Annotated in this window: 109 protein-coding genes, 1 tRNA gene, 2 pseudogenes and 2 riboswitches (2 of these 114 running past the window's edge); of the genes and pseudogenes, 75 read left to right on the top strand and 37 right to left on the bottom strand. The window is 37.9% G+C overall.

What is annotated here, in order from left to right:
* The 5 genes from mgtE to LJC66_RS03430 all read left to right on the top strand — a co-directional run.
* A protein-coding gene (mgtE, locus tag LJC66_RS03415; RefSeq protein WP_014461563.1) for a magnesium transporter crosses the window boundary here: on the top strand, positions 1-126 show its 3' portion. Its footprint begins 1,251 nt before the window's first position; the window shows 126 of its 1,377 coding nt (coding positions 1,252-1,377); the start codon falls outside the window, past its left edge; the stop codon is at positions 124-126.
* A 158-nt stretch (positions 127-284) separates the two neighbouring features.
* A complete protein-coding gene (locus LJC66_RS03420; RefSeq protein WP_230931789.1) occupies positions 285-2,144 on the top strand; it encodes a monovalent cation:proton antiporter family protein in 1,860 nt (619 codons plus the stop codon).
* 169 nt (positions 2,145-2,313) lie between these two features.
* Positions 2,314-2,448: a hypothetical protein gene (locus tag LJC66_RS27655; protein WP_255323478.1), complete on the top strand. Its 135-nt coding sequence runs from the start codon at positions 2,314-2,316 to the stop codon at positions 2,446-2,448.
* A gap of 217 nt (positions 2,449-2,665) precedes the next feature.
* A complete protein-coding gene (locus tag LJC66_RS03425; RefSeq protein ID WP_060746416.1) occupies positions 2,666-3,178 on the top strand; it encodes a CotO family spore coat protein in 513 nt (170 codons plus the stop codon).
* Positions 3,179-3,255: 77 nt separating this feature from the next.
* On the top strand, positions 3,256-3,591 hold the full coding sequence (locus LJC66_RS03430; RefSeq protein ID WP_195695342.1) for a DUF1360 domain-containing protein: 336 nt from the start codon (positions 3,256-3,258) through the stop codon (positions 3,589-3,591).
* A gap of 47 nt (positions 3,592-3,638) precedes the next feature.
* Here LJC66_RS03430 and LJC66_RS03435 read toward each other — a convergent pair whose 3' ends face one another.
* Complete coding sequence (locus LJC66_RS03435) at positions 3,639-4,472, bottom strand: OmpH family outer membrane protein (protein ID WP_195695341.1); 834 nt, start codon at positions 4,470-4,472, stop codon at positions 3,639-3,641.
* Between the two features lie 140 nt (positions 4,473-4,612).
* Positions 4,613-5,350 (bottom strand): BMQ_0737 family morphogenetic spore coat protein, encoded by a 738-nt coding sequence (locus LJC66_RS03440; protein ID WP_043980442.1) that lies wholly within the window; start codon positions 5,348-5,350, stop codon positions 4,613-4,615.
* Positions 5,351-5,611: 261 nt separating this feature from the next.
* On the opposite strand from LJC66_RS03440, the gene LJC66_RS03445 reads away from it, so the two are divergent.
* The 5 genes from LJC66_RS03445 to spoVIF all read left to right on the top strand — a co-directional run bounded on the left by LJC66_RS03445 (position 5,612) and on the right by spoVIF (position 7,084).
* On the top strand, positions 5,612-5,998 hold the full coding sequence (locus tag LJC66_RS03445; protein ID WP_195695340.1) for a hypothetical protein: 387 nt from the start codon (positions 5,612-5,614) through the stop codon (positions 5,996-5,998).
* A 67-nt stretch (positions 5,999-6,065) separates the two neighbouring features.
* A complete protein-coding gene (locus LJC66_RS03450; protein WP_164797097.1) occupies positions 6,066-6,242 on the top strand; it encodes a hypothetical protein in 177 nt (58 codons plus the stop codon).
* Positions 6,243-6,303: 61 nt separating this feature from the next.
* On the top strand, positions 6,304-6,480 hold the full coding sequence (locus LJC66_RS03455) for a hypothetical protein (RefSeq protein ID WP_195695339.1): 177 nt from the start codon (positions 6,304-6,306) through the stop codon (positions 6,478-6,480).
* Between the two features lie 90 nt (positions 6,481-6,570).
* Positions 6,571-6,693 (top strand): YjcZ family sporulation protein, encoded by a 123-nt coding sequence (locus LJC66_RS03460; RefSeq protein ID WP_013055448.1) that lies wholly within the window; start codon positions 6,571-6,573, stop codon positions 6,691-6,693.
* Positions 6,694-6,826: 133 nt separating this feature from the next.
* Positions 6,827-7,084, top strand: a complete 258-nt coding sequence (spoVIF, locus tag LJC66_RS03465) for a sporulation-specific transcription regulator SpoVIF (protein WP_013055449.1) — start codon at positions 6,827-6,829, stop codon at positions 7,082-7,084.
* Positions 7,085-7,131: 47 nt separating this feature from the next.
* On the opposite strand, the pseudogene LJC66_RS03470 reads toward spoVIF, so the two are convergent.
* The 3 genes and pseudogenes from LJC66_RS03470 to LJC66_RS03485 all read right to left on the bottom strand — a co-directional run.
* A pseudogene (locus tag LJC66_RS03470) lies at positions 7,132-7,683 on the bottom strand (M48 family metallopeptidase); the annotation flags it as partial.
* A 21-nt stretch (positions 7,684-7,704) separates the two neighbouring features.
* Positions 7,705-7,920: a hypothetical protein gene (locus LJC66_RS03475; protein ID WP_230931791.1), complete on the bottom strand. Its 216-nt coding sequence runs from the start codon at positions 7,918-7,920 to the stop codon at positions 7,705-7,707.
* Positions 7,921-8,391: 471 nt separating this feature from the next.
* On the bottom strand, positions 8,392-10,710 hold the full coding sequence (locus LJC66_RS03485; protein ID WP_230931792.1) for an ATP-dependent helicase: 2,319 nt from the start codon (positions 10,708-10,710) through the stop codon (positions 8,392-8,394).
* A 373-nt stretch (positions 10,711-11,083) separates the two neighbouring features.
* Here LJC66_RS03485 and LJC66_RS03490 point away from each other — a divergent pair, with 373 nt between their 5' ends.
* Entirely contained in the window at positions 11,084-11,335 is a 252-nt protein-coding gene (locus tag LJC66_RS03490) for a hypothetical protein (protein ID WP_195695337.1), read from the top strand.
* 76 nt (positions 11,336-11,411) lie between these two features.
* Here the strand turns inward: LJC66_RS03490 and LJC66_RS03495 are convergent, their stop codons facing one another.
* The 5 genes from LJC66_RS03495 to LJC66_RS03515 all read right to left on the bottom strand — a co-directional run bounded on the left by LJC66_RS03495 (position 11,412) and on the right by LJC66_RS03515 (position 14,488).
* Entirely contained in the window at positions 11,412-12,089 is a 678-nt protein-coding gene (locus LJC66_RS03495; protein ID WP_195695336.1) for a DUF421 domain-containing protein, read from the bottom strand.
* 89 nt (positions 12,090-12,178) lie between these two features.
* Positions 12,179-12,613 (bottom strand): GNAT family N-acetyltransferase, encoded by a 435-nt coding sequence (locus LJC66_RS03500; protein WP_195695335.1) that lies wholly within the window; start codon positions 12,611-12,613, stop codon positions 12,179-12,181.
* 5 nt (positions 12,614-12,618) lie between these two features.
* Entirely contained in the window at positions 12,619-13,131 is a 513-nt protein-coding gene (locus LJC66_RS03505) for a YjcG family protein (RefSeq protein ID WP_013055455.1), read from the bottom strand.
* A gap of 82 nt (positions 13,132-13,213) precedes the next feature.
* Complete coding sequence (locus LJC66_RS03510) at positions 13,214-13,939, bottom strand: alpha/beta hydrolase (protein WP_013055456.1); 726 nt, start codon at positions 13,937-13,939, stop codon at positions 13,214-13,216.
* 162 nt (positions 13,940-14,101) lie between these two features.
* The gene (locus tag LJC66_RS03515; protein ID WP_029324785.1) at positions 14,102-14,488 is read right to left on the bottom strand and encodes a hypothetical protein; all 387 of its coding nucleotides are present in this window, start codon (positions 14,486-14,488) and stop codon (positions 14,102-14,104) included.
* A gap of 173 nt (positions 14,489-14,661) precedes the next feature.
* On the opposite strand from LJC66_RS03515, the gene LJC66_RS03520 reads away from it, so the two are divergent.
* A complete protein-coding gene (locus LJC66_RS03520; protein WP_013055458.1) occupies positions 14,662-15,198 on the top strand; it encodes a phosphatidylglycerophosphatase A family protein in 537 nt (178 codons plus the stop codon).
* A 125-nt stretch (positions 15,199-15,323) separates the two neighbouring features.
* Here LJC66_RS03520 and LJC66_RS03525 read toward each other — a convergent pair whose 3' ends face one another.
* A complete protein-coding gene (locus LJC66_RS03525; protein WP_025749861.1) occupies positions 15,324-15,803 on the bottom strand; it encodes a GNAT family N-acetyltransferase in 480 nt (159 codons plus the stop codon).
* 169 nt (positions 15,804-15,972) lie between these two features.
* A complete protein-coding gene (locus LJC66_RS03530; RefSeq protein ID WP_013055460.1) occupies positions 15,973-16,818 on the bottom strand; it encodes a MurR/RpiR family transcriptional regulator in 846 nt (281 codons plus the stop codon).
* Between the two features lie 150 nt (positions 16,819-16,968).
* On the opposite strand from LJC66_RS03530, the gene gnd reads away from it, so the two are divergent.
* The 5 genes from gnd to LJC66_RS03555 all read left to right on the top strand — a co-directional run bounded on the left by gnd (position 16,969) and on the right by LJC66_RS03555 (position 23,613).
* Entirely contained in the window at positions 16,969-17,868 is a 900-nt protein-coding gene (gene gnd / locus LJC66_RS03535; RefSeq protein WP_230931793.1) for a phosphogluconate dehydrogenase (NAD(+)-dependent, decarboxylating), read from the top strand.
* 33 nt (positions 17,869-17,901) lie between these two features.
* Positions 17,902-19,443 (top strand): gluconokinase, encoded by a 1,542-nt coding sequence (gene gntK, locus LJC66_RS03540; RefSeq protein ID WP_050689353.1) that lies wholly within the window; start codon positions 17,902-17,904, stop codon positions 19,441-19,443.
* 278 nt (positions 19,444-19,721) lie between these two features.
* Entirely contained in the window at positions 19,722-21,248 is a 1,527-nt protein-coding gene (locus tag LJC66_RS03545; RefSeq protein WP_230931794.1) for an NCS1 family nucleobase:cation symporter-1, read from the top strand.
* A 270-nt stretch (positions 21,249-21,518) separates the two neighbouring features.
* Complete coding sequence (locus tag LJC66_RS03550) at positions 21,519-22,847, top strand: GntT/GntP/DsdX family permease (RefSeq protein ID WP_028407501.1); 1,329 nt, start codon at positions 21,519-21,521, stop codon at positions 22,845-22,847.
* 154 nt (positions 22,848-23,001) lie between these two features.
* Positions 23,002-23,613 (top strand): DUF1349 domain-containing protein, encoded by a 612-nt coding sequence (locus LJC66_RS03555; RefSeq protein WP_028407502.1) that lies wholly within the window; start codon positions 23,002-23,004, stop codon positions 23,611-23,613.
* Positions 23,614-23,651: 38 nt separating this feature from the next.
* Here the strand turns inward: LJC66_RS03555 and LJC66_RS03560 are convergent, their stop codons facing one another.
* Entirely contained in the window at positions 23,652-24,272 is a 621-nt protein-coding gene (locus LJC66_RS03560; protein ID WP_230931795.1) for a YitT family protein, read from the bottom strand.
* 172 nt (positions 24,273-24,444) lie between these two features.
* On the opposite strand from LJC66_RS03560, the gene LJC66_RS03565 reads away from it, so the two are divergent.
* Positions 24,445-24,894: an Lrp/AsnC family transcriptional regulator gene (locus tag LJC66_RS03565; RefSeq protein ID WP_230931796.1), complete on the top strand. Its 450-nt coding sequence runs from the start codon at positions 24,445-24,447 to the stop codon at positions 24,892-24,894.
* A 28-nt stretch (positions 24,895-24,922) separates the two neighbouring features.
* Here LJC66_RS03565 and LJC66_RS03570 read toward each other — a convergent pair whose 3' ends face one another.
* On the bottom strand, positions 24,923-25,678 hold the full coding sequence (locus tag LJC66_RS03570) for an arylamine N-acetyltransferase family protein (protein WP_195695329.1): 756 nt from the start codon (positions 25,676-25,678) through the stop codon (positions 24,923-24,925).
* A 264-nt stretch (positions 25,679-25,942) separates the two neighbouring features.
* Between LJC66_RS03570 and LJC66_RS03575 the strand changes: the two genes are divergently transcribed.
* From LJC66_RS03575 to LJC66_RS03585, 3 genes are all read left to right on the top strand, one after another.
* Positions 25,943-26,014 (top strand) — tRNA-Val (locus LJC66_RS03575).
* Positions 26,015-26,182: 168 nt separating this feature from the next.
* Positions 26,183-27,628 carry a DEAD/DEAH box helicase gene (locus LJC66_RS03580; RefSeq protein ID WP_195695328.1) on the top strand — a complete coding sequence of 482 codons (1,446 nt, stop codon included), beginning with the start codon at positions 26,183-26,185 and terminating at the stop codon, positions 27,626-27,628.
* A 64-nt stretch (positions 27,629-27,692) separates the two neighbouring features.
* The gene (locus LJC66_RS03585; RefSeq protein WP_195695327.1) at positions 27,693-28,322 is read left to right on the top strand and encodes a copper homeostasis protein CutC; all 630 of its coding nucleotides are present in this window, start codon (positions 27,693-27,695) and stop codon (positions 28,320-28,322) included.
* A 287-nt stretch (positions 28,323-28,609) separates the two neighbouring features.
* Here LJC66_RS03585 and LJC66_RS03590 read toward each other — a convergent pair whose 3' ends face one another.
* Positions 28,610-30,001: an amino acid permease gene (locus tag LJC66_RS03590; protein ID WP_230931797.1), complete on the bottom strand. Its 1,392-nt coding sequence runs from the start codon at positions 29,999-30,001 to the stop codon at positions 28,610-28,612.
* A 445-nt stretch (positions 30,002-30,446) separates the two neighbouring features.
* Here LJC66_RS03590 and LJC66_RS03595 point away from each other — a divergent pair, with 445 nt between their 5' ends.
* The 12 genes from LJC66_RS03595 (at position 30,447) to lrgB (ending at position 41,991) form a co-directional block, all read left to right on the top strand.
* Complete coding sequence (locus LJC66_RS03595; protein ID WP_230931798.1) at positions 30,447-30,785, top strand: YflT domain-containing protein; 339 nt, start codon at positions 30,447-30,449, stop codon at positions 30,783-30,785.
* A gap of 258 nt (positions 30,786-31,043) precedes the next feature.
* Positions 31,044-31,766 (top strand): MBL fold metallo-hydrolase, encoded by a 723-nt coding sequence (locus LJC66_RS03600; protein WP_230931799.1) that lies wholly within the window; start codon positions 31,044-31,046, stop codon positions 31,764-31,766.
* 4 nt (positions 31,767-31,770) lie between these two features.
* Positions 31,771-32,349: a TetR/AcrR family transcriptional regulator gene (locus tag LJC66_RS03605; protein ID WP_230931800.1), complete on the top strand. Its 579-nt coding sequence runs from the start codon at positions 31,771-31,773 to the stop codon at positions 32,347-32,349.
* A 260-nt stretch (positions 32,350-32,609) separates the two neighbouring features.
* Entirely contained in the window at positions 32,610-34,559 is a 1,950-nt protein-coding gene (locus tag LJC66_RS03610) for a BglG family transcription antiterminator (protein WP_195695324.1), read from the top strand.
* Between the two features lie 161 nt (positions 34,560-34,720).
* Positions 34,721-35,026 (top strand): PTS sugar transporter subunit IIB, encoded by a 306-nt coding sequence (locus LJC66_RS03615; protein ID WP_195695323.1) that lies wholly within the window; start codon positions 34,721-34,723, stop codon positions 35,024-35,026.
* Between the two features lie 13 nt (positions 35,027-35,039).
* Positions 35,040-36,398 (top strand): PTS cellobiose transporter subunit IIC, encoded by a 1,359-nt coding sequence (gene celB / locus LJC66_RS03620; RefSeq protein ID WP_050689335.1) that lies wholly within the window; start codon positions 35,040-35,042, stop codon positions 36,396-36,398.
* A 13-nt stretch (positions 36,399-36,411) separates the two neighbouring features.
* On the top strand, positions 36,412-36,741 hold the full coding sequence (locus LJC66_RS03625) for a PTS lactose/cellobiose transporter subunit IIA (protein ID WP_050689334.1): 330 nt from the start codon (positions 36,412-36,414) through the stop codon (positions 36,739-36,741).
* Positions 36,738-38,066, top strand: a complete 1,329-nt coding sequence (locus tag LJC66_RS03630; RefSeq protein ID WP_028407513.1) for a 6-phospho-beta-glucosidase — start codon at positions 36,738-36,740, stop codon at positions 38,064-38,066. The genes LJC66_RS03625 and LJC66_RS03630 overlap by 4 nt, the downstream gene beginning before the upstream one ends.
* Before the next feature lie 120 nt (positions 38,067-38,186).
* Positions 38,187-39,938, top strand: coding sequence for a sensor histidine kinase (locus tag LJC66_RS03635; protein ID WP_230931801.1), 1,752 nt, complete (start codon positions 38,187-38,189; stop codon positions 39,936-39,938).
* A 1-nt stretch (position 39,939) separates the two neighbouring features.
* On the top strand, positions 39,940-40,680 hold the full coding sequence (locus tag LJC66_RS03640) for a LytR/AlgR family response regulator transcription factor (RefSeq protein WP_028407515.1): 741 nt from the start codon (positions 39,940-39,942) through the stop codon (positions 40,678-40,680).
* A 162-nt stretch (positions 40,681-40,842) separates the two neighbouring features.
* Positions 40,843-41,277 carry an antiholin-like murein hydrolase modulator LrgA gene (gene lrgA, locus LJC66_RS03645; protein WP_230931802.1) on the top strand — a complete coding sequence of 145 codons (435 nt, stop codon included), beginning with the start codon at positions 40,843-40,845 and terminating at the stop codon, positions 41,275-41,277.
* Positions 41,278-41,310: 33 nt separating this feature from the next.
* The gene (gene lrgB / locus LJC66_RS03650; protein WP_050689329.1) at positions 41,311-41,991 is read left to right on the top strand and encodes an antiholin-like protein LrgB; all 681 of its coding nucleotides are present in this window, start codon (positions 41,311-41,313) and stop codon (positions 41,989-41,991) included.
* Between the two features lie 55 nt (positions 41,992-42,046).
* On the opposite strand, the gene LJC66_RS03655 is transcribed toward lrgB, so the two are convergent.
* The gene (locus LJC66_RS03655; RefSeq protein ID WP_060744843.1) at positions 42,047-42,481 is read right to left on the bottom strand and encodes a hypothetical protein; all 435 of its coding nucleotides are present in this window, start codon (positions 42,479-42,481) and stop codon (positions 42,047-42,049) included.
* A 337-nt stretch (positions 42,482-42,818) separates the two neighbouring features.
* Here LJC66_RS03655 and nirB point away from each other — a divergent pair, with 337 nt between their 5' ends.
* Both nirB and nasC read left to right on the top strand, forming a co-directional pair.
* A complete protein-coding gene (gene nirB, locus LJC66_RS03660; protein ID WP_230931803.1) occupies positions 42,819-45,164 on the top strand; it encodes a nitrite reductase large subunit NirB in 2,346 nt (781 codons plus the stop codon).
* Between the two features lie 19 nt (positions 45,165-45,183).
* Positions 45,184-47,334, top strand: coding sequence for an assimilatory nitrate reductase catalytic subunit NasC (gene nasC, locus LJC66_RS03665; RefSeq protein ID WP_230931804.1), 2,151 nt, complete (start codon positions 45,184-45,186; stop codon positions 47,332-47,334).
* Between the two features lie 49 nt (positions 47,335-47,383).
* Here the strand turns inward: nasC and LJC66_RS03670 are convergent, their stop codons facing one another.
* The gene (locus LJC66_RS03670; protein ID WP_230931805.1) at positions 47,384-48,565 is read right to left on the bottom strand and encodes an MFS transporter; all 1,182 of its coding nucleotides are present in this window, start codon (positions 48,563-48,565) and stop codon (positions 47,384-47,386) included.
* 363 nt (positions 48,566-48,928) lie between these two features.
* Between LJC66_RS03670 and speE the strand changes: the two genes are divergently transcribed.
* Positions 48,929-49,816 (top strand): polyamine aminopropyltransferase, encoded by an 888-nt coding sequence (speE, locus tag LJC66_RS03675; RefSeq protein WP_050689324.1) that lies wholly within the window; start codon positions 48,929-48,931, stop codon positions 49,814-49,816.
* A gap of 3 nt (positions 49,817-49,819) precedes the next feature.
* On the opposite strand, the gene LJC66_RS03680 is transcribed toward speE, so the two are convergent.
* Complete coding sequence (locus LJC66_RS03680) at positions 49,820-50,494, bottom strand: hypothetical protein (RefSeq protein ID WP_230931806.1); 675 nt, start codon at positions 50,492-50,494, stop codon at positions 49,820-49,822.
* Between the two features lie 245 nt (positions 50,495-50,739).
* Between LJC66_RS03680 and LJC66_RS03685 the strand changes: the two genes are divergently transcribed.
* From LJC66_RS03685 to LJC66_RS03710, 6 genes are read left to right on the top strand one after another with little or no spacing between them, the layout of a single operon-like run.
* On the top strand, positions 50,740-53,361 hold the full coding sequence (locus tag LJC66_RS03685) for a putative amidoligase domain-containing protein (protein WP_230931807.1): 2,622 nt from the start codon (positions 50,740-50,742) through the stop codon (positions 53,359-53,361).
* Complete coding sequence (locus LJC66_RS03690; RefSeq protein WP_195695312.1) at positions 53,358-54,767, top strand: Mur ligase family protein; 1,410 nt, start codon at positions 53,358-53,360, stop codon at positions 54,765-54,767. The genes LJC66_RS03685 and LJC66_RS03690 overlap by 4 nt, the downstream gene beginning before the upstream one ends.
* A 13-nt stretch (positions 54,768-54,780) precedes the next feature.
* On the top strand, positions 54,781-56,298 hold the full coding sequence (gene aepX, locus LJC66_RS03695) for a phosphoenolpyruvate mutase (RefSeq protein ID WP_230931808.1): 1,518 nt from the start codon (positions 54,781-54,783) through the stop codon (positions 56,296-56,298).
* Positions 56,291-57,421 (top strand): phosphonopyruvate decarboxylase, encoded by a 1,131-nt coding sequence (aepY, locus tag LJC66_RS03700; RefSeq protein WP_195695310.1) that lies wholly within the window; start codon positions 56,291-56,293, stop codon positions 57,419-57,421. Before aepX ends, aepY begins: the two co-directional genes overlap by 8 nt.
* Positions 57,414-59,255 carry a 2-aminoethylphosphonate aminotransferase gene (locus LJC66_RS03705; protein WP_230931809.1) on the top strand — a complete coding sequence of 614 codons (1,842 nt, stop codon included), beginning with the start codon at positions 57,414-57,416 and terminating at the stop codon, positions 59,253-59,255. Before aepY ends, LJC66_RS03705 begins: the two co-directional genes overlap by 8 nt.
* Positions 59,256-59,262: 7 nt before the next feature.
* Positions 59,263-59,685, top strand: a complete 423-nt coding sequence (locus LJC66_RS03710) for an NUDIX hydrolase (protein WP_195695308.1) — start codon at positions 59,263-59,265, stop codon at positions 59,683-59,685.
* 110 nt (positions 59,686-59,795) lie between these two features.
* Here LJC66_RS03710 and budA read toward each other — a convergent pair whose 3' ends face one another.
* The 6 genes from budA to LJC66_RS03740 all read right to left on the bottom strand — a co-directional run bounded on the left by budA (position 59,796) and on the right by LJC66_RS03740 (position 64,293).
* Positions 59,796-60,509 (bottom strand): acetolactate decarboxylase, encoded by a 714-nt coding sequence (gene budA, locus LJC66_RS03715; RefSeq protein ID WP_230931810.1) that lies wholly within the window; start codon positions 60,507-60,509, stop codon positions 59,796-59,798.
* A 16-nt stretch (positions 60,510-60,525) separates the two neighbouring features.
* Entirely contained in the window at positions 60,526-62,205 is a 1,680-nt protein-coding gene (alsS, locus tag LJC66_RS03720; protein WP_374199168.1) for an acetolactate synthase AlsS, read from the bottom strand.
* A gap of 226 nt (positions 62,206-62,431) precedes the next feature.
* A complete protein-coding gene (locus LJC66_RS03725; RefSeq protein WP_081731992.1) occupies positions 62,432-62,596 on the bottom strand; it encodes an aspartyl-phosphate phosphatase Spo0E family protein in 165 nt (54 codons plus the stop codon).
* An 869-nt stretch (positions 62,597-63,465) separates the two neighbouring features.
* Positions 63,466-63,663, bottom strand: coding sequence for a YwbE family protein (locus LJC66_RS03730; protein ID WP_028407531.1), 198 nt, complete (start codon positions 63,661-63,663; stop codon positions 63,466-63,468).
* Complete coding sequence (locus LJC66_RS03735; protein WP_060744848.1) at positions 63,663-63,842, bottom strand: hypothetical protein; 180 nt, start codon at positions 63,840-63,842, stop codon at positions 63,663-63,665. Before LJC66_RS03735 ends, LJC66_RS03730 begins: the two co-directional genes overlap by 1 nt.
* An 82-nt stretch (positions 63,843-63,924) precedes the next feature.
* Positions 63,925-64,293: a winged helix-turn-helix transcriptional regulator gene (locus tag LJC66_RS03740; protein ID WP_013055500.1), complete on the bottom strand. Its 369-nt coding sequence runs from the start codon at positions 64,291-64,293 to the stop codon at positions 63,925-63,927.
* A gap of 329 nt (positions 64,294-64,622) precedes the next feature.
* Here LJC66_RS03740 and LJC66_RS03745 point away from each other — a divergent pair, with 329 nt between their 5' ends.
* The 8 genes and pseudogenes from LJC66_RS03745 to LJC66_RS03785 all read left to right on the top strand — a co-directional run bounded on the left by LJC66_RS03745 (position 64,623) and on the right by LJC66_RS03785 (position 72,615).
* Positions 64,623-65,822, top strand: a complete 1,200-nt coding sequence (locus LJC66_RS03745; RefSeq protein ID WP_074679136.1) for an MFS transporter — start codon at positions 64,623-64,625, stop codon at positions 65,820-65,822.
* Between the two features lie 90 nt (positions 65,823-65,912).
* Positions 65,913-66,062 (top strand): annotated as a pseudogene (locus LJC66_RS03750) (LLM class flavin-dependent oxidoreductase); the annotation flags it as partial.
* A gap of 455 nt (positions 66,063-66,517) precedes the next feature.
* Positions 66,518-67,444 (top strand): malonate decarboxylase subunit epsilon, encoded by a 927-nt coding sequence (gene mdcH / locus LJC66_RS03760; protein WP_230931811.1) that lies wholly within the window; start codon positions 66,518-66,520, stop codon positions 67,442-67,444.
* A gap of 37 nt (positions 67,445-67,481) precedes the next feature.
* Positions 67,482-69,134 (top strand): malonate decarboxylase subunit alpha, encoded by a 1,653-nt coding sequence (gene mdcA / locus LJC66_RS03765; protein WP_230931812.1) that lies wholly within the window; start codon positions 67,482-67,484, stop codon positions 69,132-69,134.
* A 5-nt stretch (positions 69,135-69,139) separates the two neighbouring features.
* Entirely contained in the window at positions 69,140-70,006 is an 867-nt protein-coding gene (locus LJC66_RS03770) for a triphosphoribosyl-dephospho-CoA synthase (protein ID WP_230931813.1), read from the top strand.
* A 23-nt stretch (positions 70,007-70,029) separates the two neighbouring features.
* A complete protein-coding gene (locus LJC66_RS03775) occupies positions 70,030-70,332 on the top strand; it encodes a malonate decarboxylase subunit delta (RefSeq protein WP_028407538.1) in 303 nt (100 codons plus the stop codon).
* Positions 70,319-72,019, top strand: coding sequence for a biotin-independent malonate decarboxylase subunit beta (gene mdcD, locus LJC66_RS03780; protein WP_230931814.1), 1,701 nt, complete (start codon positions 70,319-70,321; stop codon positions 72,017-72,019). The genes LJC66_RS03775 and mdcD overlap by 14 nt, the downstream gene beginning before the upstream one ends.
* The gene (locus LJC66_RS03785; protein WP_230931815.1) at positions 72,007-72,615 is read left to right on the top strand and encodes a malonate decarboxylase holo-ACP synthase; all 609 of its coding nucleotides are present in this window, start codon (positions 72,007-72,009) and stop codon (positions 72,613-72,615) included. The genes mdcD and LJC66_RS03785 overlap by 13 nt, the downstream gene beginning before the upstream one ends.
* Before the next feature lie 39 nt (positions 72,616-72,654).
* Here the strand turns inward: LJC66_RS03785 and LJC66_RS03790 are convergent, their stop codons facing one another.
* On the bottom strand, positions 72,655-73,593 hold the full coding sequence (locus LJC66_RS03790) for a response regulator (protein WP_050689308.1): 939 nt from the start codon (positions 73,591-73,593) through the stop codon (positions 72,655-72,657).
* A gap of 4 nt (positions 73,594-73,597) precedes the next feature.
* Positions 73,598-74,848: an ATP-binding protein gene (locus LJC66_RS03795; protein ID WP_217599001.1), complete on the bottom strand. Its 1,251-nt coding sequence runs from the start codon at positions 74,846-74,848 to the stop codon at positions 73,598-73,600.
* 266 nt (positions 74,849-75,114) lie between these two features.
* Here LJC66_RS03795 and LJC66_RS03800 point away from each other — a divergent pair, with 266 nt between their 5' ends.
* Both LJC66_RS03800 and LJC66_RS03805 read left to right on the top strand, forming a co-directional pair.
* Positions 75,115-76,104, top strand: coding sequence for a glutaminase (locus LJC66_RS03800; protein ID WP_028407543.1), 990 nt, complete (start codon positions 75,115-75,117; stop codon positions 76,102-76,104).
* A 102-nt stretch (positions 76,105-76,206) separates the two neighbouring features.
* Positions 76,207-77,637 (top strand): alanine/glycine:cation symporter family protein, encoded by a 1,431-nt coding sequence (locus LJC66_RS03805; protein ID WP_050689307.1) that lies wholly within the window; start codon positions 76,207-76,209, stop codon positions 77,635-77,637.
* A 29-nt stretch (positions 77,638-77,666) separates the two neighbouring features.
* On the opposite strand, the gene LJC66_RS03810 is transcribed toward LJC66_RS03805, so the two are convergent.
* The 3 genes from LJC66_RS03810 to LJC66_RS03820 form a co-directional block, all read right to left on the bottom strand.
* On the bottom strand, positions 77,667-79,166 hold the full coding sequence (locus tag LJC66_RS03810; protein WP_050689306.1) for a sodium:solute symporter family protein: 1,500 nt from the start codon (positions 79,164-79,166) through the stop codon (positions 77,667-77,669).
* Positions 79,166-79,369, bottom strand: coding sequence for a DUF3311 domain-containing protein (locus tag LJC66_RS03815; RefSeq protein WP_028407546.1), 204 nt, complete (start codon positions 79,367-79,369; stop codon positions 79,166-79,168). Before LJC66_RS03815 ends, LJC66_RS03810 begins: the two co-directional genes overlap by 1 nt.
* A 377-nt stretch (positions 79,370-79,746) precedes the next feature.
* Positions 79,747-80,346, bottom strand: a complete 600-nt coding sequence (locus tag LJC66_RS03820) for a cupin domain-containing protein (RefSeq protein WP_081085187.1) — start codon at positions 80,344-80,346, stop codon at positions 79,747-79,749.
* A gap of 385 nt (positions 80,347-80,731) precedes the next feature.
* Positions 80,732-80,810: riboswitch (ZMP/ZTP riboswitch) on the top strand.
* A gap of 55 nt (positions 80,811-80,865) precedes the next feature.
* Between LJC66_RS03820 and LJC66_RS03825 the strand changes: the two genes are divergently transcribed.
* The 6 genes from LJC66_RS03825 to LJC66_RS03850 all read left to right on the top strand — a co-directional run bounded on the left by LJC66_RS03825 (position 80,866) and on the right by LJC66_RS03850 (position 89,637).
* Entirely contained in the window at positions 80,866-82,461 is a 1,596-nt protein-coding gene (locus LJC66_RS03825; protein WP_230931816.1) for a glutamate/serine transporter AimA, read from the top strand.
* A 182-nt stretch (positions 82,462-82,643) separates the two neighbouring features.
* Positions 82,644-83,690, top strand: coding sequence for a DUF5105 domain-containing protein (locus LJC66_RS03830; RefSeq protein WP_230932160.1), 1,047 nt, complete (start codon positions 82,644-82,646; stop codon positions 83,688-83,690).
* 152 nt (positions 83,691-83,842) lie between these two features.
* A complete protein-coding gene (locus LJC66_RS03835; protein WP_013055518.1) occupies positions 83,843-84,352 on the top strand; it encodes an acyl-CoA thioesterase in 510 nt (169 codons plus the stop codon).
* Positions 84,353-84,812: 460 nt separating this feature from the next.
* Positions 84,813-87,581, top strand: coding sequence for a phosphoenolpyruvate carboxylase (gene ppc, locus LJC66_RS03840; RefSeq protein WP_098332467.1), 2,769 nt, complete (start codon positions 84,813-84,815; stop codon positions 87,579-87,581).
* Positions 87,582-87,798: 217 nt separating this feature from the next.
* A complete protein-coding gene (locus LJC66_RS03845; RefSeq protein ID WP_050689301.1) occupies positions 87,799-88,242 on the top strand; it encodes a hypothetical protein in 444 nt (147 codons plus the stop codon).
* Between the two features lie 387 nt (positions 88,243-88,629).
* The gene (locus LJC66_RS03850) at positions 88,630-89,637 is read left to right on the top strand and encodes an aromatic ring-hydroxylating dioxygenase subunit alpha (RefSeq protein ID WP_050689300.1); all 1,008 of its coding nucleotides are present in this window, start codon (positions 88,630-88,632) and stop codon (positions 89,635-89,637) included.
* A 31-nt stretch (positions 89,638-89,668) separates the two neighbouring features.
* On the opposite strand, the gene LJC66_RS03855 is transcribed toward LJC66_RS03850, so the two are convergent.
* The 3 genes from LJC66_RS03855 to LJC66_RS03865 all read right to left on the bottom strand — a co-directional run bounded on the left by LJC66_RS03855 (position 89,669) and on the right by LJC66_RS03865 (position 92,563).
* A complete protein-coding gene (locus LJC66_RS03855) occupies positions 89,669-90,424 on the bottom strand; it encodes an ABC transporter permease (RefSeq protein ID WP_230931817.1) in 756 nt (251 codons plus the stop codon).
* On the bottom strand, positions 90,421-91,158 hold the full coding sequence (locus LJC66_RS03860; protein WP_230931818.1) for an ABC transporter ATP-binding protein: 738 nt from the start codon (positions 91,156-91,158) through the stop codon (positions 90,421-90,423). Before LJC66_RS03860 ends, LJC66_RS03855 begins: the two co-directional genes overlap by 4 nt.
* Positions 91,159-91,255: 97 nt before the next feature.
* The gene (locus LJC66_RS03865) at positions 91,256-92,563 is read right to left on the bottom strand and encodes a homocysteine synthase (protein ID WP_230931819.1); all 1,308 of its coding nucleotides are present in this window, start codon (positions 92,561-92,563) and stop codon (positions 91,256-91,258) included.
* Between the two features lie 337 nt (positions 92,564-92,900).
* On the opposite strand from LJC66_RS03865, the gene yknW reads away from it, so the two are divergent.
* Genes yknW through LJC66_RS03885 form a run of 4 tightly spaced genes read left to right on the top strand, consistent with a single transcriptional unit; the run spans position 92,901 to position 96,597 of the window.
* Positions 92,901-93,587: a YknW family membrane protein gene (yknW, locus tag LJC66_RS03870; protein WP_230931820.1), complete on the top strand. Its 687-nt coding sequence runs from the start codon at positions 92,901-92,903 to the stop codon at positions 93,585-93,587.
* Positions 93,588-94,718, top strand: coding sequence for an efflux RND transporter periplasmic adaptor subunit (locus tag LJC66_RS03875; RefSeq protein ID WP_230931821.1), 1,131 nt, complete (start codon positions 93,588-93,590; stop codon positions 94,716-94,718). It abuts the gene before it with no gap.
* A complete protein-coding gene (locus LJC66_RS03880; protein ID WP_013081850.1) occupies positions 94,715-95,404 on the top strand; it encodes an ABC transporter ATP-binding protein in 690 nt (229 codons plus the stop codon). Before LJC66_RS03875 ends, LJC66_RS03880 begins: the two co-directional genes overlap by 4 nt.
* On the top strand, positions 95,401-96,597 hold the full coding sequence (locus LJC66_RS03885) for an ABC transporter permease (RefSeq protein ID WP_230931822.1): 1,197 nt from the start codon (positions 95,401-95,403) through the stop codon (positions 96,595-96,597). Before LJC66_RS03880 ends, LJC66_RS03885 begins: the two co-directional genes overlap by 4 nt.
* Before the next feature lie 103 nt (positions 96,598-96,700).
* Here LJC66_RS03885 and LJC66_RS03890 read toward each other — a convergent pair whose 3' ends face one another.
* Entirely contained in the window at positions 96,701-97,687 is a 987-nt protein-coding gene (locus tag LJC66_RS03890; protein ID WP_372586371.1) for a S8 family peptidase, read from the bottom strand.
* A gap of 353 nt (positions 97,688-98,040) precedes the next feature.
* Between LJC66_RS03890 and folP the strand changes: the two genes are divergently transcribed.
* From folP to LJC66_RS03905, 3 genes are all read left to right on the top strand, one after another.
* Positions 98,041-98,889, top strand: a complete 849-nt coding sequence (gene folP / locus LJC66_RS03895; RefSeq protein WP_230931824.1) for a dihydropteroate synthase — start codon at positions 98,041-98,043, stop codon at positions 98,887-98,889.
* Between the two features lie 118 nt (positions 98,890-99,007).
* A complete protein-coding gene (locus LJC66_RS03900) occupies positions 99,008-100,141 on the top strand; it encodes a zinc-dependent alcohol dehydrogenase (protein ID WP_230931825.1) in 1,134 nt (377 codons plus the stop codon).
* Between the two features lie 241 nt (positions 100,142-100,382).
* On the top strand, positions 100,383-100,577 hold the full coding sequence (locus LJC66_RS03905) for a hypothetical protein (protein WP_013055532.1): 195 nt from the start codon (positions 100,383-100,385) through the stop codon (positions 100,575-100,577).
* Between the two features lie 26 nt (positions 100,578-100,603).
* Here the strand turns inward: LJC66_RS03905 and liaG are convergent, their stop codons facing one another.
* On the bottom strand, positions 100,604-101,473 hold the full coding sequence (liaG, locus tag LJC66_RS03910) for a LiaG family protein (protein WP_195695291.1): 870 nt from the start codon (positions 101,471-101,473) through the stop codon (positions 100,604-100,606).
* Positions 101,474-101,860: 387 nt separating this feature from the next.
* Positions 101,861-101,962, top strand: a riboswitch (purine riboswitch).
* Positions 101,963-102,100: 138 nt separating this feature from the next.
* Between liaG and LJC66_RS03915 the strand changes: the two genes are divergently transcribed.
* From LJC66_RS03915 to bioA, 5 genes are all read left to right on the top strand, one after another.
* The gene (locus LJC66_RS03915) at positions 102,101-103,294 is read left to right on the top strand and encodes a NupC/NupG family nucleoside CNT transporter (RefSeq protein WP_013055534.1); all 1,194 of its coding nucleotides are present in this window, start codon (positions 102,101-102,103) and stop codon (positions 103,292-103,294) included.
* Between the two features lie 317 nt (positions 103,295-103,611).
* Positions 103,612-105,048, top strand: a complete 1,437-nt coding sequence (locus LJC66_RS03920; RefSeq protein ID WP_013055535.1) for an amino acid permease — start codon at positions 103,612-103,614, stop codon at positions 105,046-105,048.
* Positions 105,049-105,180: 132 nt separating this feature from the next.
* Positions 105,181-105,744, top strand: coding sequence for a biotin transporter BioY (locus tag LJC66_RS03925; protein ID WP_230931826.1), 564 nt, complete (start codon positions 105,181-105,183; stop codon positions 105,742-105,744).
* A gap of 32 nt (positions 105,745-105,776) precedes the next feature.
* Entirely contained in the window at positions 105,777-106,499 is a 723-nt protein-coding gene (gene bioD / locus LJC66_RS03930; RefSeq protein WP_230931827.1) for a dethiobiotin synthase, read from the top strand.
* A complete protein-coding gene (gene bioA, locus LJC66_RS03935) occupies positions 106,480-107,853 on the top strand; it encodes an adenosylmethionine--8-amino-7-oxononanoate transaminase (protein WP_195695290.1) in 1,374 nt (457 codons plus the stop codon). The genes bioD and bioA overlap by 20 nt, the downstream gene beginning before the upstream one ends.
* Positions 107,854-107,962: 109 nt before the next feature.
* On the opposite strand, the gene LJC66_RS03940 is transcribed toward bioA, so the two are convergent.
* On the bottom strand, positions 107,963-108,145 hold the full coding sequence (locus tag LJC66_RS03940) for a YolD-like family protein (protein ID WP_013081858.1): 183 nt from the start codon (positions 108,143-108,145) through the stop codon (positions 107,963-107,965).
* A 376-nt stretch (positions 108,146-108,521) separates the two neighbouring features.
* Between LJC66_RS03940 and LJC66_RS03945 the strand changes: the two genes are divergently transcribed.
* Positions 108,522-109,187 (top strand): TerC family protein, encoded by a 666-nt coding sequence (locus LJC66_RS03945; RefSeq protein ID WP_050689286.1) that lies wholly within the window; start codon positions 108,522-108,524, stop codon positions 109,185-109,187.
* Positions 109,188-109,316: 129 nt separating this feature from the next.
* The gene (locus LJC66_RS03950) at positions 109,317-109,454 is read left to right on the top strand and encodes a hypothetical protein (protein ID WP_195695289.1); all 138 of its coding nucleotides are present in this window, start codon (positions 109,317-109,319) and stop codon (positions 109,452-109,454) included.
* Positions 109,455-109,529: 75 nt separating this feature from the next.
* Here the strand turns inward: LJC66_RS03950 and LJC66_RS03955 are convergent, their stop codons facing one another.
* Positions 109,530-110,798, bottom strand: coding sequence for a dicarboxylate/amino acid:cation symporter (locus LJC66_RS03955; RefSeq protein WP_230931828.1), 1,269 nt, complete (start codon positions 110,796-110,798; stop codon positions 109,530-109,532).
* 147 nt (positions 110,799-110,945) lie between these two features.
* Positions 110,946-112,004: a DctP family TRAP transporter solute-binding subunit gene (locus tag LJC66_RS03960; RefSeq protein WP_042451772.1), complete on the bottom strand. Its 1,059-nt coding sequence runs from the start codon at positions 112,002-112,004 to the stop codon at positions 110,946-110,948.
* A 108-nt stretch (positions 112,005-112,112) separates the two neighbouring features.
* Between LJC66_RS03960 and LJC66_RS03965 the strand changes: the two genes are divergently transcribed.
* The 3 genes from LJC66_RS03965 to LJC66_RS03975 all read left to right on the top strand — a co-directional run.
* Positions 112,113-113,681 (top strand): ATP-binding protein, encoded by a 1,569-nt coding sequence (locus LJC66_RS03965; protein ID WP_195695288.1) that lies wholly within the window; start codon positions 112,113-112,115, stop codon positions 113,679-113,681.
* 12 nt (positions 113,682-113,693) lie between these two features.
* Positions 113,694-114,380 (top strand): response regulator, encoded by a 687-nt coding sequence (locus LJC66_RS03970; RefSeq protein WP_195695287.1) that lies wholly within the window; start codon positions 113,694-113,696, stop codon positions 114,378-114,380.
* Between the two features lie 219 nt (positions 114,381-114,599).
* A protein-coding gene (locus LJC66_RS03975; protein ID WP_028407570.1) for a RhaT/GlcU family sugar-proton symporter crosses the window boundary here: on the top strand, positions 114,600-115,343 show its 5' portion. 117 nt of this gene lie beyond the right edge of the window; the window shows 744 of its 861 coding nt (coding positions 1-744); it begins with the start codon at positions 114,600-114,602; its stop codon lies off the right edge, out of view.

Here is a 115,343-nt window from a genome sequence, read left to right on the forward strand (position 1 = left end):
CTCATGCACAGGTTCAAAATTGACCCTGCAGTCGCATCAGGACCATTTATTACAACGATCAATGATCTTATCAGTATTTTAATTTACTTCGGTCTAGCGACAACATTTATGAGTTATTTAAAATAATGAAGGGACTTTAGAATTCGACATGAGTAATCATGTCGGATTTTCATTATCAGTTCATATAGTTGACAGAGAACCTTCAAGCTTTTATGATTAACCTTTAATTTTGAATACTAACGTCTTCGTTTTATAAATAACGAAGGTAAAAGGAGGGGAATCTAATGGAACAGCACGCGTCCTTTACATCACTTGTTATCGTCATTAGTTTGGCCTTTTTAACGCCTATACTGTTGCATCGGTTTAAACTCAACATTATACCTGTAGTCGTAGCTGAAATTATTATGGGATTAATTATAGGGAAAAGTGGTTTTGACCTTGTGGAGCAGGATATGTGGCTTGAAACACTTTCCACTCTAGGCTTTATCTTTTTGATGTTTTTAAGTGGTTTAGAAATTGATTTTTCTGCTTTTGCTGGAGGAAATTCAAAAGACAAAAAGGCATCAGGAGCTAAGGTGCCAAATGCTTTTTCCATTTCTATACTAGTGTTTGCAGCTATCTTTGCGGTTTCACTATTTTTGTCCTATGTTTTTGTATGGACCGGTTTTATTGATAATGCCTTTTTGATGACGCTTATTATTTCTACCATTTCACTAGGAGTAGTAGTGCCGACCTTAAAAGATGCACAGATTATGAAAAAGCCGATTGGACAGACCATTTTATTGATTGCGGTTATTGCGGACTTAGTCACGATGATTTTACTAGCCGTATTTGCTTCCGTCTATGATAAATCAGGAAATAGCAATACATGGTTGATTTTAATTTTATTTGGAGTAGGAGTGATTTTATACTTCATAGGGAAGCAGTTTAAAAACCGATCGTTTCTTGAGACAATGTCTAAAGGTACAATTCAAATTGACACGCGCGCGGTATTTGCACTCATTATCATTCTAGTGGGCCTTTCGGAGTCAATTGGTGTTGAAAACATTTTAGGCGCTTTTTTAGCGGGATCACTCGTTTCTCTTCTTGCGCCTAACAAAAATTTAGTTCATAAATTAGATTCGTTTGGCTACGGATTTTTAATTCCTATCTTTTTTGTGATGGTAGGAGTGAAGCTTGATGTTTGGTCATTGTTCAGTGATAAAAAAGTGCTGATTTTAATGCCTTTATTATTCATTGCATTGTTGATATCCAAGCTAGTCCCCGCGTTAATCTTAAGAAAATGGTATGATATGAAAACCGTTTTGGCATCGGGTTTTCTTTTAACATCGACTTTATCACTCGTTATTGCAGCAGCAACGGTTGGTGAAAATATTGGTGTTATTGATTCACAAATGTCCGGTGCGCTGATTTTGGTGGCGATTATTACATGTATTATTACACCTATTATCTTTAGAAAGCTGTTTCCAAAGCCTGAAATCAGTGACAGAAAGCTGAAGATTAATATGCTCGGTGCAAATCAATTTACACTCCCGGTTATTCGAGAAATGGATCTTGATTTATATGATGTTACGATTTATCATCCTACGCAGGACAAAATTGAAAACCGTACGTCGGATTCCATTTTTAATATCGTCGACATCGATGGATATAGTAAGGAAACTTTAATACGTATGGGGATTTTAGATGCGAATGTATTAGTTGTAACCACCGGGGAAGAAGAGAGAAATAGCGACATTGCTCTATTTGCAAAACAATATGGTACAGAACGGGTTATTGCCCGTGTAGAAAGTCCTGTATTAGATGAAAAGATGAAAGAAAATAACATTGAAGTTTTTTCTGTGCTGTTATCTACGACTGCATTGCTAAAAGCTTTAATCGAATCGCCAAATATTTTAAATATCTTAACCAATCAAGAAACAGCACTTTATCAAATTAATATGCGTAACCCTAAATACGAGGGGGTAGAGCTTCGCAAGTTCCCATTTACAGGAGATGTGATCTTTGTTCGAATCTTTAGAGGCAAAGATTCCATTGTACCTCATGGTGATACAGAGCTTGAATTTGATGATCGTTTGATTGTAACGGGGTCTCGTTCGTATGTGAATGAATTGCGTATGCTTCTTGAGTATAAAATTAGATAAAGGTATCTAGGTAGGTTTAGTTTTCTATATTATTGAATGAGAGAAAGAGGCTGGGACAAAATTATTTTAGCTGAAGTGATAAACGAACCATTGATCAAAATGTTTGATTAGTGGTTCGTTTTTTTGTTGTTTTGAAAATAAGTTTCATCTGTTTAGCTCTTTCTAGCAGTTGATTGGAGGACAAGACGAAGACTCCTGCGGGAAAAGCGGAACAGATGAGACCCCCCAGGAGCGCAAGCGACGAGGAGGCTCATCGGCCGCTCGCGGAAAGCGAAGTCTTGCACGGAAATCAACTGCGGTGTGACAAGCGGTTCAGCTCATGTGTCCCATTTGTGCGTCTTTAGATTGAATTAGCTTCGTTATGTCTCAACCTCTTTTATTGTGTTTTCTTAAATGCTGGAAATAAAAGTACAGCCTTGCTTTTGGTGTTAAAAAGGCTACCGCAAAAAAATAAACAAGTTTTTCCGTGTTCAAGCATACATTTTTAAAAGAACGATAACAAGCAATTGGAGGTATGCTTCATGACTAACTCAAAATCTAAGTCAGAAGAAAACGAGCCGCTAATGTACATTGTCCAGCCAAACGCTACGCAAAATCAGCGTTCTATGCAATATTATTTTAGTTCAAAACAGCAAGACAATAAAGGAATAGAGAAAGAGCACGTGTTAAAAGAAGAGCCCAGCTTTTCTTCCATTCAAGAAGTCAAAGAGCCTGACGTAGAAAAAGTGGAAGAGATTAAGCAAGAAAAAGAGGAAGAGCGTTCAATTGTTCCCGTAGATATACCGCAATCAGAGACTAAAAAGCCAAATAAAATGTTTCAGTCTATGACGATTAAAGAAAAAGTTGAATTTTTATGCAGCTTCCCGCCTCATATGTCTCAGCCAATTTGTGAAATTACGTGTCAAAACCAAAAATATATAGGAACAATTTTAGAATTAAAAGAAGGAAGTTTATACGTGAGCGTTCCCCCTAATAAAGAGAAAACAGTATTGACTTTTCATGATATTCAGACCATATCTATCATTAAAATTTAAGCAACTCTAAAAGCTAACAGTGAAGAAGCACGTTAGCTTTTATTTTCATAAGTTTGTGAATGCACGGAGGAATGAAGATGACATGGATTTATCTAACATTATTTGTCTTTGCGACGTTTCGACTTACTCGTCTAATTGTTTTTGATAAAATTACAGCGTTTATTCGTAAACCGTTTCATAAAATCGTAGAAGATCAAGATGAACAAGGAAATACGGTAACTTATTTAGAGATAAAAGGGAAGGGACTGCAAAATTGGATTGGAGAGCTGCTCAGCTGTTATTGGTGTACGGGCATATGGTGTGCGGTAGGGATTTATTTTAGTTATGTAGCGGTCCCGCATATTGCTATACCTGTCATTACAATCTTAGCTATTGCAGGATGTGCAGGAATTATAGAATCGTTTATGAAATAAATGGACGAGTTAAAAGACATATTGAACATCAATATGTCTTTTAATAATTAAGGGAAATTTAGCACTACTTTATTAAAAAAAGGAATGCCTTCTTGCCACTCTTCGCTATAAAAAAAGCCTTCTAGAATAAATGAAGTCGTATCAGAGGACAGCGGAATGACTACTTGAAAAGAGTCAAATAGTAATTTGTCTTTTGGCTTTAATACGGTTTGCTTAATAGGTTTAATCCAATATTCACCGTCATTTTGAATTTTTTCGTTCCATTTTGGATGAGCATAGCGCCATTCTAGAGAAGAAGAGGGGATACTGGAAACTTCAATGTCTTTTTCATCAATGAGCTTCCCGCTTAATATAGCCGAAGCAGTGGGTTTCATTTTTAAGCAAAGCACCGGAGAGCGTAAAGTACTGCTCGTTTGATTTTGAATAATTACGTTGCCGAATATCGTCAGCTCGCTTTCATCTTGTTCTGGCAGCAGTATAGAATGTTGAAAGAAACAGAGGATATCACTCTTTTCGAACCTTTCCACAGGTTTTTCCACAATTTTTTCGATTACTTTTTCCACAATCTTTTCTTCAATAACGGGCTGTTTTCTCGAGGCTTTTTCCCGAAATGCTTCTGCAATAATTTTTTGTTCAGAAAGCTCGTTTCTTAGTAAATCCAGCTCTTTTTCTAATCCTTCAATTTCTACTTCTTTTTCAGATGTAGAAAGCGTCTCAGCGTGTTTTTTCTTCCAAAACGATGTATTTTCTTTTTCTCGTTCTAAAGCTCGTTCATAGCTTTTTAATTGGTTTTGCACGTGCCGAATTTCCGATTTATAGTGAATGAGCTTTTGTTTTAATTGAGTTAAATCATCTTTAGGGGAAGGGGAGTTACGACTCATTTAGTAGTCTCCTTTCCTGCTGAGCTATGAATTAAGTTTGTAAATCTGAGCTGCCCACAGCAGTTTTATTTATATGTATGCACAAAGCTTGTAAACGATGAAAAAAGAGGAGAAATATTCTCCTCTGGCTTTTTATCTCGTTAATCAAAGTCGTGAAGGTCGAAGTCTGACTCTACGTCGTCTCCATCAAAATCATCGTGATGTGGCTTTCCAGGGAAAATAGCATCACATTGAGGTGGATATTCAATAGGTGAGCAGCTGCTTGTGGAAATGATTTCAGGGCGAGGATAGCAGAAGCTTCCCTCTACTTCAACTTTTACATCTTTTTCAATTTGGACACTTAGGCACAATACAAGATCAAAGCTTAGTTGCTGTAAGTGACAATCTGATAATCTGAGAGAACCATCAGTTCCTTCAAAAGATTCAAGGTGTACAACAGGCTCTGTTCCTTCCGGAGCGCATAAATAGAATGTCTGATGTATTTTCCAAGGAATAACGCTAGATTCAACCTCATCGTGTTTGTGATGTCCACTCAATTCAATTAACTTAACTCGGTAAAAGCCGCTAATTGATAATTTTACCTCATGAAGAACAACAACTTCTCCATCTGGTAACACAATTTTTTTAGGTCTGCGACCACCGTGTGGCACAAGCTCAATCACGTTATCAAGTGCGTCTTCATCTGAAGGATCTACAGGGTGACCTTCACTATCTGTTAAAACAATTTCCACTTCTACGTCATGGCCCAAATCTTTAAGTGCTTCTTCTTTAAATAATGAAGTGTCATTCGTAAAGATTTGTGGTAAAACAACTTGACGTCTAACCCAGTCGTACACTTTAGGCACGCGGATACATAATGATTCAAAAAGTTCTGCCATTTTTAAACCTCCTAATTGTAATTGTCCTTCCTTTACGCTTTTCGTTACTAGGTATCGGACTACTATAGTGTATGAATGACCTGCTTTTATGTTCCTTAGTAAAAGCGGAATTTATCGGAATAAATTCTAGTTGGAGCGAGCATAAAAAATGAAGGAAATAATAAACTCAATTACAGCATATTCATGTTAATAAAAAGTGTTATTCATCTTTAACTGATTTTTTAGAAGCTGTGGGTTATTTATAATGGAGGAGTGAAGGGCATGAGTGAGGAAAAAACGAAAAAATATATTGCTTCATTGAAGTCGGAGTTGGCTTTTTATAAAGAAGAATATCAAAAATTCAAGCACCAAGAATTTGAATATGAAGATATTAAGGAAGAGTTAGTGGCATTACAGCAAAAGCATGAAGAAGAAAAAAGAAAACTAGAGGAAAAAATAGATTGGCTGAAAGTATGCGTTAATGAACAAAAATCAAAAACCGAACAGTCCATTGTACAGTACAATCATCAAGCTCAAGGTACCATTCAAGAACTGCAAAATCGGCTGCGTGAAGTGACAGAACAAAAGGGAGGAGAAAGGCCAAGAGTAAGGAAACCAAAGAACAGCACGGACTTATTTTTGTCCCTGCAGCGCAAAATGGACAAATAAGATAGAACGTCTTTCTTTAGTCCTGAATATAATGTTATAGATAGGATGCTGTGAAAAGGAGGGAAACATGATGTATTATCATTATAATTATAATCCTAATCAATACCCTCAGCCCCTGCCTTATCATCCACAACCAATGACAAAACAATCGGTAAAGAAAGGGCAGTCTATTCCTAAGCCAGTCCAGTACCCTTCTCCAAAACAAGGTGGTTGCGGCTGTGGTTCAAAGTTACCAAAGCGATAAGCAATAGAAGCATTGTCACTCGGACAATGCTTTTTTACATAGAGTGGAGAGAGGTGTAGAGATGCCGGATTTTTTCGATGAATTTGAACGTTTTTTTGAACAGCATATGATGGGAGAACATCGAAAGAGAATGAACGAAGTAGAAAAAGCAGAAAAGCAGATGGAACAGCAAGAGAGGAAACTGCAGCAAAATGTAAAAAGACTTGATGAGCAAGATGTTGAAGATCCGTTTGGATAATGAAATTTAATGTACACAGTTGAAAAGCCCATACAAAATCATTTGAGTGAACATACAGTATAGAGAGTAAAACAGAGGGGGTGTAATATTATGGGCTGCGGATTTGGCTACGGTGGTTGTGGTTACGGTGGTGGCTACGGCGGTGGTTTTGCGTTAATCGTTGTATTATTCATTCTATTAATTATTGTTGGTTGTGTTTGTTTTTACAATTAATCCCTTCTATGAATAAGGCACCGAAAAGTGCGGGTGAAGTTTCACTCGCACTTTATTTTTTTATTAAATGTAAAGGGCACCATCTAGGCACATGGTGCATACGATGAAGTATAAATAAAGGAGGTCATGCAAAATGGATAATAATATGTTTAAAAATATAGAAAAGAAAACAGGCGTTAATATGAAGGATATTTTTGAACTTGCGAATTCTGTACAAAATGCTAATTTTAAAGATGAGCAAACGGTGCGTAATATTGTGAAGCGAGTAGCACAAATTGCGAATAAGCCAATTTCAAAACAAAAAGAAGAACAAATTGTTAAGGCGATTGCAAACAATAATCAATCCATTGATTTTGCGACCATCGCTAAAATGCTAAATGAGAAAAAATAATTTAATGTTTTGATATAAAGCCCTGACAGGTCAGGGCTTTTTTCCATTTATGCAATTTCATTTGTTTGAAATGCGTTAGAATCAAGATCAAACAGTTCCGGATGCTGTGCTAAGTAATTAATTTCTTTAATACGATGAGCGAGAGGGGGATGAGTTGAAGTAGCTTGATTCAACCACATAAAAAAACCTTTTTCCTGTGAGTGCGTATGAACAAATTCCTCCTGATTTACTTTTTTATTTAGACAATGACCAACCGCAAGTATAGTGAGTGCTTGAGTGACAGCTTTTGCATCACCAATCGCAACGGAAGCTATGCGATCACACGTATATTCACAGGCTCTAGAGTAAGCTTTTCCTAAAAAAGGAACCCAAAGAGCAGGTAGAATAAGTGAGTGGTAGAGTGTATGCTTACGTTTGATATGAACTAATTCGTGGGCAATAATAAAAGAAAGTTCTTTTTCTTGATTATCTTCAATCATTTCAACAATGTCGGAGTATAAAACGACAAAGTGACGTCCAAAAAAACGTGTAGCAAACGCGTTTAACAAGCCGCCTGATTGAACAATATAAATATCGGGCAGCTCTAAATTCAGCTCTGAAGATAAATGTTTTGCCTGATGTTAAGTGTGCGGGAGCTGCTTCTCTGTCAATCTAACTCCATTATTGCGAATTTGAGCAATAGAGAAACCGTGGAGTATAAATGTAATTAAAAAACCGATTACAAGGTAGATAATACCAATGAGTGAAATAATTAAAAAGAAATAGGTTAATAAGCTGATAACCATACACAGAATGAAAAAAATCTTTTCATTTTCATGAATAAGCTTTGCGTTCAATAATGGAGCCCCCTAAAATATAGTAGTACAGAGTACATAACGTAGTGTAACGCATCTACTTATGAATATCTACCTCTTAGTGGAATATTTGGTTAATAATAGATGATGAGAATATTAGTTACGGGCGCTAGCATGAAGTAAGAAAAAGAGGTTGAAACATAACTACAGGAATCCAATTTAAAGACGAACAATCTGGATACATAATCTGGACTGCTTCCTCGACCGCTATTGCTTGCCGTGCAAGACTTCGCTTTCCACGGGCGGCAGATGAGCCTCCTCGTCGCTTGCGGTCTGCGGGGTCTCATCTGTCCCGCTGTTCCCGCAGGAGTCTTCTTCGCCTTGCCCTCCAACCAACAGCTAGAAGCACCTGCGTTCACCATGATTATAAAAACACGAACTATTTATCCGTTTTTGATAGATAGTTCGTGTTTCACTTTAATGAAACTACTTTTGTCCCAGCCTGTTTTTCCTTTACACTTTTTTTATAAACGACTTCAGGAATCTTGAAGGATAAGCGGTTTTACCCCTTCTAGTTTGCGGAACAGATAAATAAAGTGAATTCTGTGCACGCGTCATTGCTACATATAAAAGACGGCGTTCTTCTTGAAGCGGCACATCATCTCCGCCTCTATAAGCTTCGAGTGCATAATCATGAGGCAAACCGCCATCTACGCTGCTCAGTACGTATACATACTTATATTCAAGACCCTTTGCTCGGTGAATTGTGGTTAGCTGAACACTTTCGTTAAATTGCTTGCTTAAAGCTTTCATCTCTGTGTTCATGGCAATCATATGATCCACATGCTCTAACAGTTCAGGTACGGTTTTAAATTTACGTGCTACAACTTTTAAATCCCGCACGTCATCCGAACCTTTTTCCATCATATTTCCTTCATTTCCGCGTTTTTTGACAAAATCATCGAATCCCATATCTTTAGAAATCGTCTCAAGTGCCAAAGAAGGAGACATTGATTTTAGCGACTTGAATAAAGGAATTACTTTCTTGAGCTTTTTTTGCTGAAACGGTTTTAAATCTTGAAGATATTCAAGTGCATCAATAAATGTACCATCATGAAGAATACTTGCTGCTTTTAAGTCATTGACTGCTGTTTTCTTTAAAAAGAGTGCGTTTACTAAATCTTGTAGCGAACTTGCGTCATTTGGATTCACGCTCAAGCGTAGAAATGAAAGTAAACTTCGAACCATTCGTCTTTTATAAAACGAATCCGCATCTTGTTCGATTGAAAATGGCAGGTTTGACTGCGATAAACGTTCAAAGATGGCGCGTGAAGAAGCGTGAGTTCGGTACAAGACCGCGAATTCAGTTGGAGAAGCCCCTTGCTTAATCTTTTCTTTCATATCCGTTACAATCATTGTTGCTTCTTCTTCTTCGTCGTATGGAAAGAAGAATGTAGGTCGCAACTCATTATCAAACTGGGCAGCCATTTCTTTTTGTCGGCGCGCTGTATTTCGTGCAATGACTTTATTAGCGGAAGAAACGATGGCGTGAGCTGAACGATAATTTTGGTTTAACGTAATAACAGTTGTATTAGCAAAATCTTTTTCAAAGTTTAAAATGAACGAAGGGTCGCTTCCGCGGAAAGCGTAAATTGATTGATCATCATCTCCTACGACACACAAGTTTTTAGAGTCTTCACTTAGCATTTTCATAATTTTATATTGAACTTTATTAATATCTTGAAATTCGTCAATTAAAAAATAGCGAAACCTTTTTTGATAACGAGTTAGTAGATCGGGATTTTGTTTTAGCATTTCATAACATCCATACAGCATGTCATCAAAATCGAATAGCTGTTTTTGCTTTTTGACTTCTTCATAGCGACGATATAAAAAGTGCACATCTTGTTCCCATTTGTCCTTTGGGCGAACATCTTGCACGCCAACAAGCGTGTTTTTCCAATAGCCGATTTGCTGAAGTGCCTGATCAAACGGAAAATCTTTTTCATCCACGTGGAGCTCTCTTGCTGCTTCTTTCACAATCTGTTCTTTTTGCCAATCCCATTTTAGCAGGCGGTCCATTTGCCACGCTTGAGGATTATGATGAACAATCATACGTAAGAAAATGCTGTGAAAAGTTCCAACTAGCATTTGACGAAGATGTAAGCCGGACATCTTTGGATATGTAGCCAATCGTTCTTTCATTTCTTTAGCTGATTTAGCCGTGAAAGTCACCAGCATAATGGATTTTGGATCAATTTGTTTTTCTTGTATCATATATGCGGTGCGAGCTGTTAATACACGCGTTTTTCCGCTTCCCGCACCAGCTAGAATAAGGAGCGGTCCTTCTGAATGTGTAACAGCTTTCCATTGGTTCGAATCTAATTCAATACCGCTCTCTTTAAATTCATTTAAATAAGGAGAGTCAGAGTGTTTAGGAACAGCTGGTTTTAAGCGAAAAGCAGGAACACTTGAAAAAGGTGCAGAAGACCTCCATGTCGCTTTCTCTTTTACAGTTGAACTTTTCTCACCAATAGCTCGTCCTTTAGGAATACGAAATCCATTGGTTTCTCTGTATTCAGCCGGATTTTCTTTTATTTGTTGCACAGCTGTTGTTTCTGATAGTCTTTCTGAACACTCTTCTCTTTCATGGGGAACTTGAGCATGATAAAAGTAAGGAGAATGCTCAATCCCCAGATATAATTTAACTGGTTCTCCGCAGTGAGCACACGTTATTTCTCCTCGGAGACTAGCTTCATATAAATATTGAAATCGGTCTCTAGCCGTTATAGCAAGGTTAAGTATCTGATTTTGATAAAGTGCACGTTGCAAAAAACATGGCCTCCTTTTCGTGAATAATCAATAGTAAATAAGAGGGAGTTAAAGCAAGAAGCCGCTCTCGTTCTACATCGATATAGATGTGTGTATACGCACAGTTTTTATTTTATAGTCAAAGTCTATCATATCAAAATCATCTTTTTTAAAAAAGAGCACGGATATTTTTGGAGGGATAGGATGTAAAAAAGGGTATATATTGAATAAGACATTACATATGTTCAAAAAAGGCGGTATAGATACAAGGTGTCAGCTGTTTTGAACAAGTCTAAAGTAGAGAGTTTAAGTGAGCTGTTTCAATGTCGATACTTCTTGAGAAAAATACTGAGGTCTCGGAGTAGAAGGTATCTTGAAAAAGAGGAGGGTTCATATGGGATATATACTGCCCGTCACGCCTTATCAATCTATTCAATATGCAAATCGCCTTCAAAAAAATAATGCTTCTTTTTCAAATCGTATTTGGCCTATTGAGGGGAAAAGCTTTGACGAAGAGTTTGAATCGCGTTCTCACTTACTGGAATTGACACCAAGTTCAGTACAAAAGCGAAAAAAACTTCAAGCAGCAGAGCGTGTATACAGCAAGCTAACAAATAAGGGCATAGTGATTGATACACGCGTATAATAGAAAAAATCGTGAGCGCAGCAGAATAAATGCGCTCACGATTTTTTCGCAAAGTAATGAACAAGTAAAAAACATCTTAGTAAGATTCAATAAAAAGTGTACTGCCCTGCTGCCATTCAGCATAAAGCACTTGTTTATAATCGGTAAATCCTTGTTTTTTTAACTGTGTCTTTAGCCAGTCTTCATCAAAGCCAGATTGAATTAAGTTCTTCAAAAGTAAACGTCCATCACTGACAAAGGCAATAGGTAAAGCAGGTTCAGAAGGAGACAGCTGCAGATCGCTTCTGGTTGGCTTAGCATAATCAGATTTTGGCAATACGCTTAGTGATCCATCTGTTTCTAAAATCGCATATTCAACTTCACGAATGGAAAATATGTCTTTTGAACGAAGCATATGAAGCAGCTGGTCGATATCTAATCGATTTTTGCTAAGTTCTTTGTACGAAATTTTTCCCTTTCGAATAATAATAGCTGGGCGTCCTTCTAAAAACAAACGCAGGCGAATGTTTTTTTGAGTAATAACTTCGGTCACATATATAAGCGCACCCCAAAATATAACGGAAAACAAAATTTTTCCTACTCCTACTTCTGAGTCGTATAATGCATTTCCTACTAACTCTCCTAATACAAGAGCAGAGATAAAATCAAAAGTGGTAAGCTGAGTGATCGTCGCTCTTCCTAACAATTTAGTTAAAATAAACAAGCAGATAAATCCGAAAAAAAGCTCTAGCGCAATTCCGATAAGTTCATCCATATTTTCACCTAATTCACATGATTAGGTATTAGTATAAGCAAAGCAAAGGTTCTTATCCTTTAAAAAAGCAAAAACACCAGGTTCAATTCCTAGTGTTTTTTACTTAGTTTCTTTACCATCTCTACATGCGGAATTCCAGCATCCATAAATTCACCTGAAACCGTTACGTAGCCTAGCTTTTTATAAAATCCTTCCGCATGCGTTTGAGCATGCAGCTTAATCTTTTCAATCTCATGCTCTGCTGCCAGCTCTTCTAACTTATCCATCAAAAGCTTCCCTACACCGTCTTTTCGATAAGAAGAAAGAACGCAGATCCGTTCGGCTTTTCCATAGTCTTCTACCATACGGAAGCGTCCCGCACCAATTGGTGCAGTTCCTTTGTATACAACTAAATGTAGGGCTTCGGAATCGTATTCATCGATTTCTTGCTCTACATCAACCTGTTGTTCTTCTATAAATACTTTTTGACGTACGAAGTAAGCATCAGAAGGATTTTGTTTGTTCGTTAGTACTTTGATGTTCACGTATCTTATCCCTTTCCAAGACGAAATGTTTCAAACACAGTCCATGTTTCATTTTCAAGCTGGTACATTAAATGAAAGCGATCCACTGTTTCTTCATGAGCGACATCTACAAGTTTCAACTGGCTATATACATCTAAGTGCTCATCATCTGAAAGGCGTTGGCCAATTGTGATATGTGGAATAAATGAATATTCAGTTGGCTGTTCGAGATTGCCTTCATGAAGTTTATTATAAAGTGACGTCAGTTCTGGCTTTTGTTCCACTTTTAAGTAAATAACGTTATTGGCTGGTGAAAATGAGCTTACTTTCGTTACATTTAATGTAAATGGATTTGTTTCTTCGGCAATTTTACGCAAGTTAGCCGCAATTTCATCAATTTGGTCTTCTGTAGCTTCAAAGACTTCTTTTAATGTAAGATGAGGCGGAATTAATGAATAGTGAGAGTCATAGCGCTTTCGATAAGAATTCGCTACATCTTGCAATTTTTTAGATGGAAAAAGTACAACGCCAAATTTCATAAAAAATCCCTCCAAAGTAAGATCATAAAATATGTATAAAGCGAGCTTATTATAACAAATTTTCGAAAAATATGATATCTTTCTACTTCAACATATATTGAAGCGACCGCTTTACGTCTTTTTGCCAGTATTTCCACGTATGGTTTCCATTAAATTCTTCGTAAAAAACAGAATATCCACGCTGCTTCATTTGTTCGTGCAACAAGCGGTTAGGCTCAATAAAATTCAATATACCATCTTGTGTTGTTTTGACAGCCGTTTCTTCAGTTCCAATAACATGATACAAATCCAGAAGTGAAGGAGAAGCAAATGAGTTGACCGTTTGTAATACAGCATCGTTCACGAAGGGAGAATGCATAATTACTTTCCCGAACGTGTGAGGATACGCAATGGCCGTCAGCAGTGAAACTGTAGCAGCAAGCGAATCACCAATTAGAACACGTGATTTTCCCATTTGATATGTAGGATATGTTTTATCCAAAAATGGCACAAGTTCATGTGCTAAAAAGCGAATATAAGCATCTACTTGATTTCCTTCTGGATGATACTTATCGCGTCTGTCTTCCACGCTTTTATATGGAATTCCAACAAAAATAGTACGATCGATTTCTGACTCGTTCATTAAATCATCAATTAAACGAGGTGTCCGTCCGTACATAACATAATCTTTTCCGTCTTGGGCAATAAGTAAGGAATACTTATAGAGCGTAGAATAGTTTGACGGTAAATAGACTAGTAACGTGACATCTTCTTGCAGTGCGTCACTATAAAAAGAAATTTCTTCTAACTTCCGCTTACTTTCTGACATGAATAATCGACTCCTATGCATTTGAATGAAAGCGTTACCTTTATTGTAACACATTTTCTAATAACCGTTCTTTATTTTATTGTAACGAATTTTTTAGCGAATGACGAGAAAGAGGCATGCGTCACTAAAAAAGCGCTTCAGAATCGACTGAAGCGCTTTTGGTTAATCTAATTTTTTCATTTTTTTAAACATAGCTTTTTCTGCTTGGCTGGCTTTTTCTAGCGGCTTCTTCGTATATTCTTCTTCTTTTTCATCAATCGAAACCAATTCTGTGTCATTTTTTACATAACTTCGGATATTGCGAGCACCGAAATAGCCGTTTACATCTTCTAAAATAGGCTTGTTTTCTTTTTGATCATAAAGAGTATATGAATTCTCTTCCTTAACGATAGCGTAGTGATTCCCTGCTAAAAGAGCTACGGCTTCTTTTTCGCTTTTTCCAAACGTAGACATGAGAAACAGAACGATTAAGACGATAAAGAAAAGGGCTGTTGCGCCAATGAAAAATAATAATAAGCCTCTGCTAAATTTACTTTGTTTTTCTTCCACAGTAGACAAACCTCCTGATTAGATAATTTCATTATAGCAAGTAAATGTAATGAGCGCCTAAAGAGATATGTGACGAGTTTATGAATTCAGGTGGATGAAACAAAAAAGGTTTTTAGCGCCTCTCATCGAATTTAATATAAAGAGAGGCAACAACTTGAAAAGGAGAGAGAGACATGACAGCGAAAAAAATCCCAACGAGCAAAGAAGTAGCAAAGGCAACATTTGATTTGCTAGAAGAGCGTGGCGTAACAGTTTTGGATATTGCTGAAATTGTGTATGATTTACAGCTTCCTTATCATCCGGCTCTAACCATTCAGGAATGCGCTGAGAGCGTAGAAAGAGTACTGCAAAAAAGAGAAATTCAGCATGCGCTTCTAGTTGGAATCGAACTTGATAAGTTAGCTGAGCAAAATAAATTATCAGAACCTCTTCAAAGTATTGTAGAACAAGACGAAGGGTTGTTTGGTGTTGATGAAACGATTGCTTTAGGTGCCGTTTTAACCTATGGCAGTATCGCTGTTACGACCTTTGGCTATTTAGATAAAGTAAAAGTAGGCATTATTGAAAAGCTGGACTGTAAAAAAGAAAAAGGAGTTAATACCTTTTTAGATGATTTAGTAGCGAGCGTAGCTTCTAGTGCGGCAAGTCGTTTAGCTCACCGTCAGCGTGATGAACAAGAACAGCTGCAAGAAGGCAATCCGGCTACGTAATAAACTTCTTTTAGTATGTATATAAGCTGTGTAAATTAACACGTCGAAATGATTTAGTCTTTTATTTGAATAACGGAGACTAGGCACGTAGGTGATACGTGTCTAGTCTCCGTTATTGGAACGATTTATGGCTGTAGTGAAGTAGTCATAAGGTAGCTTAAGTTTTTCAGCCCAAGACTTTCATAGAAAGCACGTGCTTTCTCGTTAAATGCCCATACGGTAAGTTGGAGGTCATTTGCTCCTTTTTGTACAGCCCACTGTTTCGTAGCAGAAAAAAGACTTTTTCCTACGCCATAATTTTGAAAGCCTTTCTTAACGCCAAAATATTGGATGTACGCTGTGTAGGAAAGAGGAGCTAATGTAGTGGGAGGGTTATATTTTAATTCCACAACAGACGCCCCAATAATTTGATTTCGATATTGAGCTACAAGAATATCAATGGTTGCATAATAAAGAGTAGCTTGATATTGTTCCGGAGATAAAACAGCCATCTGATTATCAAACATAGAAGGAAGCGCATTTGCGTGGAGTTCTAGTGATTCCCCTAATATTTTATTTACTTCTGTATAATCATCGAGTTTTGCAGTGCGATAGATAATCTCCATACACACTTCACCTACTTTTTAAAAGTTGTGCTTTATCATATGTAGCAACTTAGAAAATGTTAAATGAGAATTAAAACTCGAAAATTTTAAGCGAAGAACTGCACTAAACAGAGCATATATTCTATGCTCTGTTTGATGTTATAGCTGAAGAATATATAAGGGCGAAACATTAAATTCTAGTTTCAGCAATGGCATCACGTACTTTTTCAAGCGAGTGTTTAGAGGCATCTTTATTCGCAATCATTACATTAACGTACAAAGCATCAATGAGGCTTAGCTGTCCAATTCTCGAGGCAAGAGCTTCAGATCGATATTCTGTTTCTTCTGAACTCGTATAAAGAGAAACATCGACATTTTGGCTTAATGGAGATTTTGGAAAACCGGTAATACCGATCGTTTTGGCACCGTTGGCTTTTGCTGTATTTAAAATGTTCATCGTGTCTTTATTTGTTCCAGAATGAGAAATCACTACCGCTACATCCTGTTTTGTTAATTGAGAAGCGGACATAAGCTGGAAGTGGGAATCAATAAATGCAAACGTTTTAATTCCTGTTCGAACAAATTTATGAAAAGCATCCATAGCCACTACGGAAGAACCGCCCGTGCCATAAAACTGAACTTTATCCGCCTTCATAAGAAGTTTGACGGCTTTTTCAATAGCGTTGCTTTCTAGTATTTGTAATGTATTTTCAAGCGTTCGCACATTGGAGCGAAAGATTTTTTCAGCAATCGTTTTTTCATTATCCGTTTCAGCAATTTCCTCGTGAATCTGCTGAATAGGCGTCATAATTTCAGCAGCCAGCGCTATTTTCATCGCTTGATAGCCCTTGAAGCCAATTCGTTTACAAAAGCGAAAGACTGTTGCATCAGCTACATTTAAATCGTCTGCTACTTCATTAATGGTACTGTGAATAATTTGTTCCGGCTGTTCTAAAATATAATTTGCTATTTTTTTCTCTTTTTCACTGAATCTAGCATAGTGAGAACGAATTTTTCCTAAGCAATTTTGCGTCATAACTGATGTTCCTTTCCACGAATTTAGTAGTAAAAAGAGTATAGCACAAAAATATGAGTGAAAAAAATTTTCTTGTAAACGATTGCAAAATGAAAAATAATTCGTATAATGGAGGTAATGTGAAATTTTTTTTCAAAGGGAGTTTGTAAAATGAAAATTGGATTAATCGGTTTAGGAAAAATGGGATATAATTTATCATTAAATTTAATGGACAACCATCATGAAGTAGTAGCTTATGATGTAAATAAAGAAGCGGTAGAAAAACTTTCAAATGAAGGAGCAACCGGCGCCTTTACTGTTGAAGAGTTAGTTAATGAACTTCTTCCTTCACCTAAAGTTGTATGGATTATGGTTCCGGCTGGAGAAGTAACGGAAAATGTTATTACGGAACTAAAAGAACTTCTGTCAGAAGGAGATATTATAATAGATGGAGGAAACTCTAATTATAAAGAATCTGTTCGACGTGCTCATGATCTTCAGGAAAAAGGTATTTACTTCTTTGATGTAGGGACAAGCGGCGGAATGGAAGGCGCAAGAAACGGAGCGTGTACAATGATCGGTGGAGATGCGGAAGTATTCCGTACAATTGAACCGGTTTTTAATGATATTTGCGTAGAAAATGGATTTATGTACGCAGGTAAAAGCGGAAGCGGTCACTTTTTAAAAATGGTTCACAATGGTGTAGAATATGGAATGATGCAATCCATTGCTGAAGGATTTGAAGTTCTGGAAAAAAGTCAGTTTGATTTCGACTATGAAGCCGTAGCACGCGTTTGGAATAACGGATCTGTTGTTCGTTCTTGGTTGATGGAACTAACGGAAAATGCGTTTTCAAAAGATCCTAAACTAGACAGTATTAAAGGAGTCATGCAGTCTTCTGGCGAAGGGAAATGGACCGTAGAGACTGCTCTTGATCTTCAAACGGCAACTCCTGTTATTGCTTTATCGTTAATGATGCGCTATCGTTCATTAGAGGAAGATACATTTACAGGAAAAGTTGTAGCAGCACTTCGAAATGAATTCGGCGGTCACGGTGTTGTAAATAAGTAAAGTAGTAAAGTAGTAAAGTAGGGGGACAGCAGCATGAGCAAAAAATATGCAATAGGTGTAGATATCGGAACAACGAGTACAAAGTCTGTATTGTTTTCAGTAGACGGTACAGTCATTGCAAATCATGGGATTGAGTATCCATTATACTCGCCGACGCCCGCGATGGCTGAGCAAGATCCTGAAGAAATTTTTCAAGCAGTTGTACGTACAATTCAAACGGTTGTAAAAACGAGCGATGTAAAACCTGAGGATATTTTATGCGTTTCATTCAGCTCAGCTATGCACAGTGTTATTGCCGTTGATCAGCAGGGAAAACCGCTGACAAAATGTATCACGTGGGCAGATAATCGAAGTGCAGAATGGACGGAAAAAATTAAAAATGAATACAATGGTCATGAGATTTATTTGCGTACGGGTACGCCTATTCATCCTATGTCGCCGCTTTCTAAGCTAACATGGCTTTCTAATGAACAGCCTGAATTAGTGAAAGGAACACATAAGTTCATTTCGATTAAAGAATATGTATTCTTTAAGTTGTTTAACGAATATGTTATCGACTATTCGATTGCATCAGCAACGGGTTTGTTTAATCTGAAAAATCTTGCGTGGGATGAAGAAGCACTTAAAGTAGCAGGTGTTACAACCGATCAGTTATCCACTCCTGTTTCAACACTGCATCAGTTAAAAGGGTTAAACCCAGCGCTTGCAGTTGACATGCATTTACTTCCAGATACGCCTTTTATTGTAGGCGCAAGTGACGGTGTATTATCAAATTTAGGCGTAAATGCAATTGAACCAGGCGTTGTTGCTGTGACAATCGGGACAAGCGGAGCTATTCGAGCAGTGACTGACAAGCCAGTAGTCGATCCGAAAGGTCGTATTTTCTGTTATGCGTTGACAGAAGACCACTGGGTAATTGGCGGCCCTGTAAATAACGGAGGTATGATTTTTAGATGGGCTCGCGATCAGTTTGGAGCGTCCGAAGTAGAAACAGCTAAACGCCTTGGAAAAGATCCGTATGAAGTATTAACGGATATTGCAGCTTTAGTGAAACCAGGAGCGGACGGCTTATTGTTTCACCCTTACCTTTCAGGAGAGCGTGCGCCGCTTTGGGATGCAAATGCGAAAGGTTCATTCTTTGGCCTAGGTTTGCATCATAAAAAAGAACATATGATTCGTGCTGTATTAGAGGGCGTTATTTTTAACTTGTATACGGTGTTATTGGCACTTGAAGAGTTAATTGGAGAGCCTACAAAGATTCAGGCAACAGGCGGATTTGCACGTTCCGCACTTTGGCGTCAAATGATGGCAGATATTTTTAACCAAGAAGTATCCGTGCCGGAGAGTTTTGAAAGTTCATGTCTAGGAGCAGTTATCCTTGGCTTATATAGCCTTGGCGAAGTTGACTCATTAAACGTTGTTTCTGATATGGTTGGAGCGACTAATCATCATTATCCAATCAAAGAAAACAGTGAAGTATATAAAGAGTTAACGACTATCTATATTCGTTTGGCTCGCTTATTTAAAGAAGAGTACGAAAGCATTACGGCTTTTCAAAAAAAATACGTACATTAATATCCAAAATCATCGCTTGAAGCTTTCAAGCGATGATTTTTTGTGTGTTAGGTTATCTAACAATCAAAAGAGTTGACACTACACAATATATAAAAGTTACCTCAAATAATGTTACAATTTGTCCAGTGTATCCCCGTTTCGCATTAAATATAATAAGGGATAACGTTAGTATTTATCACATACTAGAAGGAATCGTCACAAACGCCTTTATATTTCAGAAAATTCAAACAAAATTTGTTTTTTGGAATGAACTTATTTTATGAAAAGGGGTTTTATGGATGAAAACACAAATTGAGCAAGATGGAATTGTGACGCTCACAGATGAGACGCACAATCAGCTGAGCGGCAGTGACCTTTGGAATGAGGATTTACGTCCGACTACGATGAAAGAGCATTCTTGGAAAGGAGTTAACTTTGCCACGCTTTGGATTGGGATGTGTCTGTGTATTCCGGCTTACACAATGGCGAGCGGAATGATGACGCTTGGAATGAACTGGTGGCAAGCAATTGGTACAATCTTTTTAGGAAATGTTATTGTTCTTATTCCTATTTTGCTTAATTCTCACGCTGGAACCAAGTTTGGCATTCCTTATCCAGTATTTGCCCGCCTGTGGTTTGGAGATAAAGGAGCACATATCCCAGCACTGGCTAGGGCCATTGTGGCTGCTGGGTGGTTTGGAATTAATACATGGATTGGAACGGAAGCAATTGATACACTTTTAAGCGCTTCGTTTTCGTCTTGGAATGGTTTAGCTGGTCATACAGCCATTGTATTTGCTCTTTTTTGGCTTTTAAATGTAGGAGTAGCATATAAAGGACCGCAAGCGATTAAAGTATTAGGAGCGATTGCTGCTCCGGTTATTGGTATTTCAGCTATTATTCTTTTTATATGGGCTTATACCAACTCGGGAGGGTGGGGCCCCATTTTATCTGCGCCTTCTAAATTTACATCAACCAGAGAATTTCTAGCCATATTTTTCCCTGCTTTAACCGGAGTCATTGCCTTTTGGGCGACGCTCGCTTTGAACATTCCTGATTTTTGTCGATATGCTAGAAGTCAGAAATCTCAAATGGTTGCGCAAACTTTTTCCTTGCCGTTGACGATGAGTATTTTTTCATTTATTGGAATTGCTGTTACCTCAGCAACAATCGTTATATTTGGAGAAGCTATTTGGGATCCAGTGGCGTTAGTAGCTAAATTCCCTCCATTTATCATTTTCTTAGGAACAATCGTTATCGTGCTTTCTTCTTTAACGATTAATGTGGGAGCAAATATTGTCGCGCCAGCCCGTGCAATTGAGAATCTGAATCCAAAGAAAATCACGTTTGCGATGGGGGCGCTAGTGACCGGTATTTTTGCTATTTTACTTCAGCCATGGTACATCATGTCTAATTTCGGGAACTATATTTTCGGCTGGCTTGGAACATACGGAGCGCTGCTTGGCCCTATAGACGGCATCGCCATTGCTGACTACTGGCTTGTAAGAAGGAGACAGATGGCATTAAAGGATCTATATGAGGTAAACGGTCGTTACAGTTACTCAACAGGTTTTAATAAAAACGGTATTTATGCATTAGTAATTGGCGTGGCCATACCCGTTTTAGGCTTACTGATTCCTGGACTGCGCTTTTTATGGGATAATGCCTGGACATTTGGTCTATTCATTTCTATCATTGTTTACACGTATCTCATGAGAGAAGATAAAAGTGTATTAGCGCCGGGGGAATATGAAGAAATAACGTTAAAAATAAGCGAAAAACCGATTATCGACAGTCAAACAGCTGATCCAACCATCACCAAATAAATAAGGTAAATCCAATCATTAACATGATTGGATTTTTTTATGTGTTAAAACTGTATGGAAGAAAATTGATAAAATTTTTTTGAGTTTTTTTATTGATTTAAGAATTTTTTTTTCATATAATTTAAGTAATAAAAAAATGAAATCGTTTTCTAAATTAATTAATGTAAACGATTTCGATAATTGGAACTTATTTTTTAAAAAATTCACAGGGTGTAGAGCTTTTTTGCTACATAGAGAAAGCGTTTACTTAAAGGGAAGGTGGAAAGCAAGATGGATGCATACTTATTAGCTATTACAGTTGCCGCAATTGTTATTGTTATTGTAGGTGTTTCAGTTTTTAAATGGCATGCGTTTATTAGTTTAACGGTTGCGAGTTTGTTTTTGGCAATTGCTTCTGGGTTATCAATGGATAAAATTGTTGGCGCTTACGAAACGGGAGTGGGCGGTGTTTTAGGCCACTTAGTAGGAATTTTAGCGCTGGGAACGATTTTAGGTAAGCTGATGGCCGATTCAGGTGCCGGCATGCAGGTAGCGGATTATTTCGTAAGAATATTCGGTGTGAAAAGACTGCCATGGGCGATGCTAGTAGCAGGTTTCATTATTGGTATTCCTGTTTTCTTCGAAGTAGGAATTTTAATTCTACTGCCTTTAGTTATTTCCATTCATAAAACAACAAAACAAAATATATTATTGATTGCTCTGCCGGTTATTGCAGGATTATCAATTGTTCACGGTCTCGTTCCTCCTCATCCAGGAGCGATGGCAGCTATTAGTATTTACGGAGCAAATACGGGAAAAGTGCTTTTATACGCATTAATCATTTCAATTCCAGCTGCAGTTATCGCTGGACCAGTTTTTGCAAAATGGGTTCACAAACGAGTGATTCCAGAAGGAGAACCTGATCTAATTCGTATTACGACAACATCAAAAGATCTTCCTGGTACAGGCGTTTCATTTTTTGTCATTTTACTGCCCGTTCTATTAATGATCTTAGCAGCTATAGCACCTGTTATTAACGGATTGCCAAGCGGCGTAGTGAAGTTTGTAGAATTAATAGGAAGTCCATTAATTGCACTTTTAATTGCTTGTTTTGCAGCGTTTTATCTGCTTGGAAAACGTCAAGGTATGACAAAAGATGTGATTAAAAAACTAACGGAAGAATGTTTGCTTCCTGTAGGATCTATTGTCTTAATTATTGGTGCAGGGGGTGGCTTCAAACAAGTATTAATCGATAGCGGAGTAGGCACAACGATTGGTCAAATGTCTGAACATCTATCTCTATCACCACTTGTACTTGCATTTTTAATTGCTGGATTAATCCGTATTGCTACAGGTTCAGCAACAGTTGCATTAACAACAGCGGCTGGTATTGTCTCACCAATCATTGAGCACATGTCCGGTGTTAACTTAGAACTGCTTGTTATCGTTACGGGTGCGGGTTCACTAATGTTCTCTCACGTTAATGATGCTGGCTTCTGGATGGTGAAGGAGTATTTAGGATTAACAGTGAAAGAAACGTTCAAAACATGGACCGTTCTGGAAACGCTTCTATCCTTTATTGCTTTTGCGGGAGCACTTATTCTAAATGCATTAATTTAAAAATAAGACTCTTTTACTCTATGTAAAAGAGTCTTATTTTTTTATGAAAGAAAAGAATTTACAAGAAAAATAATCAAAATATTTTATTTATTCGTTAAATTATGGCAAAATAGAAATAGAAGAATAATAGCTTCTAAGAAGGGAATGACAGAGAGTGAGTAATCAACTAGTATTTTTCACAAACTTTTCAGAAGGAAAATTAGATTCAGACGTTTCTTGGTATTGTCCACCAGCTCAATTTCAAATTGACACAGAAACGAATCGATTAGTGATTAAAACAGACGCTAAAACGGATTTTTGGCAGCGTACTCATTATGGCTTTGAAGCGGACAATGGACACTTTCTTTACCGTGAAGTAGAAGGCGACTTTGAAATCATGACAAAGGTGCATACATATCCAGTTAATCGCTACGATCAAGCAGGTCTCATGATTCGTGTATCAAAAGATACGTGGATCAAAACGTCAGTTGAATACAATCCCGATGGTCCTAACCAATTAGGAGCAGTCGTAACCAACCAGGGCTTCTCAGATTGGTCCAGTCAAAATTTTACTCAAAACAAATCAGCGCTTTATTTTAAAATTCAGCGTAAAAACGATGATTACACCGTTTGTTATTCAAGTGATGGAGATTCTTGGACTCAGCTCCGACTCGCTCACTTATTGAACTCAACCAAAGAACCTGTTCAAGTTGGTATTTATGCCTGTAGTCCTCAAGGAGAAGGGTATGAAGCCCAATTTGATTTTATAAAAGTAGAAAAAATGTAAATAAAAACCACGATTTAGCCGTAGCTAAATCGTGGTTTTTATTTAGAAAGCGCATTATCTAAAGGCTGTGTGGCAGAAGTGGATGTTGGTCGATTGTGTAAAGCAATCTTTTGTTTGAAGTAGCTGATAACAAAACCTGTAATCGCAATGGACATAATCGAGAAAATTCCTTTTGAAAGTCCAATTGAATACATGCTCGACAGCACGACAAGGAAATCAAATGAAAAATTCACTTTTCCAGGATCCCAACCGAATTTTCGCTGCGCGAATAACGCTAGAATATTAGCACCGCCGAGAGAAGCTCCGTTCATAAATAAAATGGATAAGCCAAGGCCGGCAATTAGTCCGCCCGTAACAGCACCCATCAGGCTAGGAAGTGTAAAAGAAGGAAGCAAGTGATCGAGTGAAGTGAGAAGCGATAGTAAAGACACTGATCCTATAGTTGTGGCGGTAAATTTCCATCCTATTTGAAAGAAGGAAAAGAGATAAAAAGGAATATTAATGAGAAAAAAGATCACCGCAAACGATAAGGGAAAGGCATATGACAAGCTAAGAGACAGACCAGCTGTTCCCCCCGTCACTACGTGAGAGTGCCGCAAGATAAGAACACCAATACTTGCAATCGTACATCCAAGAATAATCCATAAAACTTTTCGCATAAATAAACCCCTTTGTTTGTCTTTTCTGAATTTTCATTTTCAATTATCTACTTTAATGATAGGATATTAAATAAAGAAAACACATGTATAAATGAAGGAAATAATACTTGTTCTGTTATCAACTTGAATAAAGATTTTATTTATTATATTCATTTTGAAAGGAAAGGTTTGGATGGATCAAATCGATGCACAACTATTGTCTATTTTGCAAAGGGACGGACGTATGACGATTAGTGATTTATCAAAAAAGCTGGCTTTTAGCCGTCCAAGTGTATCAGAAAGGCTGCAGCGTCTTCAGGAACGAGGGGTGATCCAGCGTTTCAGCGCTACGGTGTCTCCGAAAGCTTTAGGAAGAGATACACAGCTATTTATTCAAGTAAGCGAATTAAAAAGAAAACCAGAGGAATTTGAAGACTTTATTGAGCAAAATGAAGACGTGCTTGAATGTCATCGCGTAACGGGGCCGGTTTCTTACTTTATCAAAGCAGCCGTGTCTGGAATGGATGGACTTAGAATGCTCGTGGATGAACTGATTCCTTATGGAAATGTGAATACCTCAATTATTTTAAAGTCTCCTGTAGAAAACAGGATGATTACCCCTATAAAAAAACCGGCCCCATAAGAGGCCGGTTTTTTTGTGTAAGGACATATTAATAAAATCCTTTAATAATATAAAAATGATTTTGTAAAATATCAGGTATTTCTTCTTCTGAAACGTTCCTTTTCGTCTTTTTCCCGCCATCTGTTACAGTTAGCGTTTCACCAGAGAGGGTAATGCGCCCTGTAGGGGTTGCGATCGTAACAAGACGTTTGTGTACAAACGGAGAATCAGCTGACGTTTGATTGAACTCACACATCGGAGTAAAGTCAGTCAGTTTTTTAGGAATAGTAGACACACGGTAGAGTGTTTTCCATACACTATCTTCCCATCGCTGCAAATCATACATATGCTCAGCAACGTTTGTCATACGATAAGAGCCGCTTACATCTCTTACTACTTCGCCATTTAAAGGCATTGGTTTGCGCACAGAATCTCCAAATCCAACGTCTACGATGTAAGACTGATTTTCAATCGTCACAAGGTTTGTAGCGTGACTTCCTTCAATGGTCCACGTGCCATCGGGTTTTTTGACGGTAGCTGAAGCGTAAGAGACTTCATATCCGCTTTCTTTTAACAGCCAGCCAAATAGACCGTTTAATTCGTAGCAAAATCCTCCACGTAAATTTACAATTACTTTTTGAAAAATTCGTTCTAAATCAATTACAATAGGGGTTTGAGACAGAACATCTAAGTTCTCAAAAGGAACATGAAGCATGTGTTTGTTCTGTAAAGCAGCTAAGCTTTCGTACGTTGAGCTATCCGGTTTCTTAGCTAAAAACCGACTAAAATAATAATTAATATTCATCAAATGCACCTCTTAGTAAATCATTTCTCTCTATCTTTAGCAGAACGTTCATGTAACAGCGCTTTTTCGATTGTCTCTTTGGAAGCGAATCCTTGAAGTACACGGCTGTCAATTTTTAAAGTTGGTACTTTCATCCCGTCACGCTCCTTTAGGGCATGTTTTTATTTTATCAAAAGTAAAGACGATCCTTCCAACTTGGGAACTGCGGAAAAATAGTTGACAAAATTGGATAACTCTTTCTATAATATAGTCAATACATATCACGAGCGATTAGTTCAGTGGGAGAATACATCCTTGACAGGGATGGGGTCGGGGGTTCGAATCCCTCATCGCTCATACCAAAGCCGTTTTCTTATTAATAAGAGAGCGGCTTTTCTCTTTTGTTTGACAAATCAATGCTACATTAAATCTTGAGCGCGTATAGAAGAATTAAAGTATAATGAAACATAGTGCATCAGGTCATGATAAAGATAATCACTAATTTAAAATAAATGAGGGTACAAAATGAATCAAAGAAGTTTTAGTCAATATGGTCTTAGTGACAAGGTAGCTAAGGCGCTTTCTAGCCTGCAATACAATCATCCCACGGAAGTACAAAGCAAGGTGCTCCCTATTGCACTAGAAGAAAGAGATATGGTCGTGAAGTCTCAAACAGGAAGTGGAAAAACGGCTTCCTTTGGCATTCCACTGTGTGAATTAGTTAACTGGGAAGAAAATAAGCCCCAGGCCTTAGTGTTAACACCTACACGAGAGCTGGCTGCGCAGGTAAAAGAAGATATTACAAATATCGGCCGTTTTAAGCGAATTAAAGCAGCAGCTGTCTATGGGAAATCACCGTTTGCCAAGCAAAAAGTAGAATTAAAGCAAAAAACACATATTGTTGTAGGTACGCCTGGACGAGTGCTTGATCATATAGAAAAAGAAACGCTTGCATTAGAGAAAATTCGTTATTTGGTTATTGATGAAGCAGATGAAATGCTAAATATGGGTTTTATTGACCAAGTAGAAGCAATTATTCAACATCTTCCTAGTGAGCGTGTAACGATGCTTTTCTCCGCTACCCTTCCTGAAGATATTGAAGAGCTTTCTCGCAAGTATATGAAAAAGCCAGTTGATGTTGAAATCAAAGCAAATGGATTAACGACAAGTACGATTGACCATTCTGTTATATCAGTAGAAAACGAACGTAAATTTGAACTGCTGAAAGACGTAACCACAGTAGAAAACCCAGACAGCTGCATCATTTTTTGCCGCACACAAGAGCAGGTAAATACGCTGTTAGATGATTTAGATGATCTTGGGTATCCTTGTGATAAAATTCACGGGGCAATGGTACAAGAAGACCGTTTTGAGGTTATGAATGATTTCAAAAAAGGTAAATTCCGCTATTTAGTGGCGACAGATGTAGCTGCGAGAGGCATTGATATTGATAATATCACACACGTTATTAACTACGATCTTCCGTTAGAAAAAGAAAGCTACGTTCACCGTACAGGAAGAACGGGACGCGCCGGTAAAAAAGGGAAGGCTATCACATTTGTAACGCCTTATGAAGAGAGAATGCTATCGGAAATTGAAGAATATATCGGTTTTTCAATTCCAACATCTACTCCTCCTTCTAAAGAAGAAGTACAGCAGGCAGCATCCGCTTTTACTGAAAAAATCAATGAGCGTCCAGAAGTTAAAAAGGACAAAAGCGAGTCATTAAATAAAGACATTATGAAGCTGTATTTTAACGGAGGAAAGAAAAAGAAAATTAGAGCGGTTGATTTTGTGGGAACAATTGCGAAATTAGACGGAGTAACCGCAGACGATATTGGAATTATTACGATCCAAGAAAATGTCTCTTATGTAGAGATTTTGAATGGAAAAGGTCCAAAAGTGTTACAAGCAATGAAAAACAAAACGATTAAAGGAAAGAAATTAAAAGTTCATAAAGCGATTAAATAGCAAAAGGAAGTCCATCTTTTTAAAGATGGGCTTTATTTATAGAGTCAATAAAGGAGTTAAAAGTATGAAGTACATAAAAGAAGCCTGTGTAGAAGGGTATGAGCAGGCAAAAAAAGCAGAAAAGCTAGGAGCAGACCGCATTGAATTGTGTGACAATCTCAGTCAAGGAGGCACTACGCCAAGTTACGGCACCATTGAATATGCAAGCGAACATCTTGATACAGATATCAACGTAATTATTCGCCCAAGAAGCGGTGATTTTATATATTCCGAAGCAGAATTTCAAATTATGAAAAAAGACGTTAAAGCATGTAAAGACCTTGGAGTAAACGGAGTAGTATTCGGCATTTTAACAGAAGAAGCTGAAATCGATTACGGACGCACTAAAGAGTTAATAGCAGAAGCTCGTCCTTTAAGCATTACATTTCATATGGCATTTGATGAGATTAAAGATAAATACAAAGCCATTGATATACTTATTGAATTGGGAGCAGACCGTATTTTGACCAAAGGAGGGAAAGGGTCTGCTTTGCAAAATCTGCATATGATCCGAGAATTGATCACATATGCTGACGACCGTATTATTATTTTGCCCGGCGGAGGAATTCATGAAGGCAACGCAGAGCGGGTTATGAAAGAAACAAAAGCAGCTGAATTACACGGAACAAAAATTGTAGGAGATTTATCTCGTTAAATAAAAAGAGGCTGCTACAAAAGCATTTTAATCCAAGTGAAAAACGAACCATTAATCAATATGTTTGATTCGTGGTTCGTTTTTTTGATGGTGAATATAGTTTCATCTGTTTCGTTCCTTCTAGCAGGTGATTGGAGGGCAAGGCGAAGACTCCTGCGGGCTCAGCGGCCGCCCGCGGAAAGCGAAGCCTTGCACGAAAATCAACTGCGGTGTAATAAGCAGTCAAGCTCATGTATCTCATTTGTTCATCTTTAGGTTGGATTCATTTAGTTATGTCTCAACCTTTTTTATTTTGATGTATTTTCTTTTGCTGCTAAGCCACTCGTCATTTTGGTACGCTGAAAGAAAAAAGAACCTACGACGAGTACAGCAATTAAAAGAGTTAAAAAGAACTGCGAACGTAATGAATCAATAAATGCCATGGCAATAAAAATACTAGTGATGGCAAGGATGGTAGCGTAAGTTAAGTAAGGAAATAACCACATTTTAATTTTTAATGCTTCAGGATTTTCTTTTTCATATTTTTTTCTCATTTTAATCTGTGAAAATGCAATAACAAGATACACAAGAAGCGCTACGCCGCCTGATGCATTCACTAAAAACAAAAAGATTTTGTCCGGTGAAATGTAGTTAAAGATAACGCTAACATACGAGATAACTGTACATGCTAATATCGCACTAACCGGCACGCCTTTTTTGTTTAATTTTGAAAAGCTTTTTGGCGCATCGCCGTTTTGAGACATGGAAAACAGCATGCGAGAACTTGTATACAGGCCAGAATTCAGACAGGAAAGAACGGCTGTTAAAATGATAAAGTTCATAATTTGAGCTGCGGCCGGTATATTCACTAATTCAAGAATAGATACAAATGGGCTTTTCATTAGGCTTGATGAATTCCATGGAAGAACCGTCACTAAAATAAAGATAGATCCTAAATAGAAAAATAAGATGCGATAAATAACGGTATTGGTCGCGATGGTAATGGCTTTTTCAGGCTGAGACGATTCACCTGCTGCGGTTGCGACAATTTCTGTTCCCATAAAGGAGAACATGACAAGGGCAATGCCTAAAAATACAGAGCTAATTCCATTCGGTAAAAATCCGCCTTTGTGTAAAAGGTTGGAAGTGCCGGGAGAATCAATTCCTGGAATGAATCCACAAATAATAGCTATACCTAAAAGTAAAAAAAGAACGATACTGACGACTTTAATGAGGGAAAACCAATATTCAAATTCTCCGAAAGATTTAACAGAGTACAGATTGGTCATCGTTAATAAAAAAGTAAGAGCCAAGCTTACTCCCCAAGACGGCAAAGACGGGAACCAGTATTGAATAATATTTGCACCTGCAATGGCTTCAACAGCAATAACGATAACCCAAAAAAACCAGTAAAGCCAGCCAATCGTGTAGCCGGCCCAAGGGCCTAATGCTTCTTTTGCATAAGTGGAAAAAGAACCGCTGGAAGGATTTGCAGTAGACATTTCGCCAAGCATTCGCATGACTAAAATAACGAGCAAGCCAGCAAATGCGTACGAAAAAATAGATCCTGGTCCAGCGGTGTTAATAAGTGATCCGCTTCCGATAAATAATCCAGCACCGATAATTCCTCCAAGAGAAATCATGGTGATGTGCCGGATCTTTAACTCTTTTTTTAACTGTGGCTGTGGATGGCTGTTCATTTATAACCTCCTATATAACCTGAATTTTTAGTTAATATGGAGAATTATAGTATGTTGTAAGACGTATGGACAGGATGTTGTTAGAGGTTCTTTCATACAAAAAGCGGATATGAATGGTTGCATTCATATCTGGCTTACTCTGACACAGACATTCATTATGCGTATAAAGTACCTGATTAGCGTCTTTTTCCTTTTTTATAATAAGCAATGTAGATGAATTTCTTATGAATGGTAGCTGAAAATAAGCTGAATGATTGTTTCAAATAAGTTAATCAAAAGAGGTATACATTCTATTAAAGGATAATGTGGAATGATATTCAAACTCTCTGCAAAGCTCTAAATGCGGGTTTTCCTTTCTGAAAACGGGTATATATAGTAGTAAGAAGTTTATTTTTTTGCTAAGTATAAAAGAAAGTTGTGCGATAGAAACAGGAGGTTATAAATAATGAAACATGTTGAAGTAGTAGAAAAAGGAGCAAACATTAACGAAGCAGTTAATCAATTTGCAGAGAAAGGTTTTGAGAAAGATGAAGTATACGTGTTTACGTATGACAAGGAAAATTCTAAAAATTTAACAGAAGTAACGGACACAAATATTATTCGACTGTCTGAAGAAGGTCCTTTACATTCAGCAGCGAGTTTATTTTTAACCAGAGAAGATGAGCTTCGAACAAAAATGGCTTCACTAGGCTTATCAAAAGACGAAACAAAAAAATATGAAGAAGAGTTAAAGAAAGGCAGTGCGATTGTAGTAGCTGCTACTGGGGAAAGAAAAGACGTTTAATTTTAATAGAGGCTATGAAAAAAGTAGTTTAGTTAAAGGAAGGTCCGAACGTGTTTGATTCTTGATGGAGAATCAAACGCGTTCGGATTTTTTTGTGGGGACTGTGTAACAAGTGATCTATACGAGCTTCTTTATCCCATTTGTTCGTCTTTAGATTTAATTAATTTCTTTATGTCTCACACTTTTTTTGTTTTTTCCAATATATGATTGATAAAACTAATGGTATTAGTTTTTATTTTGATAATAGGGGATGAAGAAATGAGAATAGTTCGTGAGAAAATGTTGTATCAACTGACGTTTTTGCCTCGCTTTTTTCCAGTAAATTGTTATTTAGTCGAAGAGAAAGACAGTCTTACATTAATTGATGCAGCTCTTCCTTACAGCGCGTCGGGTATTTTGAAAGCTGCAGATCAAATTGGAAAACCGATTACTCGAATTGTTTTTACACATACTCATGAAGATCACATCGGAGCGATTGATCATTTGAAGAAAAGTTTGCCGAATGCTTCTGTTTATATGTCGCAAAGAGATTATCGATTATTTTCAGGAGATTTCACACTCGATTCTGAAGAACCTCAAAACCCAATCCGTGGAGGAATACCAAAACTAGGAAAGGTTTCAACTAAAATTGATCATTTCATCGAAGAAGATTCTTATATAGGCTCACTTGCTCCTATTTTTACACCTGGACATACACCTGGATCTATGTCTTTTTTGGATCAGAGAACGAACGCATTGATTGCCGGAGATTCGTTCCAAGTGCGAGGAGGAATTGCGGTATCAGGTCAGTTAAAACCGCTGTTTCCGTTTCCTGCCTTTGGAACGTGGAGCAAAGAGCTAGCGCTTAAAAGTGCAGAAAAGCTACATGAACTAAACCCGTCACTTCTTGCTGTTGGACACGGAAGAATTCTTTCTCAGCCGCTAAAATTGATGGAAAAAGTAATACAACAAGCAAAAGTAAAAATAGAAAAAAGGGGATGAAGGAATGTCGCCACGACAAGGACTAGATTTCAAAAAGGTGATTCAAACAGGTGAAAATTTGGCCAATCGTGAAGGGTTTTATGCTGTTACAATTGCCTCATTAGCCAAAGAATTAAATGTTCGTCCACCGTCTTTATATAACCATATAAAAGGGTTAGAAGAGCTGCGCAAAGAACTGGCTTTAAGTGGACTGCAGCAGCTATATCATCTTTTAAAAAGTGCTGTTGAACATGCTTCTAGAGAAGACGCTGTTTATCGGCTAAGTAAAGCATACGTTTCATTTGTAAGAAAGTCTCCGGGAATATACGAAGCAACGGCAACGGTAGCAACAAGGATACAGGATGAAGAAGTACAAAAAGTATCTGATAACATTGTGTTTTTAGTGCTGGAGGTGTTGAAACCGTATCAGCTTCCGGAAAATGAAGCCCTTCATGCTGTTAGAAGTCTTCGCAGTATTTTACATGGGTTTTCTTCTTTGGAGCAGAAAGGGGGATTTGGAATGTCATTAAGCACTGATGAGACTCTAGACTTTTTAATCCGTACGTTTGCATTGGGGCTACACCGGTATAAACAGACCACATAAATCTCATTAAGGCCACTAAGCCTAATGCTTTAGTTGAAATTGAAAAAAAAGAGAAAGAATGATAGATTACAAATAAAGACATTTATTCCTATTGTTTTAGGGTTGTTACTGATGAAGCAGGCAAAACCTAAGCTGCAAGGACAGAAAAAGGTAGTTTCTGTTTGTTGCTGTTTAGGTGTTTTTTGTTTTTGTTTAAAATAACCACCCCTTTTTATTTGTTTTATAAGGGAGAAATCTTCTGAGAATGGAGAGAAGCAAACATGCTTAATTCAAGAATGATCGTCATATTAAGAGAACTAATGTCCGTACAGTCTACACTATCAACCGTTACGAGTGAATATTTAGCAACAGTAAATCAAGTATCTTCTCGAACTATTCGAACGGATATAAAACAGCTAGATGACATTTTGTCTCAGTACGGAGCTAAAATTAAATCAGCTCGTGGGACAGGATATGAACTTAGCGTTTTAGATGAAAAACAGTTCCATCACCTATTAAAAGAACTTTCGGCTAATCAATTATTTGATGCAACTTCTATTCCAACCGTTCCTGATGACCGCGTGCATTATTTAATCAAAAGGCTGCTGCTAGCAGACGAATATTTGAAGCTCGAAGATTTAGCAGACGAGTTGTATATTAGCAAGTCAACGGTTCAAAACGATTTAAGAGATGTTAAAAAACAGCTTTGTAAATATGATATTCTTTTAGAAAAACGTCCTAACTATGGCTTGAAAGCTAAAGGGGACGAAATGAAAATGAGATTCTGTATGTCTGAGTACATATTCAACCGAAAAGATAAAGAAATAGATATGGTATACAATAAAATATCTATCCTGCCCCAAGAATCAATCTTAACGATTAAAGCCCACATCTTAAATCAAATAAAACGATACAATATTATGGTTTCAGACATTGGATTAAACAATTTAATCATTCATTTAGCGATAGCTTGTAAGCGAATACAAGAAGAAAATTTTATCTCTTTGTATTCAGAAGATCTGCTTGAGATTATGGAGCATAAAGAATATGAAGTGGCAGCTGAAATTGTGCGAGAGATTGAAAATGCATTCAAGATTCGTTTTCCGAAGTCAGAAACGGCATATATCGCCATTCATTTGTTAGGTACAAAAATGCTCAACAATAGCAATCATGAAGAAAAAGAAGTGAAGCAGTTTATTGACACAAATATTTATGAATTAACTGCAGCTATATTAGAAGCAATTGAAAAAGAGCTTCATTTAGGAATTAGTGAAGATTCAGAGCTGATCCTTGGCATGAGCTTGCATTTGAAACCGGCTATCAATCGCTATAAATATGGAATGAATCTGCGAAACCCGATGCTTGAAGGAATTAAGAGTCATTACCCTCTGGCTTTTGAAGCTGGGATTATAGCTGGGAAGGTTTTGAAAAATCGCCTTGAAATCGACATGCATGAAACGGAAATTGGCTATTTAGCTTTACATATTGGAGGGGCTATTGAACGTCGAAAAATTATCAATCAGCCTAAGCGCTGTTTGATTGTATGCGCATCGGGAGTAGGGAGTGCCAAGCTATTATCATATAAGCTGCAGGCTACTTTTGGATTAAATCTGACTATTTTAGGCACAACGCAGTATTATAAGCTTCACCAAATGTCGCTGCACTCTTTAGATTTTATTGTTAGTACCATTCCAATTCCAGATCATCTTCCTGTTCCTGTAGTACAAGTAAGTACGATTCTAGGAAACAGTGATTTTAAAAAAATTGATTGTTTAATGAAGAACAAACAGCTACCTTCCTTAGAATACACAAAAAAAGAATTAGTATATTTACAGCAAGAATTTCAAACGAGAGAAGAAGTACTACATTTTTTAGGAGAGAAATTAACTCATCTAGGACTAGTTCCTTCTCAATTTATAGAATCTGTTTTTGAAAGAGAAGCTGCATCACCAACAAGTTTTGGCAATCTCGTTGCGATTCCTCATCCTATGGTTCCTCAGACGGATACGACGTTTTGGGCCATTTGCACGTTGAAAAAACCGATTATGTGGGAAGGAAACCTCGTGCAATTTATTTGCCTTTTAAGTGTAAAAGCGAATAATCAAGGCGATTTGCAGAAGATGTACAGTTTGTTAGTCCGCGTTGTGGATGATAAGCAGGTCGTGCAGCGCTTAGTAAAGTGCAAGGATTATGAGGAATTTATCGAGGTGTTTATGAAAAATATTAGATAAAAAAAGAAGTCTGAGAGAGGGACTTCTTTTTTATCTGAATGTTCAAACATAATTTTTCCGTTAGTAGCGGAAAAAGGTTGTGTATAAATGTAAGCGCTTTTATTTTAAGATGAAACTATCAACAAAACAGATAGCAAAATAAAAAAACGGGGGAATGACAAATGAATATTCTATTATGTTGTGCAGCTGGAATGTCTACAAGTTTACTAGTAACAAAAATGGAAAAGAGCGCTCATGAGCAAAGTACGGAGTATAAAATTTGGGCGGTTCCTGGTGACTCTGTTCGCAACCATATTGATCAAGCGGATGTACTTTTATTAGGACCTCAAGTGCGCTACTTATTGCCGCAGCTTAAGAAGCTTGGTGAAGAAAAAGGGGTGCCAGTTGACGTTATAAATCCTGTTCACTACGGAACGTGTAATGGAGAACAAGTGTTAAAATTTGCAGTTCAACTAGTTTCAAAATAGGAGTGTGGACTACATGAGCAAATTTAATAGTATGCTTGAAAGCAAAGTAATGCCTATCGCGGGAAAAATGGCGGGTCAACGCCATTTACAAGCACTTCGAGACGGTATTGTTCTGACAATGCCGCTTATTATTATCGGTTCAGTATTTTTAATACTGTCGAATTTACCGATACCAGGTTACAACGACTTTATGGCAGGGATTTTCGGAAAAGAATGGGCAACGAAAATGGCCTATCCAGTTGGAGCTACATTCGATATTATGGCGCTGCTTGCTTGTTTCGGAATAGCCTATCGGCTAGCTGAAAAATACGGAGTAGATGCTTTGTCCGCAGGGGCTATTTCACTTGCTGCTTTTTTACTTGCTACTCCGTATAAAGTGTCCTTTCTCCCAAGTGGAGCCAAAGAAGCTATTTTAGTAGACGGCGGAATTCCAACCGCTTTAATGGGAAGTAAAGGGCTTTTTGTAGCAATGATTGTCGCGATTCTCTCTACGGAAATTTACAGATGGTTTATTCAAAAAGACTTTGTCATCAAGATGCCTGATGGAGTTCCTCCCGCTGTTGGAAAATCGTTTGCTGCTCTTATTCCTGGCTTTACGGTAATAGCATTTATTTGGATTTTACGTTTGTTAGTAGAACAAACTCATTTTGGAAGTCTGCATAATATCGTTGGAGAATTGCTTGGAAAGCCTTTAGGTGTGTTAGGCGGCAGTTTAGGCGGTACGCTAGTTGCCGAGCTTGTTATTATGCTCATGTGGTCATGTGGACTTCATGGAGCGAATATTGTGGGTGGAATTATGGCTCCCATTTGGTATGGAGCTATGGATGAAAACCGAATAGCTTTTGCTAACCATGAAGCATTACCAAATATTTTTACACAGCAGTTCTTTGATATTTGGATCAATATCGGAGGCAGCGGAGCAACGTTAGCTTTAGTCGTTGCGATGATTTTAAAAGCACGCAGTCAACAAATGAAGCAGCTTGGTAAATTAGGAATAGGGCCAGCTCTTTTTAATATCAATGAGCCAATCATCTTTGGACTTCCGATGGTGATGAATCCAATGATGCTTATTCCGTTTATTATTACCCCTCTTGTGACGGTAGTAGCAACCTATATTGCCATGTCGACAGGACTCGTAGCAAAACCAGCAGGTATTGCGGTTCCTTGGACTATGCCTCCGATTATTTCTGGCTATCTGGCAACAGGAGGGAAATTATCGGGTGCAGTTATGCAAGCTATTAACATTGGAATCTCTGTTTGCATCTACTATCCTTTCTTTAGAATGTGGGATAAACAAAAATTCACTGAAGAAAATGGTATACAGCCTGTAGCTGAAGGGGTACCAAGTGATACAAAGAAAGATATTGTGTGAGGAGGGATAAAGGATGGAAAGCATTCAAGAATATATTTTTAAATTAATCTTACACGGTGGAAACGGCAGAAGTTCAGCAATGGAAGCGATAGCGGCTGCCAAAAGCGGAAATTTCTCAGAAGCGCGTGAAAAGCTTACACAGGCTTCTGAAGAATTAAATGCCGCTCATCATATCCAAACGTCGTTAATTCAAGGTGAAATTAGAGGGGAAAGCACAGAAATTTCTCTGCTTATGATTCATGCTCAAGATCATTTAATGAATGCCATGACGGTAAAAGAAATGGCCACTGAATTTGTAGATTTATATGAAGCAATCAAAATTTCTGGGGGGATTACACTATGACAAAAGGTATTAAGATTGTAACGATTGGCGGCGGTTCAAGCTATACGCCTGAACTAATAGAAGGATTTATTAAACGATACGATGAACTTCCAGTTCGAGAACTGTGGCTAGTAGACGTGGAAGAAGGAAAAGAAAAGCTAGAGATTGTTGGGAATTTAGCGAAGCGAATGGTGAAAAAATCAGGTTTGCCAATTAGTGTTCATTTAACGTTAGATCGAAGAGAAGCATTAAAAGATGCGGATTTCGTAACGACTCAATTTCGCGTTGGCTTGTTAGACGCCCGAGCAAAAGATGAAAGAATACCGCTTAAATACGGGGTGCTTGGTCAAGAGACAAACGGACCGGGCGGGTTATTTAAAGGACTTCGTACAATTCCGGTTATTTTAGATATCTGCCGTGATATTGAAGAGTTATGTCCAGAAGCTTGGCTGATTAACTTCACAAATCCTGCAGGCATGGTAACAGAAGCTGTGCTTCGCTATAGTAACATTAAAAAGATTGTAGGACTTTGTAATGTGCCAATCGGAATGGAAATGGGCATTGCTAAGCTGCTTGATGTAGATCACTCTCGCATTCGAATTGATTTTGCTGGTTTAAATCATATGGTCTACGGATTAGATGTGTATGTAGATGGCGTAAGCGTCAAAGATCAAGTTATTGATTTACTAAGTGATCCAACTAACAGCAGCTTTGTGAAAAACGTAGCGGGACTTGGATGGGAGCCAGAATTTACAAAAGCCCTAAATGCGTTAACTTGTCCATATCACATGTACTATTATAAAACGCGTGAAATGGTAGAAAAAGAGCTTGTTAATTATGAAAAAGGTGAAACCAGAGCAGAAGTCGTAAAACAGTTGGAAAAAGAGCTGTTCGAACTGTATAAAGATCCTAATCTAGACATTAAACCGCCTCAATTAGAACAGCGCGGCGGAGCCTATTATAGTGATGCAGCCGTTCGATTGATTACATCCATTTACACGGATAAAGGCGATATTCAGCCTGTAAATACTATTAATAATGGTGCCATAGCAAGCATTCCTGCTGATTCTGCCGTAGAAGTAAGCTGTATCATTACAAAAGATGGACCGAAGCCAATTTCAGTCGGCGACCTTCCTGTACCTGTCAGAGGTCTTGTTCAAACAATTAAGTCATTTGAACGGATTGCAGCTGAAGCAGCAGTGACCGGAGATTATGATAAAGCTATTTTAGCATTAACCATTAATCCGCTTGTAGCTTCTGATAAACTAGCTAAGCAAATTGTAGATGAGATGCTAGAAGCTCATAAAGATTACTTGCCTCAATTTTTTAAACCTGTTCAAGCTTAAAGTCAAGCTGTTCGAATACAGTACGTATTCGAACAGCTTTTTTATATGTGTAAAGCTAGATTTCTGCCACCATCAGTGTAACAATATAAAATAGAAACAGACAGCAAAGGGTGGCTAAAAATGATTCACTTATTAATTATGATGGTAGAACGAGTCGGAGTTATTGTCATTTTAGGTTTTTTGCTGGCACATACAAAAGTTTTTCGGCAATTTCTCCGCAAACAGCAAGGGTATAAAGGAAAAGCTGTACTTATTTTTATTTTTTCTCTTTTTAGCATTATTAGCAACTACACGGGAATTGAAATTCAAGGAACCATTATTCGAAATGAAGACTTATTATTAAAAGTAGATCCATCAAGCTCGATTGCAAATACGCGAATTATGGGTGTAGAAATGGGCGGTCTGCTTGGCGGTCCTTTTGTTGGTTTAGGAGTAGGACTACTTGCTGGCGTTCATCGCTTTATGTTAGGAGGGAGTACGGCGTTTAGCTGTGCAGTTTCGTCCGTTTTAGCAGGGGTGTTAACTGGATATATCGGCTATGCCTACCGGAAAAAACATCGAACGATTACACCGCGCTTTGCAGCACTTGTAGGCATAGCGATGGAAACGCTTCAGATGCTGATTATTTTATTATTTGCTAAACCGTTTGATTCGGCATGGACGCTAGTGAGTATTATTGCTATTCCAATGATTATTGTAAATGGCACGGGAAGCTATATTTTCTTATCTATTATTCAGTCCATTTTACGGCAAGAGGAACAAATGAGAGCGCTTCAGACACACAAAGTGTTATTAATCGCGGATCAAACGCTTCCACATTTTCGTCAGGGTCTTACTAGTGAATCATGTGAAAATGTTGCAAATATTATTCATCGCTTCACAGGTACGGATGCTGTTTCGCTAACTGATACGCACAAAATTTTAGCTCATGTAGGGGAAGGAATTGATCATCACGTTCCTTCGCATAGTTTAATTACCGGGCTGTCTCACGAAGTACTGAAGACAGGAAAAATTATGAAAGCAAAATCGAGAGAACAAATTGATTGTCAGCATAAAGATTGCCCGCTTCATGCTGCCATTGTGATGCCGCTTACTTCTCACGGTACCACAATCGGAACATTAAAAATGTACTTTAAAGATGCGAGCGGGTTAAGCCGGGTAGAGGAAGAGCTGGCAGAAGGATTGGCTAAACTTTTTTCAACTCAGCTAGAGCTCGGCGAAGCAGAGCTTCGAAGTAAATTGCTAAAAGATGCGGAGATTAAAGCTTTACAGGCACAGGTGAATCCTCACTTTTTATTTAATGCCATTAATACGATATCGGCGCTGTGCAGACAGGACGTAGAAAAAGCCAGAAAGCTGCTTTTGCAGCTAAGCGTTTATTTTCGTTCTAATTTGCAAGGTGCAAGGCAGCTGTTAATTCCGTTATCAAAAGAGCTTGATCACGTTCACGCATACTTATCGCTTGAACAAGCCAGGTTCCCTAATAAATACGAAATTGACATGTATATTGAAGAAGGACTAGATGATGTCTTGCTTCCCCCGTTTATTCTTCAAGTGCTTGTGGAAAATGCCATTCGTCACGCATTTCCGCGTAAACAAAAGCACTGTTGTGTAGAAGTTTATATTGAGACAAAAGATAAATATGTATACGTAAAGGTAAAAGACAACGGACAAGGTATAGACGCAAAACGATTGCAGATGCTTGGCAATCAGCCCGTTTTTTCAGAAAAAGGAACGGGGACGGCTCTTTACAATATTAAACAACGTTTGCACGGATTATTTGGAAAAGAAACAACGCTGGAGTTTGACGTAAAAGAAGGAACAGCGGTTTCGTTTGTTATGCCAATGGAATTAAAAAGCGAGGGTATGTAATATGCTGCGAGTACTAATAGTAGATGATGAAATGTTAGCACGAGATGAATTAAAATATTTATTACATCGAACGAAAGAAGTAGACTTCATTGAAGAAGCTGAAAGTATCGAAGAGGCGTTGGATAAAATGATGGATGAAAAGCCGGATTTATTATTTTTAGATATACAACTGTCAGATGACAGCGGTTTTGATATTGCTAAAAGGCTTAAAAAAATGAAAAATCCGCCAGCTATTATATTTGCAACTGCGTACGATCAGTACGCTTTACAAGCCTTTGAAGTAGATGCAATTGATTACATTTTGAAGCCTTTTGATGAAGAAAGAGTGGTGCAGGCCATTCATAAATATAAAAAAATGCGTGTTCCTCATCCCGCTTTGAAAGAAGAAGAATTGATCGGAGAGTCTTCTTCTCAAACTGGAAAGTTAGCGATTTCTGTAGACGATTCGATTGTGTTAGTAAATATAGAGGACATCTTGTTTGTAGGGTTAATAGAAGGAGAAGTCACCATTCAGACTATAACCGAATCCTATCATACTGCTGATACGCTGGCTATGCTAGAAAAAAAGCTCCCTTCTCAGTCGTTTAGTCGTGTGCACCGCGGTTATATCGTCAACGTACATCATATTTCCGAGGTACAGCCATGGTTTAATTCTACATATAATTTAGTGATGAAAAACGATGAGAGAGTTCCTGTCAGCCGTACATATGCTAAAGAATTGAAGAAGCGTTTAGGAATTTAAGGAAAAAGCAGCTTGCGTATGCATTTTAGCAGGCTGTTTTTTGCATTTCAAGGCTCGATTTTTGTAAGTGAGCACAAATATTCGACTCTTTGATTTGAAAACGCTTTCTAATATGTTTTCATTTTATATAATGAAGTCAACAAACAGAGAGAGGTGAAAGAAATGAGTGCTAAAAAAGTGTATGGCTTTTTAACACAAGCATTTATTTTTTCCGTAATTATGTTGATTTCAGATTTTATTGCAGCGCATTTGCCTTTTCCAATGCCTGCTTCAGTCATTGGACTTGTGCTGTTATTTCTTGCACTATGCTTGAAGATTATTAAACTAGAGCAAGTTGAATCACTGGGAACGGCTTTAACTTCTTTGATCGGATTTTTATTTGTACCAGCAGGTATTTCTGTTATGAATTCATTAGGTGTTATGCAGCAGTACGGCATTCAAATTTGTTTAGTTATCATCGTGGCAACGATTATTTTGTTAGGCGTTACAGGCTTATTTTCACAGCTTATACTTGGCATGACAAAAGATAATAAAGCAAAAGAAGAAATAAAAGATGTAGCTATGAGTGAAAAAACAAAAAAACAGGGCATTGCTTAATATCAATTATAAAGAGACAAGGTGGTTGGAAAGATGAATCCGTATTTTGGAATCGTGGTTTCTTTAGCTGCGTACGGTATTGGAACGTATTTATTTAAAAAGTCAAAAGGGTTTTTCTTATTTACTCCTTTATTTGTGGCAATGGTACTCGGGATTGCTTTTTTGAAAATTGGTCACTTTTCTTATGAGGAGTACAGTAGCGGCGGAAAAATTATCAGCTTCTTTTTAGAACCAGCAACGATTGCTTTTGCCATCCCTTTATATAAACAAGCTGATAAATTAAAAAAGTACTGGTGGCAAATCCTTTCTTCTATTGCGGTAGGATCAATTTGTTCGGTAGCGATTATTTTTGCGATTGCGAAAGGTATTCATATGGATGAAGTCGTGATGAAATCAATGCTTCCACAAGCAGCTACAACAGCGATTGCGCTGCCATTGTCTCAAGATATTGGAGGTATTCCTGCTATTACTTCCTTTGCTGTTATTTTTAATGCAGTCATCGTATATGCGCTGGGCGCTTTATTTTTAAAAGTATTCAAGGTGAAGAATCCAATTTCGAAAGGATTAGCTCTTGGCACTTCTGGACATGCGCTAGGAGTAGCCGTAGGGATTGAAATGGGAGAAGTAGAGGCAGCCATGGCAAGTATTGCAGTTGTTATTGTAGGCGTCGTCACAGTTGCCGTTATTCCACTTTTTGTTCAGCTAGTCATGTAACAAAAGCCTGAAGGAGTCAGAGATTTTTTGACTCCTTCAGGCTTTTGTTTGTTAATTAATACACCACTCCAAAATGTCGTGATGCGCAGTTTTGACAGGTTGTATGGTCAAAAAGACTCTCAGGAATGATAAATTCAAAACAAAATTGACATTGTTTGAATTGACTTTGTCTATAAAACATTGTCTCTAAGAAAATAGCTGTAATATGTTCGGTTATGTGCTTAGGGGAACGTTGTTCTAAAGTGGACCATGGAATAGACTGATGCTCTATGTAAATCGGAAAGGAAGTATAGGGTGTATCCCATTGAATGGCTTGATATCCAAACGTAAGGCCATGATGAGCTGCTGATGTAAATATGATCAGGTTTTGATGGAATTCTGGCAGAGGTAATTCTAGTTTTTGATCTTTAAGCGATCTCGTTTTGGAATGAAGGTTATACAATTTAATTTGAAAATGAATCCACTGAGTGGCGTGAACAGTTATTGACATGTTTTAAACCTCCAATTCAGACTCTTTCTTTTATCATAATTGATTTCAAAATAAATAAATAGTAGGCAAAAAGAAGATAACAAAATTTTATATAGATTACTTATAAGGCGTAGGGAAAGGTGATATAAGCACAGCATCCTTTTTTCTACCCCTTTTTAAAGCATATTAATCTTCTATATAAAAGCTTGCTTTCAACGAATGGTATCGGCGTATTCCTATGCTTTAAACAGATTTTAATGTTAGAAGTTATAACAAGGTTCATTTCTTTTAGAGAAGTTTATGAAATAATAAAAAATGTATATTTTACGGTCTGAATCTATGTGTTGGAGGTTTTTATATGACGAAACAAAAGCTGATATTAATCGGAAACGGAATGGCGGGAATGCGCTGTATTGAAGAAATTCTTATTCATTCTCCAGATTGTTTTGATATTACTGTTTTTGGAAGTGAGCCTCACGTTAACTATAATCGGATTTTATTATCAACCGTTTTACAAGGCAGTACAAAGCTTGAAGATATCAATATTCATTCTTTGGCATGGTATAAGGAAAATAATATCACTTTATTTAAAGGAGAAAGCGTTACGCACATAGACACCAAGAGAAAAATAATAAAAACAGATAAAAACAGAGAGACGAGGTACGACAAGCTTATTATTGCTACCGGTTCGAGCCCGCATATGCTCCCCGTTAAAGGGCTTGAAAAAGAAGGTGTTCTCGGTTTTCGTACCATTGAAGACTGTCAGGAAATGATTGAAATTTCTAAACAGTATAAAAAAGCAGCGGTTATTGGAGGAGGTCTGTTAGGGCTGGAAGCTGCTAGAGGACTATTAAATCTAGGAATGGATGTTCAAGTTATTCACCATTCGGGTTTCTTAATGGAGCGACAGTTAGACAGAGCAGCATCTGCTATGTTAAGAGAAGAATTGGAACAGCAAGGCATGAGTTTTCTGTTAAACAAACATACGGATGAGATTATAGGGAAAAACCGAGTAGAGGGCGTCCGATTTAATGATAATAGCACAATTGCAGCTGATTTAGTTGTAATGGCTACAGGAGTGAGGCCAAATGTTAATCTAGCTAAAAAAAGCGGAATAGAGACAAATAGAGCAATTATCGTAAATGATTATTTAGAAACGAGCATTCCAGATATCTATGCAGTAGGTGAATGCGCTGAACATCGAGGGATGACATACGGTCTTGTTGCGCCTCTTTACGAACAAGGAAAAGTTTTAGCGCGACATCTTTGCCAAATAAAAAACGAAGGTTATGGCGGGTCCGTTCTTTCCACTCAGTTAAAAATATCAGGAATAGACGTGTACTCAGTCGGAGAGTTCAAGGAAAATCAAGTTGCAAAAGCTATTACGATTTCGAATATGCTAGATGGCATATACAAAAAAGTCGTTTTTCGCGAAGGGAAAATAGTGGGAGCTGTTCTTTTTGGAGATACCAGTGATGCTGTAAAGCTATCAAAAATGATTAGTGAAAAAAAGGATTTATCACAAGCAGAAAAAGTACAGTTATTTCCTTCTCAACATGAAAAAGAAAATGCAGTAGCTTCCATGTCACTTCCAGATATCGTATGCAACTGTAACGGTGTAACAAAGGGAGCTATTATTGAAGCTGTCCAGAAAAATGATTTAACGACAGTAGATGAAATAAAAAATTGTACAAAAGCTTCAGGTTCATGCGGAGGATGCAAACCTCTTGTAACAAATCTTTTAACATATATTCAAAGCGATGAGTTTGATGAAGTTATTGAAGAAAAGACTTTTTGTGCGTGTACACACTTATCAGAAGATGAGCTGGTAAGAGAGATGCAGCGATATCAATTTGAAACAGTTCAGCAAGTGAGGGAAGTGTTAAAATTTGAAAACATAAAAGGCTGCTCGTTATGTGAAGGCGGTCTTCATTACTATTTAGAAATGATGAATCCTCATCATGAAAGCGATCCACATTCTTTATTTATTACCGAGAATGAACAGGCCGTTCTGCTTCATGACGGGACTTACTCAGTGGTACCGCAAATTCACGGTGGTCTGACAAATGTACAGGAATTAAGAAACATAGCAAATGTAGCTGAAAAGTACAACATCTCTACTATTCGTTTAACAAATGATCAGCGCATTCAACTCATTGGAGTGAAAAAAGAATATCTTCCGTTGGTAAGGGAGGAAATAGATAGAGGACTTCAGCAGCTATATGAACGTACAGTTAAAAATGTATCTGTTTATATAGGAAAAGGAACGTGTATTTGTCAGTATGAACCTGCTCTTGCTTTATCAAATGAATTAGATAAACAGCTTGAATATGTAAAGACTCCATGTGATATCAAAATCAGTATTGCTTCGTGTTCTCACATTGCAGAGAGTGTAACAACAAGTGATATAGGATTAAAAAGAATAGACAGAGGATGGGAAATATATGCCGGCGGAAGCAGCGCAGAAGCTAGAAGCGGCGAGCTGTTTTATGTGGCCGAAACAAACGAAGAAGCAGTAGAAATCAGCTGTTCTTTGATTCAATATTACCGTGAAACGGGGAACTATTTAGAAACTGTCGGGACCTGGATCGAACGAGTGGGAATTGTTCATGTCAGAGAAGTTTTGTTTGAGGTAGACAATCGAGAGTATTTAATGAAGCAGCTCAGCTCAGAACGCTCTCGTGCAATCACATATTTATTATAGGAAAGAAGGGTGATCTACGTTGACTGAGATGCTATTGAAATATTTTCGTGAGCAGCAAAAGCAAGTTGAAACCGAGCGTATCTATAATACGCAGTGTCCTTACTGCAGCATGCAGTGCAAAATGCAGTTAGTTGAACAAACACATGTAAAAAGGAAAACGTATAAAACAATTGGAACAGACAACCCTACTTCTCAAGGAAGGTTATGTATCAAAGGAATGAATGCGCATCAGCATCCTTTGCATAAAGATCGGATTCAATATCCTTTATTAAAAGTAAAAGGAGAGTTTGTAAAGATTTCTTGGAAAGAAGCTCTTCACTATATTAAAGAAAACGTTACAGAGATTCAAGAGAAGAATGGAGCAGATGCGCTAGGTGTTTATGGAAGTGCTTCTATTACAAATGAAGAAGCTTATTTATTAGGGAAATTCGCTCGAGTTGCGTTAAAGACAAAGTATATTGATTACAATGGACGCTTATGTATGTCGGCTGCTGCTTCTGCTGCTAGTAAAACATTTGGCATGGACCGAGGATTTACGAATAGCTTGCAAGAGATTCCGTTTACTGAATGTATTATGTTAGCTGGAACAAATATTGCGGAATGTCAGCCAACGATTATGCCTTATTTTGAGAAAGCAAAAGAAAACGGAGCTTTTATTATTGCAATTGATCCAAGAGAAACCGCTACAACTAAAATAGCTGATTTACACTTGAAACTTAAACCGGGGAGCGACGCGGCATTAGCCAATGGAATCTTGAAGGTCCTTATCGAAGAAGAGTATCTAGATGAACGATTTCTACAAGAACGTGTCAATGGATTCGAAGAAGTAATTCAATATGTGGCGTCTCTAGAATTTAATATCATTGAAGAAATAACGGGAGTGCCACTTAAAGAGATGTACCAAGCTGCCCGTATGTTTGGTCAAAGAAAAACGGGAATGATTTTTACTGCTAGAGGGGTAGAGCAGCAAACAGACGGAAGTGCTGCGGTGCAAAATTTTTTGAATATTCTACTTTCCGTTGGGAAAATCGGTAAACCTCGCTGCGGATATGGGGCCATTACCGGTCAAGGAAATGGGCAAGGAGCCCGAGAGCATGGTCAAAAAGCCGATCAGCTTCCAGGCTACCGTTCAATCGAAAATCATGAGCACCGGATGTATATAGCAGATGTGTGGAACATAGAGGAGAAAGATCTTCCTAGAAAAGGTGTTTCTGCATATGAGATGATTGAAAAAATTCATGACGGTGAAATTAAAGGGCTGTTTTTGATGTGTTCAAATCCAACAGTTTCAAATCCAAACGCTAATTTTGTTAAGAAGGCTTTTGAAAAGCTTGAATTTCTAGTGGTAGCAGATATGTTTGAATCAGAAACGGCAAAATTAGCAAACTTGATCTTACCAGCATCTTCCTACTTGGAAGATGAAGGAACCATGACAAATGTAGAGGGAAGAGTTACATTACGCGAAGCTAGCTTTCCATGCCGCGGCGAAATCAAACACGACTGGGAAATACTATGTGAAATTGCTAAAGTTTTAGGGAAAGAGGAATATTTTTCGTTTTCATCAGCTGAAGAAATATTTAATGAACTGCGAATGGCAAGCAAAGGAGGAATCGCTGATTACTCCGGTATTACGTACGAACGATTACGAGAAGAAAAAGGAATTTTATGGCCATGCAGAAGCTTAACAGATAAAGGAACCGAGCGCCTGTTTGAAACACATTTTGCTCATAGTGATGGAAAAGCGATGATGGTCCCTGTCTCGAATCAAGCTATTGTACCTAAAGCAAAAATAACGGAAAAATATCCTCTCTATTTAACAACGGGAAGAGTGATGTCGCACTATTTAACGGGTGTACAAACGCGAAAAAGTGCGTCTTTATCTGCTAGAAATTTCGAATCTTTTATGGAAATCCACCCTTCAACAGCGAAAAAATATGAAATTTCGAATCAAGAATTAGTACAAATTGAATCTTCATATGGAAGGATTGTGGTAAGAAGCAAATTTTCAGAGGGCATTCGGCCAGATACCGTATTTGTTCCTTTTCACTGGGCGGATTCTCAAAATGTTAATAATCTTGTTTCTGAAAAATTAGATCCCGCCTGTAAGATGCCAGGGTTTAAAGTAAGTGCTGTGAATATTAGCCCTTCTGTAAAAAGAAGCAGCTATTAAAAATGCTGATGCAAAAAGCCTCTTGAAAAAAGAGGCTTTTTGCATGGAATCAGGCAAGGTGCTTTTGGTTAATACGTACATCTTGTTTTTTGAATCCAGAATAATTTAGTAAGAGACAGAATAGGGCAAAAAGCGCTAGTAAAGAAAAACCGACAACGTAATCTCCGCTTGTATCTTTTATAAAGCCTAGCACAATAGGAGGGAAAAAGCCGCCTACTCCTCCGAATGCTCCTACGATCCCGGTGACAGCTCCAATATTTCCTGTTGAAACAGATGGAACTATTTTAAAAACAGCTCCATTTCCGATACCAAGAGTGATGGCTGCAAGTAAGCAACCTACGCTAAATAGGGAGAAGGCAGTGATGGTAAATGCAATAAATAACCCTATTAGTAGCATTCCGGTAAAGACGAAGGTAAGTACTTTTTTTGCTCCGAATACATCCGATAAATACCCTCCAAGAGGCCGTACAAACGTTGCTAGTATGACAAATATAGCTGTTTTCAGCCCACTGTCTACAGTTGAAGCATTAAATTGATCATGCAAAATGGTAGGAAGATAGATGCTGAACGTTACAAACCCACCAAATGTTAAAAAATAGAAAACGGATAAAAACCACGTTTCTTTAAATTTTAATACCGATAAAGATTCCTGTAGCGTTTTGGGGGAAGTAGCAGAAGGGTGGTCTGAAGTTCCTACCCATAATAAAAGAGCCATTAAGGCTACCGCAATTGCTAAACTCCAAAATACCCAAGGCAAGCCAAAAGAAGAAAAGATAAGTGGAATACTAAAGCTTGCTACCGCCGATCCTAAGTTGCCCATCCCGGCAATTCCTAAAATAAAACCTTGTTTTTGAGGTGAATACCATTTAGAGACATATGTAATGGAAATAGCAAATGTTGTTCCAGCCATGCCAATAAAAAATGCCCAAAAGAGCAGCATGGTATAAGAATGAGTAAAGCCTGCACAAACGGTAGGGAGTAGAAGAGCCAGCATCGTCAAAGAATACACTTTTCTTCCTCCGAAGCGATCTGTTAAAATCCCCATCGGAATTCGCATCAGAGAACCTAATAAGACGGGAGTGGCAATTAAGATACTTTTTTCAGCATTGGTTAATGAATACATCACCTGAATATCTGCAGCGATAGGTGCGAAGACAGACCATACTGAAAAAGCAATAATCATAGATAAAGTCGAGATAAGAAGTACAGATAAGGGCCGTTTAGAAAACATTACTTAAAAACCTCCTTTTTTATATGCAGCGTAAAGCTGTTGCAATATGGTAATTATGATACTACGCTTTCTTTCTTATGTATCATTCTGTGTTAGGTTTTCTTCCGTATTTTTGCTGAAGAACGGATGCAGATAAAAGTGGAGAGATAACTTACACTCTATCTAAGTGCTGATGAAGAAACGGTTAAAAAGCTTTAAAAGAACAGTAAGTAGAAATATCGTCGAAAGAATGGAAGAAAAATTGAAATTAGAAGAGATTAATAGAGTCAGCACCTATAAATTTGTGCTATCGAATTATAGCCAAATCAAAAAAAATTCATATTTTATATAGAACACAAATTTTTGAAATAGAAGGTGGAAAAAGTGACAGAAAAGCATCCTCTTTCAGGTTATAAAAAGGATGATTATGGAGTTCTCTGGATATGGAGTTATGTTGGACAGGCTAGAGTAAAAATGGGGTATAAAGTAAAAAGTCTTCTTCACTATGAGCAATCTTCTTATCAACAAATCAGTATTGTGGATACAAAATGGTATGGGAAAATGTTGGTGCTAGATGGTACTCCACAAATTTCAACAGGAGAAGGATTTATTTATAATGAAATGATTAGCCATGTGCCGATTATAACGCATTCAAATCCTAAAAAAGTTGCGATGATTGGCGGAGGGGATTGTGGTCCTGCACGAGAGGCAATGAAGTATGACGGAATTCAACAAATCGATGTAGTCGAAATTGACCCAAAAGTTACAGAAATCTGCCGCACATGGCTAACTCCGGCTTCTTGTTATGATGGTGAAACGAGGCTCAATATGATACATCGAGATGGAATAGAGTGGATTCAAGAACAAAAGGGAGTTTATGATGTTCTTATCATTGACCGACCTGACCCTGTTGGGCCTGGAAAAAAATTATTTCAACCTGATTTTTATCAATATGTCTACAATAGTCTTAAAGATGATGGCGTAGTTGTTTTTCAATCGGGATCTCCTTATTACAATACTTCCACGCTACAAGGCACAGTTAAAAATTTAAAGGAACTGTTTCCAATTGTCCGCACATATTTAGTGACGATACCTCTTTTCCCATGCGGCATTTGGAGTTTTACGATTGCTTCTAAAAAAATGGATCCTCTTCAGGCCGATTTGACGAAGCTGCAGCATACACATACCCAATATGTTGATCCTGAAATTTTCCGCGCATCATTTGTTTTACCTAAATATATAAAAGAAATAGTAGACGGAAAAGATTCCTAAAAACTAAGTAGCGACGAATGTTTGTTGAAAGTCATGAATAATCTCGGAAAATATATTTGTTATAGCAGATCTATGTTTGCTGCGCAGAGTTCGGGATAATTCAATTTGAAACGTATTAAAATTATGGCTGTAGCCTGTATAGTTCCTATTGTCACCTTGTCTGTGAAAAGCAATTGATTCGTTTCCAATAAATTTATTATCAAATATTACATGGATTTTTGGAAACGAATTTTCGGATTTTTTAGTCAGGGCTTGTTGAAACCAATCCTTAACTTCCTTTGAGCAAGATTGTCCATATAAGGTTCCTACTTCAATTGCATGGTGCCCGTAATGTGTGTTCTTCATTCCATGAAAAGATAAATGCAAATAGGGTGTTAGAAGGCAATTATTGCTATCTATTATCTTCAAAGATTTGATAATTTCTTGGATTGTGCTTCTATATTCTTGTATCCCCTCATAGTTCGTTTTATTTAGATTTCTATTTAAATCTGCTACGGTTCGGGAAACCGTACTAATAATTCCAGCACATCCTGTTTTCTTTACTACATTCTCTACGATTTTATCCGTAAATAAATCAGCAGCGGGTGGTTCTGCATGAAGGGCGTCTACGTGACAGCTTATAAAACCAGTTCCTTTGTTATATTTTAAGTAGTTTCCATGAATGAATTTTAATGCCATTGATTATTTCTCCTTTTATATCGTTTGAAATCTATCCTTTCTATAATAAATGCAGTAAAAATAAAATCGGTGAATTATTACACGTGTTAAGTAAATACATAAAAAGTTTTTAGAGATGGTGGAAATAAATAGATAAATGTACAGGAGTATTTTGTATAGTTACATACTATGTGAGTAGCTGATTATTGTTATAGGGCATTAAAGTAGCAAAATAAGATAGAAAGTTCTAATTAGGAGGCTTTAAAATGGATCCAATGAAAGAAGAGTTAGGGATATTATCTGATAAAGAAATGACGTTGCAAACTCTTAATCTGAATAATGTACCATCTGTTGAATTAGTTGACCCCAAAACCTGTTCATATCCAGTGATAGGGAGGAAGTATGGTCATCACAGCGGAAGAGATGTTGTTATCGTAAATACAAAGGATCAAGCAGTATATGAAGGATATGATTATTTTACGAAAATGTATGCAATAGACAAAGAATATTGCCTAGAAGTGGAAGGGCTGAGTGTAAAATCAGTACAAGTAGTTACTAGTGAACACGTTGTATTTAATGAAATACCCATTCGAACAAAAGCCTTCGGCTGGAAATTAGAACAGATAAACGACATGGATGTACCGGAAATGTTGGTAAGCATAGCCATTCGAGCGCTTTATGTAACAGGAGCTAAAAGCGGCTTTGTCAAAATGGGGATATTAGAAAGTGGAGAGTGTATTGTCACAGATATTAACTCATCAGAAAGTGAGTGGATAGAAAATCGACTAAAGCCTACTATCCCTTTTAGCATGGGTGCTGACGTTGAGTTTATGTTAAGCTGTGACGGGGAACTTCTACCAGCTTCTACTTTTTTTTCTCTTGAAGGTGCGGTAGGCTGTGATGAAAGGCAAATAGAACAAGATAGCGGTGAGTATCCATTAGTAGAAGTTAGGCCTGAAAAAGCGAATTCATCAACAGAACTATTCCAGAATATCCAAAAATTAATAGAAAAAGCATCTGCACAGGTACCTTATGAAAATGTTCATTTTCGGGCAGGAAGCATGCCTTTTTCTGGATACCAATGTGGAGGACACATTCATTTTGGCATCCCGCTTTCTTTATCCTTATTAAGAGCTCTTGATCACTATCTGGCTATTCCCGTAGCGCTGATAGAAGAATCTAAGACTGCTAAACTCAGACGGAAAACGAACCATGGAGGTCTTGGACGCTATCGTGAGAAACCGTATGGATTTGAGTATTTAACTTTAAGCTCTTGGATTATCGACCCTAGAATTACTCTCTCCATTTTAGCTCTTGCTCAGCTAGTTGCTACCCATCATCATGAATTAAAAAGCGAATTTTTATTTCATCCACTTACGCAGCGTGCCTACTATCAAGGAAATAAAATCTTTCTTAAACGAATGTGGAAACATATCAAGGGCAATCTTATGAAAACATCCAGCTATCCACACTATCAAAATGAACTATCTTTTCTATTTGAAATGATAGAAAAAGAAATTCCTTGTGATGAATCAAATGATATTCGCAGAAATTGGAATGCAAAGATTTCTAAAGAAATCTATGACCGCGGACATATTATCCAAATCCCCAAAAAGCTCCGTTTAAAATACGGCCTTAAAGAGGGGCAGTCTACGATTGTTAGTGCAGGAAAGGCAATATCAACTGCAACTGTGCATTCTTATCCTTTTTCATTTCGCCATCCGAATATGGTTCAACTCTCTAAATCTCTCCGTGATAAACTATCTCTCCCAAAAGATTGGTGCCCCAAGCTATCAGCTTCAGAAGGCATCATAACTTTAGGTCCTATCATTGGCATTCTTGCTAACCGTCCTTTTGAAAGACAAACAACTTATTTCCATCATCTATGTCGCTTAGCAAATGAAAAGCGAATGCTTGTATATGTGTTTGAACCCGAAGATATTGATTGGGAGAAAAAATTGGTTAAAGGAACAACCATTAACGGTGAAGGGCTCTTTCCTTTTCCTGCTGTTATTTATGACCGTTATTTCATAGATGGTAGAAAAAATATTTTAATAGATGAAGTAAGAGCAAAACTTCAGGCGATTTATAAAATTCCTTTTGTTAATTCTTCAAACTTGTTTCAGCTTACGGGAGATAAGTGGGCAACGTATGAACTTCTTATGAAAGAATATGAAGAATTTCTTCCAGAGTCACGTCTCGTACAAAACTCTGCTGACATTGCAGAAATGCTTGATAGCTACGGAGAAGTTTATTTAAAACCGCTTGGCGGGGCCTTAAGTAAAGGAGTCATGCGCATCGTTCGCCGACCAACAGGCATCTTTTGGTTTGATCTTAATAAAAAAGAGCTGCATCAATTCAGTAATATGGAAGAATTATTTACTTTGCTCACTCCCTTGATGAAAAACAATCCTTATCTTGTTCAAGAAGGAATTCGCAGAAAACAGCATAAAGATAAAAATTTAGAAATACGGGTTTATATGCAAAAAAATGAAAAGCAAATTTGGCTTCGAACGGGTATGGTTGCGCGTCTCACCGGTGAAGATGTGCTAACGGAAGATTCTGAAACGAATATGCGCCTCAGTAAAATATTAAACAGTTTATATCCTGATCCAACAGACAGAAGGCTCATTATAAACCAATTAGCTAAAATATCTAAAAATATTGTTGCAACAGTAGAGGAGAAAGTGGGCCCTTTTGGGGAGCTGGCGGTAGATTTATGTATAGATCAGTACGGTTCCATAAAGTTACTTGAAATAAATGCAAAACCAGATAGTCTATTTTCACAAATTAGAGCCTACAAGCTGCGTACTTTGGCGGGAATTCGTCTGCTCAATTATGCGTCTTCACTGGCTGGTTACGAAGAAGAAAAGGAGGATTTAACATGAAGCACTTCACATTAAATGAAATTCTTAAACAAACGGGGGGAGACCTTTGTTATGGATCAGGAAATCCTGTTATTAAACATGCTATAAACTACGCTAAAAAGGATATAGAGGATCATACACTCATTTTTCATTTAGATAGAGAACCGATTAGAGGGAAGTATTGGAAAGAAAATCATTCAATTGTCGTTATAACAGATCACCCTGAGCTGTGCACGAACTTAGAGGGAAATATTATTCTTGTTAAAACAGATCAATTAGAAGAGGCTTATTGGAAATTTATCGAATACTACCGAGGGCTTTTTGATCTTCCTGTTATTGGTGTTACAGGAACTTGTGGAAAAACGACCACGAAAGAGATGATCCGGCAAATATTAATTGAAGATTATAAAGTGAAAGCTACGTGGATGAGTATGAATTCTATGTCTGTAAATCTACGTTATTTAACAGGTATTGATGATACGACAGAAGTAGCTGTTTTTGAAATGCCGGTCGCTTATCCGGGCTATTTAAAAGTTGCGTGTCGCTACTTTCAGCCGCAAATACGAATTCTATTAAATATAGGCGTGCACCATCTCGCTGATTGTGAAACACCTGAAGAATATATGAAAGCAAAAGCCGAAATTGTAGAAGGCTTAGATCCAAATAGCGGCATTTTGATTTTAAACGCAGATGACCAAAATATTAAGAAAGTGCTTGATGTTAGTCATCTTCAAAATGTTGTATATATAGGTAAAGGTGAGGATTCCCAATTTCAAGCAAAAGATATTAAATATGCTAATGGAGGAATGGCTTTTACTTTAAAGCACCAAAACAAAGAATACGATGCTTTTATCCCTGGATATGGTGAACATAATGTGTATAATGCACTGGCTGCCATTGCTGCTGTATTTTATGTGGGCGTTGATATTTCCGTTGCCACACAAAGACTTAGCTTATTTGAACAAGTAGAAGAACATTTGGAATTTAAAAGAGGAATGAATGAATGTACGGTAATTAATGATACATGGAACTCTTCACCTTTATCGATGGCTACAGCTCTTAAAGTTCTTGGTGATATGTCAAAAGAGAAAAAGTCTATCGCTTTATTAGGTTACATGCCTCAGCTAGGAGAAGGATCTTATGCAATTAAACAATATGAAGATATGGGAAAAAAAGCAGCGGAATCAAAGATTGATATTTTAGTGGTAGTAGGAGAAGAAGCGAAAGCTATTGGGACAGGAGCTTTAAAATGTGGAATGGATCCTAACAAAGTCTATTTTTGTAACACTGGTGATGAAGTATACAATGTGCTAGCTCCATATTTAAATGGAAATACAATAATTTTATTAAAAGTAACGCATCGCGTTATGAAAAAACCTACTTTTAAAGAATTAAGAAATAAACTTATTCCAGACAATGAAGAGTAAAAGGAGGATAGACATGAAGAAGACTAAACAGCTAAGAGAGTTGATAGAAAGTAAACAGCTAGAGTTTATTATGGAGGCTCACAGTGCGCTATCTGCAAAGATTGTAGAAGAAGCAGGATTCAAAGGGATATGGGCCAGTGGCCTGTCTTTATCCGCAGCACTGGGTGTAAGAGATAATAACGAGGCTTCATGGACACAGGTATTAGACATCTTAGAGTTTATGAGTGACGCAACGTCCGTTCCAATTCTTCTTGATGGTGATACAGGCTATGGAAATTTTAATAATGCACGAAGATTAGTTAAGAAATTGGAGCAGCGAGACATTCCAGGCGTATGTATTGAAGATAAATTGTTTCCAAAAACAAACTCATTTATTAAAGGTGAAGCACAGCCGCTTGCAGATATTAACGAATTTTGCGGCAAAATTAAAGCAATGAAAGATAGCCAAAATGACGAAGATTTTGTAGTGGTATCGCGTGTAGAAGCTTTTATTGCAGGGTGGGGGCTGAAGGAAGCTTTAAAACGTGCAGAAGCTTATCGTCAAGCGGGAACCGACGCCGTTTTGATTCATAGTAAAAGGTCAGATATGACAGAGATTGAAGCTTTTATGAAAGAGTGGGGAAACAGGCTCCCGGTTATTATTGTTCCAACCAAATATTATTCAGTTCCAACTGATAAATTTAGTGATTTAGGAATTAGCTTGAGCATTTGGGCCAACCATAACTTAAGATCTTCCATTACAGCTATGCAAAAAACGTCCGCTCAGATTTATTACGATAAAAGTTTGATTAACGTAGAAAAAAATGTCTCTCCGCTTGAGGAAGTTTTCCGTCTTCAAAAAGCTGAGGAGCTCGATATGGCAGAGAAACTTTATTTAAGCTCTGCCAATCATAGCACGAACGCTATGATTCTGGTAAAAGAATCAGCAAATGAAGCTTTAATAACTGAGCAGATAAATCAGTTAAAAAAAGTCGGCGTGACAAATAGTATAAAAGTAGATTCCAACAAAGCTATGGAAGATAAGGCATTTCCTAATAAAGGAGAATTATATCATCTCTATGCTGCAAGAGATAAGCTAGGAAAGGCTACTTTAATCAGCGATAGTAACATCGTATATAAAACACATGTTTTTGAGGAGTTAATTCATGAAAGTGGCGATATCACGATCGTAGCAGGAGCTGATTATGAGTTAAAAGGGAATCAAACATCTTATGTAACGTCTAAACTTCCCTATTCCAAGCAGCTGTATTCCAAAACAGTAGACTTGATTCAAATGTCGTGCAATCCAAACTCTAACAACATTCACGGTGAATTCATTGGTCTTTGGAAAGTTTCCGGAAAAGGCACTGAGGTTGTAAAAAAAGCTTTGGAAGAACTGGCACAAAGAAAAGATTTTGCTCAGCTCACGTTTTCTGATTTCTTTAATTATATTAATCTAATTCACCCGGTTGCTGTTAAATATACGGTGGGGTCATGGATAGATACCGAAACGTATACAAAGATTCAAAAAGATGGTGGGAAAAATGATTAGTACATCCGTATTTGGAACTCAATTAAAAAAACTAGGTTTTCAATTTTATAGCGGGGTTCCTTGTTCCTATCTTAAACATCTTATTAACTACGCTATCAACGAATGTGAATATGTTGCAGCAGCAAACGAAGGAGAAGCGGTAGCGATTGCTGCTGGGGCATCAATTGCTGGCAACAAAGCGGTTGTTTTAATGCAGAACTCCGGATTAGCAAATGCTGTTTCCCCTTTAACCTCTCTTATTCATCCGTTTAAAATTCCTGTCCTTGGATTTGTCAGTTTTCGCGGAGAACCTGGATGTCCAGATGAACCGCAGCATGAATTAATGGGAGAAATTACTCCTGCCCTGCTAAATACGATGAAAATAAAATGGGAATATTTATCTTTTGATTTTGCCGAAGTTAAAAAACAGTTACAGCGGGCTAATCAAGCGGTTGAAAATAATGAAAGCTACTTCTTTGTTGTAAAAAAAGGAACGTTTGAGCCAGTTAAGCTTTTAGAAAAATCAATAAAAAACGTTACTCCTAAAATGAAAAGTGAAAAGATAACAACCGACGAGTTACCTTTAAGGTATGAGGCGTTACAAGTAGTTAATTCATTAAAAGAAAACGATACTATTCAATTGGCCGCTACAGGAAAAACAGGAAGAGAGCTTTACGAAATAGAAGACGCAAGAAATAATTTTTATATGGTTGGATCTATGGGGTGCGTTAGTTCCATTGGTTTAGGCTTAGCTTTGAGCAGGAATGAAAAGAACATCATTACGATTGATGGAGACGGAGCTTTGCTTATGCGCATGGGAAATCTAGCAACCAACGGGTACTATTGTCCGGAAAATTTATTACACATTCTTTTAGACAATCAAACCCATGATTCTACAGGGGGACAACATACGGTCTCTCATAACATTAATTTTGTAGATATTGCTTCTTCCTGTGGGTATCAAAATTCCATTCATGTTCATAACTTAAACGAGTTAGAGACGTATATAAAACAGTGGAAAAATGATAAAAAATTAACGTTTTTATATCTTAAAATAGCGAAAGGATCTAAAAAGAACCTGGGGCGTCCTGAAATGAAGCCTTATGAAGTCAGAGAAAGACTGCAGGTGTTTTTAGATGATTAAAACAGCTGTTATTCTAGCTGCAGGGATGGGGAGCAGGATTCGTAAAAGAGCTGGAAACCGTCCTAAAGGTTTTTTGATGATTGATGAAAAATCGATTATTGAACATTCCATTTCGAAGTTAATAGAAGCAGGAGTCAAGACGATTTTTATTGGAACAGGATATATGAAAGAAGAATATGAAAAGCTAATGGTTAGATATCCTCAAATAAAATGTGTTTATAATTCTAGATACGCAACAACAGGAAGTCTGTTTACGCTATATCAATTTAAAAATTATATTAAAGAAGATTTTTTGCTATTGGAATCAGATGTAATTTATGAAAAGAATGCGTTGGAAACATTAGTAAACCATTCGAGATCAGATGTCATACTAGCGAGTAAGTTGAACGGTGCTGGCGATGAAGTTTATATTGAAGCTGATGAAAATAATAACCTTAAGAATATGTCAAAACAAAAAGAAGAGTTGAATAGTATCTATGCAGAACTAGTTGGTTTAACCAAACTCTCTTATGCTACATTTCAGAGACTTTGTGATGAAGCAAATACGCTGTTTCAGTTTAATCAAACGATCGATTATGAATATGGCCTCGTTAAAATTTCCGAAAAAGCAAATATGTATGTTCATAAACTGGATAATTTGGCATGGTGTGAAGTGGATGATGAAGATCACTGGGCAAGAGCAACTACTATAGTTTATCCGATTATTAAAGCTCGAGAAGATATTACGCATACAGTTAAGAGAAATATACTCTTAAACCCCGGGCCGGCAACTACAACAGATACCGTCAAATATGCTCAAATAGTGGAAGACATTTGCCCGAGAGAAAAAGAATTTGGAGAGACGATGGAATTTATCTCTGCTGAACTAACAAAATTTGTGGGGAATCCAGAGAAGTATACTACGGTATTATTCGGGGGATCTGGAACGGCGGCAGTGGAATCGATTTTAAGTTCAGTAATTGATAACGGTACGGTTGTTATTATCAATAATGGTCCATACGGTGAAAGAATGTGTAAAATCGCTGAAATTTATGGACTGAATTATTTAGAATATAAAAGCTCCGCCGAGCAGGCTATTGATATGAACGACTTAGAAATTTTTATAAAAAAGATTTCAACGAACGTTTCTTATCTGGCGCTTGTTCACTGTGAAACTTCCACAGGGCTTCTTAATGACATTGAACAAATTGGGAAATTTTGTGCAGTGAAAAATATCGAAATGATTGTGGATGCAATGAGTTCGTATGCAGCTGTTCCAATTGACATGCAAAAAATGAATATAAGCTATCTGGCCGCAAGTGCAAATAAGAACCTTCAAGGAATGGCAGGCGTGTCGTTTGTTATAGCAAATAAAGCCCGGTTAGAAAAAACGGAGCAAATAAAGCCTCGTAACCTTTATCTTCATTTATATGATCAGTATCGATATTTCCAAATGAACAAACAAATGCGTTTTACTCCTCCTGTTCAGACTATGTACGCTTTAAAGCAGGCAATTATAGAAACTCAGTGGGAAGGAATTGAGAAACGATCTGAACGCTACTCAAAATCATGGACTACTTTAACGGATGGAATTACTCGGCTTGGGTTAACCTATTTGGTTCCTGAAATACATCATTCTAAAATTATTACCTCTATCATCGAGCCTTCCCATAAAAAGTATAATTTTGATATTATGCATGATTTTTTTTATAAACAAGGATTCACCATTTATCCTGGTAAAATTGATAAATTAGAAACGTTTCGAATAGCAAATATTGGTGATATCACATATAGAGAGATAGAAAGATTTCTTCACCTTCTTGAACAATATCTTAAAGGTCTAAAAGGAGAGTGAGAAAAAGTTGAATCAAAAATTAGCTGTAGCAGTTATGGTAATCAATCAAGATCACCACGTGCTTCTAGTCAAGAACCATAGACGGGGATGGGAATTTCCCGGTGGTTTTGTCGAAGCAGGTGAATCGATAAAAGATGCGGGTATACGAGAAGTTAAAGAAGAATCTGGAATTGTTATTGAAGTGACCAACTTTCTAGGAGTAGAACAAGATGTTAAACGATCTACTACTGTTATTTTATTAAAGGGAAAAGCGATTAGCGGGGAAATTTCTGTCTCCAGTGAAACGCAAGATGTGGGATATTTTACGTTAGAAGAAGCAAAAAATATAATTAAATTAGATAACTTTAAGGATCGAATGGCTAGATGTCTAAAAGAGGCTGAAATACCATTTTTCTATGTTTTAAAAGACACGGGCTCTTTTTACGTATAGGCGGAAGGTTTCTGTGTTGTGCTAGAAATGAAGCCTGAACTCGATTAAATAAAAAACGCTCATCGTCATGCATGACGATGAGCGTTTTTTATCAGTAAAAGTATCGTTGTTTATTCAGCAGTCGCAATTTCTTCTTCTACATCATGGTCTTCTAAGTTAGCATTTAAAAATTCACTTGTTTCCGATAAATTGAGATTTAATTTCGTTTTTTTGCAGATTTGAATTGTAACATCCTGAACGGAGACATCTAAAACATGTCCCCCTTCTTTTTTATATTCATCAATAAAGTGCAGGTGGTAGCCGGGAACACCGATGCCTGAAGAATATTCTGGCGTGTAAAAACCTGCTAGTGTTCCATTTACATCTGAAGATGTAAATGTAGGCTGATCAGCAGCCGCATCTACCATAGAAGGATAGGGCTTCTCTTGCTTTGCAACCGTGCGCGTTTTTACTTCTTTAAACTTCCCGTCAATGCGAACTGCATAGAATAAATTCGGGCTAGGAATAAGCTCGTTCATTAAGATTTCTAGTTGTTCACGATTCATTTCCTTTTCTACACGATAAGAGATATCTTCATAAAAGGTTGTCATAATGGCAAAAGGTGTTTTTGCATCTTTACTAATAGGTGCGGCTTTTCCATCAGCAATATGATAAAATTCTCCGTCAAAGGCAATCATTTCACCATCCAATTGATTAAACGTACCGATGCCGAAATCACCTTTCTTAGCTAAATCCTTGTATGTGACAACACCGTCAAATACTCCGTCTAATAAAGCGATCATAGTGGAAGTTTGGTGAATCGTTAATTTTTCTTTATTGCTCATTCTTTACTCAGTCCTTTCAGTTAATTTGATCTGGCAGTAGCTGTGTATTTAATTTTTCATTATCTTTATAATCTACAGGAACATCAATGATAACGGGGCCTCGTTCACGAAAAGCGCTTGCTAGAGTGTCCGGGAATTCTTCGGGTGAGTTAACTCTAAATCCTTTGGCACCAAAACTTTCAGCAAGCGTAACAAAGTCTACACTGCCAAACTCTACTGCAGATTTTCGGCCATATTTAATCTGCTGTTGAAAGCCAACCATATCGTAGGTTTGATCGTTCCAGATAATGTGAACAATTGGTAAGTTTAACCGAACGGCTGTCTCGAGCTCCATAGCTGAAAATAAAAACCCGCCGTCTCCAGACATGGACAGAACTTTTTTATGGGGGCGAACGAGTGCAGCTGAAATGGCCCAGGGCAAAGCAATGCCTAGTGTCTGCATACCGTTGCTGAATAGTAAATGCTGAGGTTCATAGGAACGAAAATAACGAGCCATCCATATGTAATGCGAACCAACGTCACATGTAATGGTAGTATCATCTTCAACAAAGTTCTGCAGAGCTTCAATTAATTGTAGGGGATGAAGGTGAGTGTCACTAGAAAACTCGTACTGATCGTCAGGTTGTTCAAGTTTGCTTTTTAGTGTTTTTAAAAAAGAAGCACTTTCTTTTGAACGTATTAAATGTGGGAGTTTATCCGCTAATAGGTCAATTGTGCTTGGAATATCCCCTACTAACTCAATTTCCGGCTGATAATGGTGGTCAGCTTGTGCTTGTAAATCATCTAAATGAATAATGCTTCTTTGACTTTCTGAGTTCCAAAGAGAAGGAGGGTATTCAACTGGGTCATATCCGATTGTTAAGACGACGTCAGCATGCTTCAATAAGGCGTCTCCAGGCTGATTGCGAAAAAGACCTACTCGCCCAAAAAAGTGAGTTTCAAGCTCTCGTGAAACAGCTCCCGCACCTTGGAATGTTTCCACCACAGGAAGGTCATGTTCTGTTATAAGCTGACGGATTGATTCCACTGCTTTAGATTTACTTGCTCTCATACCTAAAAGCAAGACAGGTAGTTTTGCTGTGCGAATAGTGTGTATAGCTTGGGCAACAGCGTCTAAATTAGCAGTCCCAATCGTAGGAGCTTTTAAAACGGATAGAGTGGAAGCTGATGTTTTGCTATCCATTACATCCTGCGGCAAGCTGACAAAAGATGCTCCTGAAGGAGAAGAAACAGCTTCGCGAAAGGCGTCTGTTATCACTTCTGGAACGTTTGCAGCGTCTTCTACCTCAACGCTGAATTTGGCGATAGATTTAAATAATCCTTCATTATCCATTGATTGATGCGTCTTTTTTAATCGATCTGCTCTTGGAACGGCTCCTGCTAGGGCTACCACTGGATCACCTTCAGAAGTAGCAGTGACAAGGCCAGTGGCTAAGTTAGCGGCACCTGGACCTGATGTGACAAGGCAAACACCCGGCATACCTGTCAGTCTTCCCATAGCAGCTGCCATAAACGCAGCATTTTGTTCATGGCGGCAAACAATTACTTCCGGCCCTTTTTCTTTCAAAACATCAAATACGCCATCAATTTTGGCTCCTGGAATGCCAAAAATATAAGGCACATTCTGACTTGCCAAACTTTCTACTAGTAAGTCAGCTCCTTTTTTTGTTTCGGTAGTATCAGCATTACTCATCATGCATTCTCTCCTTTATGTTTCTTAGATAGGTTTCAAGGCCTACTGATTGAATACCCAATTTGTATGACAACTAATCAAAGGAAAGGAGAAGGTTTTAATTTTCTAAATAAAAAACTTCCCTATTAATTAGGGAAGCAGAGATGTACCTATTGCGAATAAAACATATCTGTTTTATTTGTAGGTTTATGGTACCTGAGGGATAGCATGTGAAAGTCCTACGCGGCTCTTATTTGGTATGGTTAAAAAGCTTTTGGTAACTAACAATTTTTTGATCTAGCTTTTGACTTAATTTTAAAATCTCACCCTGAGAATAGCTGCTTGTTTTCTTAGCTAATTGGTAAATATCTGATTGTAAGGCTCGAATTTCTTTTTCTAACTGAGGTTGCTTCATTGAAATCCTCTCCAAGTCAGAATACTTCTATCTTCTATGTTTTATCTTTTATCTAATAGTATGAAATTCCTTCATATTTGTAAAATGTTTTTTGTTTTGAAAAATATGACATAGGTGAAGAGCTGCTGACAAGCTTTGTCGAACACTTTTTTTACCTGTTTTCAACAAGTATGATATACTGAGGCTAGGAAAAATGACAATCTGGAGCGCACGTTCAGTTATTCTTAACAAGCGAATGAATTCTTAGCTTTGACAAGTTTAGCTTGTAAGGTGAAGAAATTCATCACATAATCTTATTAGATCTGAACCTTGTTAGCCCGGATGAGGATTTGTCGAAAACGATTCACTAGAAAAAACCTTCGAGACCGCCAACTCGGAGGTTTTTTTATTTTTGTGTATGGGAAGGGAAAAAAAGACATAGACTAATAAAGAAAAAGGTCCCGCACCCATAATCGGCCGTAGTTGATTACACCTTGTCCATTTCTGCAAGGAAGCTGTCTTTTTACTATAGGGAAGTGCCGCCAAACACCATTCCCTAAAGACAATCAGCACACGAGCCTTATGGATGAAGAACCTTTTAGACGATACTTATCGGTGATTACTTATTTTGCTACTGGAAAAATAGCAAAATAAGAGCGACTATGGCTCCTAAAAGCTCGACGTAAGCCGTTAGGAGCTGAACATTCTCAGCATCTAGGAAAAATGACTTGAGGATTTGTCTCAGACTATCCACCACCTTTTTTTCCTTGCGTGAATTCCCAAGGGAAAGAAAGGGGACGACAGTGCTTCTTTATTTTAACAAAAGTAGGAAATGATAAGTAGATTTATTTGAAGGATAAATTAAAAAAGCATGTAGAATACATGCTTTTTTAATTTGGGTAAATTTCTTTTATACGTCCGACTTGTCCATCTGTTAAACGAACTTTAATGCCGTGAGGGTGAAAGCTTGAATTGGTCAGAATGTCTTTGACCGTTCCATGTGTCAGTTTTCCAGAGCGCTGATCTGCTTTTAAAACAATGTCGACTTTAATTCCAGGAGCTACGTCTTTTCTATTTTGTCCGTTCATTATACACCTGTTCTCTTTCGCTGATTATTCGTTTTTTTCGTTTGTTGACTCGTCAGCTTTTTGGTTGCTTGATTAGTACTGCTGTTCTTAGCTTTATTTGAAGATTGGTTTTTCTTATTAGCAAGCTGCTGTTTAATAGCATCTTGAAGACTAATTTTCTTTTTTGATTGTTCTGTCATATGGGCTCCTCCTGAATACGTACATCGTCTAAAAAACAAAGAAAGTAAGGCAATGAAAAAGCTGACTATCTAGTCAGCTTTTTTAATTAGAAACAGTGACTTCTTCTACAGGCTGCATAAGTACAGCTTCTTTATCAGGATACGTTTTTTCAATATGATGTTCTCCCCAAGAGCACAATGAATCAAGAATGCTTTTTAAAGACCATCCGTAATCTGTTAAAGAATATTCTACTCGAGGGGGCATTTCATTGTACATTTTTCTAACAATGATGCCGTCTGCTTCAAGTTCACGAAGCTGCTGCGTTAATACTTTTTGTGTAACACGCGGCATAATTCTTTTTAATTCTCCAGGGCGCTTTGTCCCTTTAATTAAGTGGCAAAGAATAACGACTTTCCACTTGCCTCCAATGACTTCTAGTGCCGCTTCCACTGGAATATTATATTTTTTCACGTTAACAACTCTCCTTGTTCTAGAGATAACGGTTAAATGCATGGTTTCGCATTTTTTCTGATGTTTATCATACCACTATAGAGCAGAATTTTCTAGGTGTAAGCATTTTTTTAGAATACCCAATAGTTCATGACTTTAGTATTTACGCTTATTGTAACCTCCAGGTACCTATATCACTTGAAAGTGCGTACTTTTTCTTTGGTTTTACATCGCTCATAATAACAATTGTTGATGGCGAGTTAGCGAATATATGAAAGGTACCTAAGCTAATCAGCCATAAAAGAAGCTATTATAAAGAAGTTATTATAACGAACAGGAGGCGTTAAGAAGTGAATACACTTTCACAAACACAACAAAGTAAAAAAAGCGGTGCTTTGCCGCTATTAGCGCTAGCTATTAGCGCCTTTGGGATCGGAACTACAGAGTTCGTTCCAGTAGGTTTATTATCATCGCTTGCAGATGATTTAAATATTTCCATTACACTAGCAGGGTTATTAATTTCAGGATACGCAATGGGAGTTGCATTTGGAGCTCCCGTATTAACAGCTTTAACAAGTAAAATGAGCAGAAAATCACTGTTGATGCTATTGATGGTTATTTTTATCGTAGGAAACTCAGTAGCAGCTTTATCAACAAGCTTTGGACTGCTGCTTATAGCACGAATTATTACTGCATTTTCACACGGGATTTTCTTTTCTATCGGTGCGACTATCGCTGCTGATTTGGTACCGGAAGATAAGCGGGCAAGTGCCATTGCTTTAATGTTTACAGGTTTAACAGTTGCAACGGTTACAGGTGTTCCGCTTGGTACATTTATTGGACAAGCTTTCGGCTGGAGAGCAACATTTTGGGGAGTAGCGTTACTTGGGGTTATTGCCATTATTGCAAGTGCTCTTTTAGTGCCTAAAAACTTAAAAGAAGCGCCCCCGGCAAAGTTTAGTGATCAATTGAAAATTTTGAAAAACGGGCCGCTTTTACTATCGTTTGCTATTACTGCCTTAGGATATGGCGGAACGTTTGTAGCCTATACGTATTTAGCACCTATTCTTGAAAAACTAACAGGATATGCACCAAGCGCGGTTAGTATCTTACTGCTGGTATACGGTGTAGCGGTAGCCATCGGAAATACAATCGGAGGAAAAGCTGCGAATAAAAACCCGTTAAAAGCATTATTTTGGATGTTTTTAATTCAAGCAGTTATCTTAGTTGTTTTATCGTTTACTGCATCATTTAAAGTAGCGGGAACGATTACGATTTTTGCCATGGGCTTATTGGCATTTATGAACGTACCTGGACTGCAAGTGCTGGTCGTGAACTTAGCTGAAAAGTATGTTCCTTCAGCAGTGAACGTAGCCTCTGCGCTTAATATTGCTGCATTTAACGTTGGAATTGCTATTGGTTCTTTTGTAGGCGGCCTGATTGTTGATTCAATTGGTCTTGTTCATACTCCTTGGATTGGAGGAGTTATGGTTTTAGGAGCGGTCTTATTAACAGCATGGAGCCGCTCAATAGAAGCAAAAGCAAAATAAAACAAGAGATCATCGCCTTTTGCGATGATCTCTTATCTATAAAAGGAGAGGAAGCAAATGACTACATTTCAACATCATAAGGCGTATCGTCGTAATACATTAATTGAGCTTCTTTCTATTTATAAAGAAATAGGAGTTAATCATCTCTTTTTTGCTCTTTTTGATAGTAAGCGTCCGGCTGAAGAAGTTATACATGAGCTTGGTGAAGAAGTGCTTCCGCATTTTCCGGCTCATCTGTAGCTAAAAGTACTTTAGTTGAAGATCCGAGCGAGTTAGATTCTTAATGGAGAATCTAACTCGCTCGGATTTTTTTATTGATAGGATGAACGTAGATTTTATGTATGTAGTTGCTTCCAGCGGTTGATTGGAGGACAAGATGAAGACTCCTGCGGGAAAAGCGGAATAGGTGAGACTCGCAGAAGTTTAGCGACGAGGAGGCTCACGGGACGCACGCGGAAAGCGAAGTCTTGCACGGAAATCAACCGTGATGGAACAAGCGAGCCATATGAGCTCATGTATCCCATTTTTTCGTCTTTAGATTGGATTCATTTAGTTATATCCCAACCTCTTTTTTATATAGATTTCAAGTTATAGGATATATAAGAAATATGTATTAGAGTTATTGATCCTATGTTCTTTATAATAAAATTATCCATTATCTCCTTGGATGATATAAAGTCGAAAGGAGAAACACGATGAGTGTTGCATTTCTATTTCCAGGACAAGGTGCACAATATGCTGGTATGCTTCATGATATAAAAAATAAATGGGGATTAGCGACTACGTTTGAAGAAGCAAGTGAGGCATTAAATCAAGACGTATTATCGTTAGATTCGTCAGAAAAATTGAAATATAATAAAAATGTTCAGATATGTCTTTTTATTGCAGGAGTAGCTGCGGCTAGGGCGTTTAAAAACAAAGGATACTCGCCAGACGTAGTAGGGGGGCATTCAGTAGGGGCGTTTGGAGCAGCAGTTGCATCTGAAGTGTTATCTTTTAAAGAAGCTCTTCTTCTTGTGAAAAAAAGAGGGGAACTGATGGAAAATGCTTATCCTTATGGTTATGGTATGGGGGTTGTAATGGGACTTCGCGAGCATCAGCTTCTCGCTATTGTACATGAACTATCAACTGATGCAGCTCCTGTGTACGTAGCGAATCTAAATGCTCCTGATCAAATAACGATTTCTGGCACCTTAAAAGCAATCGAGAAAGTTCTTGAAAAAGCATCTAAAAAAGGCGCTAGAAAAACTAAAATGCTTCATGTAACGGTGCCTTCTCACTGTCCTCTTATGGAAGGAGTTTCGAGTGAATTACGAAAAACAATAACTGAAGTGAAAGGAAAAGACCCGATCGTTCCTTTTATAGGTAATTGTAAAGCCCGGAAATTATGGAAAGCTGCTGATGTTAAGGAAGACTTGGCAGCGAGTGTTGCCCTGCCCGTTCGTTGGCATGATACGACGGAAGTTATGTATGAAATGGGCACAAGATTATATATTGAAATGGATCCAGGAAGAGTGCTAACAGATTTGGCTGCTAAGAGCTTCCCTGAAGCAAGGGCTATTTCGGCAGCCGAATCTACGATGAAAACTTTGCTGATTTTAATGGAAAAAGAAAAAATGTAAGCGTATTAATTTAGAAATGTCAGAAAGGAGCTAGAACATGAGTGGCATAAAAAAAACTTCAAAATCATGGACAACTCGCCGAGATCAAAAAGCAGCTCGCCTTGCACAAATAGACCATCTTCTTAAAGGAAAGTTATTGGGTAATGAACACATTATTGAAGCGTTAGAATTGCTTATATCACCCGGAGATAAAGTAGTGCTTGAAGGAGACAATCAAAAGCAAGCATCTTTTTTATCAAAGGCGCTGAATGAAGTAAGCGCTGATAAAGTAAACGGCCTTCATATGATTATGTCTAGTATTTCACGTCCCGAACATCTCGACATATTTGAAAAAGGAATTGCTGAAAAAATTGATTTTTCGTACGCCGGTGCTCAAAGCCTTCGCGTGTCTCAAATGATTGAAGATGAGACGTTGAAAATGGGAGAAATTCATACATATCTAGAGCTTTACGGACGCCTTTTCATTGATTTAATTCCGAACATTGCCTTAGTGGCTGCTGACAAAGCGGACGCACAAGGTAATTTATATACAGGAGCAAATACGGAAGAAACACCAACCATTATCGAAGCAACGGCGTTTAAGGATGGAATTGTTATTGTGCAGGTAAATGAACTTGTTGAAGAACTTCCGCGAGTTGATATTCCGGCTTCTTGGATTGATTGTATCGTCGTGGCGGATCAGCCTTATCAATTGGAAGCTTTATTTACGCGAGATCCTCGTCATATTACAGAACTCCAAATTTTAATGGGTATGATGACAATTAGGGGGATCTATGAACGCCACAGCGTACAATCATTAAATCATGGCATTGGCTTTAATACCGCTGCAATTGAGCTTTTGCTGCCTACTTATGGAGAAAAGCTAGGACTGAAAGGTAAAATATGCAAGCATTGGGCTCTGAATCCTCACCCTACGTTAATTCCAGCTATTGAAAGCGGATGGATCGAGAGCGTGCACTGCTTTGGCGGAGAAGTAGGAATGGAACAATACACAGCAGCGCGTCCAGATGTGTTTTTTACAGGACGCGACGGCAGCCTGCGCTCAAACCGTGCGATGTGTCAAGTGGCTGGTCAATATGCGGTAGATGCTTTTGTAGGATCAACTTTGCAAATAGATGGAGAAGGAAATTCTTCTACCGTCACATCTGGACGTTTGTCAGGGTTTGGCGGAGCACCTAATATGGGGCATGACCCTAGAGGACGCCGACATTCTACCCCTGCTTGGCTGGATATGATAAACGAGCAGCACGAACTAGCAAGAGGCAAAAAGCTAGTTGTTCAAATGGTTGAAACCTTTCAATCAGGAAATGAGCCTGTTTTTGTGGAGTCTTTGGATGCGATAAAGGTAGCGAAACAAGCAGGATTAGCTACTGCTCCTGTCATGATTTACGGGGATGATGTGACGCATGTTGTGACGGAAGAAGGAATTGCTTATTTATATAAAGCACAAAGCTTGGACGAAAGAAAAGCAGCGCTTGAAGCAGTAGCAGGGGTAACACCTATAGGCCTGCGACATAACCAAAATAAAGTGGAAGAGATGCGCAGAGATGGCCTAGTGGCTTTTCCCGAAGATTTACAGATTCGCCGTACAGAAGCAAAGCGTTCATTATTGGCAGCAAGAAGTGTCGAAGATTTAGTAGAATGGTCGGGTGGCTTGTATAATCCGCCTGCTAAATTTAGGAGCTGGTAAGGAATATGCGTATTCAAAGTATTCAAGAAGAGCCAAGACCAGCTGTGTTTTACTCATGTCTAATAGCTAAAATGGCAGTTACCGCTCTGGTTGATGAAGCGGTGCTTACACCTAAGCCTGGGCTTGTAGATGCAGCAACAACTGGATCTCATCAAGATATGAATATTGAGACGCTGTTAACTTCTGCTTATGCTTTACAACCGACCTTTTTACAGATTGCATTATACAGTCAAGGAAAGCAGCCAAGTCAGATGCTAAGGGAAGAAATTGCTCGAATCGGACGCGAGGGCGAACAAATTATGTACGCGGCTACGAATGGTGTTAATACACACAAAGGAGCCATTTGGGCATTAGGTCTACTTGCTTCTGCAACAGCAGTCTGCGGTATTCAAGCATCACCTGCATCCATCACAGAAGCTGCAGGACAAATTGCTCGTTATGAAGATCGTTTTTGTCCTTTGCATTCATCTAATGGACTTCGTGTGAAAAAACAGTATGGCGTAAAAGGAGCGGCTGGAGAGGCAAAGCAAGGGTTTCCCCACGTGATTCATATAGGCTTGCCTGCTTTACATAAAGCTCGCAAGCTAGGCATACATGAAACATCAGCAAGGATTGATACTTTAGTAACATTAATTGCCAACCTTGATGATACGTGTATTTTGCATCGTGCTGGTCCGGTTGTGTTAGAGGAGGTTAAAATGGCGGCATCCAATGTGTTACAAGCTGGAGGGGTATCTACATCAATGGGAAAACAGCGGCTAGAAGCGTTAGATCATATGCTTCTATCATCTAACGCTTCTCCAGGCGGAAGTGCAGATTTGCTGGCTGCTGTATTATTTTTAGATCGAATATCTCTTTTTAAAGAATCGTAAACGTCTGCAGGGAGGAGTGGCTAATGGAAACGTTAGTGTTTAAATACAAAGCCGATCGAAAGTTAACTCAGCGCGCACATGTAGGCGTTGTTGGTTCAGGGGATTTAGAAATTTTATTGGTTCCTTCGGATGAAGAACATGCTCATGTATCAGTACGAACAGGAAGTGAAGGGTTTAGTGAAACCTGGAAAGCCGTATTAGACCGGTTCTTTAGCGTTCATACCATTCAAGCGAAAATTGTAATTAATGATTTCGGTGCTACGCCTGGTGTAGTCGCCTTGCGTCTTGCACAAGCTTTGGAGGTGAGTGAAAATGGGAGTGAATAATCAAAGCTTTATTGAGTTAAATGGAAGAGAACGAGCGGAGGCAATCTTAGATCAAGGAACATTCTATGAGCTGCTTGGCCCTTTTGACGGAATCGAATCGCCTCATTTACCTAAGCAAAATATTGTTCCTCAAAGCGATGATGGCGTCATTATAGCAGGTGGGCTGATAGCAGGAGAGCCAGCCGTTGTCATTTCAATAGAAGGGGGGTTTCAAGGGGGAGGCATTGGTGAAGTATCGGGAGCTAAAATTGCAGGAGCTTTAGAACTAGCCCTTAATAATCACAAAAAAGGTGTTCCTGTCAGACCTGTTTTTCTATTCGATACAGGAGGGGTAAGGCTCCAAGAAGCGAATTATGGACTTTTGTCGATATCTGAAATTGGCTCAGCTGTGGTTGCTTTGCGTGAGCATACACCTGTTGTTGGAGTTATCTCAGGAAATGTAGGCTGCTTTGGAGGAATGTCCATAACTGCTTCACTCTTTAGTTATCTCATTATGACAAAAGAAGCAAGGTTTGGCCTTAACGGCCCTGAAGTGATCGAACAAGAAGCAGGGGTTGAAGAGTTTGATGCAAGAGACCGAAGCTTAATCTGGAAAACGATTGGCGGTATTCAACGCTATGAAACCGGGTTTGCAGATGCCTTAGCACAGGATGATGTCACTGCTATTCAACGAGCGGTTCAAGAGACGTTTCAGAAGAAAGAAAAAGTAACTAGTAAAACAGAACAAGTAGATTTTTACAGACATTTGCTTAGTAAGGTTGATCCTTCAGAAAAAATGGCTCCTGATCAGTTTCAAGAATTGTATAAAGCAACAAAAAATGAATATATCCCTTCAACAGTCTCTTACTCGCTGAATGAAGTTCCAGGTAATATGCCCAACAGCCGCGGTCGCGTGTGGATCAACGCCTTAATAAATGATGAAGAAGCAGATTTTGAAATTCCTTCCGTTCTTTATAAAGACGCATTGCTAGGAAGAGAAAAGGTCCGATATATATCGGTTGTACCTAATCCTTATAATCGTTTCGTACGTGCACGAAAAGGGGAAGTAGGACTAGATGAAGGATGGGCAATTGCCAAGCACGTTCGTGAAGTAATAAACGAAGATCGAAATCAATCTCCGCGCCCTATAATTGCCATTGTAGACGTACCGAGTCAAGCGTATGGCTATCATGAAGAACTTCTAGGTATTCACTATGCGTGCGGTGCTGCGGCTGATGCTTATGCAGCAGCGCGCTTAGCAGGTCATCCGGTTATTACGCTAATTGTTGGAAAAGCAATTTCAGGAGCATTTTTGGCTCATGGATACCAATCAAATCGAATTGTGGCTTTAAAAGACGAAGGAGTGAATGTTCACGCCATGTCCAAACAGTCGGCAGCGCGCATTACTAAAAGAAGTATAAAAGAACTTGAAGAAGCTTCAAAGAAAGTCCCGTCCATGGCTTATGATATTGAATCATTTGCCTCACTTGGCGCTTTATATGAGCTGGTTAGCGGTATTCAAGCAGAGCAGCCCACAGAGCGCGACATTCAAACGATTCAAGATATTTTGACTGGAGCAGTAGAAGATGTACGCCGTGAAGGTCTGTACGATTTAAGCACCCGGCTATACAGTGAGCAAGCAAGGAAGGAAGGGCGAAAAGCTTCTTTATTAGTAAGAGATGAGTTGGAAAAACAATGGAATATATAGCTCATGATTTGCTTCAGTTAAAAGAGGAAGCAAAGCTTATCAGTTATACACCCATCCCCGATTGGGCGGCGCATTCTTTAGCGAAGGCTCCGCTTGTCGTTGTAAGGCGGGCTGTTCATCGAGATAGCCTGATACCTGTTGGAGTAAGAGGAGAAAGAAGAAATCAGCGTTTTGGAGCATTTGTATCTGAGCAGGCCATTAAACAAAGAATTAAGCCGGAAGATCTCGTTACTATTTTTCAAAACGGCCACTTTAGAAACATGCCAGCCATAGGTGCTTTAAAAGAAGTTGCTATTATTTTAAAAGATTTTGCGTGGGGACCAACCGGCAGTGTGGGATTCGAATTTGCAAGTGGTGCCGAAGTTGTTACAACAACTAGTGATTTGGATATACTTATTCGACTTTCTTCTTATTTGTCGGTGGAACAAGCGCAACTGATAGTTAATCAGTTAAAAGAGTGTCCAGTTTCTGTAGATGTACAGGTAGAAACAGAAAAAGGAGCATTTTCTCTGGTGGAATATGCAAGAGGAGAAAAGATGCTGCTTCTGCGTACTGTATATGGACCTTTCTTAGTAAAACTGAATCAATTAGTATGAAAGACGGAAGAGGTATTTGCACCTTCTCCGTCTTTTCTATCAATACCAGCTTTTTTCCTTGCTTAACAAGCGCTTTGCTTCAAAAAAGAATATTTGAATGAACTTTTTAGTGTTAATGCGAATCGGCAAAATTTTAGAATCTCCCTGCAATTCTTTCATTTTTTTACGAACGGCTGTAAAGTCAAAAAACTTAGAAGCATAATTTTCAAACTTTGGATTTGAAAAATCTGTTAATCCAATAGAAGCAAAGTGATTTAGTGAGTGAGTAACTGCTCGTCTTATACGCTGTTCACAAGCTTTGGTTTCACGGTTAATTTCAATAGAAGACGCGTGAGCTCCTAATTTTTTCTCTGCAACATTTACAAAAATATTTTTTAGAGAAGGAAAATGTTTTTCCACACTTTCTCTTTGGTCATAAGTGTACAGAAACTGTAAAATATCCAGTAAATCTTTTGCACCATTTTCTCCTACAATACCTAACTCGGCTAATAAGAATTTTCCTACATCGTATAGATGGGCTTGTTTCGTTATCGGCTGGCTTGAAGGGGGAGCGTGATGAGCTGTCGCTAAACTATTCAATGAGTTCTTAATATCGTCGATTGATTTCTCAAGGGAGATTCGTTCCATTACTTTTCGAATAACCGTTAAAATTTCAATTCGATTAATTGGTTTTGTAATATAGTATTCAATTCCTAATGAGTAAGCCTCTCCTATCAATTCTTTGGACTCTACCTGTGAAATCATAATCATTTTTCCGTTAAATGAATCTTTTAAATGACGGATTGTTTCGATTCCGTCCCGTCCTGGCATAAGTAAATCGATAAATAAAATATCAATTTGTTTTAAATTTAACGTAGAGGCATCTAAAAAGCTTCCGTCGACGACTTCTTCTACAACTTCTCCTAAATCCTCATCTTCAATCAGCTGACTGAGCGTTGAACGAATAGCTGAATCGTCATCTGTAATACAAAATCGCATAAACTCATCCTTTCTGAATTAGATTACGAAGGGGGATTTGAATGATAAAGGTCATTCCGCTGTCTTCTTGTGTAGCTTTAATCGTACCTTCAAGTTCTTGAACAATATCTTTTACATAAGAAAGACCAATCCCAGTAGAGGGGTTTCCAAATTGATCGTACTTTGAGGTGAAACCAGGTTCAAAAATAGCTTTTTCGTACTTTAAAGGTACTCCAGGACCGTTGTCTTGTACATGAAATTCTACATGTTCAGCTTGTCTATGTACCGATAAAACAATCCTTCCCTCATCTTTAATCGCCTCCACTGCGTTTGCTACCAAGTTATTAATGATCGATAAAATGGTATAAACGTGGTAGCTGAAATGTTCCCCGTTTACAGAAGAAAAAAAGGTAATTTGTTTGTGAAGAGAATCGGCATATTTTTTGTTGATGCGTACGATCAGCTCGATTAATTCCTCTGCTTTCATATAATTTTGGAAACTTTCATTTGAAATTGTTTTAGATAAGCCCGCAAAAATACGCTGGTTGTCTTTTTTTACTTCGTGAATATCTCCCGCAATCCGAAGCGCTTTTTTACTGAGCGTTTGGTTTAGCACAGAATGATCTTTTTCCTGCTGATTTAATACACGGTATAAATCGTACGAAGCTTTTGTAATGGCTTCTGTATTATGAAGGGTCTTTTTTAAATGAACGGTTTCTTCATAAAGGCTTGTAATGAGCATTAGCATGTGCTCATTTTGTTTGCGAATTTGACGTTCCCGTGACTGTGATTCATAAATCGTCATCATATTAAAAAAGCTAAGTACAATGAAGCTGTGAGCAAAAGCAATAACGGCCATGTCAGATAATGAATCGACATGGATTGTTGTGTGCAAAACTATATACTGCGCAGTTAGTTCCACTACATCAGCAGCAATTTCAATGATGAGTCCAATCACTCCAATTACAATAGCACTATAGTTCATGCGGCTTACTTTAAAAATAAAAAATAAAAGTGCATACGTAAAGTAGAAGAAAAACGTAGGGTAATGCGTATGTGCAGAAGCCGCAAATTGAAAATGATCGAGCATGATATAATCGAGCATGATGCGAAAGAGAACGACGCTTAAAGCGGTTAACAAGCCCCCGGCTAAAACGGTTTTCCGTTTTAAAAGCAACAGGAAAAAGAAAAATGTAGGAGCTCCAAATGTAATTCGAAATGTTTCATTTAACGGATAAAATTTTAACTCTCCCGCCAGCGGGACAGTAATGAGCATGAGCAATAAAATGTACGGATCTTTTCGAATGAAAGATTTAAAATTCAGATAATTTCACCTCCTGAAGTGATTCGTGAATTAGTATACATTGTGACAGCGTCCAGCACAATGGAGAAGAGTGTCAAAGATAAAAATATAATTCCAAAAAGTTTTGTAGGTTTTTGTATGCTCTCGTAGGTTGCATTGTACATTAAAAACGAAAATGAAATCTCGCTTTATGAAAGCGCTTTAAAATAAAAGGTTAATTAAGTGATGAGGTGATTTTAATGAAAAGAGAAATTGAACAGGAAATGTCTTACTTACAGCTCACTGCAAAAGACCGGTTACATGAGTGGGTGCAACAAATAAAAGAATTTTCGTCAGAAGGAAAAACGGCTGATTACATTCCAGCGCTGAAAGATATGGACTCGTCTCAATTAGGTATTTGTTTGATTGGTGCTGACGGAACAGTTATCCAATCTGGAGATTATGAATCGGTATTTACTCTTCAAAGTATTTCCAAAGTCATTAGCTTTATAGCAGCTTGCTTATGCTGCGGCATTCCTTATGTGCTAGAGAGAGTGGATGTAGAGCCGACTGGAGATGCATTTAATTCTATTATAAGACTGGAAATGCATAAACCAGGAAAGCCGTTCAATCCTATGATTAACGCTGGTGCTTTAACGGTTTCATCTCTTTTATCTGGGGAGACGGCAAAAGAAAAATTAAGCTATTTGTTTGATGTGATAACGATGCTTACCGGGAAAACACCACTCATTAATGAAACGGTCTTTGAATCAGAATGGCAAACGTCTCATCGAAATCGTGCGCTTGCCTACTATTTAAAAGAAACGAACTACTTGCAAGGAGAAGTAGAAGAAGTTCTAGAGGTTTACTTAAAGCAGTGCTCAATTGAAGTAACGACTGAAGATATTGCACTGATTGGATTAATTCTGTCATTAGACGGATACCATCCAGTGTTTCACAAACAAGTAATTCCAAAAGAAGTAGCTAAATTAACAAAAGCGCTCATGCTTACATGCGGTATGTATAATGCTTCAGGAAAGTTTGCGGCATTTGTTGGTATGCCAGCTAAAAGCGGTGTATCGGGAGGGATCATGTCATTGGTGCCACCTAATACGAAAAAGCAGTCTCCATTTCCAGACGGATGCGGTATCGGAATATACAGTCCAGCTATTGATGAATACGGGAATAGCGTAAAAGGCGTTACGCTGCTAAAAAAAATCGCAAAAGAATGGGATTTGAGTATTTTTTAGTCTATTTACGTACTCTTCATTGGCTTCAATAATATAAACACCAAGAGAAAAAACTTTCATGTTTTGCATTTGTTCTACCAAATTTTTAATGAGGTGATAGGCATGCAACAAGCAATCGAAAGTGTGATTAGCGTCATCAATGATTTTTTTTGGTCGAATTTATTAATTATTTTACTTGTATCAATTGGTATTTATTTTACGATTCGCTCTCGTTTTTTGCAGTTTCGCATGTTGAAAGAAATGGTACTTGTTTTGAAAGAAGGACGAGCGGCTAAAGGTGGAGGAGTCTCCCCGTTTCAAGCTTTTTGCATAAGCATGGCAGCTCGAGTAGGAACGGGAAATATTACAGGGATAGCGATTGCTATTGCACTTGGTGGCCCGGGTGCTGTATTTTGGATGTGGATTATTGCCATTATCGGTTCAGTATCAAGTTTTGTAGAAAGTACACTCGCTCAAATTTATAAAGTAAAAGGATCAAACGGGTTTCGAGGAGGACCCGCTTATTATATGGAAAAAGGGTTAAATAAAAGGTGGATGGGCGGGCTATTTGCTGTACTCATTACACTATCATTCGGCCTGGTGTTTAACGCTGTGCAGTCTAATACGATTACGCTAGCATTTGAGAACTCTTTTGGAACGAGCCGCTTGTTGGTTGGGATTATTATGACAGTTATATTTGCGGTAATTATTTTTGGCGGAATCAAACGCATCGCCAAGATATCGGAATACATCGTGGTCGTATTAGCCGTTTTATACATTGGAATGGCTCTGTTCATTATCTTTAAAAATATTGATCAAATGCCTGCGGTTCTATCTCTAATTGTGAAAAATGCATTTGGATTTGAACAGGCGCTTGGGGGATCAATTGGTGCAACGTTAATCAATGGAGTAAAGCGCGGACTGTTTTCCAATGAAGCAGGTATGGGAAGTGCTCCCAACGCGGCGGCAACTGCAGTGACGAGTCATCCAGTTAAACAAGGTCTTATCCAAGCATTTGGTGTCTTGACGGATACACTCGTGATTTGTACAAGCACAGCATTTATCGTTCTCTTATCCCCCGCCTATAAGCAGGGACTAAGCGGCATTGAACTAACGCAGGCTTCTCTTAGTACCCATATTGGCTCTTGGGCATCAGGGTTTTTAGCTATCATGGTATTTCTATTTGCTTTTAGTACGTTAATTGGCAATTATTATTATGGAGAAACGAATATTGAGTTTTTAAATTCAAATAAGATGTGGCTTTGGTCTTATCGTGTAGGTGTTTTAGCGATGGTTATTTTTGGATCGATTGCTCAGCTTCAGCTTGTATGGAATTTGGCAGACTTATTTATGGGGATGATGGTAGTCGTGAACTTGATTGCTATTTTTCTATTATCGAAAGTGGCATTTTCCGCCTTGCATGACTATACTCAGCAGAAAAAGGAAGGAAAAAATCCAGTCTTTTATAGAGATGCGTTAGAAAACAATCAAAATATTGAATGTTGGGAAAGAGAATCTACTCCACCCCCTTCTGAAAAAGAGAATATTATCTAAAAAAAGTTCAGCCAATTGGCTGAACTTTTTTATGCGTTTTTCTTTAATTCAGTTTGCGTAGTGCCTTTAGAAAACAGTGTTTCTTTCACGCCGTTAGTTGCTGCTTTTGTTTTGGCCGAAAAGATTGGATTTAAAATAACAACTACGAGTAAGTTAGATAATAATCCCCAGAATCCTTCATAAAGACCAAATGAATTTCCTGTGGCATGGACGGTAAACGTTACAACTAGCCCTACTACTAATCCAGCAATCGTACTTTCTTTCGATTGATTTCTCCAGAACAGGCTGATAACGATAGCCGGGAAGATTTGTACCATACCAGATACCCCTAGTAACTGTAGGGAAACAAGCGCTTGAGGGAATAATAAACCGAATAAAAGTGCCAGTCCAATAACAACGAAAACCATAGAACGAGTAACCATTGTTAATGTTTTACCCTGTACATTTGGATTAATTAAATCTCTGAATATATTATTTGCAAATAAGTTAGACGCTCCGATAGCCATGATAGAACATGGAATTAATGAAGCAAGAGCAATCGTTGCATAAGCTAAGCCTTGGCCAATGCCGCCATATGAATATTGAATCAAGGTTAATAATGCTAATCTAGGATCCGTTGTATCTTGAGGTAATACTTGATAAGCAATAAACCCTAAGAAGATGACTAGAATTAAAACAATATTGTAAAGAGGTAAGAAGACAGCATTTTTACGAAGCGAATCTGCACTTTTAGCAGTGAAAACACCTGTAGCAGCGTGAGCCCACATGAATAAAGCTAAAGCAGATACGAGTGATGCTGTAATAAACCATGGAATGCCTTTAGGTCCTTGTGTTGGGATCGTTAATAGCTGAGGTGCATCCTTTGCAACATTGTCGATCATGTTGCCCCAGCTTCCAAAATGCATAATTGGCAGAGAAACAACCATAAATAACATAATGGCCCATACTAAAATATCTTTAATAATTGCCGTATATGTGGGACCTTTAATTCCGCTGAAAAAGGTATAAAGAGCCACAAGAAAGAATGAAAGAATAACGACTGCTTTTACGTTAATGTAGCCAGTTCCTGCAACGCGAAGGGTATCTTGAATACCGCTAAGCTGAAGATCAATATATGGAATGAGCATCAATACACCTACTATAGCAATTAAAGAGGAGAGAAATTTACTGCTAAAACGTTCTCTGGCATAATCAGCAAGCGTAGTAAGTTTGTGCTTTTTAGCAACAGTCCAAAGCTTTGGAAGAAAAAAGTATGAAATTAAAAAGGCTAAAACAGAGTAAGGGATGGCAAAAAATGCGATGCTTCCTCCCTGATAAGCTGTACTTGTAAGACCTAGGAATGTATAAGCAGTATATAAATCTGCTCCTACTAAAAGCCAGACGAGCAGGCTTCCAAAACGTCTTCCACCTACAGCCCACTCTTCAACTGAGCTTCTAGATGATTTGTCACGTCCTGCTATAAAGCCAATCGCGATAACAACAAGAACAATTGCTGATGTGATTAAAAGTGCCGTTAAATTTCCTTGCATTATTCAATGTCCCCCCAAGATTTTTGTAAACGATAAATAATAAATGTACACACAGGCGTTAAGAAGACCCATAAAAATAACCATAAATGCAAAAGAGGTAATCCAAAAATAATTGGATGAATGTTATTTACAAAAGGTAAAACAGCGAATTGAGCAATAAATGGAATGATGAATAAAATAAAAATTATGAATTTTCTGTTCAATTTTACTCCTCCTATTAAAAATTTATCTAACAATGTTCACTATGATAGCAAGTCTGACATGGTAAAGCAATAAGTTTTTTGAAAATTTCGTTATAATCTATGAAAATTTTTTTAGAAAAACAAAAAAGAGCTTGTGATGAGAGTATATTTGAAATGATTATGAAAGAAAAAAAGGGGAATAATCTAAGCGAAGCTGCTCTTGAAGCAAAAAAAGCACGAAAAAGAAGAAATTTAGTTTTGACCGGGAAGTTTTTGTTATTTCGCTGAGATAAAGTATATTGCTATTGCATCATAAGAAAAGAATTTGTATGTTCAAATAGAGATTCATGGAAAGAATAAAACAGAGCAAATAAAAAAACTAGACAATAAGTGCTTGTCTAGTTCCACCACTCTGTCAATGGTCCTTTGTCGCCATAAACAGGATCTGTTGTAGGAATAGGTACTTGTGCAATTTCATCAAATACGTGAGGGCGATCAGTTTGTTTTCCTGTTCGTAAATTGTAATCCATGCCCTCTGGATAAGCTCCAACCACTTTAAAATCAGCAGTTGACTGCAGACGCATATGCCCTGTTCCTGCAGGAAGTACGAGCACATCGCCAGCGTGCACCACGATATTTTCCCCCATATGTCCACCTAGTTTTAAACGTGCAGATCCGCTAATTACGCCTAGTGCTTCATGGGAATTGCTGTGGTAATGGTGAAAATCATGTATGCCACCTACCCAGCTGTTTTTCCAGTTGTGAGAATTAAAAATGCTCTCCACTTTCTCTTTCTTACTAATAAATACGTGTTCATACAATAAAACTGGAAGACGAGGGTGATTTGGAATGGTTCCGTCGTCATCAAAATAAAGAACTTTTACATTTGCATAATTCATAAGCATCCCTCTAACAATCTTTTTTCGTAATTTTCCCTGTTTTTTGCTTGCGTAAACAGAGAAGTTTGCTCGAAGTACTTCATTTGTTGCGAAGTGCATGATATGTAGGTTTTAACGTTTTCCTAAAAGAAGTCTCCCACTTCAAGCGTAGCTAAGTGGTGGACAGTTCACTTTAGTATCTTTTCTTCATATTGTATATAAGTAAAGGGTCTAGTGCAAGAATTCTATGGATATATAGCTGCTAATTCTTATTATGTAAATGAATACTATATATTAGTATAATCTTTAGAAGGTAATCTACTCGTGGAGTAAAAGAATCAAACAACAAGAAAAGATAGGATTTTAGTTATTTTTGTAATTAAAAAGAGGTTTTTAGAAGTTTTATTCGGAATTTTACGAATAATTTATTATTTTTATAAAAGTAATGTAAACATTTTTGTGTATTGAGTAATAGAAATGAATGTTATATACTGATAAAAAATATATTCCTATATGTGACTGGCGCAACATGGATGACCATGGGGGAGCATATAGCGTATAAGCCGCGCGCCTGGGCAAACACTTGAGAAATTTTCGCAAGTGTTTTTTTATTTTCCTAGGGAAGAGGAGTAGATTTGGATGAGCAATATGCAAAGGAAGATGGGAACATTTGCTTTAACCATGACAGGCATAGGTTCGATTATCGGTTCAGGGTGGCTGTTTGGAGCATGGAAAGCAGCTCAAATTGCGGGACCCGCGGCTATTTTTTCATGGGTTATTGGAATGGTGGTTATTTTGACCATTGCTCTATCATATGCTGAACTGGGCGCGATGTTTCCACAAGCAGGGGGGATGGTTAAATATCCTCAGTATTCACACGGATCATTTATTGGTTTTTTGGCTGCTTGGGCTAACTGGATTTCAATCGCTTCAACGATAACAGTGGAGGCTATTGCATCTGTGCAATATATGAGTACTTGGCCGTGGAAATGGGCTCGCTGGACTCACGAATTAGTAGATAATGGAATTTTGACGTCCAAGGGGTTGGCAGTTGCGTCTTTGTTATTATTCGTTTACTTTTTTATGAACTATTGGACGGTAAATCTCTTTGCTAAAGCAAACTCATTTATTACGATTGTTAAATTAATTATTCCTGGTTTAACGGCAGGGGCTTTATTTTTTGCTGGTTTTCATAGTGGAAACTTTTCAAGTGAGCATGGGGTTGCCCCTTATGGGTGGGCCAGTGTTTTAACGGCAGTGGCAACATCAGGTATTGTGTTTGCATTTAATGGGTTTCAAAGTCCTGTAAATATGGCAGGAGAAGCAAAATCACCTAATAAATCGATTCCGGTAGCTGTAATTGGTTCAATTTTTATTGCAGGAATTGTATACATTATATTGCAAATTGTTTTTATCGGAGCAGTAAGTCCGTCATCAATTGCTGATGGATGGAATCATTTGAATTTTAATTCTCCTTTTGCTGATTTAGCGATTGCGCTTGGAATTAACTGGCTAACAATTGTGTTATACGCAGACGCATTTGTTTCTCCTTCCGGCACAGGTGCTACATATACGGCAACTACTTCTAGAATGTTATACGGGATGCAGCAAAATGGATATTTGCCAAAGATATTTGGTACTCTTCATCCACTTTACAATGTCCCGCGCTCAGCTATGTGGCTAAATTTAGCAGCTTGCTTTTTGTTTCTCTTTTTATTTAGAGGATGGGGTGTCTTAGCAGAAGTGATCTCAGTAGCGACGCTTATCTCTTATATTATGGGTCCTGTAGCGCTTATAACATTAAGAAAAACGGCTTCACACTTTTACCGTCCATTTTATTTAAAAGGGGCATCAGTTATTGCGCCATGCGGCTTCGTTTTTGCTTCCTTGACGCTTTACTGGGCAAGGTGGCCACTTACAGGTGAAGTGATCTTTATTATGGCAATTGGCCTGCCTGTTTATTTTTATTACCAAGCGAAAAATAAATGGGTGGGCTTTAAAAAAGAATTTTTAACCGGGGCTTGGATGCTTATCTATTTAGCGTGCATGATTTTTATTTCCTACATAGGAAGCGAAAAATTCGGAGGCAAAAATATTTTGCCTTTCGGATGGGATATGCTAGTGATTGCTTGCGTATCATTAGCTTTTTATTACTGGGGAATTAAAAGTGGCAAAGCTAACCGATATATGAAAGAAGCTGAACAAATCAATCAAGAAAATTTTAAATCTAAATAAAAAAATACGAGCCCGTGCTCGTGTTTTTTTATTTAGGTGAGTGGAGAGTTTAGACTTAGTTTTTATCAAAATATTGTAAAAAATATAGATTTTAAGGTTTAAGTATTTATACAGAGGGAACCTTTATTTGGGATAAAGTTCTAAAAAAACAAAATAAAGGGGATTAGGCAGCTGTGAAAAAAATGAATGTTTTGGCTTTAGCTTTTGTACTTATGCTAGTATTAGCGGCTTGCAACAGTTCTAAGGAAACGGGAGGGTCCACTTCGGCTAAAAATAAGGCGATTGAAGTATCTATTGACAGCGCTTCTTACATTTTAGTAGATAGTGATGAAGGAGATACAAGTGAAGAAAAAGGGCTGTTGAAAGTTGATTTAAAAGTGAAAAATGTCTCCAAAAACAGTATATCTTTATCGGATTATGACGGTGTTTATTTGTACGAAGGAGATGAACAGCTGTCTCCAAAAACGGGAGTGAACAGTCGTGAGCTCGGACTAGAAAGCAGTGCATCTGACAAAATTGGTGCTGGAAAGCAAAAAAATTTAACGTTTGTCTTTGAAGTCAAAAAAGATAACAAGTACAAAATTGGGCTTCAGCCAAAATCATCTGATTATGATGAAGAAATTGACGAAGTGACATTAACACTGGATACAAAGAAATACGCGAAAAGCTATAATAAGCTGCAAGACCCAGAAAAAGCTCTGCAAGCTTATACAGAAGTCCTTTACTTAAATAAAGAAAACGTAGACTATGATAAATATGTAACAGCAGATAAAACAGCTGTTATAGAAGAACAGAAAAAAGCGTTTAACGAAGAATTAAAAGGTGCGTTTTCTAATAGTTTAACCGACAAAGCAAAAAAAGACTTTTTTAACATGTATAAAGATGTTTTAAAAGAAAAAGCAAGTGTAAAAACAAATGTGATTGCGAATGCAAATAATAAAGCAGTAGTAGAGGTGGAGTACACTACTCTTAATTTATCAGACTTGTATTCATACGTATCGCAGCTTAAGCGAGCATATACAGATGAAACGAAAGATTACGATACAGAACACTCTGAAGAGTTTGCGGCTTCTCATTTCAAAGATATTGTAAATGAATTAGAAACGAAAGAAGGAAGTCGTCCCCTACGAATTTTTATGGTGAAAGAAGATGGGAAATGGACTGTAAAGTCAAGTGACCTATACAGTGATTCTTTAGGTAAAACGTTTGGATCAAGCTATATTCGATAGACAAAAAAAGAGAAGAATTTTTCTTCTCTTTTTTGTTTTCTGTAAATAAATCAACGAGTTTTTTGTAAAGCTAAATTTATCAAAATATGCTAGTATAGGTTCATTCATTCTTTTATTCTTATTATGATAGGCATCAATGGAGGTTCTTACTAATGAAAGCAAATTATTGTAAAGATACAAAGGCTGTTCGAACGAGCCGCATTTTTCCTAATGATATTAATAATCACAATACGTTATTTGGTGGAAAGTTAATGAGTGATATTGATATGATTGCGTCCATTTCAGCTTATCGTCACAGTCGTACAGAGTGTGTAACAGCTTCAGCAGACTCTATTCATTTTCTGCACCCTATTACGCCTCAGGATTCTGTATGTTTGGAGTCATACGTATCATGGACAGGTCGTTCATCCATGGAAGTGTTTGTGAAAGTGATTAAAGAAAATTTAAAAACCGGGGAGCGTCAAATTGCAGCCACATCATTTTTAACTTTTGTGGCAATGGATGATGATGGAAAGCCTCGTGCAGTACCGGAGCTTATTCCAGAAACAGAAGAAGAAAAATACCTGTTTCAAACGGGGGCAGATCGTGCTGCCACGCGTAAACAAGTGCGTAAAAAAAGCAATGAGCTGGCATCGGTATTGGATTTAGGACAACCTTGGTAGCATAAAAGAGAGGCCGAGACAAAAGTGTTTTAGCTCAAATGAAAAACGAACCACTGATCAACGTGTTTGATTAGTGGTTCGTTTTTTTTGTTATGGTGAACGTAGGTTTCATCTGTTTCGTTCCTTCTAGCAGTTGATTGGAGAGCAAGACGAAGACTACGGGGGAAAAGCGAAAGAGACAAGGAGGCTCATCGACCGCCCGCAGAAAGCAAAGTCTTGCACAGTAATCCACTGCGGTGTCACAAGCGGTTCAGCTTATGTATCCCATTTGTTCGTCTTTAGATTGGATTCATTTAGTTATGTCTTAACCTCTTTTTATATTTGATGAATCTCCTCTCCTGAACGAGAGGAGGAAATAAAATTATATGAAATTTATTTTCGTTCATGGTAATATGAATTTAATATAATTTTCTAAAAAGTTTAAAAAGTACAACATTTATAAAGAAAGGTGTCGTGTCTAATGGTAACAGTAGAAGCAGCAGAAAGACAAAACAGCAGCACTGCCCTGCGCCGTGATGTAAAATTTCTTGGTCAATTGTTAGGGAAAGTTCTGGTTCACCAAGGTGGAGAAGAACTGCTCAACAAAGTAGAAAAAATACGCGAAGTAGCAAAATCACTTAGAGAAAACAAAGATGAAGTTATCTATAAAGAAATAAAAAATGAAATCGTTACTCTTGAACAGCCGATGCGCGAGCAGGTTATTCGGGCATTTGCAGTTTATTTTCATTTAGTTAATATTGCAGAGCAAAATCATCGAATTCGTCGCAGACGGGAATATCAGCAGCAAGAAGATTCTATTATGCAGCCGGGCTCATTGGAAAGTGCCGTTGTTTCGCTTAAAAATAATGGCGTGGCGCCAGACGTAATTGCTAACTTGCTTCAAACTTTATCTCTAGAGCTCATCATCACTGCTCATCCAACAGAAGCCACTAGACGAAGTGTTCTTGATATTCATAAACGAATGGCTGAGCTTCTGAAAAATTTGGATAATCCAACGTTAACAAAACGCGAACGTACGGAAATTGAAGAAAGACTGTTTAGCGAAGTGTTGATTTTATGGCAAACAAATGAACTGCGAGATCGCAAGCCAACCGTAATGGATGAAGTATCGAATGGATTATATTATTTTGATGAAACGTTATTTGAAGTGCTTCCTCAACTTCATCAGGAGTTGGAAAATTCATTGCAGGAGAATTACCCCCAAGAAAATTGGAAGGTGCCTAATATTCTTCGATTTGGTTCATGGATTGGCGGAGACCGGGATGGAAATCCAAACGTAACTCCCAAAGTAACGTGGCAAACGCTTGTCAAACAAAGAAAGTTAGCTATTCGTAAATATAAAGAGTCGCTTACTCAATTGAGACAAAGGTTAAGTCAGTCTACAAAAAGAGTCGCAGTTTCAGATAATCTTCTTGATTCTATTAATCAAGAAATATCTCTGCTGCCTGAGAAAAAGCGATGGAGAATCAAACACGAAGTGTATCGCTGCAAGCTTACGATTATGCTTCATAAATTAAATTTAGTTGGAGAGTCGGAAGCGGGTTATCAAAGGTCGGAAGAACTTCTACATGATTTATTTCTAATCAAAGACAGTTTGCAAAAGCACCAGCCTCAGGATTATCAGTTAAAAAGCTTATGTAAATTAATTCGCCAAGTTGAGCTGTTTGGTTTTCATTTAGCAACGCTTGATATCCGTAATCACAGCGGGGAACATGAAGCGGCAATCAAAGAAATTTTCCATGCGGTTTCTTTAGCTGAAGATTATTCAGCGTTAACAGAAGAGAAAAAAGTTGAGCTGTTAGGGAAAGTTCTTCAAGACCCAAGACCTGTGCTATCGTTTGTAGAGAATTACTCTAAAGAAACGCAGCAAGTAATTGAAGTATTTAATATGATACATCGAGCACATAAAGAATTTGGAGAAAGATCTATTGAAGTCTACTTAATCAGCATGACGCAGTCTGCAAGTGATTTGTTAGAAGTCATGGTACTTGCCAAAGAAGCGGGTATTTATCGCCTTCATGCAGATGGCCGCATTGAAAGTAAGTTAAATATAGCTCCGCTGCTTGAAACGATTGATGATCTCACAGCGGGTCCTAAAATTATGGAACAGCTATTTCAATTAGATTTTTATCGTGAGCACTTAAGGAAACAGCAGGATTTGCAAGAAATTATGCTTGGCTACTCAGATGGAAGTAAAGACGGAGGAACGCTTACTGCTAATTGGAAGCTATATAAAGCGCAGCAGGAAATTCACGATATGGCGAGGAAGTATCAAGTTCGTCTGAAGTTTTTCCATGGCCGAGGCGGCTCACTAGGCCGAGGAGGTGGACCGTTAAACCGAAGCATTTTATCTCAGCCTGTTGAGACGCTAGGAGACGGCGTGAAAATTACAGAGCAAGGAGAAGTTCTTTCTTCTAGATACGCTTTATATGACATTGCCTACCGAAGCCTTGAACAAGCGGTCTCAGCTCTTCTTACAGCGGCAGCAAATGTTTCTCAAGAAGCTGAACAATGTGATATTCGTACACATGAATGGGAAGAAACAATGGACGAGATTTCAACTGCTTCTTTACGTAAGTATCAAGAGCTTGTTTTCAAAGATCCAGACTTTTTAACGTATTTTAAACAAGCTACACCTCTTCCTGAGCTGGGAGCTTTAAATATTGGGTCACGTCCAATGAGTCGAAAAGGAAGTGATCGCTTTGAAGATTTGCGAGCAATTCCGTGGGTATTTGCATGGACGCAAAGCAGACAGCTGCTTCCAGCCTGGTACGCTGCAGGTACGGGCTTACAGCATTTAGTAGAGAAGTCCGGAGATATACAGCTTCTTCAGCAAATGTATAAAGAATGGCCATTTTTCCGCTCGACCGTCGATAATCTGCAAATGGCCTTAACAAAAGCAGATTTAATGGCAGCAAAAGAATACACGGAAATGGTACAAGACCCGGCTATTTCAGAGCGGATTTTTACCGCCATTAAAAAAGAGTATAATCTCACAAAAGAAATGATTCTTCAAATCACAGGTCAAAAAGAATTAATGGATCATCTTCCTACGATTAAAGAATCTATTAAATTACGAAATCCGTATGTGGACCCTCTAACATTCTTACAAGTTAAGGTCATTTCCAAGCTGCGTGAAGATGAGGCTGGAACGTTAAATGAAGAACTTTTAAAAGAAGCGTTATTAACGATTAACGGCATTGCAGCAGGGTTGCGTAATACAGGTTGATGCTACCAAAAGACACCTCAAGAAAATAAAAGAGGTGTCTTTTGTCTATTTTTCTCACATAAAGAACTGCCTGTCAGTTCCCTCTCTTTTAAAGAGAACTTCCGCCTGTTAAATAGGCACTGAGAAAAATCAATGATAGAATAGAAAAAAGATGGAAATATTCTACAACTGAATGCGAGTGATGGGGGAACTAGATTGAATATGGAGGACGAGGACAATGGTAAAAAATTCGCAAATCTTCATTGAAGCTGACTCCGAGAATTCTGTATTTATTGGACTGGAATTTTGTGAGTATACACAAAAAATGAATCCTACTTGTTTGTCCAAACAGCATATAAATGTGTTTATTCATCCGGAAGAACTCACCGTGGAATTTAAGAAAACAAAAAGTGATAGAACTATCGATGATTTTCATCTCATGCATATCGTTCCGGTTCATTGCTTTAATTATTTATTATGTTCGATTTCGCAAGGTATTGTTACAGATGTTCAGCTGAAAGCGGTTGGTCATCAAGGAGAAACGTTGTTTGAAGAAAGTCTTACATTGAAGTTTCATGAAAAAGCGACGGATTATGAAGAAACCCTCTCATTTTTCAAACATTTAAATCAAGAAATACAAAAGCAGACGAAAAAATATACAGCCAGTTATATGAGCTCATAATAAAGCAAGCTGCGGTTTTTAAAACCGCAGCTTTTATTCGTTTAACCGAAAAAATCATGTTAGAGGTGCTTACAAATCAAGAGATTTTTCAGTGGGAAATTGATAAAGTAAAACTAAGAGAAATCAGTGGACAGAAAAGCTTTTAGCGGCTGGCCGCTCTTTATTCAATATATAAGGGTTTAAGTATTTAAAAAATAGCGATGAACACGTATTGTCATTGTAGATGAAGTGCTAAGGTCGCTCTATCTGCAATCATGTAGAATCTTCGCGCGCTTATAGTCTGTTTTACGGAACGAAAAAGCTGCGGAATTAGAAGCACTCCTTCTATTTCTGCGGTTTTTTTTATAAACAAGAAATAAATTTACTTATTGTACGGAGGCGATGCAGATGATTAAAGATTTAGTATTGGCTAAGGAATGGCTGCCTGCAGCTTATTCACATGATTTAACAGATCAGCCCTTGCAAGTAACGATTTTAGAAGAGCGAGTTGTGCTTTTTCGCACATCTAATGCCATTAAAGCATTTAAAGATTTGTGCATCCATCGCGGTGCAGCGTTATCTCTTGGAAAAGTGGTAGATGATTGCATTGTATGCCCTTATCACGGATGGAAATACGATGATGCCGGGGCTTGTGTCAAAATTCCTCAACAGCCGCCGGGAAGAGCTATTCCTTCAAAAGCAAAAGCACAGGTATATGACTGCGTTGAAAAGTACGGAATTATATGGGTGAAGATGAATAGAGAGGCGGGTGATACTCCTCTTCCCTTGTATGGCGAACATCTTAACTCCGGATTCAAAACGGTTTGCGCCAACCCTCATACTCTGCAGGCAGCAGCTCCTCGTGTCGTAGAAAACTTTCTAGATGTAAGCCATTTGGCTTTTGTTCACGAAGGAAGCCTTGGACACTCTGACTACGCCGAAATTCCTGATTATAAGGTGCATTGGAAAGATAACCGATACGTTTCTGATGAAATCGCTGTGTACGCAGATGCAGATGGTACGGGTAACTTTGCGACTATTTATTATACCTTTGAAATTCTTCGTCCTACTGTTGCAAGATTGAAAAAAGTGAACTATGAAACGGGTGAAATCTTTTCAATGCTGTTTGCGGTTTTACCTGAAGAGGAAAGAAAGTCCACGGTGTTTGCGCTAGTTTCTAGAAACTATTCGTTTGATGCACCTGATCAATATTTCCGCGATTTTCAGCAGCTTATTATTGAACAAGATACCAGTATTGTGGAAAGTCAAAAACCAGAAGAGCTGCCGCTTGACTTACAAGCAGAGCTTCATTTGAATCCGGACCGATTGAGTATTGCCTATAGAAGATGGCTAGGTGATTTAGGAGTGACCTTTGGAAGTGACGTAGGATCAAGATTAAAAAAAGCTGCTCAATAAAAAAAGAAGAAAGGAGTCTCCCTTCTTCTTTTTATGTATGCTCACGGATAAGCTGCTGATAGCTATTAAAAAGGGTAGGGTATGTTAATCGGCTTAAGATGACGCAGGAAAGCGTAGCAGACGCTAGAATAGTAAAAACGATAAGCAGCTGGAATTTGACAGCTTGTATCGGATCTGCCCCTCCAATAATCTGGCCTGTCATCATACCCGGAAGCTGAACAAGTCCAATTGTTTTTTGGCTTTCTACCGTAGGAATCATGCTAGCTTTGATTGCGGCGTTTAAAATACTATGAATAGCTTGTTTAGGAGTACCCCCAAGCGCCAGAATTAATTGAATCTCCTCTCTTCTTCGACTTACTTCAGCATCTAACCGATTTAAAAATAAATTAGCCAAAATCATCGAATTTCCAATAATCATACCGCTGACAGGAATGACGTAGCGCGGAGTAGCAGGGATAATATGTAGACCGAGCATAACGCTTTGGGTCAGGATTTCTACAATAAAAAGAGTGACAAATACACGGAAAAAAGCTTTAAATCCCTGCTTTTTTTTCTTTACAACGTTTTGAGAAGCGACTGTGAGCATAAGGAATAAAATGAGAATCATAAAAACAGGATGATTTGCGTCAAAAATAAACGATAAAACATATCCGATCACTAACAGCTGAACGGCTGCTCGAATACTGGCAATGATAATATCTTTTTCGAGTCCGATACGAAAAGATTTTGATAAAAAAAGAGCAATAAAAACAAAAACAATTGTAAAAATCAGTGAAAGTGAACTCATAGAAAGGCTCCTTCAATAAATTGTTTTGTTTCAGCTTTTACAGGAGCATGAAAAAAGGTCTCCGTCTTCGCTTTTTCTACAATCACTCCGTTCATTAAAAGCCAGACTTCCTCTCCTAAACGTTTCGCTTGATCTAAATTATGGGTAACCCAAATAATCGTTTTATTCTGCTCTTTATGTAAATGAGAAATAAGCTGCTCAATTTCATGAGCAGAAGTGGCATCCAAAGCAGAAGTGATTTCGTCTAAAAGTAAAAGGTCAGATCCGTTGGACAGCGTGCGGGCTAATGATAACCTTTGTCTTTGACCACCGGATAAATCTCTGGCATCCTGGTCTAACAAGTCAGGGGAAAGACCGGTTAAGGCACAGAGTTCTTCAGGCATAATATCCTGTTTGCCGTGCAGTTTTTGAACAAGCATCATATTATCTCGCACTGTTCCATCAATAACAGGAGCTGATTGAAAAGCAATGCCCACTTTTTTTCGCAAATCAGAAATAATCCATTTGCTAATGTCTTTACCATATACTTCAATACTTCCTTCATCAGGTGCAGAAAGTAGATTGCACATGGAAAGAAGGGTGCTTTTTCCGGATCCTGATGGTCCTACCATCATGACGAGCGAGCCTTGCATCACTGTACCCGATATGCCTTTTAAAACACTATGTTCTTTATCTTTAAATGTTTTATGAACGTCTGTAAATGTAATAGCAGGTATTGAATTGAACGTGTTCATAGTAGCTCCTTTTTCATTCGTTTTGTTTATTGTAGCATAAGCGAAAGTATAAAAAGTTATTGGGCGATATAAAAAAAGCTGTGAAAAATCACAGCTTTTAAACAGTTGTATTCACTTTTTGGCTGGCTTTTAAGGCATAATCTAAATCTTCAAGAAGGTCGTCGATTGCTTCTGTTCCAACCGATAGACGAATGAGTTCTGGCGTTACGCCGGAAGCTTTTTGTTCATCTTCAGATAGCTGTTGATGAGTGGTGCTTGCCGGGTGAATAATGAGTGACTTCGAGTCGCCGATATTGGCTAAATGAGAAAATAACTGAACGGAATCAATTAACTTAGCCGCAGCGTTTTTTCCTCCCCTTACACCAAAGGTTAAAATGGCTCCTTGTCCTTTAGGTAAGTATTTTTTTGCCAATGAATAGGAAGGGTGAGAAGGAAGCCCCGCATAATGTACCCAGTCTACTAATTCATGCTGCTCTAAAAATTTCGCTACCTTTAATGCGTTTTCGCTGTGACGCTCTAATCGCAGATGGAGTGTTTCTACCCCTTGAAGGAGTAAAAAGGAATTAAAAGGTGATAAAGCAGCGCCAATATCTCGTAAAAGCTGAACGCGCGCTTTTGTAATATAAGCAGCTTCACCGGCAGCTTCTGTGTATACAAGGCCATGGTAACTTGGATCTGGAGTTGTTAAGTCTGGAAATTTCCCGCTCGCTTCCCAATCAAATTTTCCACTGTCTACGATAACACCCCCAATTGCTGTTCCATGCCCTCCAAGAAACTTAGTAGCAGAATGAACGACAATATCTGCTCCGAAATCGATGGGACGAAGAAGGTAAGGGCTTGGAACCGTATTATCAATAATAAGAGGAACTCCATGTTCGTGGGCAATGTCTGCAACTGCTTCGATGTCTAGCACATTTCCCTGCGGGTTTCCAACGGATTCAGCATAAATTGCCTTTGTTTTGGAAGTGATTGCACTTCTAAAATTTTCTGGATTATCGGCGTTTACAAATTTGACAGTAATGCCCAGTTTAGGAAGCGTAGACGAAAAGAGGTTATATGTTCCCCCATATAAACTGCTTGCTGATACAATTTCATCTCCTGCGGAAGCGATATTCAAAATGGAAAAGGTAGTAGCTGACTGACCTGAAGCTACTCCTAGAGCACCTACTCCGCCTTCTAACTCAGCAATTCGCTGTTCAAAAACGTCCGTAGTAGGGTTTACAATTCGAGTGTAGATGTAGCCTTGTTCACTTAAATTAAATAAAGATGCAGCATGCTCCGTATCTTTAAATCCAAATGAGCTTGTTTGATAAATAGGTACCGCACGCGAAAAAGTAGTCGGGTCAAGCTGTTGGCCAGAATGGATGGCTTGTGTTTCAGGACGAAATGGTTTCTTAGCAGACATTGAAACTCCTCCTTAGATATAAAACTTATAAAAAACATAGGAATAATAAACTTTAATCATAATATACGGATTCTATTAAATGATGTCAAATAATAATTAGAATATTTAGAAATTATAAGTAAGATTAATACTTTCATTCAGACATCTCTTTAATTTCTAAAAATACCATAAAAAATATAAAATGTAAGAAAAATGTAAATTAATTTGTATAATTATGTTAGAATATTAGGTGTTTGAGAGTTTCTTAGAAAGAGTCGATTTTGCTAGAAAACTTTAAAAAACAGCAAAAGACGGGTCTTAAGAGCTAATAACGAAACAAAATAAAAGGAGTTTGATTATGAGCACAGAAGTTAACGTATCTTCGGAAGTCCAAGAGAAAGGAAAGCCCTCTATTTTTGGTTTTATTACGAGTCCGGTTGTACAGTTTGAGAAAATGAAAAGTAATCCGATCATTTGGGGACCTCTTTTACTTATCCTCATCTTAACAGCTGCAACAACGATTCTAGCCGTCTATACCCCTCAGGCACAAGAGGCGCTGCAACAGCAAAAAGAAGCTGGCATTGAAGTGAATTCAACATTTAGTATGATTGGCGGAGCAGTTGGAGGAGTGATTGCAGTAGTTGCTACACTGGCATTCACAAGTTTGATTCTGTTTTTAATTGCAAAGTTAGGAACTGGAAAAACAACGTACCGCCAAATGTTTAGTTTGAATTTGTTTGTTACGTTCATCACAACAATCGGTCAGCTAATTAATACGGGAGTCGCTGCACTAGCACACACTTCAGCGAATGTGACTTCGTTAAATGGAATGGTTGATGCTAAAGGTGCTATGGGAGGAGTATTTAATTCCATTGAAATCTTTTCTATTTGGGGACTTATTCTGACAGCAGTAGGATTACAAAAAGTGGCGAATGTATCAAAGGCTGCTTCTATTATTACAGTGATTATTTTATTCATCTTAGGAGCGGCTATTTCAGGAGTTGGAGGAGCTGCTTCAGAAGCGCTTAAAGGAGCAGGGTTGTAAATGAAAAAAGGAATAATTATTACAGCTGTAGCAGTTGTTATTGTTGCGGTTATTGGAATTAACGTATATCGTGCACAAAGTGTAAGTGGGAAAGCAATCAATGTTCGCGTAGCAAATATAAAGGAAAAAAAGTTAAGAAATACAGTTATGGTTCCCGGTACGTTAAAGCTTGCTGATGAGCAATATGTCTATTTTGATGCTGAAAAAGGCGAGGTTGAACGATTTCACGTAACAGAAGGATCTCGTGTACAGCAGGGAACCTCTCTTGTAACATACGAAAGCGATACGCTTGATTTAGAGCAAGAACAAAACAAGCTGGAAAAAAAATCCAGTCGGCTGCAAATTGACTCAGTAAGCAAACAGCTTTCTAATTTAAATAAAAAACAAAAAGAATTGGAAAAAGAAATGAGTAAGCAAGAAGCGAGAGATCAAATCGATACAGAACGTACGCAGCTCAATCTCGATTTAGAAACGGCTAAAATTGATTTAGAACGAAACAAACTAGAAGCCAAATCAATTGCTAAAAAAGAACGTAATTTAGACGTAGCGAGTGATATTAATGGGACGGTGCTAGAAGTAGATAAAGAAGCGGTTAATAACACAAGTGACGTTCAAAAACCGCTTATACATATTGGTAATACCGATGAATACTTAGCTACTGGTGTGCTGTCTGAGTACGATGCATTAAAAATTAAAACCGGTCAAGCTGTCAAAATTACATCAGATGTGCTGCCTGATAAAGAATGGGCAGGGAGCGTTAAACAAATTGACTATCTACCTCAGCAGCAGGCATCAGCAGAAGCGGGCAATGATGGGGCTAATCAATATCCAGTTGAAGTAAAAGTAGATGACCAGGATATCACGATGATTAAGCCGGGATTTAAGCTGCTGCTTGAAATTGAAACAAGCAGTAAAAACGCTTCATCTTTGCCGATAAAAGCAGTTGTAAATGAAGACGGTGAAAAATATGTATATGTGGTGAAAGATAAAAAGGCGGTTCGTAAGAAAGTAAAGATTGGAGAAACAACAAATAAATTTATTGAAATCAAAAGCGGCGTATCTTCTAAAGACAAAGTCATTACAAATCCTACAAAGAACTTAACTGATGGTGCGGAAGTGACTGTTCAATGATTGAGCTTGTGAATATTCATAAAAGTTATCATCTTGGCAAAGAGGAAGTGCCAATTTTAAAAGATATTAATTTGAAGATTTATGACGGTGAATTTGTTGCGATTATGGGACCTTCTGGCTCAGGTAAATCAACGCTAATGAACATTATCGGATGTTTAGACCGTTCGTCGTCGGGGTCCTATTTATTAAATGAACAAGAAATCTCCACTTATAGTGATGAGCAGCTTGCAAAAGTAAGAAATATTCATATCGGTTTTGTTTTTCAGCAATTTCAGCTGTTGCCGCGTTTAACAGCGGTAGAAAACGTAGAGCTTCCGATGGTATATGCAGGTGTAACGCGTAAGGAAAGACGAGCCAGAGCAGAAGCTGCGCTTGAAAAAGTAGGGCTGAGTGAGCGGATGAAACATTTACCGAGCGAGCTATCAGGAGGGCAAAAGCAGCGCGTTGCTATTGCTCGTTCTATTGTTAACAATCCGACGCTTATTTTAGCAGATGAACCAACAGGAGCTCTGGATACAAAAACAAGTGCTGATATTATGGAGCAATTTTCTCAGCTTAATGCAGATGGCACAACGGTTGTAGTCATTACGCATGAACCTGAAGTGGCAGAATATACATCGCGTACAGTTATCGTTCGTGACGGTAAAGTGCTAAGTCATAGCGATAAGGAGAACGATAGCTTATGAGTTTGGTAGAAAATATTCGCATGGCGCTCTCTTCGGTTCTTGCTCATAAAATGCGCTCTATTTTGACGATGCTTGGTATTATCATTGGCGTAGCGGCTGTTATTATCGTTGTAGCCATTGGTCAGGGCGGAGAACAGATGATTAAGTCGGAAATAACAGGAGCAAGCAATACAGTTGATGTATACTATCAGCCTCCTGAAGACGAGATGCAAGCTGATGACCTTTCAATGACGGGTGAGCCTATCTTTACAGAGGATGATATTAAAGCTCTTTCGACTATTCCCGGAGTGAAGAATGTGGTGGCTTCTAGTTCAATGGGAATGGGGATAAGATATAGAGACAAGGAATCGGATACGACTGTTAATGCTATTAACGAAGGCTATATTGAAGTTAATCAGCTGGAAGTTTCAAAAGGAAGAATGTTAGACAGCTCTGACTTTTTATCAGGTAATCGAGTAGGTGTTATCACAAGCGATATGAAAAAAGAGCTATTTGATAAAAAAGAAGCCCTTGGACAAGTAGTATGGGTGCAAGGCCAGCCTATCAAAATTATTGGTGTCGCAAAAAAGGCAACGGGCTTTTTAGCATTTGAAATACCAACCATTTATATTCCGAATAATACCTATAAATCAAGCTTCGGTAAGCTCGATTATACAAACCTTAGCGTTCAAGCAAAAAGCTCTGATCAACTAAAAAAAGTAGGCAATGACGCAACGGATTTGTTAAATAATTTGCATGATGCGGAAGATGCTTACCAAGTGCAGAACTTAGAAGAAATAGCAGATAGCATTGGAAATGTAACGCGGATTATGACAACGATTATTGGATCGATTGCAGGCATTTCCCTGCTTGTTGGCGGGATTGGCGTTATGAACATTATGCTGGTTTCTGTAACGGAACGTACAAGAGAAATTGGTATTCGTAAAGCGTTGGGAGCATCTAAAAGACAAATTCTAACTCAGTTTTTGATTGAATCCATTACCCTTACGTTAATTGGTGGTTTGCTTGGAATTGGTCTCGGCGCGGGCGGGGCAGCTCTTGTTTCATTATTTGCTGGCTGGCCGTCGTTAATTTCGTGGCAAGTAGTACTTGGAGGAGTGTTGTTTTCCATGACGATTGGCATTGTATTCGGCATGCTTCCTGCAAACAAAGCGGCGAAGCTAGATCCAATCGAAGCATTAAGATATGAATAAAGATAGGCAATGGTTTGTCTTTATTTCAAGTTAACGAGAACCAAGAAGGATTCTCGTTAATCTGGGAAAACCGGATCATGTAATGATCCGGTTTTCTTATTTATTACTTACTAGGATTGATACGGGCTACGTTAATAATATCATGTATTTTCTCTACCAAATCGAGCATGAGAAATCCGTTTCCTTCAGAGCTTTTCCGGTATCCAAGAGGGAGCGTCCTTCTTACAAGTTGAGCATAGATTTCGGCTTCGATTAAAGAGCGGCCAAATTCCTTCTCACATAAGTTAATTAATAGAGCTAAAGCTCCTGCTACGTGGGGAGTTGCCATTGAAGTTCCTGAAAGAGTCGCATATTTACCTTCTAAAAAAGTAGAGATGATGTTAACTCCCGGTGCCACTAAATCCACTTCTTCATTGACGTTGGTAAAAGGAGCCAAGCTTAAGCTGTTGTCCACTGCTCCTACTTGAATGACTTCGTTGTAACTTCCTGGATATGAATATTCAAAGGTTTCTTCGCGGTCGTCACCTTCGTTTCCAGCTGCAACAACGACAGAAACATCTTTATTCACAGCATTCTGAACAGCTTCGTGCAGTTCTGGAACGTCTTGTGGTCCCCCCAGTGACATGGAAATAACTCGTGCTCGCTCATTGTTAGGACCGCGCCATTCGACGGCGTAGTTAATAGCGTCAATAATCCATTCATAATTTCCTGATCCTTCACCGGTAAGTACTTTTAAGCTTAGAATTTTTGCTTTGGGTGCCACCCCTACGACCCCTTCATTATTAAGCGCAGCAGCAATGGTACCAGACACGTGAGTGCCGTGCCCATTATTATCTTCAAATACAGAAGAATCTCCGTCATAATCCGTAGTGAAGTTTCTTCCTCCGATAATACAATCTTTTAAGTCAGGATGATTTGTGTCAACACCAGTGTCGATAACTGCAATTACAGTGCCTTCTCCTTGATTGCTTTGTTCCCAAATAGCAGGCGCTTGAATTAAGCTTACTCCTTTAGGCGTTTCGTTTGTTGAATCGATAATCGACTCAATTGTATAAGGAATTAATTTGACTTGTAACGGTTGTTGAGTCATAGTCATCCTCCTTAAAATGAATTCCATAAAAATGGAAGTTGCTTACTTATAAATTCCCAACTATTGCTATAAATTAAACACTTTTCATGCGAATCCTTTCTTTTTGAATAAAAAGACTCACAAAAGATGTGAGAAAAGGAAAAAAGACCCTGAAGACAAGTCCGATAGAGATTTTTAATGTTATCTATGTATTCACTTTTAATGTTTATCTCACACTATAGAAGAAAGAAACTCTAAGAAAAATCACATAGGACCGGCGACTTTTGATATAATTACGAACGGTATGACATTCTCAAAATACATGATATTTATAAATATACATTAATTTGCAAATTACGAAGGGGCTGAGGATAGTGTCAACTTTAACGTCTCAATCCGTCATTAAATGTGGAAAGTATAAGCTGAATTATGCGGACCGTACGCTTATTATGGGGATTTTAAACGTAAACCCAGATTCATTTTCAGACGGCGGAAAATACTACGATGTAGATAAAGCGGTTGCTCATGCTGAGGAAATGGTAAAGCAAGGAGCAGACATCATTGATATCGGAGGAGAATCAACTCGTCCTGGTTATACAAGAATTAGCGATGAAGAAGAGATTAAACGGATTGTGCCCGTTATTTCTGAAGTGGCTAAGCGCGTAGAGGTGCCGATCTCCGTAGATACATACAAATCGGAAGTGGCCAAGCATGCGCTAGAAGCAGGAGCACATATTATTAATGATATATGGGGGGCAAAGGCTGATCCTAAAATGGCTCAAGTGGCAGCTGATTATAATGTTCCTATTATTTTAATGCATAACCGTCATGAGCCCAACTATACAAATCTGATTACAGATATGATAAGTGATTTAAAAGAAAGCATCTCCATTGCAAAAGCTGCAGGAGTTCGCGACAATCAAATTATTTTAGATCCAGGCGTTGGCTTTGGAAAAACGGCTGCCCATAATGTAGAAGCAATTCAGCATCTAGATCAGCTGACAAAGATGGGCTATCCTGTGCTGCTTGCTACTTCTCGTAAAGGATTTATTGGACAAATAGTCGATGCTCTTCCTACGGAAAGAATGGAAGGAACCGCAGCTACTGTATATGCTGGGATTGCACAAGGCGTTCAAATAGTTCGTGTTCATGACGTATTAGAAATCAAGCGCTTTGTAAAGATGGCAGATGTACTGGTAGGAAAACATGTCTTTCAGTTTTAATAATCATTAAAGCAGATGCGTAAGCGCTGCTTTTTTATTTTCCTTGATTTATCCGGATAGAATACATGCCTTTAGATAAATTTAAGTAGCATCAAGGTTTTAAAAATGGAGGGTAAAAATGAAAGCGGTAACGTATCAAGGACCTAATCAGGTAAAAGTAGCAGAAGTAGAAGATGCGAAGTTAGAGAAGAAAGATGACATTGTCATTAAAATAACGTCAACCGCTATTTGTGGTTCTGATCTGCATTTATATCAAGGAAGTATGCCATTGCCTCACGGTTATATTATTGGTCATGAACCGATGGGAATTGTGGAAGAAGTAGGGCCAGATGTTACAAAAGTAAAAAAAGGAGATCGCGTTATTATTCCGTTTAACGTAGCGTGCGGACAGTGTGCCTACTGTAAGGATGATTTAACGAGCCAATGTGATAATTCTAATCCACATTACGATTCTGGCGGCTATTTTGGATATACTGAAAAGTTTGGAAATCATCCAGGAGGTCAAGCTGAATATTTAAAAGTGCCGTTTGGGAATTTCACACCGTTTGTGATTCCGGAATCGTGTGAATTAGAAGATGAATCGCTTCTTTTTTTATCAGATGTGCTTCCAACTGCTTATTGGAGTGTAGAGCATGCGGATGTTAAAAAAGGTGATACCGTTATCGTACTCGGCTGCGGGCCAGTAGGGTTAATGGCTCAAAAGTTTGCTTGGATGAAAGGTGCCAAACGGGTTATCGCAGTAGATCATGTTCCATACCGAATGCAGCATGCAAAGAAAATGAATGCCGTAGAAACCTTTGACTTTACAGAATACCCAGATATGGGGGAGCATTTAAAAGAAATCACAAAAGGCGGAGCTGATGTGGTGATTGACTGTGTAGGTATGGATGGCAAAAAGTCGCCTCTTGAATACATTGAACAAAAATTAAAACTTCAAGGTGGAACGCTCGGACCCATTCAAATTGCGACAAAAGCCGTTCGTAAATGTGGAACCGTCCAACTCACCGGGGTATACGGAAGCAACTATAACAGTTTTCCATTAGGAGCTTTTTTTGCTCGAAATGTAACTCTCAAAATGGGGCAAGCTCCTGTCATTCCCGTTATGCCAAAATTATATGATCAAATTGTACAAGGAGAATTCGATCCAAAAGAAATTATTACTCATAAAGTCGCTTTAGAAGACGCAGCTGATGCCTACAAAATCTTTAATGATCATCAAGATAACTGCATTAAAGTCATTTTAAAACCTTAAAAGGCCATTTTTATTAGGTCAAGATTCCTGAGCAGTGAAGCTCGGGAATTTTTTATGTATATAAAGTGGGGGAGGAAAATAATGCACGATTGGATGGTTGATTTTACATAATTTAGCTTTATGATAGAAAGAGAAGATATAGCGCTTTCATGTTCTGGTTAAGTCGTGCTGCTTAAAATGAAATAAATAACATCTTGATATTCAGTCTTATTCAATCACCGAAATATGGAGGAGAAAATGAATGAAACTAGCATTGCTTCTTGTCATTATTATCGGCGTTGCTGCCCTTGCAGGTACGATCAGTGCTGCAAAGAAAGTAGATGAAGATTACGGGAAATCTAAAAAGAAAAGTATAGTGAATTTATCTATTATTTACGGAGTCGTATTCATAGGATCAATTGTAGGAGTAGCATGGTATATTGCAGTGAGACCATAAATAAAACGAACACTTCCGTGTTCGTTTTATTTTGATTTTAACGTTAATTCTCCGCTTGAAACAGCTGCATCAATAGGATATTTTCCATTTCCGTGCTTTCCTTTTAAGACATCTTCTGTTACGGTTGCATTGCTTAACTTAAAGTCATTGTTTATATCACCGCTGCTTACTTTTCCATTCACTTTAAAACCAGCGCTTTTCGGAAGAACCAGCACGGCATCTCCAGATCCTACATCTACAGAAACGGCCTCTTCTAGCTTTTTAAAATCCATATAGAGATCACCAGATCCAATGCGCGCCTGAAGTTTTCCTTGATAGTTTGTTCCTTTAATTTCCCCAGAGCCTACAGCAAATTTAGCCGTTTGGCTTTCAACATTACTCAGCTGTAAATCTCCAGAATTGACATCCGTACGAAGAGAGGTGCTCCTCAAGTTTGAAATATTTGCATTTCCAGAACCTACTTTAATCGAAACATCTTTCAGCTGAAGCGCTTGCTCAGGCTGTGTAGCAACTTGAAGGTCCCCAGAACCTACCGTAAGCGCAAGGTTGTGGTGATAATCTCTAGGAATGTAGATTGTCACTTTTGTATTTGAAAAAATAGAAAGCCATTGAAAAGGACTTTTTTGATAAGTGACGACTAGGGTGTCTCCATTTTGCTTTACATCTACTTTTCCTTTACCTTCTACTTTTGTTTTAATATCTTGACGATCTTGCGGCACGACAGTTGTACTAATGCTTGGAGAGTCGATTTGAATACGCTGAATATCACTTGATAACGCCGCTTCAGACTTGGACGTCTTGAATGAACTTAACGACCAAGAGAAGGGTGCAAACGCAGTAGAAAAGAGGACTGCCGTACCACCTATCACTAAAATAAAAGCCAATATTTTTTTCACGTTATAACCCGCTTTCTACCTAAATTAAATTTGTTTCTTCTACCATAAAGTGTAAAATGAAAAGCGGTTAATTTCAACGAACAGCAGGATTATTTTTTTCTACGTCTCAAGTCGTAAAAATGAAATATTTTTTTTGAGGAATTAAATGAAAAGCGAAGTAGATATTTAAACATACTCATCAAAGAATCAAATTCTTTGTTTCAAAAATAGGAAAATAATTGAGCTAAAAGAACGGTTAAATTCACTTTTTTTGTGTAATTTTCTGATGGGTAGTTCAAAAGAAGTAATAAATAAATAGAATTTTCATACCAATTTTATTATTCCGAAAAACTTTTAAAGTGTTGATTATTAAAAAAATAAAGGGTAGAATTTGTTCATATCAATTGAATACAGCTAAGATTACGATCTTGTATATTATCAGTAATATGGTCTGATAGTCTCTACCTAGTAACCGTAAAAAACTAGACTACAAGAAAGTTTGGATATAAGCAGCAAAAAGAAGGGCGTATTCTCATGAATACAGTCTTCTTTCAAAGCTCTTACTTTTCATACTTTCTGTTATTGTCAGAATTTATGAAAAGTAAGAGCTTTTTTTGTTTTTTAAATACACACCTGGGAGTGGCTTGCATGTACTTTTTATTAAATTTATTAGGCGTTTTTGTAGTAATGGGTGTCGTCTTCTTATGTTCTCCTAAAAAGAAAGAAATAAAGTGGCGTCCTATTGCTTCACTATTGGTTGTTGAAGTCCTCATTACTTGGTTTATGTTAGGAACTTCAATCGGAACATGGATCATTAATAAAATTGCTTCGTTCTTTACTTGGCTAATTTCCTGTGCTAACGATGGAATTGCTTTTGCGTTCCCATCCGTAATGGGAAATGAAACGGTTGACTTTTTCTTCAGTGCATTACTGCCTATCATCTTTGTCGTGACATTTTTTGATATTTTATCTTACTTTGGTATTTTAACGTGGATTATTGATAAAGTAGGCTGGGTCATTTCAAAAGTTTCTCGTTTGCCTAAATTAGAAAGCTTTTTCGCTATTCAAATGATGTTTTTAGGAAATACGGAAGCATTAGCGGTTATTCGTAATCAGCTTTCTGTGTTGAAAGACAACCGTTTGCTTACGTTTGGAATTATGAGTATGAGCAGTATTAGCGGATCTATTATCGGTGCTTATTTAACGATGGTTCCCGCTACGTATGTGTTTACAGCAATTCCACTGAACTGTTTAAACGCGCTTATTTTAGTGAGCTTATTGAATCCAGTTCATGTTACAAAAGAAGAAGATATGATTTACGTACCGCCAAAGTCGGAGAAAAAAGACTTTTTCTCTACCATTTCAAACAGTATGTTAGTCGGAATGAACATGGTTATTGTTATTTTAGCGATGGTTATTGGATATGTAGCTCTTACATCTGCGCTTAACGGTATTTTAGGCGTTATCGTAGACGGCTTGACTGTACAAAAGATTTTCTCTTATATCTTTAGTCCATTCGCATTCTTACTAGGGCTAACGGGACATGATGCAATGTACGTAGCTCAGCTGATGGGTATCAAGCTAGCAACAAATGAATTCGTGGCAATGATGGATTTGAAGAAAAATCTAGATACACTTCCACCGCATACGATTGCAGTTGCTACAACATTCTTAACATCTTTTGCTAACTTCAGTACGGTGGGTATGATTTATGGGACGTATAATTCTACGTTATCAGAAGGTAAATCAACGATTATTGGAAAAAACGTATGGAAACTGCTTGTGAGCGGTATCGCTGTTTCGTTATTAAGTGCTATGATTGTTGGATTGTTTGTTTGGTAAAAAGTTAAAAAAAGCTGTGCTTTCGTCTTAGAAAGCACAGCTTTTTTTCTTGTTGCATCACCTATTCATTTGCAGAAAAATGGTTATGAATATCCACAGTAAAAGAAAATCACACTATTCAAGAAAAATTCATTTTACTTTTGCAGAAAAACATTTTAAATCTAGTGAGCATTATGTTAAGATTACAAAAGGCTGTTTCATTTAAATTGAGAACACCGCATAAATATGTAAGTAAATATGCATAGAAAACAAAGGTTTATTAATTTTTTTCTAGGTAATATCTCGTAATAAATAGGTTGAAAGGAAATGTCGTTAATATGATAGAAGGACAACAGCAAACAAATGAATTAAAAAAGACGATGAAAAGCAGACATTTGTTTATGATTTCGCTCGGCGGGGTTATCGGTACAGGTTTCTTTTTAGGAACAGGATACACGATTAGCCAAGCAGGAGCGATTGGAGCGATCCTTTCGTTTATCGTAGGTGGCTTCATTATGTACTTAACAATGCTTTGCTTAGGGGAACTTGCAGTAGCAATGCCAGTTTCCGGTTCGTTTCAGACATATACAACAAAATTTATTGGCCCTGGTGTTGGTTTCGCTTTTGGATGGTTATATTGGTTGGGCTGGGCTGTAACGGTTGCATTAGAATTTTTGTCAGCAGGTCAGCTTATGCAAAGATGGTTTCCTGATTCTCCTGTATGGATCTGGTGTGCTATATTTGCCCTTTTATTATTCTCATTAAATGCACTGTCAGCTAAAGCGTTTGGTGAAGCGGAGTTTTGGTTTGCCAGCATTAAAGTGTTAGCTATTATTTTATTTATCGTGCTTGGTGGAGCTGCTATGTTTGGTTTTCTTCCATTAAGTAATGGAGACAGCGCACCGCTTTTCTCTAATTATACGGCTCACGGTGTGTTTCCTCACGGAATTAGTGCCGTGTTGATTACCATGATTACAGTTAACTTTTCATTCCAAGGCACAGAGCTTATTGGTGTAGCAGCTGGGGAAAGTGAAAACCCAGACAAGACTGTACCAAGAGCAATTAAACAAACGGTATGGAGAACGCTTGTATTTTTTGTACTAGCTGTAGCTGTCTTAGCGGGTATGATTCCGCTTGAAAAAGCAGGCGTAGTTGAGAGTCCATTTGTTGTTGTATTTGACCAAATTGGTATTCCATATGCAGCAGATATTATGAACTTTGTTATCCTAACGGCACTGTTATCTGTAGCTAACTCAGGTCTTTATGCAGCAACGCGTATGCTGTATTCATTGTCAAAAGATAACATGGCAAGTTCAGCTTTCATGAAAGTAAATAAACGCGGTGTGCCGATGAATGCTCTGCTTTTAACATTAGGCATTGCGCTTTTATCTTTACTTTCAGGATTCTTTGCTCAAGAAACAGTATTTGTATGGCTCATTTCTGCAGCGGGTTTAGGTGCACAAATCGGCTGGATTACGATTGCTGCATCACTGCTTGCATTTAGAAAAAGATATATAAATCAAGGAGGGCAAATCGAGGATTTAAAATTTAAAGTCCCTCTTTACCCGGTATTACCTTTAATCGCATTAGTATTAAATACAATCGTATTGGGAAGCATGGCATTTGATGCAGAACAGCGAATGGCGCTGTATGTCGGTATTCCACTAGCGCTGCTGTTTTATGCTTATTATCACGCACGTGTAAAAAAGAAAGTTGATTTATCTATCAGCCGTCAAGAAGTGCAGCTTAAAGACGACAAAAAAGTAATTTTATAAAAAAAGACGCAAAAGCCTGGGCTTTTGCGTCTTTTTTTATTGTTTATTTGTCAACTTAAAATAAAATTAAGTTGACAAATAAAAAGGAATTATTGCAAACTTAAAGCAGCGAAAAGAGAAAGGAGGGTGAATATGAAACCGAAAACAATGGCGTATGTTTCCTTATTTGCAGCTTTAACGGCGATTGGTGCATTTATAAAAATTCCTATTCCCTACATACCGTTTACTCTTCAAATTGTTCCTGTTTATTTAGCCGGTGCGCTGTTAGGTCCGCGTTTAGGTTTGTATAGTCAGCTATGCTACATAGGTATTGGGTTAATCGGTGTTCCGGTTTTTGCAGAAGGAGGAGGTTTAGGGTATATTTTCAAACCAACGTTTGGCTATTTAATTGGCTATGCTATGGGTGCATTTATGAACGGCTACCTTATTCAAAAATATGACTTAAAGAAACCTTTTTCTATCTTTTCAGCTAATTTATCTACGTTAGCTATTGTGTACGCAGTCGGCTGCTTCTGGCTTTATGGAGCAATGAAATGGATACTTGAAAAGCCTCTTTCACTGAGCGATACACTTCTTTTTGGAGCTGTTTTGCCAATGCCTGGAGATCTTTTGTTGTGTATTTTATGTTCAGTGCTGATTCACCGAATGCAGCCTCAATTTAGTCGTTTGTCATCAAAGCGGGTTAAAGCGGGATAACTAAGACATAGAAAAAAAGGAGAGAAAAGAAAATGGGCAAAGCGTATTTTATTACGGGAACTGGAACAGATATTGGAAAAACCCTGGTTACAAGTATTTTGTATAAAGTACTTGGTCGTCTAGGAATAAAAACGACAATTTGCAAACCATTTCAAACTGGCTATCAAGACAAAATTGGAGGTTATCCGGATATTCACTGGTTTGAAACAAGGCTCGGAGTAGCAGATACGGGTATTTATCAGTTAAAGCCGGAGACGTCTCCTCATTTGGCTATTGCACTGAGCAACAAGCAAGTAGAGCCTTCAATCGTCTTAAAACGCATTAATGAATTAAAAAAGAAATTTGATGTAGTGCTCGTAGAAGGAGCGGGAGGTCTTGCCGTACCTTTAATTGAGAAGGAAACAACGTTCTATATGACAAAAGATTTGATCATAGATGCACAGATGCGGGTTATTGCTGTTGGAACAACAGGGTTAGGAGCTATTCACGATGCGCTTTCTACCTTTTCATATGCAAGTGAGCATCACCTTAAAATCAACGGACTCATTTTTAATCGTTTTAATCACAGCAGTATCATTCATAACGATAATGTTCGAACGATTGAAAAGCTGCTTCAAATATCATCTTTAATGACCGTTCCAGTATTCACACATATCGATGAAGAGTTAGATGCATATATTGAGAAAATGATGAGGCAAAAAAGTGTTATTCAACATATTCAGGAGTTGTTTGAATGTGCCGTATCAAAAAGCTGAGCTGGAGAAATGGGATAAAGAATATGTATGGCATCCGTTTACGCAAATGAAAGCTTACCGTCAATCCAACCCTCTTATTATTGAAAGAGGAGAAGGAAGCTATTTATATGATGTAGAGGGAAACAAATATTTAGATGGATACGCTTCTCTATGGGTGAACGTGCATGGACATAATGATCCGGAATTAAATACAGCTTTACATATACAAGTGGAAAAATTAGCGCATTCTACGCTGCTTGGATCCGCAAACGTTCCATCTATTTTGTTAGCCAAAAAGCTAGCGGAAATTACCCCTGGCAGCTTATCGAAAGTCTTCTACTCTGATACAGGCTCCGCCGCTGTCGAAATTGCGTTGAAAATTGCCTATCAATATTGGCAAAATCTCGACTCTGTAAAGTACAAAAATAAAAATAAATTTATCTCATTGAATGAGGCATATCATGGAGATACAATTGGGGCAGTCAGTGTGGGAGGCATGGATTTATTTCATCGCATCTTTAAGCCTTTGCTGTTTGAACGAATTCCCGCACCTTCTCCTTATACTTACCGTATGGACGGGGTAGAAACGGAAGAGCAAGCTTCAGCTTACTGTATTCAACAGCTAGAGAAGCTCTTGCAGAACAAAGGAGAAGAAGTAGCCGGTTTGATTATTGAACCGCTTGTGCAAGGAGCAGCGGGTATTATTACACATCCTCCCGGTTTTTTAAAACAAGTAGAGCGTCTGTGCAAAGCGTACGGGGTATTGCTGATTTGTGATGAAGTAGCCGTTGGATTTGGACGAACCGGAACGCTGTTTGCATGTGAACAAGAAGATGTTGTACCGGATATTATGTGTGTAGGAAAAGGGATAACAGGAGGGTATATGCCGCTTGCGGCTACGTTAACAAGCGAAAAGGTATTTAATGCTTTTTTAGCTCATCCAGATGAAAATAAAACGTTCTTTCATGGACATACGTATACCGGAAATCAATTAGCCTGTACAGTAGCGCTTAGAAATATTGAACTGATAGAAGAAAGGGAGTTAATCCGTAGTGTAAAAGAAAAGGAAAAAGTTTTTAAACGTTATCTATTAAAGCTTTATGAACTGCCTAACGTGGGAGACATTAGACAAAGAGGATTAATGGCAGGAATCGAAGTTGTGAAAGACCGCCAAACAAAGTCTATTTTTGAAGATAAAAAAGTGATGGGAGACATCATTTTAGCGGCTCGCCAAAAAGGTTTAATTATTAGAGAGCTAGGTCCTGTGATTACGATGATGCCTATTCTTTCAATGACAGACGAAGAATTAAAAACAATGGTTGAAATTGTATATGAATCAATTAAAGAAGTAATCGCACGTCATACAGTGAGTTAAATAAAAAGAGGATAGGACAAAAGTTTTTTATTTAGTTGAAAAAAGATCCGAACGATTCATCGTTCGGATCTTTTTATGGTTATGGGAACGTGAATTTCTTCTTTTTTTATCAATAAATATTTTTAATGCTTGATAGGCGAAGTGATCGTACATGCTGATTTTCATCTTTTAATAGAAGCGTTTGTTCGAGTAAGTTTAAGTTTTGAATATAACCTTTTACCGTTTGAACAAAACCGTTGTTTTGATAGTTAATAGTTAATAATTTATTTGTTTTTAATGCTTTTAAAATCATACCTATTTTCTCCCTTCTTATATCGTAGCTGCCGAAAAACTACAAAATAATGAAGAAGCATTGGAGGCTTGTATTATTTATAAAAATTACTCTGTTTTTTATAAATGCTCTCCTGCTACTAATAATAGAGGGTGATGGTGAAAAACAGATGAAAGATAAAGGATAAGGTTTGATTTATTGTAATGAACTGACTTTTCCTTTACAAATACCTATTTCAAATTTCTTTTTAGTGATAAAATACTGTTAGTGAAATAACTACTTCTCTTCATTAAAGGGTAAGAAGGGGTTATATTGATAGAGTTTTAGTTCTCTATTTCTAGTAATGAAATAAGAGATAGAGAAATAGACTAATAAAAATCAATCAAGGAGTTTTTTTATGGATCAGAGTTTTATTTTAAATCTTTTAGAAATTTTACTGATTAACATTGTACTGAGTGGCGATAACGCAGTCGTGATTGCTTTAGCTTGTCGGAATCTTCCGGACCAGCATCGAAACAAAGCGGTTGTTTTCGGTACATTAGGAGCGGTTGTATTACGTGTAGGGCTAACGTTTGTCGCGGTATATTTATTAACAATCCCATTTTTAAATTTCATCGGAGGCCTGCTTCTTCTATGGATTGCAATTAGTCTTTTAAAAGGTGAAGATGACGGAGATATTAAAGCGAATTCAACTCTAGCAGGTGCTATTAAAACAATTATTATAGCGGATCTTGTTATGAGTTTAGATAACGTAGTAGCGGTTGCGGGTGCGGCTAACGGCAATATTCTACTCATTATCCTTGGTCTTGTTATCAGCATTCCGTTAATCATTTGGGGAAGTCAGCTTTTAATGAAAATTATGGAAAAATTCCCGATTATCATCATTGCCGGAGCAGCGCTTCTTGGCTATACTGCTGGTGAAATGATCTTTAAAGACAAAGCGGTGGGACATGTATTAGAAGGATTAAATCCGTATTTGCATACGATCGTTCCTATTTTGTTAGCTATTTTAGTTGTTGTTGTTGGGAAACTTAGCGGACGTTCTAAAAAAGAAACGCATTAATCCTAAAAAGAGGTTGGGACAAAAGTATTTAAGATGAAGTGAAAAACGAACCACTAATCAATTTTGATTAGTGGTTCGTTTTTTTGTTGTGGTGAACGTAGGCTTCATTTATTTAGATCCTTCTAGCAGTTGATTGGAGGACAAGGCGAAGACTCCTGCGGGAAAAGCGGAACAGATGAGACCCCGCAGGAGCGTACGCGACGAGGAGGCTCATCGGCCGCCCGCGGAAAGCGAAGTCTTGTACGGAAATCAACTGCGGTGCCATAAGCGGTTCAGCTCATGTATCCCATTTATTCGTCTTTAGATTGGATTCGTTTCGCTATGTCTCAACTTCTTTTTTTATTATTTAGCTAATGGAGGTGCGGAATTAACGTCTTGTATCGTCTCTACAGGAGGATGAAATTCATTTTCCATTTTCGATACAACTACAGTTGCTACACCGTTTCCAATTAAGTTCGTAATAGCACGAGCTTCTGACATAAAGCGGTCTACCCCGATTAACAGCGCGATTCCTTCAACTGGAATCATCGGGAATGCAGCAAGCGTAGCTGCTAGTGTAATAAATCCAGAGCCAGTAACTCCGGCAGCTCCTTTAGACGTTAGCATTAAAATACCAAGCAGCGTAATCTCTTGCATTAACGACAGGTCGACTCCATACGCTTGAGCGATAAAGATAGCAGCCATGGATAAGTAGATGGCTGTTCCATCTAGGTTAAATGAGTAACCAGTTGGAATGACAAGTCCTACCACAGATTTTGAACATCCGTACTTCTCCATTTTGTGCATCATTTTTGGCAGTGCAGATTCCGAAGAAGACGTACCTAATACAAGTAGAATTTCTTCTTTAATAAAAGCAATGAATTTAAAAATATTAAATCCATAAATCTTAGCAATGCTTCCAAGTACAAATACAATAAATAAGAACATAGTAATGTAAACAGATCCCATTAAGAAACCGAGTTTTTGAAGAGAGCCTATTCCAAAGTTACCGATCGTATAAGCCATCGCTCCAAACGCCGCAATAGGTGAAAGTTTCATAATCATATTAACAATGCCAAAGAAAATATCTGTACAGCGTTCAAAGAATGTAATGACAGGAGCCGCTTTTTCGCCGAGTGTAGCTGTAGCCATTCCAAATAGTACGGCAAAGAATAAGATTGGCAATAATTCACCATTTGCCATTGCGCCAAATACGCTGTCTGGAATAATTCCCATGATAAACTCCATAAAGCCATGCTCCGCTTCAGCTGCTTGCTGCGTATATTGAGTAACATCAGCTCCGTTTGCGCCATTGATATTAAAGCCAGCCCCAGGTTTAATAAAGTTTACAACGATAATTCCAATTGCTAAGGCAAAAGTAGTGACAATCTCAAAGTATAAAAGAGCTTTACCTCCAATTCGTCCCACTTTCTTTAAGTCTCCCATGCTTCCGATACCGATGACCACTGTTAAGAAAATAATTGGGGCAATCACCATTTTGATTAATTTAATGAAGATATCAGCCAATACTTTTAATTTAGCTCCAAATTCAGGAAACATGAAGCCAATTGCAATACCAAGAAGGATACCGATAACAACTTGAACAGTTAGATTTTTAAAACTTAATTTCATACGTAATGCTCCTTTCGAGAGTGTTTTTTTGTTAACGCTTACATTATTCTTATCCTTATATTAACTGATAATTTTAACTATTTATATTTCTGGTGATAATGTTCTTTTTGGTCATTTTGGTCAAAAAAAGTGATGAACATCTAGTCATCACTTTTTGCTTTCGATATTTTTTATTTGCTGAATGATATCAAGCGTTTGTTTTGTTGCATTGTTTTCAAACGATTGATAAAGAGAGTTAAACTGTTTTTTCCATTCGGCTTTTTGTAAATCATTTAAGTAATAAACGCGCATGCCAGATTTATTTTTTATTTGCTGCAGCTGTTCATCGTTCATCATTTTTGATTGAGTCCAAATCCAGTTAGTTGTTTCTACCATTGCATCACTTAATAGTTGTTTTACATCTTCAGGGAGGCTGTCCCAATACTTTTCATCCATTAAAACAGCATAGCCCAAGTATCCATGGTTGCTGATGGTCATATATTTTTGCAGCTCGTACAAACGTTTTGAATAAATATTAGAAATGGTATTTTCCTGTCCATCAAATTCCTGTCGTTCAAGGGATTGATATACTTTATTAAACGAGACAGCCTGAGGCTTAGCGCCAAGAAGTTCGAATTGTTTTTTGATTACTTCACTTGGCATAATGCGAAACGTTTGACCTTGAAAATCTGCTGGATGGAGCAAAGGTTTCGTATTGCTAGTCATTTGTTTAAAGCCGTTGCTCCATAACGCAAGCCCTTTAATGTTTTTCTCTTGCAGCGTACTCAACAAATCCTGTCCGATTTTACCGGTAAACACTTGTTTTGCCTCGCTGTAATCATCGAAAATGAAGGGAAGATCAAAAAGTTGCCACGTAGGGGAGAGGTCGCTTAGCTTTGAAATGGAAGGTGCAATCATTTGTACATCATTTCGGCGAAGGGCGGCAAGTTCTTCGTCGTCTGAATACAATACACCGTTTGAATATACTTCAATTTTAACTTTACCATCCGATTTTTGATTAACGATTTCAGCAAATTTTTGAGCGGCTAAGCCTTTTGGAGTGTTTTCGGCTACAACGTGGCTAAAATTAATCACAATTTGCTTATTTAATCCTTTTTGCTCATCGTCATGATACACGTTATCCTGATTTATAACCGTATACTGCAAAAAAACATAGATCATCAAGAAAACGCTGACAATGATACTTGCCCCTATAAACATCTTCAAAATGTCCAACCCCGCGATTCGATAATTTTTCTCTACAAATATTTTAACACGCAATTTCTCAACGTGGTAAAATTAAAATAAACTTCAATCAGCAGTAGGTGTTCCGCTATGACGCGCTTATCCATGCAAACGAAAATGACGGGGTTAATCTTTTTTATCGTGGTCTTTTCGTTGTTTTTAGCAAGTATCGTGGTGATTAATAATTTTGTACAGTCAAAAGAAAATGATTTAGAGCAAAGGGCTTTAATCACTTCGAGAACAGTTGCTGAAATGCCTGAAATTCGAGAAAAAATTGAAAAAGATAGCAAGAACATTAATCAAATTGTAGAGCCGATTCGCATTATTCACGGTGCTTATTATGTAGTGGTTATGAATATGAATCATGAACGTTTGTCTCACCCTTTGCAAAGCATGATTGGAAAAATCTCTAAAGGAGATGATGAGGGACAGGCGTTTGCAGAACATACCTATACCGATAAAGCAAAAGGAGAAGGCGGAATGGTCATTCGCTCTTTTGTGCCCGTTGTGAACGATCAGCATGAACAAGTAGGAGTAGTTGTCTCAGGCTATCTTCTTCCGAAATTTACAGAGGTCATTTTAAGTTTAAAAAAAGAAATCTTTCTTATTTCAGGTCTTGCTCTTTTTTTTGGAGGGTGGGGAGCGTGGGCGCTTGCATCTCGTATCAAAAAAGAGATGTTTGAGCTTGAACCTCATGAAATTGCTCGTTTGTTCGTAGAACGAACGGAGACCTTTAATGCCATGCATGAAGGAGTCATTGCCATTGATAAAGAGGAGAACATCACTATTTTTAATCATAAAGCGAAAATTATGATGGATGTACCCGATGAGGTAATTGGAAAAAAGATCTATGATGTGATTCCAGATACAAGACTTCCAGAAATTCTGCAGCTTAATCAGCCTGTTTATAATCGAGAGCTTCAAGTTCGAAATTTGAATATTTTAAGCAATCGTGTGCCGATTAAGGTTAATAATCACACAGTCGGTGCGGTCGCTATTTTTCAAGACCGAACGGAAGTTAAAAAATTAGCTGAAGAGTTAACAGGAGTTAAATCATTTGTAAGCGCTCTTAGAGTTCAAAACCATGAATACATGAATAAACTTCATACGATTGCAGGGCTTATCCAACTTGGAAATAAAGACAAGGCTCTTCAGTATGTTTTTCAAGTGTCTGAACAGCAAGAAGAGCTCACCCAATTTCTTCATAAGCATATCAAAGATGAAAGTATATCGGGATTGCTGTTGAGCAAAGTCAGTCGTGCCAAAGAACTTGGAATTGAGTTAGCTATCGATCGCCACAGTGAGCTTCACTCATTTCCTCCTTACCTAGATCATCATGATTTTGTGATTATTATCGGTAACTTAATTGAGAACGCTTTTGATTCATATCAACATTTGGAGCATCGTGAACGGAAGATCTATATAAGTATGGAACAAAATGACGGGATTCTTTCTATATTAGTTGAAGATAACGGGTGTGGCATGAATGAGGATCAAGTAGAGAGAATCTTTGATGAAGGTTTTTCAACCAAAGCAAAAGAAAATAGAGGAATTGGTTTGCATTTAGTAAAACAAATTGTTGAAAAAGGAAACGGTCAGATCGAAGTAGAGTCAGAATTAGATGTTGGAACGACTTTTATCATTACATTCTTTTTATAGGGGGAGTGGGAAATGAATAAAAAAGAATGGACGGTGCTTCTCATAGAAGACGATCCTATGGTACAGGAAGTGAACCGCCAATTTATTGAACAAGTTGAAGGGTTCATCGTTATCGCTGCAGCTTCGAATGGTTTAGAGGGTATGCAGCTCATTAAACAGCATCAGCCTGATTTAACGATTATTGATATGTATATGCCTAATCAAGATGGCTTAACTACCTTACAGCAAATTCGAGCAAATGGCTATAAAACAGACGTGATAGCAGTTACGGCTGCAAGTGATATTGAAACCGTACGGAAAGTTCTTCAATACGGAGCGGTGGATTATATTATGAAACCGTTCAAGTTTGAACGAATGAAGCAAGCGCTTGAGCAGTATCGTTCGTTTCAAGTTAAAATAAGTCAAAAAGAACATATTACTCAGTCTGAATTAGATTCTATGCTGTTTCAGCAATTCGAAGAAAAAGCCGATTTGCTTCCAAAAGGGCTAAATGCGGTTACGCTAAGGAGGATACAACAATATCTTTCCGAACAAAATCATCCAATTTCTGCTGAAGAAGTGGCGGACGGCGTGGGAATTGCGCGTGTGACGGCAAGAAGGTATTTAGAGTTTTTAGAACAGGAAAACGAGCTGAAATTATCAGTTGAATACGGCAGAGTGGGGAGACCTATTAATCGCTATATGTTAAAAATAAATTAAATGATACAGAACAGCTTTTATTTGGAAAAGCTGTTTTTTTGCGTTAGAAAGTATATCTTTTTCTCTCCTAGAACAAATTAAGGTATACAGTTTTCGCTATCTAAAGAATATTTCGTGCGGTCATTAATTCATAAAATGTCCCTGAAAAAGGATTAATGGCGGAAAAATTGGGGAATATGCACTTTGACATTTAATTTTAGCACAGGAAGGTTTTGAAACATGGACATATTTTTAGCCGTCTTACCAGCCATATTTTGGGGAAGCATTGTTCTTTTCAATGTGAAACTAGGCGGAGGGCCTTATAGTCAAACGCTTGGAACCACATTGGGAGCTTTGATTTTCTCTATCGGTATTTATATTTTTGTACACCCTACGCTTACACCTTTAATCTTTGGGGTTGGAGTTGTATCGGGGCTATTTTGGGCAGTTGGACAAAGTAATCAGCTGAAAAGTATTGATTTAATTGGAGTTTCTAAAACGATGCCTATTTCAACTGGGCTTCAGTTAGTTTCCACTTCATTATTTGGAGTAATTGTGTTTCACGAGTGGTCTACAAAAACTTCAATTATTCTTGGTGTGCTCGCTCTTATCTTTATTATTGTAGGGATTGTTTTAGCATCACTTCAAAGCAAAGAAGAGAAAGAGGCTGAAGAAGGAAAAGGAAACTTCAAAAAAGGAATTGTTATTTTATTAATTTCAACCGTTGGTTATTTAGTTTATGTTGTAGTAGCCCGTCTATTTAATGTAGACGGATGGTCGGCTTTATTACCTCAAGCAATTGGTATGGTTATTGGAGGAGTATTGCTGACGTTTAAGCATAAGCCATTTAATAAATATGCAATTCGCAATATTATCCCAGGTCTTATTTGGGCCGCTGGTAATATGTTTTTATTTATTTCGCAGCCTAAAGTAGGCGTAGCGACAAGCTTTTCGCTTTCTCAAATGGGAATCGTCATTTCAACA

It is taken from the genome of Priestia sp. TSO9 (assembly GCF_021029645.1).
GTDB classification, from domain to species: domain Bacteria; phylum Bacillota; class Bacilli; order Bacillales; family Bacillaceae_H; genus Priestia; species Priestia megaterium_E.

What these genes read in the sequence shown, in the direction of transcription:
- LJC66_RS03420 (WP_230931789.1), top strand. Translation starts at nt 285, where the DNA reads ATGGAACAGCACGCGTCCTTTACATCACTTGTTATCGTCATTAGTTTG.
- LJC66_RS03425 (WP_060746416.1), top strand. Translation starts at nt 2,666, where the DNA reads ATGACTAACTCAAAATCTAAGTCAGAAGAAAACGAGCCGCTAATGTAC.
- LJC66_RS03430 (WP_195695342.1), top strand. Translation starts at nt 3,256, where the DNA reads ATGACATGGATTTATCTAACATTATTTGTCTTTGCGACGTTTCGACTT.
- LJC66_RS03435 (WP_195695341.1), bottom strand. Translation starts at nt 4,472, where the DNA reads ATGAGTCGTAACTCCCCTTCCCCTAAAGATGATTTAACTCAATTAAAA.
- LJC66_RS03440 (WP_043980442.1), bottom strand. Translation starts at nt 5,350, where the DNA reads ATGGCAGAACTTTTTGAATCATTATGTATCCGCGTGCCTAAAGTGTAC.
- LJC66_RS03445 (WP_195695340.1), top strand. Translation starts at nt 5,612, where the DNA reads ATGAGTGAGGAAAAAACGAAAAAATATATTGCTTCATTGAAGTCGGAG.
- LJC66_RS03450 (WP_164797097.1), top strand. Translation starts at nt 6,066, where the DNA reads ATGATGTATTATCATTATAATTATAATCCTAATCAATACCCTCAGCCC.
- LJC66_RS03455 (WP_195695339.1), top strand. Translation starts at nt 6,304, where the DNA reads ATGCCGGATTTTTTCGATGAATTTGAACGTTTTTTTGAACAGCATATG.
- LJC66_RS03460 (WP_013055448.1), top strand. Translation starts at nt 6,571, where the DNA reads ATGGGCTGCGGATTTGGCTACGGTGGTTGTGGTTACGGTGGTGGCTAC.
- spoVIF (WP_013055449.1), top strand. Translation starts at nt 6,827, where the DNA reads ATGGATAATAATATGTTTAAAAATATAGAAAAGAAAACAGGCGTTAAT.
- LJC66_RS03490 (WP_195695337.1), top strand. Translation starts at nt 11,084, where the DNA reads ATGGGATATATACTGCCCGTCACGCCTTATCAATCTATTCAATATGCA.
- LJC66_RS03495 (WP_195695336.1), bottom strand. Translation starts at nt 12,089, where the DNA reads ATGGATGAACTTATCGGAATTGCGCTAGAGCTTTTTTTCGGATTTATC.
- LJC66_RS03505 (WP_013055455.1), bottom strand. Translation starts at nt 13,131, where the DNA reads ATGAAATTTGGCGTTGTACTTTTTCCATCTAAAAAATTGCAAGATGTA.
- LJC66_RS03510 (WP_013055456.1), bottom strand. Translation starts at nt 13,939, where the DNA reads ATGTCAGAAAGTAAGCGGAAGTTAGAAGAAATTTCTTTTTATAGTGAC.
- LJC66_RS03520 (WP_013055458.1), top strand. Translation starts at nt 14,662, where the DNA reads ATGACAGCGAAAAAAATCCCAACGAGCAAAGAAGTAGCAAAGGCAACA.
- LJC66_RS03525 (WP_025749861.1), bottom strand. Translation starts at nt 15,803, where the DNA reads ATGGAGATTATCTATCGCACTGCAAAACTCGATGATTATACAGAAGTA.
- LJC66_RS03530 (WP_013055460.1), bottom strand. Translation starts at nt 16,818, where the DNA reads ATGACGCAAAATTGCTTAGGAAAAATTCGTTCTCACTATGCTAGATTC.
- gnd (WP_230931793.1), top strand. Translation starts at nt 16,969, where the DNA reads ATGAAAATTGGATTAATCGGTTTAGGAAAAATGGGATATAATTTATCA.
- gntK (WP_050689353.1), top strand. Translation starts at nt 17,902, where the DNA reads ATGAGCAAAAAATATGCAATAGGTGTAGATATCGGAACAACGAGTACA.
- LJC66_RS03545 (WP_230931794.1), top strand. Translation starts at nt 19,722, where the DNA reads ATGAAAACACAAATTGAGCAAGATGGAATTGTGACGCTCACAGATGAG.
- LJC66_RS03550 (WP_028407501.1), top strand. Translation starts at nt 21,519, where the DNA reads ATGGATGCATACTTATTAGCTATTACAGTTGCCGCAATTGTTATTGTT.
- LJC66_RS03560 (WP_230931795.1), bottom strand. Translation starts at nt 24,272, where the DNA reads ATGCGAAAAGTTTTATGGATTATTCTTGGATGTACGATTGCAAGTATT.
- LJC66_RS03565 (WP_230931796.1), top strand. Translation starts at nt 24,445, where the DNA reads ATGGATCAAATCGATGCACAACTATTGTCTATTTTGCAAAGGGACGGA.
- LJC66_RS03570 (WP_195695329.1), bottom strand. Translation starts at nt 25,678, where the DNA reads ATGAATATTAATTATTATTTTAGTCGGTTTTTAGCTAAGAAACCGGAT.
- LJC66_RS03580 (WP_195695328.1), top strand. Translation starts at nt 26,183, where the DNA reads ATGAATCAAAGAAGTTTTAGTCAATATGGTCTTAGTGACAAGGTAGCT.
- LJC66_RS03585 (WP_195695327.1), top strand. Translation starts at nt 27,693, where the DNA reads ATGAAGTACATAAAAGAAGCCTGTGTAGAAGGGTATGAGCAGGCAAAA.
- LJC66_RS03590 (WP_230931797.1), bottom strand. Translation starts at nt 30,001, where the DNA reads ATGAACAGCCATCCACAGCCACAGTTAAAAAAAGAGTTAAAGATCCGG.
- LJC66_RS03595 (WP_230931798.1), top strand. Translation starts at nt 30,447, where the DNA reads ATGAAACATGTTGAAGTAGTAGAAAAAGGAGCAAACATTAACGAAGCA.
- LJC66_RS03600 (WP_230931799.1), top strand. Translation starts at nt 31,044, where the DNA reads ATGAGAATAGTTCGTGAGAAAATGTTGTATCAACTGACGTTTTTGCCT.
- LJC66_RS03605 (WP_230931800.1), top strand. Translation starts at nt 31,771, where the DNA reads ATGTCGCCACGACAAGGACTAGATTTCAAAAAGGTGATTCAAACAGGT.
- LJC66_RS03610 (WP_195695324.1), top strand. Translation starts at nt 32,610, where the DNA reads ATGCTTAATTCAAGAATGATCGTCATATTAAGAGAACTAATGTCCGTA.
- LJC66_RS03615 (WP_195695323.1), top strand. Translation starts at nt 34,721, where the DNA reads ATGAATATTCTATTATGTTGTGCAGCTGGAATGTCTACAAGTTTACTA.
- celB (WP_050689335.1), top strand. Translation starts at nt 35,040, where the DNA reads ATGAGCAAATTTAATAGTATGCTTGAAAGCAAAGTAATGCCTATCGCG.
- LJC66_RS03625 (WP_050689334.1), top strand. Translation starts at nt 36,412, where the DNA reads ATGGAAAGCATTCAAGAATATATTTTTAAATTAATCTTACACGGTGGA.
- LJC66_RS03630 (WP_028407513.1), top strand. Translation starts at nt 36,738, where the DNA reads ATGACAAAAGGTATTAAGATTGTAACGATTGGCGGCGGTTCAAGCTAT.
- LJC66_RS03635 (WP_230931801.1), top strand. Translation starts at nt 38,187, where the DNA reads ATGATTCACTTATTAATTATGATGGTAGAACGAGTCGGAGTTATTGTC.
- LJC66_RS03640 (WP_028407515.1), top strand. Translation starts at nt 39,940, where the DNA reads ATGCTGCGAGTACTAATAGTAGATGATGAAATGTTAGCACGAGATGAA.
- lrgA (WP_230931802.1), top strand. Translation starts at nt 40,843, where the DNA reads ATGAGTGCTAAAAAAGTGTATGGCTTTTTAACACAAGCATTTATTTTT.
- lrgB (WP_050689329.1), top strand. Translation starts at nt 41,311, where the DNA reads ATGAATCCGTATTTTGGAATCGTGGTTTCTTTAGCTGCGTACGGTATT.
- LJC66_RS03655 (WP_060744843.1), bottom strand. Translation starts at nt 42,481, where the DNA reads ATGTCAATAACTGTTCACGCCACTCAGTGGATTCATTTTCAAATTAAA.
- nirB (WP_230931803.1), top strand. Translation starts at nt 42,819, where the DNA reads ATGACGAAACAAAAGCTGATATTAATCGGAAACGGAATGGCGGGAATG.
- LJC66_RS03670 (WP_230931805.1), bottom strand. Translation starts at nt 48,565, where the DNA reads ATGTTTTCTAAACGGCCCTTATCTGTACTTCTTATCTCGACTTTATCT.
- LJC66_RS03680 (WP_230931806.1), bottom strand. Translation starts at nt 50,494, where the DNA reads ATGGCATTAAAATTCATTCATGGAAACTACTTAAAATATAACAAAGGA.
- LJC66_RS03685 (WP_230931807.1), top strand. Translation starts at nt 50,740, where the DNA reads ATGGATCCAATGAAAGAAGAGTTAGGGATATTATCTGATAAAGAAATG.
- LJC66_RS03690 (WP_195695312.1), top strand. Translation starts at nt 53,358, where the DNA reads ATGAAGCACTTCACATTAAATGAAATTCTTAAACAAACGGGGGGAGAC.
- aepX (WP_230931808.1), top strand. Translation starts at nt 54,781, where the DNA reads ATGAAGAAGACTAAACAGCTAAGAGAGTTGATAGAAAGTAAACAGCTA.
- aepY (WP_195695310.1), top strand. Translation starts at nt 56,291, where the DNA reads ATGATTAGTACATCCGTATTTGGAACTCAATTAAAAAAACTAGGTTTT.
- LJC66_RS03705 (WP_230931809.1), top strand. Translation starts at nt 57,414, where the DNA reads ATGATTAAAACAGCTGTTATTCTAGCTGCAGGGATGGGGAGCAGGATT.
- budA (WP_230931810.1), bottom strand. Translation starts at nt 60,509, where the DNA reads ATGAGCAATAAAGAAAAATTAACGATTCACCAAACTTCCACTATGATC.
- alsS (WP_374199168.1), bottom strand. Translation starts at nt 62,205, where the DNA reads ATGATGAGTAATGCTGATACTACCGAAACAAAAAAAGGAGCTGACTTA.
- LJC66_RS03725 (WP_081731992.1), bottom strand. Translation starts at nt 62,596, where the DNA reads ATGAAGCAACCTCAGTTAGAAAAAGAAATTCGAGCCTTACAATCAGAT.
- LJC66_RS03730 (WP_028407531.1), bottom strand. Translation starts at nt 63,663, where the DNA reads ATGAACGGACAAAATAGAAAAGACGTAGCTCCTGGAATTAAAGTCGAC.
- LJC66_RS03735 (WP_060744848.1), bottom strand. Translation starts at nt 63,842, where the DNA reads ATGACAGAACAATCAAAAAAGAAAATTAGTCTTCAAGATGCTATTAAA.
- mdcH (WP_230931811.1), top strand. Translation starts at nt 66,518, where the DNA reads ATGAGTGTTGCATTTCTATTTCCAGGACAAGGTGCACAATATGCTGGT.
- mdcA (WP_230931812.1), top strand. Translation starts at nt 67,482, where the DNA reads ATGAGTGGCATAAAAAAAACTTCAAAATCATGGACAACTCGCCGAGAT.
- LJC66_RS03770 (WP_230931813.1), top strand. Translation starts at nt 69,140, where the DNA reads ATGCGTATTCAAAGTATTCAAGAAGAGCCAAGACCAGCTGTGTTTTAC.
- LJC66_RS03775 (WP_028407538.1), top strand. Translation starts at nt 70,030, where the DNA reads ATGGAAACGTTAGTGTTTAAATACAAAGCCGATCGAAAGTTAACTCAG.
- mdcD (WP_230931814.1), top strand. Translation starts at nt 70,319, where the DNA reads ATGGGAGTGAATAATCAAAGCTTTATTGAGTTAAATGGAAGAGAACGA.
- LJC66_RS03785 (WP_230931815.1), top strand. Translation starts at nt 72,007, where the DNA reads ATGGAATATATAGCTCATGATTTGCTTCAGTTAAAAGAGGAAGCAAAG.
- LJC66_RS03790 (WP_050689308.1), bottom strand. Translation starts at nt 73,593, where the DNA reads ATGCGATTTTGTATTACAGATGACGATTCAGCTATTCGTTCAACGCTC.
- LJC66_RS03795 (WP_217599001.1), bottom strand. Translation starts at nt 74,848, where the DNA reads ATGCTCATTACTGTCCCGCTGGCGGGAGAGTTAAAATTTTATCCGTTA.
- LJC66_RS03800 (WP_028407543.1), top strand. Translation starts at nt 75,115, where the DNA reads ATGAAAAGAGAAATTGAACAGGAAATGTCTTACTTACAGCTCACTGCA.
- LJC66_RS03805 (WP_050689307.1), top strand. Translation starts at nt 76,207, where the DNA reads ATGCAACAAGCAATCGAAAGTGTGATTAGCGTCATCAATGATTTTTTT.
- LJC66_RS03810 (WP_050689306.1), bottom strand. Translation starts at nt 79,166, where the DNA reads ATGCAAGGAAATTTAACGGCACTTTTAATCACATCAGCAATTGTTCTT.
- LJC66_RS03820 (WP_081085187.1), bottom strand. Translation starts at nt 80,346, where the DNA reads ATGCACTTCGCAACAAATGAAGTACTTCGAGCAAACTTCTCTGTTTAC.
- LJC66_RS03825 (WP_230931816.1), top strand. Translation starts at nt 80,866, where the DNA reads ATGAGCAATATGCAAAGGAAGATGGGAACATTTGCTTTAACCATGACA.
- LJC66_RS03830 (WP_230932160.1), top strand. Translation starts at nt 82,644, where the DNA reads ATGAATGTTTTGGCTTTAGCTTTTGTACTTATGCTAGTATTAGCGGCT.
- LJC66_RS03835 (WP_013055518.1), top strand. Translation starts at nt 83,843, where the DNA reads ATGAAAGCAAATTATTGTAAAGATACAAAGGCTGTTCGAACGAGCCGC.
- ppc (WP_098332467.1), top strand. Translation starts at nt 84,813, where the DNA reads ATGGTAACAGTAGAAGCAGCAGAAAGACAAAACAGCAGCACTGCCCTG.
- LJC66_RS03845 (WP_050689301.1), top strand. Translation starts at nt 87,799, where the DNA reads ATGGTAAAAAATTCGCAAATCTTCATTGAAGCTGACTCCGAGAATTCT.
- LJC66_RS03850 (WP_050689300.1), top strand. Translation starts at nt 88,630, where the DNA reads ATGATTAAAGATTTAGTATTGGCTAAGGAATGGCTGCCTGCAGCTTAT.
- LJC66_RS03855 (WP_230931817.1), bottom strand. Translation starts at nt 90,424, where the DNA reads ATGAGTTCACTTTCACTGATTTTTACAATTGTTTTTGTTTTTATTGCT.
- LJC66_RS03860 (WP_230931818.1), bottom strand. Translation starts at nt 91,158, where the DNA reads ATGAACACGTTCAATTCAATACCTGCTATTACATTTACAGACGTTCAT.
- LJC66_RS03865 (WP_230931819.1), bottom strand. Translation starts at nt 92,563, where the DNA reads ATGTCTGCTAAGAAACCATTTCGTCCTGAAACACAAGCCATCCATTCT.
- yknW (WP_230931820.1), top strand. Translation starts at nt 92,901, where the DNA reads ATGAGCACAGAAGTTAACGTATCTTCGGAAGTCCAAGAGAAAGGAAAG.
- LJC66_RS03875 (WP_230931821.1), top strand. Translation starts at nt 93,588, where the DNA reads ATGAAAAAAGGAATAATTATTACAGCTGTAGCAGTTGTTATTGTTGCG.
- LJC66_RS03880 (WP_013081850.1), top strand. Translation starts at nt 94,715, where the DNA reads ATGATTGAGCTTGTGAATATTCATAAAAGTTATCATCTTGGCAAAGAG.
- LJC66_RS03885 (WP_230931822.1), top strand. Translation starts at nt 95,401, where the DNA reads ATGAGTTTGGTAGAAAATATTCGCATGGCGCTCTCTTCGGTTCTTGCT.
- LJC66_RS03890 (WP_372586371.1), bottom strand. Translation starts at nt 97,687, where the DNA reads ATGACTCAACAACCGTTACAAGTCAAATTAATTCCTTATACAATTGAG.
- LJC66_RS03900 (WP_230931825.1), top strand. Translation starts at nt 99,008, where the DNA reads ATGAAAGCGGTAACGTATCAAGGACCTAATCAGGTAAAAGTAGCAGAA.
- LJC66_RS03905 (WP_013055532.1), top strand. Translation starts at nt 100,383, where the DNA reads ATGAAACTAGCATTGCTTCTTGTCATTATTATCGGCGTTGCTGCCCTT.
- LJC66_RS03915 (WP_013055534.1), top strand. Translation starts at nt 102,101, where the DNA reads ATGTACTTTTTATTAAATTTATTAGGCGTTTTTGTAGTAATGGGTGTC.
- LJC66_RS03920 (WP_013055535.1), top strand. Translation starts at nt 103,612, where the DNA reads ATGATAGAAGGACAACAGCAAACAAATGAATTAAAAAAGACGATGAAA.
- LJC66_RS03925 (WP_230931826.1), top strand. Translation starts at nt 105,181, where the DNA reads ATGAAACCGAAAACAATGGCGTATGTTTCCTTATTTGCAGCTTTAACG.
- bioD (WP_230931827.1), top strand. Translation starts at nt 105,777, where the DNA reads ATGGGCAAAGCGTATTTTATTACGGGAACTGGAACAGATATTGGAAAA.
- LJC66_RS03940 (WP_013081858.1), bottom strand. Translation starts at nt 108,145, where the DNA reads ATGATTTTAAAAGCATTAAAAACAAATAAATTATTAACTATTAACTAT.
- LJC66_RS03945 (WP_050689286.1), top strand. Translation starts at nt 108,522, where the DNA reads ATGGATCAGAGTTTTATTTTAAATCTTTTAGAAATTTTACTGATTAAC.
- LJC66_RS03955 (WP_230931828.1), bottom strand. Translation starts at nt 110,798, where the DNA reads ATGAAATTAAGTTTTAAAAATCTAACTGTTCAAGTTGTTATCGGTATC.
- LJC66_RS03965 (WP_195695288.1), top strand. Translation starts at nt 112,113, where the DNA reads ATGACGCGCTTATCCATGCAAACGAAAATGACGGGGTTAATCTTTTTT.
- LJC66_RS03970 (WP_195695287.1), top strand. Translation starts at nt 113,694, where the DNA reads ATGAATAAAAAAGAATGGACGGTGCTTCTCATAGAAGACGATCCTATG.